The 115,343-nt window shown below is 72.3% G+C and carries 90 protein-coding genes and 2 pseudogenes (2 of these 92 cut by a window edge); 34 read left to right on the top strand and 58 right to left on the bottom strand.

The features are described from left to right. The 4 genes from FGW31_RS01005 to FGW31_RS01020 all read right to left on the bottom strand — a co-directional run. Positions 1-708, bottom strand: the 5' portion of a protein-coding gene (locus tag FGW31_RS01005; protein ID WP_142191354.1) for a universal stress protein. Its footprint begins 156 nt before the window's first position; the window shows 708 of its 864 coding nt (coding positions 1-708); it begins with the start codon at positions 706-708; its stop codon lies beyond the left edge, outside the window. A gap of 5 nt (positions 709-713) precedes the next feature. Then, a complete protein-coding gene (gene adhP, locus FGW31_RS01010) occupies positions 714-1,736 on the bottom strand; it encodes an alcohol dehydrogenase AdhP (RefSeq protein WP_142191355.1) in 1,023 nt (340 codons plus the stop codon). Between the two features lie 37 nt (positions 1,737-1,773). After that, positions 1,774-2,679, bottom strand: a complete 906-nt coding sequence (locus tag FGW31_RS01015; RefSeq protein WP_142191356.1) for a universal stress protein — start codon at positions 2,677-2,679, stop codon at positions 1,774-1,776. Between the two features lie 152 nt (positions 2,680-2,831). Next, on the bottom strand, positions 2,832-3,452 hold the full coding sequence (locus FGW31_RS01020) for a DoxX family membrane protein (protein ID WP_185907416.1): 621 nt from the start codon (positions 3,450-3,452) through the stop codon (positions 2,832-2,834). Between the two features lie 271 nt (positions 3,453-3,723). On the opposite strand from FGW31_RS01020, the gene FGW31_RS01025 reads away from it, so the two are divergent. Continuing rightward, positions 3,724-4,698, top strand: a complete 975-nt coding sequence (locus tag FGW31_RS01025) for an Acg family FMN-binding oxidoreductase (protein WP_182674801.1) — start codon at positions 3,724-3,726, stop codon at positions 4,696-4,698. A 94-nt stretch (positions 4,699-4,792) separates the two neighbouring features. On the opposite strand, the gene FGW31_RS01030 is transcribed toward FGW31_RS01025, so the two are convergent. The 7 genes and pseudogenes from FGW31_RS01030 to FGW31_RS01060 form a co-directional block, all read right to left on the bottom strand. Beyond that, the gene (locus tag FGW31_RS01030) at positions 4,793-5,461 is read right to left on the bottom strand and encodes an OsmC family protein (RefSeq protein WP_233452312.1); all 669 of its coding nucleotides are present in this window, start codon (positions 5,459-5,461) and stop codon (positions 4,793-4,795) included. Between the two features lie 246 nt (positions 5,462-5,707). Next, positions 5,708-7,465 (bottom strand): sensor histidine kinase, encoded by a 1,758-nt coding sequence (locus FGW31_RS01035; protein ID WP_142191358.1) that lies wholly within the window; start codon positions 7,463-7,465, stop codon positions 5,708-5,710. Between the two features lie 121 nt (positions 7,466-7,586). Next, positions 7,587-8,612 (bottom strand): annotated as a pseudogene (gene gap / locus FGW31_RS01040) (type I glyceraldehyde-3-phosphate dehydrogenase). A gap of 167 nt (positions 8,613-8,779) precedes the next feature. Next, positions 8,780-9,478, bottom strand: coding sequence for a response regulator (locus FGW31_RS01045; protein ID WP_142191359.1), 699 nt, complete (start codon positions 9,476-9,478; stop codon positions 8,780-8,782). A gap of 93 nt (positions 9,479-9,571) precedes the next feature. After that, positions 9,572-10,324, bottom strand: coding sequence for a pyruvate formate-lyase-activating protein (pflA, locus tag FGW31_RS01050; RefSeq protein ID WP_142191442.1), 753 nt, complete (start codon positions 10,322-10,324; stop codon positions 9,572-9,574). Between the two features lie 5 nt (positions 10,325-10,329). After that, positions 10,330-12,588 (bottom strand): formate C-acetyltransferase, encoded by a 2,259-nt coding sequence (gene pflB / locus FGW31_RS01055; RefSeq protein ID WP_142191360.1) that lies wholly within the window; start codon positions 12,586-12,588, stop codon positions 10,330-10,332. A gap of 142 nt (positions 12,589-12,730) precedes the next feature. Next, entirely contained in the window at positions 12,731-13,675 is a 945-nt protein-coding gene (locus tag FGW31_RS01060) for a universal stress protein (RefSeq protein WP_142191361.1), read from the bottom strand. Between the two features lie 232 nt (positions 13,676-13,907). Here FGW31_RS01060 and ppdK point away from each other — a divergent pair, with 232 nt between their 5' ends. The 5 genes from ppdK to FGW31_RS01085 all read left to right on the top strand — a co-directional run bounded on the left by ppdK (position 13,908) and on the right by FGW31_RS01085 (position 21,283). Continuing rightward, on the top strand, positions 13,908-16,604 hold the full coding sequence (ppdK, locus tag FGW31_RS01065; RefSeq protein WP_142191362.1) for a pyruvate, phosphate dikinase: 2,697 nt from the start codon (positions 13,908-13,910) through the stop codon (positions 16,602-16,604). 135 nt (positions 16,605-16,739) lie between these two features. Further along, positions 16,740-17,123: a hypothetical protein gene (locus FGW31_RS01070; RefSeq protein WP_142191363.1), complete on the top strand. Its 384-nt coding sequence runs from the start codon at positions 16,740-16,742 to the stop codon at positions 17,121-17,123. 92 nt (positions 17,124-17,215) lie between these two features. Beyond that, positions 17,216-17,863 (top strand): CBS domain-containing protein, encoded by a 648-nt coding sequence (locus tag FGW31_RS01075; protein WP_233452314.1) that lies wholly within the window; start codon positions 17,216-17,218, stop codon positions 17,861-17,863. 193 nt (positions 17,864-18,056) lie between these two features. Continuing rightward, positions 18,057-20,696, top strand: coding sequence for a bifunctional acetaldehyde-CoA/alcohol dehydrogenase (adhE, locus tag FGW31_RS01080; protein ID WP_142191364.1), 2,640 nt, complete (start codon positions 18,057-18,059; stop codon positions 20,694-20,696). Between the two features lie 158 nt (positions 20,697-20,854). Continuing rightward, positions 20,855-21,283 (top strand): STAS domain-containing protein, encoded by a 429-nt coding sequence (locus tag FGW31_RS01085; protein ID WP_142191365.1) that lies wholly within the window; start codon positions 20,855-20,857, stop codon positions 21,281-21,283. 105 nt (positions 21,284-21,388) lie between these two features. On the opposite strand, the gene FGW31_RS01090 is transcribed toward FGW31_RS01085, so the two are convergent. From FGW31_RS01090 to FGW31_RS01135, 11 genes are all read right to left on the bottom strand, one after another. Next, positions 21,389-23,773 (bottom strand): phosphoketolase family protein, encoded by a 2,385-nt coding sequence (locus FGW31_RS01090; protein WP_142191366.1) that lies wholly within the window; start codon positions 23,771-23,773, stop codon positions 21,389-21,391. 316 nt (positions 23,774-24,089) lie between these two features. Then, complete coding sequence (locus tag FGW31_RS36150) at positions 24,090-24,815, bottom strand: universal stress protein (protein WP_142191367.1); 726 nt, start codon at positions 24,813-24,815, stop codon at positions 24,090-24,092. A gap of 298 nt (positions 24,816-25,113) precedes the next feature. Next, positions 25,114-26,094 (bottom strand): Acg family FMN-binding oxidoreductase, encoded by a 981-nt coding sequence (locus FGW31_RS01100; RefSeq protein WP_142191368.1) that lies wholly within the window; start codon positions 26,092-26,094, stop codon positions 25,114-25,116. Between the two features lie 230 nt (positions 26,095-26,324). Further along, complete coding sequence (locus FGW31_RS01105; RefSeq protein ID WP_142191369.1) at positions 26,325-27,569, bottom strand: cation:proton antiporter; 1,245 nt, start codon at positions 27,567-27,569, stop codon at positions 26,325-26,327. A 3-nt stretch (positions 27,570-27,572) separates the two neighbouring features. Continuing rightward, entirely contained in the window at positions 27,573-28,052 is a 480-nt protein-coding gene (locus FGW31_RS01110; RefSeq protein ID WP_142191370.1) for a cation:proton antiporter regulatory subunit, read from the bottom strand. Between the two features lie 297 nt (positions 28,053-28,349). After that, positions 28,350-28,979, bottom strand: a complete 630-nt coding sequence (locus FGW31_RS01115; RefSeq protein WP_185907415.1) for a hypothetical protein — start codon at positions 28,977-28,979, stop codon at positions 28,350-28,352. A gap of 261 nt (positions 28,980-29,240) precedes the next feature. After that, positions 29,241-30,161, bottom strand: coding sequence for a universal stress protein (locus tag FGW31_RS01120; RefSeq protein WP_142191372.1), 921 nt, complete (start codon positions 30,159-30,161; stop codon positions 29,241-29,243). A 125-nt stretch (positions 30,162-30,286) separates the two neighbouring features. Next, positions 30,287-31,210, bottom strand: a complete 924-nt coding sequence (locus FGW31_RS34850) for a carbamate kinase (protein ID WP_182674795.1) — start codon at positions 31,208-31,210, stop codon at positions 30,287-30,289. Positions 31,211-31,213: 3 nt separating this feature from the next. After that, positions 31,214-32,215 (bottom strand): ornithine carbamoyltransferase, encoded by a 1,002-nt coding sequence (argF, locus tag FGW31_RS34855; RefSeq protein ID WP_182674793.1) that lies wholly within the window; start codon positions 32,213-32,215, stop codon positions 31,214-31,216. 23 nt (positions 32,216-32,238) lie between these two features. Next, positions 32,239-33,453, bottom strand: coding sequence for an arginine deiminase (locus FGW31_RS01130; RefSeq protein ID WP_142191373.1), 1,215 nt, complete (start codon positions 33,451-33,453; stop codon positions 32,239-32,241). A gap of 33 nt (positions 33,454-33,486) precedes the next feature. Next, complete coding sequence (locus FGW31_RS01135; protein ID WP_142191374.1) at positions 33,487-34,953, bottom strand: APC family permease; 1,467 nt, start codon at positions 34,951-34,953, stop codon at positions 33,487-33,489. Positions 34,954-35,297: 344 nt separating this feature from the next. On the opposite strand from FGW31_RS01135, the gene FGW31_RS01140 reads away from it, so the two are divergent. After that, complete coding sequence (locus FGW31_RS01140) at positions 35,298-36,185, top strand: universal stress protein (RefSeq protein WP_142191375.1); 888 nt, start codon at positions 35,298-35,300, stop codon at positions 36,183-36,185. Here the strand turns inward: FGW31_RS01140 and FGW31_RS01145 are convergent. Both FGW31_RS01145 and FGW31_RS01150 read right to left on the bottom strand, forming a co-directional pair. After that, positions 36,115-37,359 carry a cation:proton antiporter gene (locus FGW31_RS01145; RefSeq protein ID WP_142191376.1) on the bottom strand — a complete coding sequence of 415 codons (1,245 nt, stop codon included), beginning with the start codon at positions 37,357-37,359 and terminating at the stop codon, positions 36,115-36,117. The two genes, FGW31_RS01140 and FGW31_RS01145, sit on opposite strands and share 71 nt — an antisense overlap. 3 nt (positions 37,360-37,362) lie before the next feature. Next, positions 37,363-37,842, bottom strand: a complete 480-nt coding sequence (locus tag FGW31_RS01150) for a cation:proton antiporter regulatory subunit (protein ID WP_085575897.1) — start codon at positions 37,840-37,842, stop codon at positions 37,363-37,365. A 284-nt stretch (positions 37,843-38,126) separates the two neighbouring features. On the opposite strand from FGW31_RS01150, the gene FGW31_RS01155 reads away from it, so the two are divergent. The 3 genes from FGW31_RS01155 (at position 38,127) to FGW31_RS35900 (ending at position 42,226) form a co-directional block, all read left to right on the top strand. Beyond that, entirely contained in the window at positions 38,127-39,008 is an 882-nt protein-coding gene (locus FGW31_RS01155) for a universal stress protein (RefSeq protein WP_233452315.1), read from the top strand. 2 nt (positions 39,009-39,010) lie between these two features. Then, complete coding sequence (locus tag FGW31_RS01160) at positions 39,011-41,734, top strand: cation-translocating P-type ATPase (RefSeq protein WP_233452317.1); 2,724 nt, start codon at positions 39,011-39,013, stop codon at positions 41,732-41,734. A gap of 366 nt (positions 41,735-42,100) precedes the next feature. After that, positions 42,101-42,226, top strand: coding sequence for a hypothetical protein (locus FGW31_RS35900; RefSeq protein ID WP_259396479.1), 126 nt, complete (start codon positions 42,101-42,103; stop codon positions 42,224-42,226). A gap of 191 nt (positions 42,227-42,417) precedes the next feature. Here the strand turns inward: FGW31_RS35900 and FGW31_RS01175 are convergent, their stop codons facing one another. The 3 genes from FGW31_RS01175 to FGW31_RS01180 form a co-directional block, all read right to left on the bottom strand. Beyond that, positions 42,418-42,915 carry a flavodoxin domain-containing protein gene (locus tag FGW31_RS01175; RefSeq protein ID WP_142191377.1) on the bottom strand — a complete coding sequence of 166 codons (498 nt, stop codon included), beginning with the start codon at positions 42,913-42,915 and terminating at the stop codon, positions 42,418-42,420. 16 nt (positions 42,916-42,931) lie between these two features. Then, positions 42,932-43,063, bottom strand: a complete 132-nt coding sequence (locus FGW31_RS35420; protein ID WP_308432266.1) for a hypothetical protein — start codon at positions 43,061-43,063, stop codon at positions 42,932-42,934. 117 nt (positions 43,064-43,180) lie between these two features. After that, positions 43,181-45,877, bottom strand: coding sequence for a bifunctional acetate--CoA ligase family protein/GNAT family N-acetyltransferase (locus FGW31_RS01180; protein WP_142191378.1), 2,697 nt, complete (start codon positions 45,875-45,877; stop codon positions 43,181-43,183). 481 nt (positions 45,878-46,358) lie between these two features. Here FGW31_RS01180 and FGW31_RS34860 point away from each other — a divergent pair, with 481 nt between their 5' ends. The 4 genes from FGW31_RS34860 (at position 46,359) to FGW31_RS01200 (ending at position 52,982) form a co-directional block, all read left to right on the top strand. Then, complete coding sequence (locus FGW31_RS34860) at positions 46,359-46,937, top strand: NAD(P)H-dependent oxidoreductase (RefSeq protein ID WP_161174893.1); 579 nt, start codon at positions 46,359-46,361, stop codon at positions 46,935-46,937. A gap of 294 nt (positions 46,938-47,231) precedes the next feature. Continuing rightward, complete coding sequence (locus FGW31_RS01190; RefSeq protein ID WP_142191380.1) at positions 47,232-48,917, top strand: NAD(P)H-dependent oxidoreductase subunit E; 1,686 nt, start codon at positions 47,232-47,234, stop codon at positions 48,915-48,917. Beyond that, positions 48,914-51,601 (top strand): formate dehydrogenase subunit alpha, encoded by a 2,688-nt coding sequence (gene fdhF / locus FGW31_RS01195; protein ID WP_233452319.1) that lies wholly within the window; start codon positions 48,914-48,916, stop codon positions 51,599-51,601. Before FGW31_RS01190 ends, fdhF begins: the two co-directional genes overlap by 4 nt. A 208-nt stretch (positions 51,602-51,809) precedes the next feature. Beyond that, a complete protein-coding gene (locus FGW31_RS01200) occupies positions 51,810-52,982 on the top strand; it encodes an MFS transporter (protein WP_182674822.1) in 1,173 nt (390 codons plus the stop codon). Positions 52,983-53,147: 165 nt separating this feature from the next. On the opposite strand, the gene FGW31_RS01205 is transcribed toward FGW31_RS01200, so the two are convergent. The 4 genes from FGW31_RS01205 to FGW31_RS01220 form a co-directional block, all read right to left on the bottom strand. Further along, positions 53,148-55,835 (bottom strand): cation-translocating P-type ATPase, encoded by a 2,688-nt coding sequence (locus FGW31_RS01205; protein WP_233452321.1) that lies wholly within the window; start codon positions 55,833-55,835, stop codon positions 53,148-53,150. 268 nt (positions 55,836-56,103) lie between these two features. Then, complete coding sequence (locus tag FGW31_RS01210; protein ID WP_142191383.1) at positions 56,104-56,982, bottom strand: potassium channel family protein; 879 nt, start codon at positions 56,980-56,982, stop codon at positions 56,104-56,106. A 111-nt stretch (positions 56,983-57,093) separates the two neighbouring features. Next, positions 57,094-59,490, bottom strand: coding sequence for a glycoside hydrolase family 65 protein (locus FGW31_RS01215; protein WP_142191384.1), 2,397 nt, complete (start codon positions 59,488-59,490; stop codon positions 57,094-57,096). Between the two features lie 61 nt (positions 59,491-59,551). Continuing rightward, on the bottom strand, positions 59,552-60,427 hold the full coding sequence (locus FGW31_RS01220) for a universal stress protein (RefSeq protein WP_142191448.1): 876 nt from the start codon (positions 60,425-60,427) through the stop codon (positions 59,552-59,554). Between the two features lie 301 nt (positions 60,428-60,728). On the opposite strand from FGW31_RS01220, the gene FGW31_RS01225 reads away from it, so the two are divergent. Continuing rightward, complete coding sequence (locus FGW31_RS01225) at positions 60,729-61,406, top strand: CBS domain-containing protein (RefSeq protein ID WP_142191385.1); 678 nt, start codon at positions 60,729-60,731, stop codon at positions 61,404-61,406. Between the two features lie 37 nt (positions 61,407-61,443). Here the strand turns inward: FGW31_RS01225 and FGW31_RS01230 are convergent, their stop codons facing one another. Both FGW31_RS01230 and FGW31_RS01235 read right to left on the bottom strand, forming a co-directional pair. After that, positions 61,444-62,436: an Acg family FMN-binding oxidoreductase gene (locus tag FGW31_RS01230; protein WP_375141384.1), complete on the bottom strand. Its 993-nt coding sequence runs from the start codon at positions 62,434-62,436 to the stop codon at positions 61,444-61,446. Between the two features lie 36 nt (positions 62,437-62,472). Further along, positions 62,473-63,396 carry a DUF1918 domain-containing protein gene (locus FGW31_RS01235; protein ID WP_142191386.1) on the bottom strand — a complete coding sequence of 308 codons (924 nt, stop codon included), beginning with the start codon at positions 63,394-63,396 and terminating at the stop codon, positions 62,473-62,475. 149 nt (positions 63,397-63,545) lie between these two features. Here FGW31_RS01235 and FGW31_RS01240 point away from each other — a divergent pair, with 149 nt between their 5' ends. Continuing rightward, the gene (locus tag FGW31_RS01240; protein ID WP_142191387.1) at positions 63,546-64,220 is read left to right on the top strand and encodes a CBS domain-containing protein; all 675 of its coding nucleotides are present in this window, start codon (positions 63,546-63,548) and stop codon (positions 64,218-64,220) included. A 116-nt stretch (positions 64,221-64,336) separates the two neighbouring features. Here FGW31_RS01240 and FGW31_RS01245 read toward each other — a convergent pair whose 3' ends face one another. The 5 genes from FGW31_RS01245 to FGW31_RS01265 form a co-directional block, all read right to left on the bottom strand. After that, positions 64,337-64,795 (bottom strand): Hsp20/alpha crystallin family protein, encoded by a 459-nt coding sequence (locus FGW31_RS01245; RefSeq protein ID WP_142191388.1) that lies wholly within the window; start codon positions 64,793-64,795, stop codon positions 64,337-64,339. 35 nt (positions 64,796-64,830) lie between these two features. Beyond that, positions 64,831-65,118: a DUF1876 domain-containing protein gene (locus FGW31_RS01250; RefSeq protein ID WP_085575889.1), complete on the bottom strand. Its 288-nt coding sequence runs from the start codon at positions 65,116-65,118 to the stop codon at positions 64,831-64,833. Positions 65,119-65,129: 11 nt separating this feature from the next. After that, entirely contained in the window at positions 65,130-66,530 is a 1,401-nt protein-coding gene (locus FGW31_RS01255) for a nicotinate phosphoribosyltransferase (RefSeq protein WP_142191389.1), read from the bottom strand. A 39-nt stretch (positions 66,531-66,569) separates the two neighbouring features. Further along, positions 66,570-67,175 (bottom strand): Rv1733c family protein, encoded by a 606-nt coding sequence (locus FGW31_RS01260; RefSeq protein WP_182674791.1) that lies wholly within the window; start codon positions 67,173-67,175, stop codon positions 66,570-66,572. Between the two features lie 159 nt (positions 67,176-67,334). Continuing rightward, positions 67,335-68,156, bottom strand: coding sequence for a universal stress protein (locus FGW31_RS01265; protein WP_142191390.1), 822 nt, complete (start codon positions 68,154-68,156; stop codon positions 67,335-67,337). Positions 68,157-68,647: 491 nt separating this feature from the next. Between FGW31_RS01265 and FGW31_RS01270 the strand changes: the two are divergent. From FGW31_RS01270 to FGW31_RS35430, 6 genes and pseudogenes are all read left to right on the top strand, one after another. After that, positions 68,648-70,122, top strand: a pseudogene (locus tag FGW31_RS01270) (bifunctional aminoglycoside phosphotransferase/ATP-binding protein). A 179-nt stretch (positions 70,123-70,301) separates the two neighbouring features. Then, positions 70,302-70,865 (top strand): hypothetical protein, encoded by a 564-nt coding sequence (locus FGW31_RS01275; RefSeq protein WP_142191391.1) that lies wholly within the window; start codon positions 70,302-70,304, stop codon positions 70,863-70,865. Then, positions 70,838-72,433, top strand: a complete 1,596-nt coding sequence (locus FGW31_RS01280) for an FAD-dependent monooxygenase (protein ID WP_142191392.1) — start codon at positions 70,838-70,840, stop codon at positions 72,431-72,433. The genes FGW31_RS01275 and FGW31_RS01280 overlap by 28 nt, the downstream gene beginning before the upstream one ends. 143 nt (positions 72,434-72,576) lie before the next feature. After that, positions 72,577-73,605, top strand: coding sequence for an alcohol dehydrogenase catalytic domain-containing protein (locus tag FGW31_RS01285; protein ID WP_142191393.1), 1,029 nt, complete (start codon positions 72,577-72,579; stop codon positions 73,603-73,605). 165 nt (positions 73,606-73,770) lie between these two features. Then, the gene (locus FGW31_RS35425; protein ID WP_233452323.1) at positions 73,771-73,950 is read left to right on the top strand and encodes a 2-oxo acid dehydrogenase subunit E2; all 180 of its coding nucleotides are present in this window, start codon (positions 73,771-73,773) and stop codon (positions 73,948-73,950) included. After that, positions 73,950-74,375 (top strand): hypothetical protein, encoded by a 426-nt coding sequence (locus FGW31_RS35430; protein ID WP_233452325.1) that lies wholly within the window; start codon positions 73,950-73,952, stop codon positions 74,373-74,375. Before FGW31_RS35425 ends, FGW31_RS35430 begins: the two co-directional genes overlap by 1 nt. Here FGW31_RS35430 and FGW31_RS01295 read toward each other — a convergent pair. Then, complete coding sequence (locus tag FGW31_RS01295) at positions 74,296-74,682, bottom strand: DUF302 domain-containing protein (protein ID WP_006131019.1); 387 nt, start codon at positions 74,680-74,682, stop codon at positions 74,296-74,298. The two genes, FGW31_RS35430 and FGW31_RS01295, sit on opposite strands and share 80 nt — an antisense overlap. A 485-nt stretch (positions 74,683-75,167) precedes the next feature. On the opposite strand from FGW31_RS01295, the gene FGW31_RS01300 reads away from it, so the two are divergent. Beyond that, positions 75,168-76,055 carry a universal stress protein gene (locus FGW31_RS01300; RefSeq protein WP_142191394.1) on the top strand — a complete coding sequence of 296 codons (888 nt, stop codon included), beginning with the start codon at positions 75,168-75,170 and terminating at the stop codon, positions 76,053-76,055. A 72-nt stretch (positions 76,056-76,127) separates the two neighbouring features. Here FGW31_RS01300 and FGW31_RS01305 read toward each other — a convergent pair whose 3' ends face one another. The 4 genes from FGW31_RS01305 to FGW31_RS01320 all read right to left on the bottom strand — a co-directional run bounded on the left by FGW31_RS01305 (position 76,128) and on the right by FGW31_RS01320 (position 81,343). Then, a complete protein-coding gene (locus FGW31_RS01305) occupies positions 76,128-76,787 on the bottom strand; it encodes a potassium channel family protein (RefSeq protein ID WP_142191395.1) in 660 nt (219 codons plus the stop codon). Next, entirely contained in the window at positions 76,784-77,443 is a 660-nt protein-coding gene (locus FGW31_RS01310; RefSeq protein ID WP_233452327.1) for a potassium channel family protein, read from the bottom strand. Before FGW31_RS01310 ends, FGW31_RS01305 begins: the two co-directional genes overlap by 4 nt. Next, positions 77,440-80,250 carry a cation-translocating P-type ATPase gene (locus FGW31_RS01315; RefSeq protein ID WP_142191397.1) on the bottom strand — a complete coding sequence of 937 codons (2,811 nt, stop codon included), beginning with the start codon at positions 80,248-80,250 and terminating at the stop codon, positions 77,440-77,442. The genes FGW31_RS01310 and FGW31_RS01315 overlap by 4 nt, the downstream gene beginning before the upstream one ends. Positions 80,251-80,470: 220 nt before the next feature. Further along, positions 80,471-81,343, bottom strand: a complete 873-nt coding sequence (locus tag FGW31_RS01320) for a universal stress protein (protein WP_142191398.1) — start codon at positions 81,341-81,343, stop codon at positions 80,471-80,473. Between the two features lie 274 nt (positions 81,344-81,617). On the opposite strand from FGW31_RS01320, the gene FGW31_RS01325 reads away from it, so the two are divergent. The 3 genes from FGW31_RS01325 to FGW31_RS01335 all read left to right on the top strand — a co-directional run bounded on the left by FGW31_RS01325 (position 81,618) and on the right by FGW31_RS01335 (position 83,678). Further along, entirely contained in the window at positions 81,618-82,301 is a 684-nt protein-coding gene (locus tag FGW31_RS01325) for a DUF4389 domain-containing protein (RefSeq protein ID WP_233452329.1), read from the top strand. Positions 82,302-82,599: 298 nt separating this feature from the next. After that, on the top strand, positions 82,600-83,112 hold the full coding sequence (locus FGW31_RS01330; protein WP_142191399.1) for a flavodoxin domain-containing protein: 513 nt from the start codon (positions 82,600-82,602) through the stop codon (positions 83,110-83,112). A gap of 116 nt (positions 83,113-83,228) precedes the next feature. Continuing rightward, positions 83,229-83,678: a universal stress protein gene (locus tag FGW31_RS01335; protein ID WP_142191400.1), complete on the top strand. Its 450-nt coding sequence runs from the start codon at positions 83,229-83,231 to the stop codon at positions 83,676-83,678. Positions 83,679-83,980: 302 nt separating this feature from the next. On the opposite strand, the gene FGW31_RS01340 is transcribed toward FGW31_RS01335, so the two are convergent. The 3 genes from FGW31_RS01340 to FGW31_RS01350 all read right to left on the bottom strand — a co-directional run bounded on the left by FGW31_RS01340 (position 83,981) and on the right by FGW31_RS01350 (position 86,233). After that, positions 83,981-84,637, bottom strand: coding sequence for an OsmC family protein (locus FGW31_RS01340; RefSeq protein ID WP_142191401.1), 657 nt, complete (start codon positions 84,635-84,637; stop codon positions 83,981-83,983). A 142-nt stretch (positions 84,638-84,779) separates the two neighbouring features. Continuing rightward, on the bottom strand, positions 84,780-85,691 hold the full coding sequence (locus FGW31_RS01345) for a pyridoxamine 5'-phosphate oxidase family protein (protein ID WP_142191402.1): 912 nt from the start codon (positions 85,689-85,691) through the stop codon (positions 84,780-84,782). Positions 85,692-85,894: 203 nt separating this feature from the next. Further along, positions 85,895-86,233: a helix-turn-helix transcriptional regulator gene (locus FGW31_RS01350; RefSeq protein WP_142191403.1), complete on the bottom strand. Its 339-nt coding sequence runs from the start codon at positions 86,231-86,233 to the stop codon at positions 85,895-85,897. 226 nt (positions 86,234-86,459) lie between these two features. On the opposite strand from FGW31_RS01350, the gene FGW31_RS35435 reads away from it, so the two are divergent. Both FGW31_RS35435 and FGW31_RS01360 read left to right on the top strand, forming a co-directional pair. Beyond that, the gene (locus FGW31_RS35435) at positions 86,460-86,942 is read left to right on the top strand and encodes a universal stress protein (RefSeq protein WP_233452331.1); all 483 of its coding nucleotides are present in this window, start codon (positions 86,460-86,462) and stop codon (positions 86,940-86,942) included. A 200-nt stretch (positions 86,943-87,142) separates the two neighbouring features. After that, positions 87,143-88,180 carry a TerC family protein gene (locus FGW31_RS01360; RefSeq protein ID WP_142191404.1) on the top strand — a complete coding sequence of 346 codons (1,038 nt, stop codon included), beginning with the start codon at positions 87,143-87,145 and terminating at the stop codon, positions 88,178-88,180. Positions 88,181-88,214: 34 nt separating this feature from the next. Here FGW31_RS01360 and FGW31_RS01365 read toward each other — a convergent pair whose 3' ends face one another. After that, positions 88,215-89,387: a hypothetical protein gene (locus FGW31_RS01365; RefSeq protein ID WP_142191405.1), complete on the bottom strand. Its 1,173-nt coding sequence runs from the start codon at positions 89,385-89,387 to the stop codon at positions 88,215-88,217. A gap of 460 nt (positions 89,388-89,847) precedes the next feature. Here FGW31_RS01365 and FGW31_RS01370 point away from each other — a divergent pair, with 460 nt between their 5' ends. Further along, on the top strand, positions 89,848-90,273 hold the full coding sequence (locus FGW31_RS01370; protein WP_202431988.1) for a DUF6153 family protein: 426 nt from the start codon (positions 89,848-89,850) through the stop codon (positions 90,271-90,273). Between the two features lie 105 nt (positions 90,274-90,378). After that, entirely contained in the window at positions 90,379-91,020 is a 642-nt protein-coding gene (locus FGW31_RS01375) for a DUF305 domain-containing protein (protein WP_142191406.1), read from the top strand. Positions 91,021-91,458: 438 nt separating this feature from the next. Here the strand turns inward: FGW31_RS01375 and FGW31_RS01380 are convergent, their stop codons facing one another. From FGW31_RS01380 to FGW31_RS01415, 8 genes are all read right to left on the bottom strand, one after another. Beyond that, positions 91,459-91,980 carry a transposase gene (locus FGW31_RS01380; protein WP_142191407.1) on the bottom strand — a complete coding sequence of 174 codons (522 nt, stop codon included), beginning with the start codon at positions 91,978-91,980 and terminating at the stop codon, positions 91,459-91,461. Continuing rightward, positions 91,977-92,207, bottom strand: a complete 231-nt coding sequence (locus tag FGW31_RS01385; RefSeq protein ID WP_142191408.1) for a winged helix-turn-helix domain-containing protein — start codon at positions 92,205-92,207, stop codon at positions 91,977-91,979. Before FGW31_RS01385 ends, FGW31_RS01380 begins: the two co-directional genes overlap by 4 nt. Before the next feature lie 19 nt (positions 92,208-92,226). Continuing rightward, entirely contained in the window at positions 92,227-93,036 is an 810-nt protein-coding gene (locus FGW31_RS01390) for a tyrosine-type recombinase/integrase (protein ID WP_233452332.1), read from the bottom strand. Between the two features lie 379 nt (positions 93,037-93,415). Next, a complete protein-coding gene (locus FGW31_RS36155) occupies positions 93,416-93,697 on the bottom strand; it encodes a helix-turn-helix domain-containing protein (RefSeq protein ID WP_142191410.1) in 282 nt (93 codons plus the stop codon). Between the two features lie 884 nt (positions 93,698-94,581). Next, positions 94,582-95,556 (bottom strand): pirin family protein, encoded by a 975-nt coding sequence (locus FGW31_RS01400; RefSeq protein ID WP_142191411.1) that lies wholly within the window; start codon positions 95,554-95,556, stop codon positions 94,582-94,584. 117 nt (positions 95,557-95,673) lie between these two features. Next, on the bottom strand, positions 95,674-96,546 hold the full coding sequence (locus tag FGW31_RS01405) for an ABC transporter ATP-binding protein (protein WP_142191412.1): 873 nt from the start codon (positions 96,544-96,546) through the stop codon (positions 95,674-95,676). Next, on the bottom strand, positions 96,543-97,652 hold the full coding sequence (locus FGW31_RS01410) for a FecCD family ABC transporter permease (RefSeq protein WP_142191413.1): 1,110 nt from the start codon (positions 97,650-97,652) through the stop codon (positions 96,543-96,545). The genes FGW31_RS01405 and FGW31_RS01410 overlap by 4 nt, the downstream gene beginning before the upstream one ends. Further along, positions 97,649-98,716 (bottom strand): FecCD family ABC transporter permease, encoded by a 1,068-nt coding sequence (locus FGW31_RS01415; RefSeq protein ID WP_220450343.1) that lies wholly within the window; start codon positions 98,714-98,716, stop codon positions 97,649-97,651. The genes FGW31_RS01410 and FGW31_RS01415 overlap by 4 nt, the downstream gene beginning before the upstream one ends. A 248-nt stretch (positions 98,717-98,964) precedes the next feature. Here FGW31_RS01415 and FGW31_RS01420 point away from each other — a divergent pair, with 248 nt between their 5' ends. Next, complete coding sequence (locus tag FGW31_RS01420) at positions 98,965-100,659, top strand: ABC transporter transmembrane domain-containing protein (protein ID WP_142191414.1); 1,695 nt, start codon at positions 98,965-98,967, stop codon at positions 100,657-100,659. Beyond that, a complete protein-coding gene (locus FGW31_RS01425; protein ID WP_220450342.1) occupies positions 100,656-102,545 on the top strand; it encodes an ABC transporter ATP-binding protein in 1,890 nt (629 codons plus the stop codon). Before FGW31_RS01420 ends, FGW31_RS01425 begins: the two co-directional genes overlap by 4 nt. 341 nt (positions 102,546-102,886) lie before the next feature. On the opposite strand, the gene FGW31_RS01430 is transcribed toward FGW31_RS01425, so the two are convergent. Beyond that, positions 102,887-105,733 (bottom strand): helix-turn-helix transcriptional regulator, encoded by a 2,847-nt coding sequence (locus FGW31_RS01430; protein ID WP_142191415.1) that lies wholly within the window; start codon positions 105,731-105,733, stop codon positions 102,887-102,889. Between the two features lie 341 nt (positions 105,734-106,074). Between FGW31_RS01430 and FGW31_RS01435 the strand changes: the two genes are divergently transcribed. Together FGW31_RS01435 and FGW31_RS01440 are read left to right on the top strand one after the other, a co-directional pair. Further along, positions 106,075-106,989 (top strand): MBL fold metallo-hydrolase, encoded by a 915-nt coding sequence (locus tag FGW31_RS01435; RefSeq protein WP_142191416.1) that lies wholly within the window; start codon positions 106,075-106,077, stop codon positions 106,987-106,989. A gap of 21 nt (positions 106,990-107,010) precedes the next feature. Beyond that, entirely contained in the window at positions 107,011-108,555 is a 1,545-nt protein-coding gene (locus FGW31_RS01440; RefSeq protein WP_142191417.1) for a carboxylesterase/lipase family protein, read from the top strand. Between the two features lie 56 nt (positions 108,556-108,611). On the opposite strand, the gene FGW31_RS01445 is transcribed toward FGW31_RS01440, so the two are convergent. Continuing rightward, positions 108,612-108,821 carry an MbtH family protein gene (locus FGW31_RS01445; protein WP_142191418.1) on the bottom strand — a complete coding sequence of 70 codons (210 nt, stop codon included), beginning with the start codon at positions 108,819-108,821 and terminating at the stop codon, positions 108,612-108,614. Beyond that, a protein-coding gene (locus tag FGW31_RS01450) for a non-ribosomal peptide synthetase (protein WP_142191419.1) crosses the window boundary here: on the bottom strand, positions 108,818-115,343 show its final stretch. Its footprint extends 7,703 nt past the window's final position; only the last 6,526 of its 14,229 coding nucleotides appear in the window; its start codon lies beyond the right edge, outside the window; its stop codon occupies positions 108,818-108,820. The genes FGW31_RS01445 and FGW31_RS01450 overlap by 4 nt, the downstream gene beginning before the upstream one ends.

Below are 115,343 nucleotides of genomic sequence, written 5' to 3' on the forward strand. Positions count from 1 at the left end.
GGGTCCCTCGACCGTGTGCCGGCGCAGGCGCACGTCCGACGGGGCGTCGGCGAGCGCGGCTTCCAGTTCCTTGGCCGCCCGTTCCTCGTGCAGGCGCTCGGGCGTGCCGGTGAGCAGCGGATGGTCGGCCGTGTCGTGCGCGGGGCACCGCCACGCCCGTACCGCGTCCAGGGCGGCACCGCGGCGCCGGGCCTCCTCGTAGGCGAAGCGCACCGCCGCCGTCGGCGCGTCGGCCATGCCGACGACGATGCGGCCGCGCCGGCCTTCGGTGGTCCGGTTGTCGTGGCTGCCCCGGATCACGACGACCGGGCAGTGCGCCTCGGTGGCCACGGTCAGGCTGACGGAGCCGAGCAGGAGGTCGGCCAGTTCGCCGCGCCCGCGGGTGCCCATGATCACGGCCGCAGCGTTGCGCGCCTCGTGCAGGAGGACGTACTCCGGTTCTTCGGCCACCGCTTCGGTGGTGACGGAGAGGTCCGGGTGGTGACGACGGGCGCGGCGGGTGGCGACGACGAGGATGTCGTCGGGGGTGACGTGACCGGACGGCTTGCCGAGCTCTCGGGCGAGCGCGGTGCCCTCATAGCGGTACCAGCGGTAGGCGTGGACGATCCGCAGGGGTGCTCCGTGCAGGGTGGCCTCGTCGGCCGCCCAGTCGACGGCCCGCAGGCTTGACTCGGAGCCGTCGACGCCGACGACCAGGTGAAGACTCATCGTTCTCAGCCTTCCGCGTCGAGGTCGAACACGATGCGGGCCTTGACGTGACCGCTCAGGACCTCGTCGATGCAGTCGTTGACGGCGGCCAGCGGGCGGGTCTCCCGGATGACCTGCGTGCGGCCCTCGGCGTGGAGCTGGAAGACCTCGGCGAGGTCCTGGCGGGTGCCGACGATGGAGCCGATCACCGAGGTGCCGTTGAGCACGGTGTCGAAGATCGGGACCGGGAGGGTGCCGTGCGCCGGCAGGGCCACCATCACGAGCTTCCCGCCGCGCCGCAGACCGGAGTTGACGGCTGCGAAGGCGGCCGGGTTCACGGCGAGGGCGAGGGCCGCGTGCGCGCCGCCGTGCCGCTTCAGCTCGGCGCCGACGTCCTGGGTGCGGGCGTCGATGAGGATGTCCGCACCCAGTTCCCGGGCGAGTGCGAGCTTGTCGTCGGTGACGTCGATCGCGGCGACGGTGGCTCCCGCGATCTTCGCGTACTGCACCGCCAGGTGGCCCAGTCCGCCCACGCCCGAGATCGCGACGAGCTGGGCGGGCCGGACGTCCGCGACCTTCAGCGCCTTGTAGGTGGTGACGCCCGCGCAGGTCAGCGGTGCGGCGTCGAGGGCGCTGACGCCTTCGGGCACCGGCTGGGCGAAGTCGGCCCGGGCGAGCATCTTCTCGGCGTAGCCGCCGTCGCAGCCGTAGCCGGTGTTGATCTGGCTCTCGCAGAGGGTCTCCCAGCCGGACAGGCAGTGCTCGCACCGCCCGCACGCGCTGCCGAGCCACGGCACGGCGACGCGTTGGCCGACGGCGAGGTGGGTCACGCCGTCGCCGAGCTTCTCGACGAGGCCGACGCCTTCGTGGCCGGGCACGAACGGCGGGGTGGGCTTGACGGGCCAGTCGCCGTGCGCGGCGTGGATGTCGGTGTGGCACAGCCCGGACGCCTCGACACGGACGCGGACCTGCCCGGGGCCGGGCTCGGGGTCGGGGCGCTCCTCGATGACCAGGGGTTCGCCGAATTCCCGTACGACCGCTGCCTTCATGATGCCTTCTCCTTCGGTGTCTCTTCGGCCGGCCGCGTCAGTCGTGCGCGACGACGGCGACGGGGGCGGTGGCGTGGTGCATGACCGCGTGGGCGACGGCGCCGATGTGCACACCGAACGGGCTGCGGCGGATGCGGCGGCCGACGACGACGGGGGACGCCTCGTGGGCCGCGTCGACGAGGTGGCCCGCGGGGCTGCCGAGCCGGGACGCTTCGGTCACCTCGACGTCCGGGTACTTCTCCCGCCACGGCAGCAACGCCTCCGTGAGCGCTTCGACCTGCTCGCGGATGATGTCTTCGCGGGGGTCGACGCCGGCAGCCAGGCTGTAGACGTAGTAGGGCGGCAGGTTCCAGCCCTGGACGACGGTCAGCGTGGCCTCTCGGCGCCGGGCTTCCTCGAACGCGAAGGTGATGACGGTCTCGTCGGGGCTGTCGGTGTCCAGGCCCAGGACCACGCGCCGGAAGCCGGTGGCGGCGGACGGTATGCCGGCGGGGTCCTTGACGTGTTCGTCGGCGGCCTGTTCGCCGGCCCGGACGAGAATCACTGGCACCTCGGCGCGGGCGACCACGGACTGGCCGACGGACCCGATCAGGAAGCCCGTGAGGCCGCTCAGGGCACGTGAGCCCAGCACCAGCAGTTCCGCGTCGCGAGCGGCTTCGAGCAGGACCTCGGCCGGGGCCCCGGCCCGCTGCTCGGTGGTCACCTCGACGCCGGGGTGTCGCAGCCTCAGCCCCTCGGCGGCCTCCCGGGGGATCCGCTCGGTCCAGTGCTGGTGCGTCTCGGCGCCGAGGAGCGGGGCCTGGGCCATGGGCTCCGGAACCGGCTGCCACACGTGAAGCAGTCGTACCGGCATCTGGCGCAGCGCGGCTTCGCGGGCCGCCCACTCTGCGGCTGCCCGGCTCTCGGGCGAGCCGTCGAGTCCTACGGTGATCGTGCGGGCCATGCCGGCCACCTCCTGTGTCATTGGTTCTGTTCTCAGCGTCTCTTCGGGCGGTTCCGGGGGGCAGGGGCCTGTGGTCCCGGGGTGGGGCCGACGGTCCCTGTCGGCAGGCTGGTGGGGCGGGTCCTTGGGTGGGCCCGCCCGACCTGTCGTGTTCAGCGCAGCCACGCGTGGTCGCGGACGATCGGGAGCCGGGCCCACCACCGGCCCAGCCCCAGCGCGTCACCGGCCGAGACCGCGGCCAGCGCGATCAGCACCACCGCGTACACCACGTGGTAGTCGGCGAACGGGTTCGTCGACATGCTCGCCGACCCGTCCGACAGGTGCTTGGCCGGCGGCCACTCCGCCACCCACATCAACGCCATCATCACCGTCCCCGCCAGCGCCGCCAGACGCAGCGCCACCCCCGCGGTCAGGGCCAGCCCGATCCCCAGCAGCCCCAGCATGAACAGCCAGTCCGTCCACGCCGCCCCGGCCCACGCATGGAACGTCGACTCCATCGGACCGACCACGACGTGCCCCAGGAAACCCTCCGTGGGCGAACCCCCGTCGACCCAGCCCTTGCCGGACGCGGTGGCGTAACCGAAGCCGAACGTCTTGTCCAGGAACGCCCACAGGAAGACGAACCCCATCAGCACCCGCGCCGAGGCGAAGACACAGGCCCGTGCGGTGAGCGCGCCGGCCTCCACCGACCCGGGCGCGGAAACCGCGCCGTTACGGCGAAACCACGGCAGGGGGAAACCCGAACTACGATGCGTGGGCTGGTGCACGGCCATGACAGTGACCACTTCAGGGAAGATCCGGCTGGTTCCTGACACCACTCACTCTCCCGGCCCCCACCACCGCGCACCCGACGCCGAAGGTCCACACCCCAGGGACTCAACAGCCCTGATCCACAGGGACCTTCGGCCAGGACCAGACGAACAAGGCCGAACGGCGCTGGGTGGTGCCCGCACGGCCCTCACGCGCGCGCCGGCGACGGCCAAGGCTGGAAAGGGTTCACCCACCAGCCCAGCCGGCCTCGGACATGGGCGGGAAGGAGTCCCGATGACCTCGGCAACCCTCGACGCTCCGGCCTTGGAGCGGCTGGTCGCAGCGGCCGTGGCCGCGCCGTCCCTGCACAACACCCAGCCCTGGCGCTTCCGGCTCGATACCGACACCCGCACGGTACGGATCGACGCCGCCGCGGACCGGGCGCTGCGCCACACCGACCCGGTGGGCCGCGCCGTGCACCTGGCCGTGGGCTGCGCGGTCCTCAACCTGCGCGTCGCCGCCGCCCACTTCGGCTGGGAGCCGGTGACCCGGCTGCTTCCGTGCCCGGACCGTCCCGCTCTGCTCGCCACGGTCCGGCTCACCGAATCGGTACGCGGCGCACCGTCGACCGGCTTGTACGAGGCGGTGTGGCGCCGGCACAGCAGCCGTTTCCCCTTCTCCGGGCGACCGCTGCCGGCGGACCTGCTCGCCGAGCTGACCGAGGCGGCCCGTCTGGAGGGTGCGGCCCTGCGTTTCCTGGGGCGTGACGACACCGACCGGGTGCTGAGTGCCACGCGGGAGGCGGAGTGGCGCAACCGGGCGGACACCGACCGCGCAGCGGAGAGCCGTCGGCTGGTCAGTGGCCCGCACTCCCCGTGGCTGGGACTTCCGGCAGCGGTTCTCGGCCCGCAAGACGCCCTGGAGCGCATACCGATGCGGGACTTCGGGGCTCACCGGCACCCGGACGTGCTGCGCGCCCGCGCCTTCGAGACGCGTCCGGTCCTCGCGCTGCTGTCCACGGCACACGACCACTGGCTGCGGGCCGGCCAGGCGCTGGAACGCGTGCTCCTGCTGGCCACCCGGCACGGAGTGCGGGCGTCACTCCTGCACCAGGCCATGGAGTGGCCCGACCTGCGCCGGGCCCTCGACGGTCTCCCGGTCGACGGCCCTCGGGTGCACACGCAGATGGTGATCCGGCTCGGGTACGGCCCCGAGGGACCGGCCTCACCGCGCCGCCCGGTGGAGGAAGTGATGGAGGGCGACGAGTGATCGCGTCCCGCCCGGTCGCGTCGACGACGCGACCGGGCGGTGTCGTCGCCGCGCCGGCCGACGCGGGCACTCGGCGGGCCGGCTGCCGCGCGTATCACCCCACGTCGACGCGCCCGTGCTCCCTGACCTGCGGTATTTCCGCACTCTCCGATTCGCGCCGGACGTGCACCCGCGCCTCGGGAGCGTCGGCCAGTGTGTTGCTCACCGTGCAGTGCGAGACCACCGCGCGCAGCGCGGCCAGCCGATCGGCGGGCAGGGACGGGGCGTGGACGGTCATCGACAGGGAGGCGACCCTTGCGGGGCGGTCGTCGGCCATGCGGAAGTCCGCCCGGACGGTCAGACCGTCCCGGCTGAGGCCATGCCTGTCCAGGTACCGGCCCGCGTAGTGCGCGGTGCAGGAGGCCACAGAAGCGATGAAGAGTTCCACGGGCGTGGGTGCCGTGTCCCTGCCGCCGTCGGTCCGTGGCTGGTCGACGGTCAGGACGTGTCCCCGTACCCGCACTTCGAAGGCGTCGCCGGCGACAGGCGTCACGTCGACGCGTCCGGCCGGCACGTCAGGGCCCGGCTCCACGGCGGCGGCCTGGAAGAGCAGCAGACCGGCCAGGCGCCGCGCCTCCTCGGCGGTCAGCGACAGCCACGGGGCCCGGCTGTCGTGCGGGGCACGGGCAGTGTCCAGGACGACGCGTCCCATGGAAGCCGGGAGATCCTGGGACGCGAGTCGTGTGACGTTGATGGTGCGTCCGCAGCGGCTGGTCATCTTCATGACGTCTCCCGGCCGGGTGCCTTGCCCTCGAGCCCCAAGCGTGCTCGACGCAGCTGCTCCGCCCACCCGAGCAGGGCCGGCGGGCCGGGTCGGCCCCGGTCGTCCGCCTCGGCACCTCCATTCGACCGCGGTCGCGGTCCACCGTCATGGGCCGAGGGGCCCGCGCGCCGTGAGCCGATGGTCCCGGCACAACCGTCCCCACTCGGCAGGGCCCTCAAGGTGCCGCTCGCCCGCCGGCACCGTACGTCACCGAGCAGACCCGCCGCTCTCCGACGTGTCCGGGGACTGCTCCAGCGGAGCGTGCCACACCAGCCGAGTCCCCTTCCCACCGGGGCTTTCCAGCTCCATGCCGCCGCCGAGCTTCTGCGCTCGCTCGGCCATGTTGGTCAGACCGCTGCGGCGGCCTCCGTCCGGGATGCCGACGCCGTTGTCCGTGACCGTCAGGCGGACCTGCTTGCCGTCCGTCTCCAGCACGACGTCGGCGCGGTCGGCGCCGGCGTGCCGGGCGACGTTGGTCAGGGACTCGGTGAGGACGGCCAGGACGTGGTCGGCGGTCGCCGCGGGCACGTGCGTGTCGAGCAGGCCCTCCATGCGGACACTGGGGGCGAAGCCCAGCAGCGGTGCGGCCTCGCCGATCGCGCGCACCGCGCGGGAGCGCAGGCCGGGAGCCGCTTCGTCCTCCCGGGAGCGCAGACCGAAGATCGTCGACCTGATGATCTTGATGGTTTCGTCGAGGTCGTCCACCGCCCGCAGGATCCGCTTGGAGGCCACCGGGTCCTGGACGCGGCGGCCGGCGCTCTGCAGGGTCATGCCGGTGGCGAAGAGCCGTTGGATGGCCAGGTCGTGCAGGTCGCGCGCGATCCGGTCGCGGTCCTCCAGCAGGGCGATCTGTTCGGCGTCCTCGCGTCGTTCCGCCAGCTCCATCGCGACGGCGGCCTGCGCGGCGAAGACCTGGAGCGGCTCGGTCTCCTTCCCGGTGAACTCCCGGCCGCCCGACTGCCGGACCAGCAGCACCACACCGCGGGTCTCGTCGCCGGTGCCGATCGGCACGGCGACGGCCGGTCCGAGCCCGTCGAAGCGTGGCGGACCGGCCGAGACCCGGGAGTCGCACGAGACGTCCGGGCTGCTGACCGGCGCTCGCTGGACGAACGCCTGCCCGATGAGCGTGCCTTCCGTAGGCAGGACGATCCCGCGCCATGCGTCGGCCTGCTGGCCGACAGCGAGTTCGACGGCGAGGGTGTCGGTACCGCTCACCGGCATGGCCACCACGCTCAGGGCGGAGGCGGTGATCTCCCTGGCCCGTTCGGCGATCAGCGGCAGCACCCCGCCCTGGTCCGCGCCGGACATCAGGGTGTGGGTGATCTCGGCGTTCACCTGAAGCCAGCGTTCCCGCAGACGGGACTCCTCGTACAGACGGGCGTTGTCGATGGCCACGCCGGCCGCCACGGCCAGGGTGGCCAGCACCGACTCGTCGTCCTCGTCGAACTGCTGCCCGCCGCGTTTCTCCGTCAGGTACAGGTTGCCGAAGACGTGGTCCCGTACCCGGATGGGAACGCCGAGGAAGGTGTTCATCGGCGGGTGGTGGGCCGGGAAGCCATAGGAGGCGGGGTGGTCGGAGAGTTTGGCCAGGCGCAGCGGCTCGGGGTGGCGGATCAGCTCGCCGAGGATGCCGTGGCCCTCCGGGTAGGGGCCGATCCGCGCGATCTGTTCCTCGTCGACGCCCACCGTGTGGAAGGCCGACAGCCGCTCACCGTCGGGGCCGATGACGCCGAGCGCCGCGTACTCCGCGTCGACCAGGGCCGCCGCGGCCTCCACGATGCTGCGTAGTGCCTGCTCCAGGTCCAGTTCGCGGCCGACCGACAGCACGGCCTCCAGCAGGCTGTGCACGCGGTCCCGGGTGCCGCGCGCCGCGTCCAGACGGGCCTGCAGTTCCTCCAGCAGTTCGTCCAGCCGCAGTTGCGGCAGCCGTACCCGTGCCTCACGGGCTTCCTGGGCGTTTGCCACCGCTGATCCTCCAACGCCTCACCGCATGTCGGCAGCCTTACCGTGAACCTGCCATGGTATCGGCTCGAATAGGGAGACGATAAGGGATCAGCGCCGCCGCGTGGCCGACTGGCCGGAACCGTCAGCTCCGGGGCAGTCGGGCCGCGACGTACGAGGTCAGGTCGAGCAGGCGGTTCGTATAGCCCCACTCGTTGTCGTACCAGCCGAAGACCTTGACCAGGTCACCGTGGGTCTGGGTGAGGGGGGCGTCCAGGACGCAGGAGGCGGGGTCGCCGACCACGTCCCGCGAGACGATCGGGGCGTCGGACACCCGCAGAACGTCCTTCAGCGGCCCCTCGGCGGCCTCGCGGTAGGCGGCGTTGATCTCCTCGGCGCTCACCGTCCTCTCGAGGACCACGGTCAGGTCGGTCAGCGAGCCGTCCTCGACCGGGACGCGCACGGCGCTGCCGTCCAGCGTGCCCGCCAGCTCGGGCAGGACCAGGCCGACGGCGCGGGCGGCGCCGGTCGTGGTGGGGATGATGTTGACCGCCGCCGAACGGCCCCGGCGCAGGTCCTTGTGAGGGCCGTCCAGGACCACCTGGTCGTTGGTGTAGCCGTGGATCGTGGTCATCAGTCCTCTGACGACGCCGAAGTGGTCGTCGAGGACCTTGACCATCGGAGCCACGCAGTTGGTGGTGCACGAGGCGTTGGAGATCACGTGGTGGTGCTCCGGGTCGTACGTTCCTTCGTTGACTCCCATGACGATCGTGGCGTCGACGTTCTTGCCGGGCACGGACAGGAGCACTTTGCGCGCGCCGACCGCCAGGTGCAGGCCGGCCTGCTCGCGGGTGCGGAAGCGGCCCGTGGACTCGATCACCACGTCCACGCCGAGGTCTCCCCAGGCCAGCGCGGCCGGGTCGCGCTCGGCGGTCACGGTGATGCGGTGCCCGTCCACGGTCAGCGAGGTCTCGTCGTGCTCGACGGGGCGGTTCAGCCGTCAGTACGTCGAGTCGTACGTCAGCAGGTGCGCGAGCGCTGCCGGGGAGGTGACGTCGTTGACCGCCACCACCTCCAGCGGTGCTGCCGCGGTGCCGGTGCGTTCCAGTACGCAGCGCAGGTAGTTCCGGCCGATCCGGCCGAAACCGTTGATACCCACTCGCACGGTCATGTCTTCCGTCCTCCCCTTGGTGCGGCGATGCCCGGCGGTGTTCCGGGACCGCTCCCGGCCTGCCGCCCGGGTGTCCGTGCGGGTATGGGCCGGGTGGGGGCGGACCGTGGGGACCTTCGGCCCCCGACGGGGGGCCGGGTGCGGGGCCGACCGGCGGGCCCGTCCCGCTACTGGCCTTCGGTGCGCATCCGGTCCCGCGCCTGGGTGGCGATGACGGCGGCCTGGACACGGCGTTCCACGCCGAGCTTGGCGAGCAGCCGGGAGATGTGGTTCTTGACCGTCTTCTCAGCCAGATAGAGCCGCTGGCCGATCTGCCGGTTGGTGAGCCCTTCGCCGATCAGTTCGAGGATCTCGCGTTCCCGGTCGGTGAGACCCGGCAGCATCTCCGGCTCCTCGGCCGGCTGCTGCCCGCCGCCCCGCAGCCGTGCCATCAGCTTGGTCGTGGCGCTGGCATCCAGCAGCGACTGGCCGCGGGCCACCGTGCGCACGGCCGAGACCAGGTCGGAGCCCTGGATCTGCTTGAGGACGTACCCGGCCGCCCCCGCCATGATCGAGTCCAGCAGCGCCTCCTCGTCGTCGAAGGAGGTCAGCATCAGGCAGGCCAGGTCCGGCATCTGCGACCGCAGCTCGCGGCAGACGGTCACGCCGTCGCCGTCGGGCAGGCGCACGTCGAGGACGGCCACGTCGGGACGGAGGGCGGGAACCCGGACCAGCGCCTGTTCCACCGTCGCGGCTTCTCCGACCACGGTGATGTCCGGTTCGTCGTCCAGCAGGTCGTGCACCCCGCGTCGTACCACTTCGTGGTCGTCCAGGAGGAAGACCCTGATCGGGCTTCCCGTGCTGTCGCCCTGCTCGCTGTGCGCCATCGAATGCTCCTCGCGATCCCTCGGTCTGTGTCGGAATCCTTTCTTCCCAGGATGGCCGGGGTCCAAGGCCGGTCGGCCCCGATTTCGCCTGCGTCAGTGGGCCATGAGGCCGCGCTCGCGGAACTGGCCCTGTACCCGGTCCACCAGCGTCTTGTCCGGGACCGGGGCGTCACGCAGGGGAAAGGGGATGCCCAGGGCGTCGTACTTCGCGGCGCCGAGCTTGTGGAACGGCAGGATGTCGACCCGCTCCACGCAGGCGAGGCCGGAGAGGAATCCGGCGAGTCCGTCGACGGCGTCCTCGTCGTCGGTCCAGCCGGGCACCAGGACGTACCTGATCCACACGCGCTTGCCCAGCCGGTCGAGACGGGTGGCGAAGTTCAGGGTGGGGGCGAGGGCGCCGCCGGTCAGCTTCCGGTAGGTCGTGACGTCGAAGGACTTGATGTCCAGCAGCACCAGGTCGGTGTCGGCCAGGAGCGTGTCCGTGGCGCGGGCACCGAGGAATCCGGAGGTGTCGAGGGCGGTGTGCAGGCCGGCCTCCTTGCAGCGGCGCAGGACCGCCGCGGTGAAGGCCGGCTGGAGCAGGGGTTCGCCGCCGGTGAGGGTCACTCCCCCGCCGGCCGTGACGAGGAAGTCCCGGTACTTGTCGATCTCCGCCATCACCTCGTCGACGGCGGCCTCCCGGCCGTCGCGCATGTGCCATGTGTCGGGGTTGGCGCAGTAGAGGCAGCGCAGGGGGCAGCCGCTGGTGAAGAGGACGAACCGGGTCCCGGGACCGTCCACGCCGGTGGACAGGTCCCAGGAGTGGATCCGTCCGGTGGCCGATCCCGGTGCCACGGTCGGAAGCATCGTGCTCACAGCGATCCGTGGAAGGTGCGGCTGATCACGTCGAGCTGCTGCTCGCGGGTCAGGCGGACGAAGTTCACGGCGTAGCCGGAGACCCTGATCGTCAGCTCGGGGTACTTCTCCGGGTGTTCCATCGCGTCCTCCAGCACGGCGCGGTCCAGCACATTGACGTTCATGTGGAAGCCGCCCGCGGACATGTAGGCGTCGAGGATGCCGACCAGGTGACCGGCCCGCTCCTCGGGGACGTGGCCCAGCCCTTCCGGGGTGATCGTGGTGGTCAGGGAGATGCCGTCGCGTGCCGCCTCGTAGGGCAGTTTGGCCACCGAGAGGGCGGAGGCGGCCACGCCGTGCTTGTCGCGGCCGTTCATCGGGTTGGCGCCGGGGGCGAAGGGTTGGCCGGCGCGGCGGCCGTCGGGGGTGTTGCCGGTGTGGGTGCCGTACACGACGTTGGAGGTGATGGTCAGCACCGACTGCGTGTGCTCGGCATCGCGGTAGGTGGGGTGCTCGCGCACCTTCGCCATGAACGACTCCACCAGGCCGACGGCGATCGCGTCGGCGCGGTCGTCGTTGTTGCCGTACGCCGGGAAGTCGCCCTCGGTGTGGAAGTCCACGGCCAGTCCGGTCGCGTCACGGATGACCTTCACGCGGGCGTGCTTGACGGCGGACAGGCTGTCCACAGCGACGGACAGTCCGGCGATGCCGCACGCCATGAACCGGTGCACGGGGTGGTCGTGCAGGGCCATCTCGATGCGCTCGTAGGCGTACTTGTCGTGCATGTAGTGGATGACGTTGAGTGCGTCGACGTAGGTCTGGGCCAGCCAGTCCAGGACCCGGTCGTAGGCGGCCGACAGTTCGTCGTAGTCCAGGTACTCGCCGGTCAGCGGGGGCATCTCGGGGGTGATCTGGTCGCCGGTCATCTCGTCGCGGCCGCCGTTGACGGCGTACAGCAGGGCCTTGGCCAGGTTGACGCGTGCTCCGAAGAACTGCATCTGCCTGCCGACCGCCATCGCGGAGACGCAGCAGGCGATCGCGGTGTCGTCGCCGGTGCGCGGGCGCATCAGGTCGTCCGACTCGTACTGGACGGCGCTGGTGTCGATGGAGACCTGGGCGCAGAACTCCTTGAAGCCCTCCGGGAGCCGGGGCGACCACAGCACGGTCAGGTTGGGCTCGGGGGCCGGGCCGAGGTTGTACAGGGTCTGCAGGAAGCGGAAGGAGGTGCGGGTGACCAGCGTGCGTCCGTCAGTGCCGATGCCGCCGATGGACTCCGTCACCCAGGTGGGGTCGCCGGAGAACAGGGCGTCGTACTCGGGGGTGCGCAGGAACCGCACGATGCGGAGTTTGATCACGAAGTCGTCGATCAGCTCCTGCGCCCGGGACTCGTCGAGGAGCCCTTCGTCCAGATCCCGCTGGAGGTAGACGTCCAGGAAGGTGGAGGTACGGCCCAGCGACATCGCCGCGCCGTTCTGCTCCTTCACCGCGGCCAGGAAACCGAGGTAGAGCCACTGCACCGCCTCGTGCGCGGTGGCGGCGGGACGCGAGACGTCGCAGCCGTACGAGGCGGCCATCTCGGTCAGTTCGCCCAGCGCCCGGATCTGCTCGGCCAGCTCCTCGCGGTCCCGGATGACGTCCGGGCCGGAGGGCCGCGCGTCCAGCAGGGCCCGCTCGGCGCGCTTGGCCTCGATCAGCCGGTCCGTGCCGTACAGCGCGACCCGCCGGTAGTCACCGATGATCCGGCCGCGGCCGTAGGCGTCGGGCAGGCCGGTGATGATGCCGACCTTGCGGGCGGCGCGCATGGCGGGGGTGTAGGCGTCGAAGACGCCCGCGTTGTGGGTCTTGCGGTAGGTGTCGAACACCTTTGTGACGAACGGGTCGGGCTCGTAGCCGTACGCCTTCAGCCCGTTCTCCACCATGCGCAGGCCGCCGTTGGGCATGATCGCCCGCTTCAGCGGGGCGTCGGTCTGCAGGCCGACGATCAGCTCGCGGTCGCGGTCGATGTAGCCGGGGGCGTGCGAGGTGATGGTGGAGGGGGTGGCGGCGTCCACGTCGAGCACGCCCCTGCGCCGCTCCTCCGGGAACAGCGCGCCGACCTTCTCCCAGACCGCGCGGGTGCGGTCCGTGGGGCCGGCCAGGAAGGAGGCGTCGCCCTCGTAGGGCGTGTAGTTGGCCTGGATGAAGTCGCGCACGTCGATGCGCTCACGCCACCCGCTCCCGGCGAACTGCCGCCAGGCGTCGGCGGTCCGGGGGCCGGCTGTCACCGTCGCGGTCATCTCAGGTCCTCTCGTCGTACGGTCTTGTCACTGTCGATGCTCGTCGTACGGGTCCGCGGCGAGCAGTGCCGGACAGGGCACCGGGTGGTCCCGTGCGGCCCCGACCGGCCGGGACCTTCGGCCCCGACCGGCCGCCGTGGTGTCAGCCGTGCGGAACCACGGCGACGGGACATCCGACGTGGTGCAGGACGGCGTGCGTGACCGGCCCCGTGAAGACACCGACCTGGTGATCGACCCCGCGGCGGCCCACCACCAGGAGGCCCGCGTCCTGAGCGGCCCGCACCAGAACCACAGCGGCGCGCCCCTCGGTGACCGTCTCGGTCACCGGGACGGTCGGGTACTTCTCCCGCCAAGGACGCAGCACCGCCGCCACGGTGCGCTCCTGGTCCGCCAGCGCCTGAGCCTGCGGCCAAGGAACGGGAGCCGGGCCCTCCGGGGCCGCGGACCCCAGGGGCACGGACGGAACGGGGGCGGGCCGGAAGGCGGTCCGAAAAGCGTGGACCACTGACAGGCCGGTGCCACGCCGGCGGGCGGCGTCGAAGGCGAACTCGATCAGTTCGTCGCAAGGACGATCCGTCTGCAGCCCCAGGACCACGTGACGGTAGGGCGTCTCCGGTATCTCCTCCGGGGCGATGCCGTCGGTGGCCGGCAGGTGCTCGTCGGCGGCGGACCGTCCCGCGCGGACCAGGACGACCGGGTGGGGGGACCGGCCGACGACTCGCTGGGAGACGGAGCCCGTGAGGAAGCCGCCCAGAGCTCCGAGGCCACGGGAACCGAGGACCAGCAGGTCGGCGTCGGCCGCGGCCTTCAGCAGGCCGGCCACCGTGGCGTCGCACACGAGTCGGCCGGTGATCCGTAGCCCTGGGTGGGCGGCCCGGACACTGCGTACGGCCTCACCCAGGAGATGCTCGGCCCGGTCGCGCTCGGTGCTGTCCATGGGGATGTACGGCGCGGGGCGGGGGTGGCGGTGCCAGACGTGGATCACGCCGAGATCCGTTCCTCGCCGCTGAGCCTCCCGGGCCGCCCAGTGCGCGGCGGCGAGTCCTTCGGTCGATCCGTCGATCCCCACCACGATGTCGTGCGGCATGACGTGTCCCCTCCCGGGTCGATGACTTCCGATGCCTTCGAGCGTCCTCTCGGCCGATCTGGTGGTCCACGGGCCGCACAGCCCCAGCAGGGCGCCGATGGTCCCTCCGGAACGGCAAGGGCTCATCGGGGGCCGACCGGTCCCTCACGCGGGACGGCCGGCACCTCGCGCCGAGCACGCCCCCGTCCGACGCTGAAACCATCACGCCCCAACGCTTGAGGAGCGTAGCGTCATGGTCCGTTACGTGTACGACTTCACCGAGGGCGGCCGTGACATGGCCGGCCTCCTCGGCGGCAAGGGATCGAACCTGGCGGAGATGACCCGGCTCGGGCTCCCCGTGCCACCGGGCTTCACCCTCACCACCGAGGCGTGCCGCGCCTTCCTGGCCACGGGCAGCGAGCCCGCGGGTCTGTGGGGGGAGGTCTCCGCGCACCTGTCGGCCCTCGAGGCGTCCGCCGGCCGGGTGCTGGGGCAGCCGGACGACCCGCTGCTGCTGTCCGTCCGCTCCGGCGCGAAGTTCTCCATGCCCGGCATGATGGAGACGATCCTCGACATCGGTCTGAACGACGGCTCCGTCCTCGGGCTGGCCAAGGTCTCCGGCAGTGAACGCTTCGCCTGGGACTCCTACCGCCGTCTCGTCCAGATGTTCGGCGCCACGGTCATGGGCGTCGACTCCTCCCACTTCGAGCAGGCCCTCACCCTCCTGAAGGACCTGCGCGGCGTCGAGGAGGACACGCACCTGACGGCGTCCGACCTGGCCGAGCTGGTCGAGACGTACAAGAACCTGATCCACCTGGAGACCGGGGATCGCTTCCCGCAGTCCCCCGCCGAGCAGCTGCGCCGGGCGGTCCTGGCCGTGTTCGAGTCCTGGAACGGTGAACGCGCCCGCCTGTACCGGCGGCGCGAGCACATCGCCGACGACCTGGGCACCGCCGTCAACGTGCAGCGCATGGTCTTCGGCAACCTCGGGGCCGACTCCGGCAGCGGCGTCGCCTTCACCCGTGACCCGGCCACCGGGCGCCGGGGCCTGTACGGCGACTACCTGCCCGACGCGCAGGGCGAGGACGTCGTCGCCGGCATCCGCAACACGGTGCCGCTGGCCGAGCTGAGGCGCCTGGACGCCGCGTCCTACGACCGGCTGCGCGCACACATGCGCACTCTGGAACGGCATTACCGGGATCTGTGCGACATCGAGTTCACGATCGAGCGCGGCACCCTGTGGATGCTCCAGACGCGGGTCGGCAAGCGCACCGCCGAGGCCGCCTTCGTTCTCGCCGCCGAGCTGGCCGACGAGGGGCTCATCACCCCGGACGAGGCGCTGGCCCGGGTGAGCGGCGAGGGCCTGGCCCGGCTGATGTTCCCGCGCTTCGACGCCTCCGCCACCGGTACCGCGCTCGCCCGCGGTGTCCCGGCCTCTCCCGGCGCGGCGGTCGGAACCGTGGTCTTCGACTCCGCCCAGGCGGTGCACCGCGCCGCGGTCGGCGAGAAGGTGGTCCTGGTCCGCCAGGAGACCACCCCCGACGACCTGCCCGGCATGATCGCCGCTCAGGCGGTGCTCACCAGCCGGGGTGGCAAGACCAGCCACGCGGCCGTCGTCGCCCGCGGCATGGGCAAGGTCTGCGTGTGCGGCGCCGAGGAACTCACCGTAAACACCGATGCCCGCCGCTTCACCACCGCGGACGGCACCGTCGTCGAGGAGGGCACCGTCGTCTCGGTGGACGGCTCCGCGGGAGCGGTGTACCCGGGATCGGTGCCGCTGGTGGACTCGGCGGTCATCCGGTACCTGGAGGACGGCCCGGGCGACGAAGGCGCGCAGGGCACGGTCGACGCGGTGGCCCGGGCGCTGTCCCGCGCCGATACCGTCCGGCGGCTGGAGGTGCGGGCCAACGCCGACACCCCCGAGGACGCCGCCCGTGCCCGCCGGTTCGGCGCGCAGGGCATCGGCCTGTGCCGCACCGAACACATGTTCCTCGGGGAACGCCGCAAGCTGGTGGAGCAGATGATCCTGGCCGGCACGGACGCCGAGCGCGACCGGGCCCTGGCGGACCTCCTGCCCCTTCAACGGCGGGACTTCGCCGGCATCCTGGAGGCCATGGACGGTCTGCCGGTCACCATCCGGCTCCTCGACCCGCCACTGCACGAGTTTCTGCCCGACCGCACCGAACTGGCGGTGCGGATCGCCACCGCTCAGGCCCGTGGCGAGGAGCCGGACGCGCACGACGTCGAACTGCTCGGCGCGGTGAACCGCATGCACGAGGAGAACCCGATGCTCGGGCTGCGCGGCGTACGCCTGGGCCTGGTCGTGCCCGGCCTGGTCACTATGCAGGTCCGGGCGATCGGTGAGGCCGTGACCGAGCGCCTGTTGGCCGGTGGCGCACCCCAGGCGGAGATCATGGTCCCGCTCGTCGGTGACGTCCGTGAACTACGCCTCGTGCGCGCGGAGGTCCAACGAGTACTGGCCGAGACCTCACGGGCGGCCGGAGTCGTCCTCGACTGCCCGGTCGGCACCATGATCGAGTTGCCCAGGGCCGCCCTGACGGCGGGCCGGATCGCCGAGGAAGCCGAGTTCTTCTCCTTCGGCACCAATGACCTGACCCAGACGACCTGGGGCTTCTCCCGCGACGACGTCGAGGCGGAGTTCTTCTCCGCCTACCTGGACAAGGGTGTCTTCTCCACCTCCCCCTTCGAGACGCTCGACCGCGAGGGAGTCGGCCGGCTGGTGGGCATCGCTGTCGCCGAGGGCCGCGCCACTCGCCCGGACCTCAAGATCGGTGTGTGCGGTGAGCACGGCGGTGACCCCGACTCGGTGCACTTCTTCCACACCGCGGGACTGGACTACGTCTCCTGCTCGCCGTTCCGGGTGCCGGTGGCGCGACTGGAGGCGGGCCGGGCGGCGCTGGCGGAGGCCGAGGGGAGCGACAGCAGGTGAGAGGCGGGGCCGGGCCGCTCGGCCCTCATACCAGGGACCGGCCGCTCCTCCCTCCGGGGCCGGTCGCCCCTGGGACGGGAGCGACCGGCGCAGCAGGCTTGAGGCGACGCAGAACGATCACAGGGAGTGGAACACATGACCGCCAAGGACATCGGTGCCCGTGAGACCACCGCCGCCGTGCTGGTCCGCGCCGACGGCGAGGTGGACGAGGAATCTCTCGCCTACCTCCACGAGAAGGTCGCCGCCGCTCTGGACCGGTCCGGCCTGCCGCCCGTGAACGGTGAGGTGCGCGTACGGCGGGCCTCGGCCCACCACGTCGAACTGCCCTGGTCCGGCCGCACCGACATCCGGGTCGGCAGCGACCTCGTCGTCGTCCACGCACGCGAGGCGAGCGCCCGCGAACTCGCCGACCGGCTCCACGACCGGCTGCGCTCCGCCACCGAACGCGCCGCCCACCGAGGCGACGCCACCCGCCGGACGGCCGCGCCGCCCCCGTGGCGCGGCGGCCCGCAGAAGTAGGCGCCACACGGCGCCCGCCCGACCCGGCGGGGAGCCGGAGCCGACCCGGGCTCCGGCCCTCCCCCGCCCGCGTTCGTGAAAGGAGATCCGCCGTGACCGCTCACATCGTCGGCGAGGTAATGACCAGGGACGTCGTCCACGCCCGCCGGACGACACCGTTCAAAGAGGTCGTCCGGTTGCTCGACCACCACCGGATCAGCGGACTGCCGGTGGTCGACGCCGACGACAAGGTCCTCGGCGTCCTGTCCGGCAGCGACCTCGTACGCAACCAGGCGCACCGGGACGGCCCCGCTCCGCCGCCCTCCGTGACGGCGGGCGACGTGATGTCGAGCCCCGCCATCACCGTGCACCCCGAGCAGACCGTGCCGGACGCCGCTCGGCTCATGGAGCGCCGCAGCATCGAGCGACTGCCCGTGGTCGACGAGGCCGACCGCCTCATCGGCATCGCCACCCGCCGTGACCTGCTACGGGTCTTCCTGCGCGCGGACGACGACATCCGCCGCCAGGTGACCGAGGAGATCGTCGTGACCTCGCTGAACCTGCCGTCCGAAGCGGTCCGCGTCGCTGTCCGCGACGGCGTGGTCACCCTCGACGGCCGGGTGGAAGCGCGTAGCCAGGTGCCGGAGCTCGTGCACGCCGTCTGGCGGCTCGACGGCGTGGTCGGCGTGGTGAACGGCCTGGGCTTCCGCATCGACGACCGCGAGACACCCACCCCGTCCCACCGGACCGGGAGCCCGTGACCTCAGCGGCCGGGGCCGACGGTCCCTGCCGAACCGGGCCGGACGGACGCGAGAGGGGCCCTTCGGCGCCTGCCACGGCATCGGGATCCGTCGGAGAGTGGAGCCAGGGAGGGGCGCCGGTCCCCCGCGGTGTCCCTCCCGTCCCGAGCCGCCGCATGAGCACGGCGGTCCCTGACAACGGAGGCACACCACCATGACCCGACAGAACGTGCGGACCAAGGACCGCGGGGCCGACGCCCCGTCCGACACCGCGGTCGCCATGGACCGTCTGGTCACGGCCGGCCTCAAGGCACTCGCCGACTACGAGAGCCTCACCCAGGAGCAGGTCGACCACATCGTCAAGAAGGCGTCGGTCGCCGCCCTGGACCAGCACACCGCGCTGGCCCTGCTGGCCGTGGAGGAGACCGGACGGGGGGTGTTCGAGGACAAGGCGGCCAAGAACATGTTCGCCTGCGAGCACGTCACGCACAGCATGGGCCACATGAAGACCGTCGGGGTCATCGCCCGCGACGACATCGAGGACATGGTGGAGATCGCCGAACCGGTGGGCGTGGTGGCCGCGGTCACCCCCGTCACCAACCCGACCTCCACGACCATCTTCAAGGCCCTGCTGGCGCTGAAGACCCGCAACCCGGTGATTTTCGCGTTCCACCCGTCCGCCCAGCGGTGCAGCTCCGAAGCGGCCCGCGTCGTGCGGGACGCGGCCATTGCCGCCGGGGCGCCGGAGCACTGCGTGCAGTGGATCGAGGCCCCGTCCGTCGAGGCCACCCGCACGCTCATGCATCACCCGGGCGTCTCGCTGATCCTCGCCACCGGCGGCAACGCCATGGTCAAGGCCGCCTACTCGGCCGGCAAACCCGCCCTCGGCGTCGGCGCCGGCAACGTCCCCGCATACGTGCACAAGAGCGCGAAGCTGCGCCGGGCCGTCAACGACCTGGTGCTGTCCAAGGCGTTCGACAACGGCATGATCTGCGCCTCCGAACAGGCCGTCATCCTGGACACCGACATCTACGACGCGGCGCTCGCCGAGTTCCGCGCCCTCCACGCCCACCTGGCGACCGCCGAGGAGAAGGCGAAGCTGGAGGCCTTCCTGTTCCCCGCCACCGGCGGATCGGGCGCCGGCTGCGAACCCAAGGTCAACGCCGCCGCCGTCGGACAGAGCCCCGCCTGGATCGCCGAGCGGGCCGGATTCTCCGTGCCGGCCGACACCTCGCTCATCCTCGTCGAGGCCGAACGCGTCGGCCCGGACGAGCCGCTGACCCGCGAGAAGCTCTGCCCGGTCCTCGCCGTGCTGCGCGCCGAGGACGAGCGCCACGGCTTCGGCCTGGCCGCCGACATGGTCGCCTTCCACGGCCAGGGCCACAGCGCCGTCATCCACACCGAGGACCCCGCCCTGGCCGAGGCGTACGGCAAGCGGATGAAGACCGTGCGGATCATCGTCAACTCGCCGTCCTCGCAGGGTGCGATCGGCGGCATCTACAACGGTCTGCTGCCCTCGCTCACCCTGGGCTGCGGCTCCTGGGGCAGCACATCAGTGTCGAACAACGTCTCCGCCGCCCAGCTGCTCAACGTCAAGCGGGTCTCCACCCGCCGCAACAACCTGCAGTGGTTCAAGGTCCCGCCGAAGATCTACTTCGAGCCGCAGGCCATCCGCTACCTGACCTCCATGCCGGACGTCCACCGCGTCACGATCGTCACCGACGCCACCATGACCCGTCTCGGCTTCGTCGACCGGATCAGCCGCGTCCTGCAACGACGCCGGGAACCGGTCACCCTCCAGATCATCGACAACGTCCAGCCCGAACCCAGCATTGACTCCGTACAGCACGGTGCCGCCCTCATGCGGGACTTCCGTCCCGACACGATCATGGCGCTCGGCGGTGGCTCGCCCATGGACGCGGCCAAGGTGATGTGGCTGCTGTACGAGCAGCCCGACATCGACTTCGCCGACATGCGGCAGAAGTTCTCCGACATCCGCAAGCGCGCCTTCCGCTTCCCCACCCTGGGCAGGCTGGCCCGCCTGGTGTGCGTGCCCACCACCTCCGGAACCGGCGCCGAGGTCACCCCCTTCGCCGTCATCTCCGACCCCGCCACCGGCAAGAAGTACCCGCTGGCCGACTACGCGCTCACCCCCAGCGTGGCCATCGTCGACCCCCTCCTCACCACCGCCCTGCCCCCGGCGCTCGCTGCCGACAGCGGCTTCGACGCCCTCACCCACGCCATCGAGGCGTACGTCTCCGTCTACGCCAACGACTTCACCGACGGCCTGGCCCTCCACGCCATCCGCCTGATCTTCGGCAACATCGAGGCATCAGTGAACAACCGCGACGGCTCGGCGGAGGCCCGGGAGAAGATGCACAACGCCGGCACCATCGCCGGCATGGCCTTCGGCAACGCCTTCCTCGGCATCGTCCACGCCATGTCCCACACCCTCGGCGCCACCTTCCACATCGCGCACGGCCGCACCAACGCCGTGCTGCTCCCCCACGTCATCCGCTACAACGGCACCGTCCCCACGAAGCTCACCGGCTGGCCCAAGTACGAGAACTACCGCGCCCCCGAACGCTTCCAGGACATCGCCCGCACCCTCGGGCTGCCCGCGGCCACTCCGGCCGAGGGCGTGGAGTCCCTCGCCGCGGCCGTCGAGCGCCTGCGCGACGCCGTCGGCATAGAGCCGACGTTCCAGGCCCTCGGCGTCGACGAGCGCGCCTTCCTCGACGCCCTGCCCCAGCAGGCCCTCAACGCCTACGAGGACCAGTGCGCACCGGCCAACCCGCGCATGCCGATGCTCGACGACATGCAGGAACTCATGCGCACCGCCTACCACGGCTGAACAGGCCGTGCCGGAGGCCGCCGCGCGGGAGCCTGACAGCTTCCGCGCGGCGGCTTCGCCATGCCCGGCGGGGCTGACGTACCGAGGGGTCGCACGGGCCCCTGCGCATGGGCCATCGGACCCTACTGCCCGGCGAGCACCTGGTCTTGGCTGTCCCTATGACGCACGAGCACGCCCGCACCGGCCCGATCCGCTCCGAGTACACCGTCGGCGACACAACCGTCCTGGAACTGCGCGGAGACCTCGACATCGCCGTGACACCGGTCGTCACGGCCCGGCTGGACGCCCTCACCGCATGCCCACACAACGATCTGGTCGTGGACCTCCGCCCTGTGCCCTTCCTGGACTGCGCCGCGCTGGGAGTGCTGTGCAGGGCACGTGCGCGGATCCGTGAGCGGCACGGCAGGCTGCGTCTCGTCTCCGACAGCGACCGCTTACGCGACATCATGCGCCGCACCGGGCTGACGGACGCCTTCGAGATCTACAGGTCGCTGACGGACGCCCTGAGTTTCCAGCCCCGCGAGTACCGACGCGTCGTGCCAGTCTTCGCCGACCGCCCAAGTGGGGGCTTCAGCTGGTCTCGCTGACGGGCGGGCAGTTCTCCGCGGGCACCACCCACTCGTCCAGGGAGCGGACGCAGCAGGGCCCGGACGGCGGATCCGACGTCCGCGGTCCGGGCCCGTCGGCTTCCGTCAGCCGTCCCACGACCAGTCGGCGACCTCGGGCAGGTCGACACCGTGCTCGCGGATGTACGCGTGGTGGCGCAGCCGGGCGTCCTCCATCTCCTGCCGCACGGCCGCCGCGCGCACCGCGAGACCGGGGACGCGGTCGATGACGTCCATGACCAGTCGGTACCGGTCCAGGTCGTTGCGAACCACCATGTCGAACGGTGTGGTGGTGGTGCCCATCTCCTTGTAGCCGCGCACGTGCAGGTGCTGGTGACCGGTGCGGCGGTAGGCCAGTCGGTGGATCAGCCAGGGGTAGCCGTGGTAGGCGAAGACGACCGGCTTGTCGGGGGTGAACAGGCCGTCGTACTCGAAGTCGGTCATGCCGTGGGGATGTTCCTCGGCGGGCAGCAGCCGGGCGATGTCGACGACGTTCACGACCCGGACGGCCAGTTCCGGGAGGTGCGTGCGCAGCAGTTGTGCGGCGGCCAGCACCTCCTGGGTGGGGACGTCACCGGCTGCCGCGAGTACCACGTCCGGTTCCCGCTCGCCGCTGTCGGTGCCGGCCCAGTCCCAGATACCGGCGCCGCGCGCGCAGTGCGCCTTGGCCTGCTCCATGGTCAGCCAGTCGAAGCAGGGCTGCTTTCCGGCGACGATCACGTTGACGTAGTCGCGGCTGCGCAGCGCGTGGTCGGCGACGGAGAGCAGGGTGTTGGCGTCCGGCGGCAGGTAGACCCGCACGGCTTCGGGACTCTTGTTGAGGATGTGGTCGACGAAGCCGGGATCCTGGTGGGAGAAGCCGTTGTGGTCCTGGCGCCACACGTGGGAGGTGAGCAGGTAGTTGAGGGAGGCGATGGGCGCGCGCCAGGGCAGGCGGCGGGTGACGCGCAGCCACTTGATGTGCTGGTTGACCATGGAGTCGACGATGTGCACGAACGCCTCGTAGCAGGAGAACAGCCCGTGCCGGCCGGTGAGGAGGTAGCCCTCCAGCCAACCCTGGCAGGTGTGTTCGGAGAGGATCTCCATCACGCGGCCGTGCCGGTCGAGGTGCTCGTCCACGTCGAGGGTGCCGGCCTGCCATGCCTTGCCGCTGGCCGCGTAGACGGCCTGGAGGCGGTTGGAGGCGGTCTCGTCGGGACCGACCAGGCGGAAGTCCCGCCGGTCGGCGGTCCCGCGCATGACGTCCTCCAGCAGGTCGCCGAGGACGCGGGTGGGCTCGTGCAGGGTGGAACCCGGCTTGTCGACGGGGACGGCGTACCGCTCCAGCGGCGGCAGCGGCAGTTCGCGCAGCAGCAGTCCGCCGTTGGCATGCGGGGTGGACCCCAGCCGACGTGCACCCTCAGGGACGCACGTCAGGACGTCCGGGTGAGGCGCTCCGCGTTCGTCGAACAGCTCCCGCGGCCGGTAGGAGCGCAACCATTCCTCGAGCTGCCGCAGATGGTCCGGGTTGTCCCGGACGGCGGACAGGGGGACCTGATGGGCTCGCCAGGTGCCCTCGACGGGAAGGCCGTCGACCTCTGTGGGGCCGGTCCAGCCCTTCGGGGTGCGCAGCACGATCACCGGCCAGCGGGGCCGCTCGGTCGCCCCGCCCTCGCGGGCGGCGCGCTGGATGCCGGCGATACGGTCCGCGGCGGTGTCCATGGCCCGGGCCATCGCACGGTGGACGGCGGCCGGCCCGTCTCCCGTGACGTGGAGGGGCTCGTGGCCGTATCCCTTGAGGAGTTCGTCGAGTTCGGACTCCGGCAGCCGGGCCAGCACCGTCGGGTTGGCGATCTTGTAGCCGTTGAGGTGCAGGATCGGCAGGACGGCGCCGTCCTGCACGGGGTCCAGGAACTTGTTGGAGTGCCAGGAGGCGGCCAGCGGGCCGGTCTCCGCCTCGCCGTCGCCGATGACACAGGTGACCAGCAGGCCGGGGTTGTCGAAGGCGGCGCCGTAGGCGTGCGAGAGGGCGTAGCCCAGCTCGCCGCCCTCGTGGATGGAGCCGGGCGTCTCCGGGGCCACGTGGCTGGGGACGCCTCCGGGGAAGGAGAACTGCCGGAACAGCCGGGCCATCCCGGCGGCGTCCCGGGTGACGTCCGGATAGGTCTCCGTGTACGACCCCTCCAGCCAGGAATTGGCCACCACGGCGGGGCCCCCGTGACCGGGCCCCCAGATGCAGAGCGCTTCCAGCCCCCGGGCGCGGATGAGCCGGTTGAGGTGCGTGTACACGAGGTTGAGGCCGGGTGAGGTGCCCCAGTGGCCGAGCAGCCGCGGCTTGACGTGCTCCGGGCGCAGCGGCTCCGTGAGCAGAGGATTGGCCATCAGGTAGATCTGGCCGACGGACAGATAGTTCGCGGCACGCCAATGGGCGTCCAGCCTCCTTAGTTCCTCGTCCGAGAGCGGACTGGACACCTGTTGCGAATGGGCGCACATCTTGAGTTCCCTTGCGGATCGATGGTCGGCTCGACGGAGAGCCCTGCGAGGTCTTTCGTCTCACCCTGCCCGGTTCACCGGGTACCCGACAGGGCCGACCGGGCCCTTCTGTACACACCGCTTGCGGCCGCCCAGTGTTCGATCGAGTGGAGGCGAAGAACCCCGCGAACGCCCTCTGATCGAGCCGCAGTCCCCGGATAGCGGGGAGGGGCACAGCCTGTCGGGAGGTCCGTCTCGCGATCGCCGCATGGCATCGTCGCCGCCGGGTACCGGTGGCGTTGTGCCGGCCGGATGGTACGGCGTGGTCCTGGGGAGGTCACGCGCCGTACCATCCGCCGCGAGGTGGACGAGCCCTCGTCCACCAGGCCACTGCGACGGGCTGGACGGAAACGTGCGGGATACGCACCCGGCATCCTTCGACCCAACTCCGAGGCGTGCCTGCGCTGCCATGACCGGCCAATACGACCAATTGAGCCGTTGTTCCCCATGGCCGCTTCCTCCATCCCTGTGCGGACAGACAGCACACCGCAACGTCCGGGAAACGCCTTCTGAGTCCGGGAAGCTCCGCCGCAACCGACGCTCCGCGCGCTTGAGCACTCCAAGGGAGCCGACGTCGCAGGACCAGCAAGGACACGCCTCGGGCCGAGGCTTCGGCGAAGGCGCACTCCATGGCCTCTACAGCCTCTCCGGCCGACGCCGACGCGTCGACGGCCACCAGCACGGGAGCGGTCGAGTCGGCCGTGGCGTCGACCACCAGCATCGGGCAGGCACTGTGGCGCATCAGCCTGCGCACGACCTTGTCGCGGCGTGGATCGCCGGCCTCCTGCCGGTGGCGGCCGAGTACGACGAGCGACGCGTCCCGTGCAGCGGCCTCCAGCACTGCCGCGGGATCACCCAAGAGGACCTCGTGAGTGATTTCGCCTTCGGTGCGACCACATGGGCTCTCTGCGATGCCGCCGGTGGCAGACCGTCCCTCTCGCGCGGTTCGGGCCTGTCCGGGTCCCAGGGCGGCACGCCGGTCGGTATTCCGCCGGTAGGCCATGCGATGGCCTGAGTGAACCGCAGGGCCACTCCTCGCCGATCCACCTCACGCGCCGCGCAGTCCACGACCGCGGGAACCTCACGCGAGCTGTCCAATGCCATCACGACCAGGCCGTCCATGACGATCCCTCCCCTCCCTCGCTTGACGGGACCGGCCGACGGCGCAGCCCCGCTTACTCGACGAAAGGCTGCTGCGGCGCCCCACTCCGGCGTAGGGGCCGAACGGGCCGGCCCTCCGCCGTACGGCCCCGAGGCGCAGTGCCCCCGGTCCGAAGCCGCGCCGCCCGCCGGGACCGGTGTCAGCCGAGTACGTCGGCGAGAGCGCGCCGGGGCAGAGCCCGTACGTGTGGTGCGTGTCCGAGGCGCAGGATCACCTGCGGGAACTGCCCGGCGGTGAGAGCCTGCCGGACACGGGTGCGCAGGTGAGGCACTTCGAGAGGTTGTGTGTGGAAGGCCGCCATGACTCCGTGCCCGGCCGCGTGCAGGAGCAGCCGTTGAAGTGCCTGCCCGGACCGCAGCCAGGTGAGCGGATCGTCCTTGCCCGTGGCGAGGAGCACCACCAATCCGGTCCGGGTGGGCCATCGTCGAGGAGGCGTGGGGAACATGTCCGTCAGCCCCGCATAGTCCCGTCCGACGAGGGCGGTGGAGTCGGGGTGGAGGACGCTGACGTCGGCCGGCACACCGTCGTCTCGTGGCCGGGCGAGCCGCCAGGTCCAGGCGGCCTGTTCGGTGGCGAGCCGTGCGTCGGTGCGATGGGCTTCCTCGCCCACACGGACCAGTTCGGCCAGCAGTCGCCGTTGTGCAACGTCGTCGATGACGTGCAGGTCCGCGCCCTCCCGATGCGTGAGATCGCGCATGTCGTCAACGAGATCTGGGGGCAACGGTTCCGGCAGGAAGGGACCGTGTGCGGTGTGCCGTCGGCCCAGAGCGGTGTACAGACGCTGTTCCTCGTCAGTGGGCCGGGTGTAGGCGCCCCACCCAACAGTGGCGAGGTGCGCCGGGTCCTGCGGATCGGGGAACGTGTGGACGACGGGCCGGAAGCCCAGGTGCAACATGGCCAGCCGCATGTTGAACAAGGCGGCGCCGCAACCGAGCACGAGTTCCCGTCCATGAGGGTCGGCGAGTGGCAGCCCGCGCCCGGTGTCCGCGTGCAGCTCGATCCCCATGTCACCGTCCGCGACGAAACGCCAGGGCTGGGTGTTCAGGAGCGACGGCGCGGTCATCGCCGCACGGACGAGGAAGGTGGACGCGTGGGAGGTGCGCCCGCTGCGGAAGGACATGAGAGTGCCTGCCTTTCATGAGGGGCGGGACGACGGGACAAGACGATCGGCCGTGAGGACCAACAGCGACCGGACACGGGACGTGGTGGGAAGACGCTTCTCTGCCCACCTCCAGCGTCCCGCCGCGCGGCAGTACCGGGCAGAGGCGATCGGCCCGTGGTACGGGCCCACCGGCCCATGTGCCCCGTATGTCGGGTGACGCCAGTTGCCCTGCCTGCGGCCGGGAACGGTCAGCCGGAGCGGACCCCACTGCGCGCCGGGTCCGGAGTAGGTGCAGCTGTGGAAGGCCGGGGCTTGTCGAGCATGCCCGGCGCCCGGTCGAACGCCCTCATGCGCGAGGGCACGCCACGGGTCGGTGCCAGGCGGGCGAGGACGGGACCGCACACTGCCAGAAGGATCACGTAGCAGGTCACCAGGGCCGCAAGGCGGTCCTGTGCGGTAGCGGCCAGTCCGATGACGACGACCGAGAACTCACCGCGGGCGACGAGCGCGGTCCCGGCTCTCAGTCTGCCCCGGCGGCCCGCTCCTTCACGGCCTGCGGCATACCACCCCGTGGCCACCTTGGTGATCGCGGTGATGAGGGCCAGGACCGCTGCGGCCGGCAGCGCGGGCAGCAGATGCCCTGGGTCGGCCGACATGCCGAGAGCGAGGAAGAACACCGCGGCGAACAGGTCGCGCAGCGGGCCCAGTACGGTCCTGGCCCGCTCGGCGGCGGCGCCGGTCAGCGTGAGCCCGACCAGGAAGGCCCCGACCGCGGCGGAGACGTGGACCATCTCGGCCAGCGCGGCGATGACCAGGGTGAAGCCGAGCAACCTGAGCAGTACCTGCTCGGCGTCGGCCGGAGACAGAACTCGGCCGACATGATGTCCCCAGCGGCTCGATGCGCCTACCGCCGCCCCCACCACCGCAGTGGCCGCGAGTACGGCGAGCAACGCTTCCCACCAGCTGCCTCCGGCGGTGACGACCGCCAGGAGAGGGAGGTAGGCGGCCATCGCGAAGTCCTCCAGCACCAGCACCGACAACACCGCGGGCGTCTCACGGTTGCCGAGCCGGCGCAGATCGCCGAGAAGCCGGGCGATGATGCCGGAGGACGATACGTAGGTCGCACCGGCCAGGGCCAGGACACCTGCGGCGTCGAGACCGAACAGCCATCCGGCCACGGCGCCGGGGATGGCGTTGAGAACGAGGTCCACGACCGCGGAGGACCGGTGACGGCGCAGACTGGCCGTGAACTCTCGGGCGGTGAAATCCAGGCCGAGGGTCAGCAGCAGGAGGATCAGTCCGAGCGTGGCGCCGGTGTCGACGAACTCGCGGGCCGCCGGGACCGGCGCGATGCCTCCGTCGCCCAAGGCGAGCCCCGCCAGCAGGTACAGCGGTACGGGCGTCAGGGCGAAGCGTCTGGCGCCCGCGACGATCAGACTCAACGCGGTCAGGATGATGCCCAGTTCCAGCAGCAGGGCGATAGGGGTGCGCACGGCTCAGCCTTGGATGATGCGTTGCACGCCGGTGATGCCCTCACGCGTGCCGATGACGACCAGCACGTCTCCGACGTGCAGGCGCTGGGCAGGCCCGGGTGAGGCGATGACGTCCTCACCTCGGACCACGGCCACGATCGACGCGCCGGTACGGGTCCGGGCCCGGGTTTCGCCCAGTGGCCGTCCGGCGCACGGGCTGCCGGGGCCGACCTCCACTCGTCCGGCGTCCAAGCCGGGGACCTCGCGCGTCAAGTCGGCGAAACGCTCGGCGATGCGCGGGGCGCCGAGGATCTCGGCGAGAGCGTCCGCTTCGCCCCCGGTGAGCCGCAGCACCGGATGGGCCTCGTCGGGGTCGTCCCGCGGGTAGACCACCAACTCGAACTCCCCCGAGCGCTGGGCGACGACACCGATCCGGTGGCCCTCGTGGTTCACGAACTCGTAGCGCAGTCCCACTCCGGGCAGCAGCACCTCGTTGACGTCCATACGCGTTACCTTCCTCGCTGTGACTCATCTGTTCTGTCCGCTCATCGGCGACCACCCGCGTCGACCCGCCGTAGCCGTCCAGAGGCTCCGTGGCACGTGCTGAGGGAGACCGGGCGCGCTCACCCAGCCTCCCTTCCAGACGGACCAAGATCCTGCTCTGGTGCGTGCCCGGGGCCCTCGACGCTCTGCTCGTCATCACGCGCCGGCCGACGGGGGACGGCCCGCGCGGCACACCGGTAGGCCCGCGGACGTGCTGGTGGGGCGGGTCCTTGGGGGGGCCCGCCCGACCTGTCGTGTTCAGCGCAGCCACGCGTGGTCGCGGACGATCGGGAGCCGGGCCCCCCACCGGCCCAGCCCCAGCGCGTCACCGGCCGAGACCGCGGCCAGCGCGATCAGCACCACCGCGTACACCACGTGGTAGTCGGCGAACGGGTTCGTCGACATGCTCGCCGACCCGTCCGACAGGTGCTTGGCCGGCGGCCACTCCGCCACCCACATCAACGCCTTCATCCCCGTCCCCGCCAGCGCCGCCAGACGCAGCGCCCCCCCCGCGGTCAGGGCCAGCCCGATCCCCAGCAGCCCCAGCATGAACAGCCAGTCCGTCCACGCCGCCCCGGCCCACGCGTGGAACGTCGACTCCATCGGACCGACCGCGACGTGCCCCAGGAAACCCTCCGTGGGCGAACCCCCGTCGACCCAGCCCTTGCCGGACGCGGTGGCGTAGCCGAACCCGAACGTCTTGTCGAGGAACGCCCACAGGAAGACGAACCCCATCCGCACCCGCGCCGAGGCGAAGACGTAGGCCCGTGCGGGGAGCGTGCCGGCCTCCACCGACACAGCCGTCTCCGGCGCGGAAACGGCGCGGGGGCTGCGGAACGACGGCAGATGGAAACCCGAACTGCGGTGCGTGGACTGGTGCACGGCCATGACAGTGCCTCCTTCAGGGAAGATCCGGCTGGCTCCTGACACCACTCACTCTCCCGGCCCCCCCCACCGCGCATCCGACGCCGAAGGCCCACACCCAAGGGACTCAACAGCCCCAGTCCACAGGGCCCTTCGGCCACCCCCGGCGATGAAACAGCCCGCCTGTACGCGGCGGGGTCTCACGCATCGCGTACAGGCGGGCTGAGGATCGGACAGGGGGAGGTCTCCCTCGTTGCGTTCGCTGGCCTGGGCAGTCCTTCTCGGTCAGTCGTGCGAGATCACCGCCACCGGAGCGACGGCATGATGCAGCAGTGCCTGGGTCACCGGCCCGATATGAGCGCCGACCGCCGCCCGACGGTTCTGCCTGCCCACCACCACGAGGGCGGCGTCGTAGGAGGCGTCGACCAGGTGGCGCCCGGCACTACCGATCGTGGCCTGCGCGTGAACCTTCACGGCGGGGTACCTGTCCTGCCACGGTCGCAGGACGTCGGACAGTTCGCTCCGTACCTGCTTGACCATGCCGTCGTTCAGGTCGGGCATGAGCGCGCCGCCGTAGTAGTAGGGCGGCAGCGTCCAGCCGTGAATGATCCGTAGGCGTGCGGCGCGCCGTGAAGCCGCGTCGAACGCGAAGTCGATCACCGCGTCATTGGGCTTGTGCAGGTCCAGGCCCAGGACGACGTCACGGTGGCCGGAGACGGCGGAGACCTCGCGTGCCGAGGTCTCCGGCGTCGCCTCTCCTTCGCCGTGCTCGGCAGCACGGACGAGGACGACGGGCCGCTCGCACGAGGCCAGGACGGCATGGGAGACGGAACCGAGCAGGTATCCCGCCGCCTTGCCCAGTCCGCGGGAGCCCAGTACCAGCAGCTCGGCTTCCTCGGCGGCCTTCAGCAGAGCCGGGACGGGCAGACCGGGGATCTCGTCCGTGTCGATCCGCAGCCCGGGGCGGGTCTCGCCGACGCGGGAGCGCGCCTGGGCCAGCAGGTGCTGTGCCGATGCCCGCTGGAGGTCGCTCGGCGGCACCGGCACGCCGATTCCGGTCGCAGGTGCGAAGGCAGGGGCTTGCCACTCCCACGCGGTCACGAGCCTCAGAGGCAGGTCCCTGAGCTGTGCCTCGTGCGCGGCCCAGTCCGCGGCAGCCAGGCTCGCCGGCGAGCCGTCCAGTCCGACGGTGATGGTGCGGGTCATGGAAATCCTCCTTCAGGCTGCTTCGAGTCTTGGTCCCGTCAGGCGGTGACAGCAGGGGCCACTGGTCCTTGGCCAGGAGCCGACCGTCCCGGAATCCGACTCTCCGGTGCGCCGCCTGCTGCTTGTCATCCGATGGGGAGTTCGGGTCGTACGAGCGTCCCCGATGTTCCGTGGGCGATGGCGTACGCGGCGTCGAGGGCTCCGATCGCGGCCAGGCCACCGGTCCGTTCCACGAACCGGGCAGCGGCCTCGGCCTTGGGCTTCATCGAACCCTCGGGGAAGGCGCTGTCCCGAAGTTGCGCGGGGGTCACGTCGAGCACGGGCTGCTGGCGAGGCGTGCCGAAGTCGGCGTACACGTTCGGGACGTCAGTGAGGATGAGCAGGAGATCGGCCTTGAGTTCCTCGGCCAGGAGAGCGGCGGTGAAGTCCTTGTCGACGACGGCTTCGACTCCGGTCAGCGCCCCGGTGTCGTGATCGGCCGTGACGGGGACGCCTCCGCCGCCGGCGCAGACGACCAGTGTGCCGCTGCTCAGCAGTGCGTGGACGGTGTCCGTCTCCACGATGGCCTCGGGCGCTGGGGACGGGACGACGCGGCGCCATCCCGTGGTGTCCTTGGCGATGTGCCAGCCGCGCTTGCGGGCGAGGACGTGCGCCACCTCCCGTGAGTAGACCTGGCCGACGAACTTGGTGGGCCGCGCGAAGGCCGGGTCGCCCGCACGGACCACGGTGTGGGTGACGAGCGCGGCGACCTGCCGTCCGGGGAGGGCGGCGCGCAGTGCCCGCGCGAGCAACGACCCGATCATGCCCTGCGTCTGAGCACCCAGGACGTCCAGCGGGTAGGGAGTGGACAGGGCGGGATCGGCGGCGCTTTCGACGGCCAGTAGGCCGATCTGGGGGCCGTTGCCGTGCGTGATGACGAGTTCGTTGTCACGGGCGAGTGCGGCGAGGGCGGTGACGGCCCTGTCGATGTTGGCCTGCTGCACCGCGGCGTCGGGGCGTTCGCCCCGGTGCAGCAGGGCGTTGCCGCCGAGGGCGACGACGATGCGCATGGTTCAGTCCTCCAGGGTGGCGACGAGTACGGCCTTGATGGTGTGCAGCCGGTTCTCGGCCTGGTCGAAGACAAGGGAGGCGGGCGAGGAGAAGACGTCGTCGGTGACTTCGAGGCCGTCCAGTCCGTAGGTGTCGAAGAGTTGCCTGCCCAGACGGGTGCTGCGGTCGTGGAGTGACGGCAGGCAGTGCATGAACCTGGCGTCCGGGTTGCCGGTGGCCGCCATCGTCCTGTCGTCGACGCGGTAGGGCAGCAGCAACTCGACGCGCTCCCGCCAGGTCTCCGCCGGCTCCCCCATGGACACCCATACGTCGGTGTGGAGGAAGTCGGCGCGGTGGACGGCTTCCTCCACGTCCTGGGTCAGGGTGATGCGGGCCCCGCTGCGGGCGGCGAGGGAGCGGCAGGCCGCGACGAGGCCGGGTTCGGGCCACAGTGCTCCGGGGGCGGCGATCCGTACGTCCATACCGAGCAGGGCTCCCATGGACAGCAGGGAGTTGCCCATGTTGTTGCGGGCGTCCCCGAGGTAGCAGTAGCTGATCTCCGCCAGTGGTTTCGGGCTGTGCTCGCGCATGGTGAAGACGTCGCACAGGCTCTGGGTCGGATGTGCGGTGTCGGTCAGTCCGTTGTACACGGGCACGCCCGCGTGGGCGGCGAGGTCGGTGACGGTCGACTGGGCGGAACCCCGGTATTCGATGCCGTCGAACATGCGGCCGAGGACGCGGGCGGTGTCGGCGACGGACTCCTTGGTGCCGACATGGGTGTCGCCGGGACCAAGGTAGGTGGTGGCGGCGCCCTGGTCGGCGGCGGCGGCCTCGAAGGCGCAGCGGGTGCGGGTGGAGGTCTTCTCGAAGACCAGGGCCAGGTGCTTTCCGGTCAGGCGGGGCCGTTCGGTGCCGGCGCGCCTGGCTTTCTTCAGTTCTTCGGTGAGGTCGAGGAGGTGGTGGATCTGTTCGGCGGTGAAGTTGAGTTCGCTCAGGTAGGAGCGGCCTCGCAGGTCGACGGTCATGACGGTTCCTCGCAGTGGTGCGGTCAGGTGACGGGGTCGCGTTCGATCGGGCAGCTCATGCAGCGCGGTCCGCCCCGGCCGCGGCCGAGTTCGGCACCGGCGATGGTGACGATCTCGATGCCCTGCTTGCGCAGGTAGGTGTTGGTGGTGACGTTGCGCTCGTAGCCGACGACCACCCCGGGGGACAGCGCCAGGAAGTTGCTGCCGTCGTCCCACTGTTCGCGCTCGGCGTTGCGGAGGTCCTGCGGCGCGGACAGCATGCGCACCTTGTCGAGTTCGAGCGCTTCGGCCAGCGCGGTGGCCAGGTCGGAGTTCGGAGTGACGGCGAAGCCGGCCTCGTGCCGTCCACTGGGCATCAGGGTCCACGAGCGCAGGGAGTCGGCGAGACCCGGGTAGAGGACGAAGGTGTCCCGGTCCACCATGGTCAGCACCGTGTCGAGGTGCATGTAGGCCCGCTCGGACGGTAGTTGGACCGCGATCAGCCGACTGGCGGTGTGCTCGGCGAAGAGGCGGGCGGCAAGGTTCTCCACGGCCTGCGCGGTGGTCCGCTCCCCCATGCCGACCATCACGGCGCCGTTGCCGACGACATGGACGTCTCCGCCCTCCAGGGTGCCCACCGGTCCGTCGAGGAGCGGTGCCGGAGCGGCCCCGGCGAACATCGGGTGGAACCGGTAGACGGCCTCGGCGTGCAGGCTCTCGCGCCGCCGGGCGGGCTTGGCCATGGGGTTGACCGACAGCCGGTCGTAGATCCAGCAGGAGTTGTCCCTCGGGAAAAGGTGGTTGGGCAGGGGTGCCAGGGCGAATTCCTCGGTGCCCAACGCGTTCCACATCAGACTGTGCGGAGCGGTGAGCGGGAGGTCGTTCTTGAGCAGTCCGCCGATGAGGTACCCGGCGAGGGTCTCGCCGTCCAGATCGGAGCAGAAGGCGCGGACCGGGTCGGTCAGGGCGGAACCTACGGTGGCCGGGGTGACGATCCGGTCCAGCAGCCAGTCCCGCGCCCCGGGGACGTCGAGGGTGTGCGCCAGCAGATCGGCGAAGTAGTGCACGCGTGCCCCGTGGTCGCGCAGGACCTGGGCGAAGGCGTCGTGCTCCTCGCGGGCCCGCTTGGCCCACAGGATGTCGTCGAAGAGGAGCGCGTCGACGTTGCGCGGGGTCAGGCGGGACAGCTCCAGGCCCGGACGGTGAAGGATCACCTGGCGGAGGCGGCCGGTCTCGGAGTCGACGTGGAAGGTGTTCACGGGATGTCCTTCGGTGGGATGGGCCGCGGTCGGTCAGTCGTGGTGGCGCAGGGGAGCCCTGCCGCGGCTGCGGGGGATGACGGCCCGCCGTCCGGACGGGCTCTGCGGCGTCTCGGGGGCACGCGCGTCAGGCGCCGCGGACCCGGCCGGCCCGGGCCGCGCGGACACGTCGTCGTCGCGCTTGAGCCAGACGTAGACCGGGAGGCCGAGGAGCAGGACGAAGAGCCCGTAGTAGACGGTCTGGTAGCCGCTGCCCTGGATTGACCAGTAGGAGAAGCCCATGGCGAGCACCGCGACGGTGGCGTCCCGGGCCAGTGCCCGCCGGTCCAGGCGTGCGCGGCCGTGCACCAGAAGCCAGTACAGCTGGGCGGCGGCGGAGAACAGGTAGGGGATCACCGCGGTCAGCACGCTCAGCAGCACGATCCTGGTGAAGACGTCGTCGAAGCGGGTGTAGCTGAAGACGGTGATCAGTGAGGCCAGCACGGTCGAGGCCACGATGCCGAACACCGGGACGTCCTTGTCGCCGCGCAGCCTCGCGAAGGCTGCGGGGAAGAGTCCGTCGCGGGCTGCCGCGTAGGGCATCTCCGCGCACAGCATGGTCCAGCCGTTCAGGGCACCGATGCCGGAGACGATGGCGGCCACGGCGACGGCGTCACCGGCCCAGGTGCCACCCATGATGTTGTTCGCGGCGTCGGTGAACGGCGCGGAGGACGTCAGGAGTTCACCATGGGAGACGGTGCCGAACACGGCGAGGGTGCCGAGGAGGTAGATGACGGCGCAGGCGAGCGTGCCGTACACGGTGGCGCGCGGCACGTTGCGGGCGGGCTCGCGGACCCGGCTCGCGACCACGGAGGCGGCCTCCAGGCCGAGGTAGCTGAACAGGGCGATGGCTCCGGCGGCGGAGATCGCGCCTAGCGCGGAGCCGCCACTGGCGTTGAAGGCGCCGAAGTTGTCCGGATCGACGAACAGCAGCCCGAGGGTCGCCATGAAGAGCAGCGGCACGAACTTCAGGACGATGGTGACCACCTGGAAGGCGCCGGTGTTGCGGACTCCGGTGAGGTTGACGGCGGCGGGTATCCACAGCCCTGTGAGCGCGATGAGTACGGAGATCCAGGTCCGGTGGCCGGTGTTGACGAACACCTCGACGTAGCCGACCCAGGCCACCGCGATCGCCGCGTTTCCTGCCCAGGCGGTGATCCAGTACGACCAGGCGTTGAGGAATCCGGCGAACTCCCCGAACGTCTCCCGGGCGTAGACATACGGTCCGCCACTGGCCGGTGTCCGCTTGGACAGCGCCCCGAACGTGCCGGCCAGCGCCAGCGCGCCCAGGGTGACGACGACGAACGCGACGAGCGAGATGGGTCCGTAGGGTGCCAGGGCCGACGGGAGCGCGAAGACGCCTGTGCCGATGATGCTGCCGATCACCAGGGCGGAGGTGGCGGGCAGACCGAGCGCCGCCGAGGGCCCTGCTCTGCCGCTGCTCCGTTTGGTCGAGGACATGGCTGTGCTCCTTGGGCTGGGCGCGGGAGCGCCGCGGAACGCTGGGAACGGGATCGTTCGTCACTGATCTTTCTGGTTGGGGCCGATCAGGGTGAACGGCCGCACGTCCCGTGTTGGGCCCGTTGGTCCCGGCCGCATGTGTCCGTTCGGCCCGGCGTCGTCGGGCGGAACCGTCGTCCGCGTGGCGGCAACGGCCGTACGGGACACCGCCGGTGGTCGCACATCTTCCGGGCCTGTGGGATGAGCCGGACGGCCCCCGGACGTGGCCTCCCCGGCCCATGCCGGCGGACGGTGTCCCGGGGGAGGCTGGCCGTGGAAACAGAAGGCCCGGACGAGGAGGCACGGTGAGCGGTGTGGTGGTCGTCGGCGTGGACGGATCGGCGTCGAGTCTGACGGCGGTGGAGACGGCGGCACGGGAGGCCCGACTGCGCGGGGCGGCGCTGCGCGTGGTGCACGCGTGGATGTGGCCCGCGATGCACGTGCCGCTGGGACCGTCGCCGATGGGCCCGCCGGAGGGCGGTCTGCGCGGCATGGTCGACCGTCTGGTGGCCGAGGCGGTGGAACGGGCGCGTGCGACGGCGCCGGACGTCGACGTCAGTCACGTCGTGGTGACCGGTGAACCGCTGACCGTGCTGGAGGCCCAGTCCCGTGCCGCCGAGCTGGTCGTGGTCGGCTCCCGCGGGATGGGCGGGTTCGTCGGCCTGCTGGTGGGCTCGACGGCGGTCCACCTGGCGGCGCACGGCCGGTGCCCGGTGCTGGTGGTGCGCGAGCAGCCGCAGGACGCCGGTCCGGTGGTGGTGGCCGTCGACGGCTCCACCGCGGGCGACAGGGCGGTGGAGTTCGCCTTCGCCGAGGCCGCGCTGCGCAAGGCGCCCCTTGTGGCGCTGCACGCCTACACGAACTGGAACGCCCCGCTGCCCTCACCGCAGGACCCGTCGGCGCCGGACGCGAACCCTCCGGGTGCGCTGGCCCGGGCCGAGGAGCGGCTGCTGGCCGAAGCGCTCGCCGGTCATCGGGAGCGCTGTCCCGACGTGGTGGTGGAGCACAGGACGGTGCACGGCGGCCCGCGCGAGACGCTGATCGAGGCGAGCCGCTCCGCTCAGCTGATGGTGGTAGGCGCCCGGGGCCGGGGCGGCTTCGCGGGTCTGCTGCTGGGGTCGGTCAGCCAGAGCCTCCTGCACCACGCGCACTGTCCGGTGACGGTGGTGCGGGGAGCGGACGGTTCTCACTGAGCACGCCTCGCCCACCGCCCGGCCGCGTCTTTCGGGGCGGTGCCGGGCGGGCGGGCGCGAGACGCGTGAGGAGGGGGCCGAACACGGCCAGGAGCATCACGTAGGTGGTGACGACGGCTCCGAGCCGGTCCTGCGTCGGGGCGGCGAGCCCGAGGATGACGACCGAGAACTCTCCGCGCGCGATGAGCGCCGTCCCGGCCCGCAGCCGGCCGCGTCGGCCCGCCCCCTCGCGGCGGGCGGCATACCATCCGGTGGCCACCTTGGTCGCGGCCGTGACCACGGCCAGAGCCAGTGCGGCAGGCAGCTCCGGCAGGAGGTCCCCGGGGGCCACGGACATACCGAGTGCCAGGAAGAACACCGCCGCGAACAGATCGCGCAACGGGCCGAGGACGGTCCGGGCCCGGTCGGCGGCGGCGCCCGTCAGCGCGAGGCCGACCAGGAAGGCCCCGACGGCGGCCGAGACATGGACGACCTCCGCCAGCGCGGCGACGATCAGCGTGACCCCGAGCAGCCTGAGCAGCACCTGCTCGGCGTCCGCGTGGGACACGACGCGGCCGACGTGGTGGCCCCAGCGGCCGGATGCGACGATCGCCGCGACCACGACGGCCGTGGCGGCCAGGACCGCCGTGAGCGCCTGCGCCCAGGTACCACCGGCGGTGACGACGACCAGCAGCGGCAGGTAGGCGGCCATGGCGAAGTCCTCCAGCACCAGTACCGACAACACCGCCGGAGTCTCTCGGTTTCCGAGTCTGCGCAGGTCACCGAGGAGGCGGGCGACGATGCCCGAGGAGGAGACGTAGGTGGCGCCCGCCAGCGCCAGGACGCCCGCCGCGTCCAGTCCGAGCAGCAGGCCCGCCCCGGCACCGGGCGCGGCGTTGAGGACGAGGTCGACGACGGCGGAGGACCGGTGCCGGCCGAGGCTGGCGGTGAACTCCCGCACCGTGAAGTCCAGACCGAGCGTCAGCAGCAGGAGGATCACACCGATCGCCGCGCCGGTGTCCACGAACTCGCGGGCGGCCGGCACCGGGGCGAGTCCGCCATCGCCCAGGGCGAGACCCGCCACCAGGTACAGCGGTACGGGTGACAGGGCGAAGCGCCGGGCGACCGCGCCGAGCAGGCTGAGCGCGGTCAGGATGATCCCCAGCTCCAGCAGCAGGGCGACGGGAATGTGCACCGCTCAGCCCTGGATGATGCGCTGGACGCCGGCGATGCCCTCGCGGGTCCCGATGACGACGAGCACGTCTCCTGCTTCCAAGGGCTGGACGGGGCCGGGTGAGGCGATGACGTCCTCGCCCCGGACGACCGCCACGATCGACGCACCGGTGCGCGTCCGGGCCCGCGTGTCCCCGAGCATCCGTCCGGCGAACGGACTGTCGGACCGGACCTCGACCTGCCCCGCGCTCAGTCCGGGCACCTCGCGCGTCAGGTCGGCGAAACGCTCCGCGATGCGCGGGGCACCGAGGATCTCGGCGAGGGCGTCGGCCTCCTCGCTCGTCAGTCTGAGCACCGGGTGGGCCTCGTCGGGATCGTCGCCCGGGTAGACGACCAGCTCGAACTCCCCCGAGCGCTGGGCGACGACGCCCACCCGGTCGCCCTCGTGGTTGACGAACTCGTAGCGCAGCCCCACGCCGGGCAGCAGCACCTCGCTGACGTCCATGCCTCTCACCCTGTCGGCCGTGTCGGGTCCGGATCCGTGCGGGCGGGACCGCGCCCCGTGGCCCCGCCGTACTCGGTTTCTTCGGCACGCGCGACAGGTCACCCGAGTACGGGCGCCCCGGCGTGGTCCGTCCGGGGGAACACGGTCTCCTGGCCTGTCGGCGGGCCGGGTCAGGGCCGAGTGGCCCAGGTCCTGGCCCTGTCGGACCCTGGCCGGGGTGATCGCCCTGCTGGAGGGTGGAACCGAGGGGCCGCGTCCGCGGCCTCCCGAAGAGGGAGAGCCCAGTGAGTGATCCGGTGATCGTGGGGGTGGACGGTTCGGCGTCGAGCCTCACCGCGGTCGATGTCGCGGCCCGCGAGGCCCGCCTGCGCAGCACATCGCTGCGCATCGTCCACGCCATCGGCCGCCCGTCCGCGCATCTGCCGTCCGGCGCGGCGCCGTGGAGTCCGGCCGATCACGGCCTGGAGCCGTTGGTGCACGGACAACTGGCCCGGGCGGAGGAACGGGCGCGCACGGCCGCGCCGGGCGTCGAGATCACTCGCTCGGTGGTGACCGGTGACGCGATCGAGGTCCTGGAGATCGAGTCGCGGTCGGCGGCGCTGACGGTGGTCGGCAGTCGCGGCCTGACGGGCTTCTCCGGGCTGCTGCTCGGCTCGACGGCGGTGCACCTGGCCGCGCACGGCCACGGCCCGCTGATGGTGGTGCGCGGCCGCCCGGACCCGGCCGGACCGGTGCTGCTCGCCGTGGACGGCTCCCCGGCCGGGGAGCCGGCGGTGGAGTTCGCGTTCGCCGAGGCCGCGCTGCGCGGCGTCCCGCTCGTGGCACTGCACGCGTGGAACACCTGGAGCGAACGCGCCTACGAGGGGCCCGGCGATCCGCTGACCGCGGTGGTGGCGGACGCCGACCGGCTGCAGGAGGCCGAACAGCGGCTCCTCGACCGGACCGTGGCCGCCTGGCAGAAGACCTACCCGCAAGTCACCGTCGAGCGGCGCCTGATGCGGTCCCGGATCCGCAACGCGCTGATCGACGCCAGCCGGGAGGCCCAGCTGGTGGTGGTCGGAGCCCGGGGCAGCGGCGGCTTCACCGGCCTGCTCCTGGGATCGGTCAGCCAGGCGCTGCTGCACCACGCCCACTGCCCCGTCACCGTCGTCCGCGGCAAGGAGTGACCGTGTCCCAGCGGACCGCAGTGCCCGCCCCGCCCTCTCTCCACTGCGAGGACGCCTACGGGCGGGAGGCCGCCGAGGTGGCGGACCTGCTCGGCGTCGCCCCGGCCACGGGCCTGACCACGGCCGAAGCCGAACGGCGGGCCGCCGACCACGGAGCCAACGAGCTGGCCGAACCGGCCCGCAGGCCTCAGTGGCTACGCCTGCTGGACCAGTTCCGCAGCTGGCTGATCGGCATCCTGCTCGCCGCCGCCGTCGTCGCCGGCGTCATCGGTGAGATCAAGGACGCGGTCGTCATCACCGTCGTCCTGTTCGTCAACGCCACCATCGGCTATGCGCAGGAACGCCGCGCCGAGCGCAGCCTGGAAGCGCTGCACCGCATGCTCGTCCCCATCGCCCGGGTACGCCGCGACGGCCGGGTACTGAACGTTCCGGCCGGCACCCTCGTACCGGGTGACATCGTCCTGCTGGAAGCCGGCGACCGCGTACCGGCCGACGGGCGGCTGACGGTCGCGGAGTCCGTCGAGTCCGCCGAGGCCGCGCTGACCGGCGAGTCGCACCCGGTCGCGAAGACGACCGCGCCCACCGTCGGGGAAGGCGACGGTGAAGTGCCCGTCGCCGAGCGCACCGCCATGCTCTTCATGAACACGGTGCTGACCCGGGGCCGTGCCGAGATGATCGTCACCGCCACCGGCATGCACACCGCGGTCGGCGCGATCGCCGAGGAACTGCGCACCGGTGGCGACGCGCCCAGTCCGCTGCAGATCCAGATGGACAGTCTCGGCCGACGGCTCGCGCTCGTCAGCGGGGCCGCCGTGAGCGCCTACGCGCTCGTGGCGCTCGTTCGTGGGGAACCGCTCGCCGACCTCGCGCTGCGGGCCGTCGCGTTGGCCGTCGCGGCCATTCCCGAAGGGCTGCCCGCCGTCCTCGCGCTCACCCTCGCCCTGGGCGTCCACCGCATGGCCCGCCGCGGCGCCATCGTCAAGCGTCTGGCGTCCGTGGAGGCACTCGGCTCGGCGACCGTGGTGTGCAGCGACAAGACCGGCACGCTGACGATGAACGAGATGACCACCCGGGCCCTGTGGGTCGCCGGACGCCGGTACGACGTGACCGGTGAGGGCTACGACACCGCCGGGACCGTCCGCGCGGCCGATGGGCGGCCCGTCCCTGACCTTCGGGACGCCGTGCTGCCCTTCGCCGTGTGCAGCGACGCCCGGCTCGGTGCCGAGGGCGTGATCGGCGACCCCACCGAGGCCGCCCTGCTCGTCCTCGCCGCCAAGGCGGGCCTCGACACCGAGCTGCACACCCGGACTCCGCGCGTCGGTGAGATCCCCTTCGACCCCGCCGCGAAGTACATGGCCACCTTCCACCCGGGCCCCCACGGATCCGTCCACGTGCACGCCAAGGGCGCGGTCGACGTCCTGCTGGACCGGTGCACCCACCTGATGACCGACCGGGGTCCCGCTCCCCTCACCGCGGAGCGCCGCCGCGAGGTTCTCGACATCGCGCGGCGCATGGGCGGTGAGGGCCTGCGCGTCCTCGGTGCCGCCACCGTCGTGAGCGAACGGCTCGATGCCGATCAGGTGGCCGGACTGACGCTCACCGCTGTCGCGGGCATCACCGACCCACCGCGTCCCCAGGCGCGCGACGCCGTCGCCCTCGCCCAGGCCGCCGGCGTCACCGTGAAGATGATCACTGGGGACCATGCGGACACCGCCACCGCCATCGCCCGCGAGCTGGGCATCACCGGCGACGTCGTCACCGGTGCCGAGCTGGCCCGGATGAGCGAGCAGGACCTCGCGGACCGCGTCGAGGACATCGGGGTCTTCGCCCGCGTCGCCCCCGAGCACAAGGTCACCATCGTCCGCGCCCTCTCCCGGCGCGGGCACATCGTGGCCATGACCGGCGACGGCGTCAACGACGCGGCCGCCCTGCGCGCCGCCCACATCGGCGTCGCCATGGGCGTCACCGGCACCGATGTCGCCAAGGAAGCCGCCGACATGGTGCTCACGGACGACGACTTCTCCACCATCGTCCGCGCGGTCCGGGAGGGCCGTTCCCTCTACGACAACATCGTCACCTTCGTCCGCTTCCAGTTGTCCACCAACATCGGCGCCATCCTCACCCTGCTCGCCACCGTGCTGGCCGGACTGCCCGCCCCCATGTCGGCGATCCAGCTGCTGTGGGTCAACATCATCATGGACGGACCGCCCGCCATGGCGCTCGGCATCGACCCGCCCCGGGGCAACGTGATGCGGCGTCCGCCCCGCCCGCCCGGCGAACGCATCCTCAACGGCCGACGCCTGATCGCCGTCACCCGCTCCGGCGCGGTCATGGCCGCCGGCACCGTGGCCGTCTTCGCCGCCGCCCGCGCCCTCACCGACGACACCGCGACAGCGACCACGATGGCGTTCACCACGTTCGTACTGTTCCAGCTCTTCAACGCCCTGGCCGTTCGCAGCGAGGACGGCCCCGTCCTGGGGCGCCACCAGCTGCACAACCGCACCCTCTGGATCTGCCTGGCGGCAGTGCTCGTCCTCCAGATCACCGCCGTCCAGGCCCCGTTCGCCCAAGACGTCTTCGACACCGTCGCCCTCAGCGCCGCCCAATGGACCGTCTGCCTGCTCACCGCCTCCGGCGTGCTCCTGGCAGAACACGCCTGGCGCTCCGTGCACTCACGGCACGGCACCACACGTGACGCGGGCGGGGTGAGCCGCCTCGAGAACTGAACGGACGGCCGACGCGGTCACCACCTGCCTGGAGGAGGAGCCGAAGCACGAACCCGCGCAACGGCCACCCCGGCGACCTGTCCGACGACCGCTGGGAGCTGATCGAACCCGTGCTGTCCACCCAGCGGTCCCGGCGCCGCCGGGACGCCCTGGGATCGGCCGCCCGCCCGTGCACGGCCTGCGGCTCATCACGAACACCGTCCTCCACCCGGACCGCACCGCGATCCCCTGGCGCGGTCTGCCCGACTCGTACGGGCTGCTTCGGCAGGAGCCGGGGGCCAGCGGCGCGTGCCCGCACGGCCGCGGCCCGCTCGCGCCGCCTGTCAGCAAGCCCACCGATCACCGTCCATCGCGTCAGGGGGCATAGTGTTCGACGAAGACGGTTCTCCCGGCCCGTTCCTGAAGGTTCTGCTATACGCGGTTCCCGCGCTCGCTATCGGCGAGACGCCGTGGGAGCGGCTCACCGTGGATGTGTGGGGCGCGATGGCCTAGCACCCGTGGTGGACCGCGCTCATCTTGACGGGCACGCTCCTGGCACTCCTTTGCGATGCCCGGAGTCGTGCGGGCTCGGGCGACGCGCTCGTCACACCGTCCGATGAGGAAGTCGAATGGCTTCCGGACCAACGAAGAGGACGACCCCGGTGCCGGGCACCGGGGTCTCGGCAAGGAGCCGTACCAGCTCCTCACATGTGCCTCATCTCGTCGGCGACCCGCGCCGCCCACGTCTCGATCGCGGCGAAGTCACGGAAGTCGCCCCCCTTTCCGTTACGCAGGATCATCCGGGCGACCCAGCCCTTGGCGCCCTCCTCCAGGCATCCGCCGAGGGTGACGTGGTCCCGGGCGTCGAGTGCGACCATGGCCCTCTTCACGCCGGGAACGGGCGGGATGTCGCGCTCCGAGGCCGACGCGTCCAGCGGACCGCTGCTGAACAGCCACAGGGGACGTTCGGCCAAGGCACGGCGATGCCGTCGCAGGAACCGGCGGGCGTCCTTCTGCCAGCGTCCGGCGTACAGTCCGGCGCCGGCCACGACGGCCTCGTACGGCGCCACGCTGTCAACGGACCGGGCCGGCACGACGTCCACCGTGAGCCCGTCCTTGCGCAGGACCTCGGCGATGCTCTCGGCGATCTGCGCGGTGGATCCGTTCGTGCTTCCGTAGGTGACCAACACGGTGCCGGTCATGGCGGTGCACCTCCTCTCACATCCGGCGCAGCCAGTCGTCGGCCACGCCGTGCGGCGCCTGCGGCTCGTTGCCGCGCAGACGCGTGTCGTCCAGTCGGTGAGCGAGGTGGTCGACGACTCCGACCACACCGTCGATCCGGCCGGCCATCGCCAGGGCGATCTCCTTCTCGCTCCTGCGTTCCGTGTGCCTGGTGAGCGTGACGAACCGAGCCGACCTTGTGGTGCATCATGTCCGCTCCTTCCGTCAGTGATCAGCCACTGGCTCTCAGCGGAGCCGACGCAGATAGGGGTCCTGAGGTCTGCACGGCACCAGGCGGATCCGCGCGTCGAGCACGGTGACGCCGTCCGGTGTCGCAAGAACCGGGTTGAAGTCGGCCTCGGCGAGCTGCGGCAGGTCCGCCGCCATGCGGGACAGCCGCAGCAGCAGCTGTTCCAGGCCGCCGAGATCGACGGCGCCGCCGCCGCGTGCGCCAAACAGCAGCGGAGCGCAGCGCGGGGAGGTCATCAGGTCGTGTACGTCGTGGTCGGTGAGAGGGGCGAGGCGAGCGGCGTGGTCGGCGAGGACCTCGGTGGCCGTACCGCCGAGCCCGAACAGCACGAGCGGTCCGAAGACCTGGTCCTGGACGACACCGGCGAACAGCTCGGTGCCGCGGGCGGCGAGGGGTTGCAGGACGACACCGGTCATGAGCCCGGCGAACCGGGTCCTGAGGTCGCGGAACGCGGACCGGATCTGCTGGTCGCCGCGCAGGTCGAGGCGGACGGCGCGCTGTTCGCTCTTGTGCACGAGTCCGGGCCAGTGCGCCTTCATGACCACCCGGCCGTCCACGCCGCGCAGCCGGTCGGCGGCCATCACGGCCTCGTCCTCGGTCCCGGCCCAGGCCCACGGGATCTGCGGGATGCCGTAGCAGGTCAGCAGTCCGGCGCAGGTGCGGGGGTCGAGCCAGGCGTCGTCGGGGTGGGCGGCGAGGTGGTCCGCGACGAGGGTGCGGGCCCGCTCCGTCTCCACGCCGTCGAGGTGGGGCATTGTCCCGGCGGGCCGGGCCAGCCATGCCGCGCGGTGTGCGGCGTGGGCCAACGCCCGTGCGGCGGACTGCGCTTCGGCGTACGAGGGGACGCTGCCGCCTTCGGCGGCGGGCAGCAGCTCGACGGACAGCCCCTGTTCGAGGCGTACCACGGCCACCGGCTTCGGCCTCCGGCCGGCAGCGCCGGTGACGGCCCGCACGAGGTCGTCGCCGGTCGCCGCGGCGACCGCCGTGGGGACCAGCGCCACGAGGACGGCGTCGATTCCGTCGTACCGCATGATCCGTTCCACGCACTCCGTGAGCTGCTGTTCCGTGACAGCGGCGGTGGCGTCGACGGGGTTGCCGACGCCGGCGCCCTCGGGGAGGACGGCGAGCAGGTCGTCGATCAGCCCCGGAGCGGGCGCGGGGAGGGCGAGTCCGGCCTCGGCGCAGGCGTCGGCCGCGAGGACTCCTGCTCCGCCCGCGTTGGTGACGATCGCGACACGGGATCCCGCGGGAAGGGGCTGTGCGTGCAACAGGGCAGCCGTTTCGAGAAGTTCACCGACCGAGCGGGTGGCGGTGATGCCGGCCTGGGTGAACAGCGCGCCGCGCGTCATGGTGCGGGTGGCAGCGGCCGCTGTGTGCGAGGCGGCGGCCTTCCGGCCCGCCTCGGTGCGGCCGGCGTCCACGGTCAGCACCGGCATCCGACGGGTCACCCGCCGGGCGGTGCGGGAGAAGGCGCGCGGGTTACCGAAGGACTCCAGATGCAGCAGCGCGAGATCCGTGCGACCGTCGCTCTCCCACCACTGGAGCATGTCGTTGCCGCTGATGTCGTACTTGTCGCCCAGGGAGGCGAAGGAGGAGACACCGATAGCGAGCCGGGACAGCCCCTCCAGCAGCGCGATGCCGACACCGCCGGACTGCACGGCGACCCCCGCGGTGCCGGGATGCGGATGGCCTGCGGCGAACGTGGCGTCGAGGCCCAGATCCGGGTCGGTGTTGGAGATGCCGAGGCAGTTGGGGCCGACGAGTCGCATGCCGTAGGTGCGGCAGGCGGTCAGGAGCGCCTGGGCGTGGCCGCTGTCGAGGCCCGCGGAGACCACCACCAGGGCCCGTACGCCTGCCCTTCCGCACTCCTCGGCGACCACGGGAACCGCGTGGGCGGGCGTGGCGATCACGGCGAGGTCGGGCGTCCTGGGCAGGGAGGGGACCGAGGGGTACGACGGCACGCCCAGGATGGCGGTGGCGCCGGGGTTCACCGCGAACAGACGGCCGGTGTAGCCACCCGAGTGCAGCTGGTGCAGGATCGCCCGGCCGACCGAGCCGGGTGTGCGTCCGGCACCGACGACCGCCACGGTCCTCGGCCGCAGCAAGGGCCGCAGACTGGCGACGTCGGCGGTCCGGCCGCGTTCCTCGACCGCCGTGAGGTACGCGTCGCTCTGGTCGAGGATGACGGTGCAGCGCACCTCCGGCCCCTCGAAGTGGCGCTCGGTGCGCAGACCGAGGTCGGCGAAGAGTTTCAGAACCTCATGGTTCTCGCTGAGCGCGTCGGCGGTGAAGGCCGTGATCCCGTCGGCGCGGGCGGCGGAGACGAGGTGCTCGATGATCAGCGTACCCACACCGCGGTGGTGCAGTCCGTCGGCGACGGCTATGGCGACCTCGGCCGTGTCCTTCTCGTCGCCGGACTCGTACTCGCCGACGCCGACCACCCGGCCCTGCGTCTCGGCGAGCAGCGCGCGGCAGCCGGGGCCGACCGGTCCGCAGACCCTGTCCGCGGAGAGTCGGGCCGAGCCACGGCAAGGGGAGAAGAACCTCAGCCGCAGGTTCTCCGGGGACATCTCCTCGTACAGCCCCTGGATCTGCTCGTGATCGCCGGGCCGGACCGGACGGATGCAGACGGTGGTGCCGTCCGCGAGCAGGGCGTGGACGGGGGGCCGGTCGGTCACGTCGTGCTGCGTCATCACGGAACTCCTCACGCAACCTGTCTGTCATATCGAGCATCCGGCCGATCGAGCGGGAATCCCATGGGCTGTCCGGGGTGAGGACGGGGCCGGTCGGCCCGAGTCCGTGCCGGTCGGCCCAAGGCGCCGGGGGTATGTGCTTCGGCCCGTGCGCGTGCTCGACCCTGCGTGCGCGAGGGTCGGACATGACGGAGCCCCACGCCCGGAGGCGGTGCGGCGCCCGTTGCCGGTCGGCATGCGGTCAGGCGTCTTGGTGCGGCACCACGGCGACCGGGCGGGCTCGGCACCATCAGCACCGCCGCCACCGTCCTCACCACCGCCTCACCGCACAACCGTCGGCAACCTGGAGGCGGCCTCATCGAGAAGTTGTCGGGCCGGTACGAGGTACCTCCTGACGGGCGACTCTGCCCCGCGAGCGGGGTTGTCGGTTCGGGGCGTGGTAAGTCCCCCTACGGGGCCCTCCATTTTATCGGGAGCAAGGGTGCGGCGCGTTCTCGTCATCGACGGCCATCCGGATGCCGGCAGCTACTGTGCCGCCCTGGCGCACGCCTACGTGGAGGGCGCCAGGGCGGGCGGGCACGAGGTCCGACTGCTCTGTGTCAGGGACATGCGCTTCGATCCGGTCCTCCACGGAGGTTTCACCCACCCGCAGACGCTGGAACCCGATCTCGTCGATGCGCGGGACGCCGTCCGCTGGTGCGAGCACTTCGTGATCGTGACCCCCTGCTGGTGGTGGCACGTCCCGGCGCTGCTGAAGGGATTCATCGATCGGGTCTTCCTGCCGGGCGTCGGAGTGGAGTACCTGAAGCGGCCGCCGTACATCCGCAAGCTCCTGAAGGGGCGCTCGGCACGAGTGATCTATACGCAGAACTCCCCGCAAGCCGTGGCGCTCCTGGCGCGCGAGGATCTGTTCTGGCGGAACATGCGCCGGGCCTTTCTGCGCCACTGCGGATTCCGCCCAGTCCGGCGCACCCTTCTGGCCAATATGCAGTCGGCGAACCGGAAACGGCGTGAGCGGTGGCTGAGGAAGGTCCGCGAGCTGGGGCTCGCAGGCCGCTAGGGAACGCCGTCGATACAGCGTCTTCCTCCGGACGGAATCCCGGTGGCACTCCCTGGGGGAAGGGGGGCGATGCGGTGGTCGATGCTGGTCACAGCGGCCTGCCTCCTCTCGCTCACGAGGGATCAGCCGGTCCGGGCCACGGGCACGAAACACTTTCGGGCTCCGGCGACGTGGTCCGGGCTGCGACCTCGGTCCTGACGCTCCAGCTCCTGTCGTCGGGGCCTTCGATGCCGCTGCCCGCCCGTGTCGGCCGCTCAGGCTGCGGTCCGGTACACCCTCCCCCACGATGAATGCATGGCGTTCATCCGATCCGCTCGCACCTTCGACGCCTTCCGGGCGCTGGCGGACCGGCGTGGGCGGCCGGGAGACAGGCTGATCGAGTCCCTGGCCGAGGCCAGGGCCGGAACATCGGACAGCCCCGAGAGCTGGGCGCCGGCTGTTGCCTCCCGTACCGGCCTGCCTGCTGCCGCCGCGCTGGGACCCGCCAGTTACTACGCGGACCTCTCCGCCCCGCACGGCGACCGTCATGTGCGGGTGTGCACCGCGACGGCGTGCTTCGCCGCAGAGGGCGGAGGGCACCTCGCGGAGGTGGAGCGCGTACTGGGCGTCGCCGCGCACACCGCCTCGCCCCGCGGTGACGTGTCGGTGCAGACCGTCCGCTGCCTGGGCTACTGCTATGCGGGGCCCGCCGCGCTCGACGGCGACACACCGTGTACCGGGGCGACCCTCCCGGCTCAGCTCGCGGGACGGGAGCCGCCGCGGGCGCCGGGGATCCCGGCGGTCGACGACACCGGTGACCCGGTCCTGCTGGGCGGCGTGCTCTCCGGTGAGCCGACGTGGCAGGTGTGGCCGGGGACGGTGTCGTCCGGCACTCCGGAAGAGGTCCGGCGTGAGGTGGCGGCGTCCGGGCTCCGGGGACGCGGCGGTGCCGGATTCCGCGTGGCGGCGAAATGGGAGGCGGCGGGCCGCGCCCCCGGGACCGTGGTGGTCGCCAACGGGGACGAGGGCGATCCGGGTTCGTACGCCGACAGGCTGCTGATGGAGGCCGACCCGGGGCGCGTCCTGGAGGGTCTGGCCCTGGCCTGCTTCGCGTGCGGGGCCCGCCGGGGCGTGGTGCTGGTGCGCTCCGAATACCCGGCCGCACTGGCGCGGATGCGGGAAGCGGTGCGCCGGGCGTACGAGGGCGGGCACCTCGGACCGTCGGTGCACGGGACGGCCACCTCCCTGGACATCCACGTCGTCCAGGGCGCCGGCTCCTACGTCGCCGGTGAGGAGACCGCGCTCATCGCGGGGCTGGAGGGCGGCCGCGGATGCGCCCGGCCCCGCCCGCCGTACCCGACCGAGCACGGCCTGTGGGACGCGCCGACCGTGGTCAACAACGTCGAGACCCTGGCGGCCGTCCCCTGGATCGTCCGGCGCGGCGGCCGGCAGTACGCCCGGCGCGGTACGTCCGACGAGACGGGAACCAAGCTGGTCTGCCTCTCGGAGCGGTTCGCCCGGCCGGGCTGCTACGAGGTCGAGCTCGGCACGCCGGTGCGGCGGATCGTCACCGAGCTGGGAGGCGGTCCGAAGGACGGAGCCGTGCTGACGGCGCTCCAGGTCGGCGGACCGCTGGGCGGCTTCCTCGCCGCCGACGCGCTGGACGTGCCGCTGTCGGAGGCGGGACTGTCAGCCCGGGGCGCCGCCCTCGGGCACGCCGGGCTCGTCGCCTTCGACGAACGCGTGGCACCGGAGGACGTGCTGCGTCACGTATGGGAGTTCGCCGCGGCCGAGAGCTGCGGCGCATGTTCGCCCTGCCGCGTCGGCTCGCAGCTCGGTCTGGAGTGGGCCCTGGCCGGTGCCCCGCCGGACCAGGAGTGGGAGCGGCTGTCGCGGCTCCTCACCGAGGCGAGCCTGTGTGCCTTCGGGCGGCGGATTCCGCCCGCCGTGCACAGCCTCGCCCGCGCCTACGGGAACCGGCCGGCGGGATGGGGGCCATGAACGGATTCATGATCGAGATCGACGGCACCGGCGTTGCGGTACCCGACGGGTCGTCCCTGCTCACGGCGGTGCGGGCGGCCGGTGTCGAGCTGCCCTCACTCTGCTCCGACGACCGGCTCAGTCCCGCCGGGTCGTGCCGTACGTGTCTCGTGAGGGCCGGGGGGCGCATCGTGGCGGCCTGTGTCACTCCGGCCTCCCCCGGCATGCGCGTGGACACCGGGAGCGACGACGTCGTGCGGCTGCGCCGGGACGCGGTGGAGGTCATCGTCTCCGCACTGCCGCCCCGGGCCCTCGCCGACGGCGGTCCCGGCGAACTGGCGCACGTCTGCCGGTCGCTGGGCATCGGCCCCGAGGCGGCACAGGGCGCCGGAGGCCGGGGCGTGGACGACTCCCATCCGTATGTCCACCTGGATCGGGACCTGTGCATCGCGTGCGGCCGGTGCGTGCGGATGTGCTCCGAGGTGCAGGGCACCTTCGCGCTCACCCTGGTCGGCCGGGGCGGTGATACGGTCGTGGCCCCGGGTACCGGCGGGCCCTGGATCGAGTCGGACTGCGTGGCCTGCGGCGGCTGCGTGGACACCTGTCCCACGGGGGCGATCAGCCAGCCTGGACCGGCGCGTGGGCTCACCTCGGCGTTCCACCCGGCGGAGGGCCAAACGCGCACCACGTGCGGCTACTGCGGTGTGGGCTGCGCCCTCGACGTGGTCACACGGGACGGTGAGGTCACGGCGGTGCTGCCCGCCCGGGACGGCTCGGTCAACCGAGGCCACGCGTGCGTGAAGGGTCGCTTCTCCCACGGATTCCGCACCTCCCCGGAACGGCTCACCCGGCCCCTGCTGCGACGCGACGGCGTGCTGGAGCCGGCCGGCTGGGACGAGGCGCTGGCCCACGTCGCCCGGGGACTGCGGGCCGCCGTCGACGCGGGCGGCCCGGACGCCGTGGCGGCGATCTCCTCGGCCCGCGCCACCAACGAGGAGAACTACCTCGTACAGAAGTTCATGCGGGTCGTCATCGGCACCAACAACGTCGACAACTGCTCCCGCCTCTGCCATTCCCCCTCCGCCGCCGGCCTCACCGCTTCCTTCGGGCTCTCCGGCGGCACCGACACCTTCGACGACGTGGAGCGGGCCGACTGCCTGCTGGTGGTCGGGGCCAATCCCGTCGAGGCCCACCCGGTGGTCGGAGCCCGGCTGCTGAGGCAGGTTCTCCGCGGAGCCCGGCTGGTCGTCGCCGATCCACGGGCCGTGGGCCTCGCCCTGCACGCCGACGTGCATCTGCGTCCGCGTCCCGGCACCAACGTGGCGCTCTTCCACGGGCTCGCCCACGTCCTGCTCACCGAAGGGCTGACCGACGAGGAGTTCCTGCGCGAACGCGCCACCGGGCTGCCCGAACTCACCGAACTGCTGGCCGACTACCCGCCCGACCGGGTCGCGGACCTCACCGGTGTACCCGCCGCGGACCTGGTCGCCGCCGCCCGCCTCTACGGCGGGGCCGGGCGGCCGGCCATCGTCTACGGCCTGGGCGTGACCGAGCACCTCCACGGCACCGACGGGGTGCGGTCCCTGGCCAACCTGGCGATCCTGCGCGGCGCCGTGGGCACCGACCGCGGCTACGGGGTCAACCCGCTGCGCGGCCAGAACAACGTGCAGGGCGCCTCCGACATGGGCGCCCTGCCGGACCTCCTGCCCGGATACGGCAAGGTCACCGACGCCGCCGTCCGCTCGCGGGCCGCGGACGTCTGGGGCGTGCCCGTCCCGGCGCGGCCCGGGCTTCGGATCCCGGGCATGTTCGCCGCCGCGCGAGCCGGGGAGCTGCGGGCGCTGTGGATCGTCGGCGAGGACGTCTGCGCGACCGACCCCGACGCCGACCAGGTGGCCCGGGCCCTGGACGCCTGTCCGTTCGTCGTCTGCAACGAGCTGTTCCTGTCCGAGACCGCCCGGCACGCCGATGTCGTCCTGCCCGCCGCGTCCTGGCTGGAGAAGGACGGCACCTTCGTCAACTTCGACCGCCGGTTCCAGCGCGTGCGCCCCGCCGTGCCCCCGCCGGGGCAGGCCCGAACCGACTTCGACATCCTGCGGGCCGTCGCCGAGGCCATGGGAGCCGCTCTGGGCTGCCCGACTCCCGCCGACGCCCTAGCCGAATGCGGTCGGCTCGCGCCCGTCTTCGCCGGACTCTCCCACGACCGCCTGGACCGGGAAGGCTCCGTGCCATGGCCCTGCCGCTCCCCCCACGGCCCCGGAGAGGCCAAGCTGTACTCGGAGCGCTTCGCCACACCGGACGGGCGGGCCCACCTGGCCGCCGCCCCCTACCTCCCGCCCGGCGAACAACCCGACGACGACTATCCGCTGGTCCTGGTCACCGGGCGGCGCTGGGCGCACTACAACTCCGGAAGCATGACGCGGCGCGGCGGCAACCTGGCGCTCGATCCTGTCGACTTCCTGGATCTCCACTCCGACGACGCCGGCCGGTACGGCCTGCGGGACGGCCAGGACGTCACGGTGGAAAGCCGGCACGGACGGGCCCGGCTCGTCGTCCGCGTCGGTGAGCAGACGGCCCCCGGGCAGGTCTTCTGCTCCTTCCACTTCCCCACGAGCGGGGTGAACCGACTCACTTCCGACATCGCGGACACCGTCACGTCCTGCCCCGAGTACAAGGTCACGGCAGTCCGCGTGGCCGCGCCGTGAGAAGGACACCCGCACTGCAAAATATCCCTTTATGCGCAAGTTCTCGCCGACCTGGAGAAGCAGAATGCCCCGAGGCCCCAGGTGCGGCCACACCGCGTACGGGAGGTGAGGGGCCGTGCGTCCCCGGCCCCGGGCCGATTCCGTGTGTCGCCGGTGTTCGATTCGAGGAGAGGGTGAGCCGGTGAGCCGTTCCACGCAGCCGGCGCACATGCTGGCCCTGGCCACGGCCGGGTTCATGGCCGGCTTCTGGGCGTGGGCCCTGCTGGGGCCGCTCGGCCCGACGCTCCGCGAGGACCTGGGTCTCAGTTCGTTCGAGCAGTCACTCGTGGTGGCCGTGCCGGTGCTCGTCGGCTCGCTCGGCCGGATCCCGGTCGGGGCACTGACCGACCGCGTCGGTGCCCGCCGGATGTTTCCTCTCGTCACCGCCCTGACCGTCCTGCCCGTGCTGTACCTGGGTCATCTGGCCGACTCCCTGGCCGAGTTCCTCGTCGGCGGCTTCTTCCTCGGGCTGGGCGGCACCACGTTCGCCGTCGGTGTTCCGTTCGTCAACGCCTGGTACCCGCCCGAACGACGCGGCCTGGCCCTCGGCATCTTCGGCATCGGCACGGGCGGCACCGCCGTCTCGGCCTTCACCACCGTGCAGTTGGCCGACGCCGTCGACCGGAGCTTTCCCTTCACCCTCGTCGCCGTGACCCTGGCCGGCTACGCCGTCACCGCGCACTTCCTCCTGCGCGACCAGCCGGAACGCGCCATCCCGGGCGGCTCCCTGCTCACGCGCACCACCGCCACCCTACGGATGCCCACCGCCTGGCAGCTGGCCTTCCTCTATGCCGTGGCCTTCGGAGGGTTCGTCGCCTTCAGCGTCTACCTGCCCACCTACCTCACCACCGCCTACGGTCTCGGGCGTTCCGACGCCTCCCTGCGCACCGCCGGCTTCGTCGTCCTCGCGGTCGCCGCGCGTCCGGCGGGCGGCTGGCTCTCCGACCGGCTGCACCCGGTCCCCGTGCTCATCGGGGCGTACGCCACCGTCGCCGCACTCGCCCTCCTCGCCTCCCTGGAACTCCCCCTGGTCCCGATCGGCACCCTGGCCTTCCTCGGCATGGCCGCGGCCCTGGGAGCCGGATCGGGCGCCGTGTTCGCCCTCGTCGCCCGCCTCGTACCCGCCGACCGGGTGGGTTCGGTCACCGGTGTCGTCGGCGCCGCCGGCGGACTGGGCGGCTTCTTCCCGCCCCTGGTCATGGGCGCGGTCTACAGCATCGCCGACGACTACACCTGGGGATACCTGCTCCTGGCCCTCACCGCTGCCGCCACCTGTGCCTTCACCGCGACCGTGGTCCGGCATCATGCCGTGCGCCCGGGCGGACACGAGCGAGGTGCCTGACGGTCTCCGGCGGAACCCCGGGGGCCGTCGGAGAACCGACTGCGAGTGGCCGTGACCCCGGCCCGGGGCGGCAGGGCAGGGAGGCGAACCCGGCAGGCGTCCGCCCCGCCGTGTGAGGCGTTCCGAAGGCCGAGGACATGGCTGCCCAGCGCGGAAAGAGCGGGCTCAGCCGGGCTGTTCCGTCCGGGCGGACCGGGAGCTCCGGTCACCCGGAGCGCCGCCTGCCACCGAGGCTGCGCGCGGCTGCCGCTCCGGCCACAGCCGTGCCTGCACACGCATGACCACATGGCCGAGACCGGACAGCGCGCAGGCGATCGCCAGGTCCCCGAGCGACAGCGGCTCCGTGCCCAGCAGGTCCCGGAGAGGGGGCACATACACGCCGGCCGCCTGGAGGCTCAGAGCCGCGCCGACGGCGACCAGCAGGAACGGGTTGGCCAGACTTCCCGGACGAACGCGGGAGCCGAGGGCGACGCCCAGCTGGGTCGCGCCGAGGACCAGGAAGATCATGGACTGCCAGGGGCGACCCGTCTCCCGGGCCCACACCCCGGCCGTCAGGGTCACGGCGGCGACGAAGGCCCCCATGAACAGGACGCGCGGCCACAGGCCGGCACCCAGCACGCTCTCCTCGGGGGGCCGGGGCGGACGGCGCATCGCTTCCGGGGCGACGGGCTCCGCACCGAGCGCGACACCGGGCAGGCCGTGCGTGAGCAGGTTGATCCACAGGATCTGTGCGGGCAGCAGGGGCAGCGGCATTCCCAGGAAGGGGCCGAGGAGCATCACCAGGATCTCCGCCATGCCGCCGGCGAGCCCGTAGAGCAGGAACCGGCGCACGTTGGCGTAGACCCGGCGCCCCTCCTCGACGGCCGACACGATGGTGGCCGGGTTGTCGTCGGCCAGCACCAGGTCGGCCGCCTGGCGGGCCACCTCGGTGCCGCGCCGCCCCATGGCGACACCGATGTCGGCGCGGCGCAGGGCCGGGCCGTCGTTGACCCCGTCCCCCGTCATCGCCACCACCTGCCCGGCCCCGCGCCACGCCTCGACGATGTCCAGCTTCTGTTCGGGAGTGGTCCGTGCGTAGACGCGTACGCCGGTCAGCTCACCCGCCGTGCCTTCCCGGATCCGTTGCCCGGTGGTGATCTCCTCCTCCCGGGAAGCGATGCCGAGGCGCTCCGCCACGGCCCGGGCGGTCAGCGGATGGTCGCCGGTGATGAGCACGGGGACGATGCCGGCGCGTTCACAGGCGGCGATCGTCGACCCGGACGCGCTGCGGGGCGGGTCCAGAATCCCTACGAGGCCGAGCAGCGACAGACCCGACTCCCATGTCCCGGACGGTTGCGACGCTTCCTCGTGGTCGGCCGACGCGACGGCGAGCACCCGGTACCCGTCGCGTGCCAGTGCCTCCGCCCGATCCGCCGCCCGGGCGAGCATGTCCGGGCCGTCGACCAGGACCTGCGGTCGGAGCAGGGACTCCGGCGCTCCCTTGCACGCGACCCGCACTGCTCCGTCCGGCAGGCGGTGGACGGTCGTCATGCGCTTGCGGCCGCTGTCGAACGGGATCTCCTCCATGCGTGGCAGCGCGCGGTCCAGCGCCGCCCGGTCCAGCCCGAGCCGCGCCCCCGCCACGAGCAGGGCGGCCTCGGTGGGGTCGCCCAGCGCGCGCCACTCCGCGGAGTCGTCCGGCGGAGGCTCCAGCGCCGCGTCGTTGCACAGCATGGCGACGCGCAGCAGTGCCGCCAGGTCGGGTGCGTCGTCGGCCGTGACCGCCCGCCCGTCGCGGACGACCCGGCCCCGGGGCTCGTAGCCGGTTCCCAGGACCGTGGCCTCTCCTCGCGGCGTCCACAGCCGTTCGGCGGCCATGCGGCCCTCGGTCAGGGTGCCGGTCTTGTCGGTGGCGATCACCGTGACGGAGCCCAGCGTCTCCACCGCGGGCAGCCTGCGGACGATGGCGTGCCGGTCCGCCATCCGTCGTGCCCCCAGGGCGAGCGCGAGCGTCACGACGGCGGGCAGGGACTCCGGTACGGCGGCGACCGCGAGGCTGATCGCCGCCACGATCATCAGCTCCACGGGCTGCCCGCGCACCAACCCGAGAGCCAGCACCAGGGCGCACAGTGCCACGATGACGGCTGCCAGAACCCGGCCGAAATCCGCCAGCCGGCGCTGCAGCGGGGTCGGACCGGGCGCGGCACCCATCAGGGTCGCGATCCGGCCGAGCGCGCTGTGGGCTCCCGTGGCGGTGACCGCGACGCGTCCGCGGCCGTGCACCACGACCGTGCCCGCCGACACCCTGCCGTGCAAGGGGTCACCGCCGGGCGCCTTCTCCACCGGAACGGACTCGCCCGTCAGCGAGGACTCGTCCGTCAGCAGCGAGGCAGCGGACAGTACGTCCCCGTCGGCGGGCACGATGTCGCCCTCGGCCACCAGGACGATGTCCCCGGGTACCACCTCGGCGGCCGGGAGGGAACGTTCCTCGCCGTCCCGTACGACTCTGGCGGTGGGGGCGCTCATGGCGGACAGGGCCATCACCGCCTGTTCGGCCCGTACCTCCTGCACGACGCCGACCGTGGTGTTCACCGTGATGACGAGCAGGATCACGGAGGCATCGGAGAGATCACCGGTGGCGATCGTCAGGGCGGCGGCCACCAACAGCACCAGGATCAGCGGATCACGCAGCTGTTGCAGCACCCGCCGCCACACGGGGGCGCTCGACTCCTCCGGGATCGCGTTGGGTCCGTGACGCGTCAGCCGGCGCGCGGCCTCGGCCGACGACAGACCGGTCGCGGAAGAAGCGGGGGGTGTCGTCCGGGGTGCGCCGGTGCCCGCGCCGAACCTCCGGGCGCCCCACTGCTCGCTCACGCGCCCGACGGAGTTCTGGACGCGCGTGCGCCACGGACCGCCCGACGGTCGCCGCGCACAACGAAGACACCAAGGCGTGTCGGGGCGAGAGCATCGGGACCGGCCCGCTCACTGTGCGCCATTCACCGAACTCCCGTCACGCGGGGGACCGTGTCCCCGGATACCGGCACTCGCTGTCAGGGTGCCACCGCCGGTGCCGGCAGGCGATGACCGACCACTCGTCGGCGTGGGTGATCCGGCGCTGCGACACCGGTCGTCGGCCTGTCGGTCAGGGCTGCGCGAGGCTGCGCCCGTGGTCGGCGGCGTACGCGGCGAACACTTCCGTCGCCGTGCCACCGGTGTGGAGAAAACGCTGGTCGAGGATGGCTGCGAGGTCCTTCAGCGCTCCGGTGAGCACATCACCCGCCAGGCGCACTTCCGGCCGCCGGGCTGCCTGTCCTCGCCGGGCGAGGGTGACGGCGTAGCCGACCGTGGCCGCCAGCGACGAGTGGTCCTCCCCGTCGTGGAAGTAGTACGCCTCGGCGTACTGGGCGAAATCGACGCGCACACGTGCGATGTCCGTCGCCAGGCTGTCCAGCAGCAGCGCTCCGGCCGTGCAGTCGATCTGCCGCGGTGTCGGGTCCGAGTCGCGCAGCAGTGCCAGCCGGACGGCCAGGACCCTCCTGCGGGTCAACGCCGGGTAGATCTCCAGTACCCAGGAGACGGTGGCCGTCAGAAGGGTGAAGCCGACGAGGGCTTCCAACGGTGAGACCATGCGGAGCCAGCCTTCGCCGGGCGCGATGTCTCCAAGCCCCAGGGTGGCCACCGTGACCAGCGACAGGTACACGGAGTCCAGCAGTGCGGGCTCCTGCGCCGCCTCGGAACCGGGCGAGAAGACGAACGCCCCGGGCATGTGCGGCCAGTAGACGACGGCCCAGCCGAGCACGACGGTGAAGGCCCACATGCCCACCACCGTGACCATGGCGAGCGGTCCGACGAGCCCGACCACCCTCCTGCGCGCGCGAAAGCGCCGGGCCAGGCGCCACAGCGCCGTCATGACGAGGCGACTCAGCCCGCCGTGGCGGGTGGGATGCCAAGGGGTGTGGAAGAGGTCCCGCAGGGTAAGCATGACAAGCCCGGCACCGACCAGCGAGACCAGCCACTTCATCCACGTCTCCCACGGCACCGTCGCCCGAGGCGGAACCCCTCTTTCGGAGCCTATGCCCTGTCCGGTGGATCGTGCCGCGGACGCCGGGGTCGGCTCGCCCGTCCGCGCGGATCACTCCCCCGGGAGCACGAGCGTGCAAGTCTCCCCCGGCGCGATGGTCACGGCCCGGTCGGCCAGCACCACGCGGATGGGTGACTCCTCCGAGTCGGGCACCCTGATCTCCAGCTGTCCGCTCCGGCGCCGTATGCCGATGCCCCAGTGGCCGCGGTAGCGCAGGGAGAATCCGTACTCCGACAGGGCGGGGAGGGGCACCGGGTCCAGGAAGAGGGCGTCCTCACGCGTCTCCAGTCCCGTCAGGCCGCGTTGCACCAGGTCCAGGGTCCCGGCCATGGCTCCGAGGTGGATGCCTTCGCCGGTCGTGCCGCCCTGGATGTCGGCGATGTCCGCCTCCAGGGCCTCGCGGACGTAACTCCACGCCTCGGCCCGTCTGGCCCGGGCGAGGACGAGGCCGTGGACGAGTCCGCTGAGGGTGGAGCCGTGGCTGGTGCGCCGCAGGTAGTAGTCGACGGTCCTGTGCCAGACCTCGTCGTCCACGTCGTACCCGAGACGGTCGAACAGGCTGCGCAGTTCGGCGGCCGAGAAGAGGTATCCGAGCATCAGGACATCGGCCTGTTTCGACGCCTGGTAGCGGTTCACGGAGTCGCCCTCGGCCTCGAGGATGCGGTCCAGCCGCCGGATGCTGGGGTAGTGGGTGCGGTAGGCGTCCCAGTCCAGCTCGGCGAGGTCGCCGTAGCCGTCGAACTGGCTGATGACGCCCCGGTGGAAGGGCACCCGCAACCGCCGGGAGACCTCCTCCCACTTCGGGAGTTCGCCGCTCTCCAGCCCGATGCGTTCGAAGAGCTCCTGCCGGCGCCAGGCCGGGAGGCGCCGCACCAGGTCCAGGGCCCGGCCGAGGACCCAGGCGGCGGTGACGTTGGTGTACGCGTTGTCGTCCAGGCCCGGCCGGTCGGCGTCGGGGTAACGGTCGTGGTATTCGTCGGGGCCGACCACACCACGGATGCGGTACCGGCCGGTGCCGGGGGCCGGCTCCGCGCTGTCCGCCCAGAAGCGGGCGATCTGCAGCAGCATCTCCGCGCCCTTGGTGTGCAGGTACTCGGTGTCGCCGGTCGCTTCGCAGTACTGCCACACGTTGTAGGCGATCGCCGAGCCGACGTGGTGCTGGAGCCGGGAGTCGTCCGGCAGCCACCGGCCCGAACGGGGGTTGAGGTGCAGCCGCTGGGTCTCCTCGCGGCCGTCGCTGCCGGACTGCCACGGATACATCGCCCCGGCCCGGCCCGCCGCGCGGGCCGCGCGGCATGCCTGCGGCAGACGCCGGTGGCGGTAGTCGAGCAGGGCCCGCGAGACCTCCGGGAAATGCAGGTTGAGGTACGGCAGCACGAACAGTTCGTCCCAGAAGACGTGGCCCCGGTACGCCTCGCCGTGCAGCCCGCGGGCCGGCACCCCCACGTCCAGGTCCGCAGTGTGCGGGGACAGCGTCTGCAGCACGTGGAACAGGTGCAGGCGCAGGACACGGCCCGCCTCCCCGGGCACCTGGATGTCCGCGCCCCGCCACAGGCGCGCCCAGGCGGCGGCGTGGGAGTCCAGGAGCGCCGGGAAGTCAGGGGCCGTGGCCACCCGGTCGAGCGCCGCGCCGAGCGGGTCGCTGATCGCCCGGTCCCGGGAGGTGTGCAGGGCGACCGTCCTGTCCACGACGACGGGCCGGCCGGGAGCGACGGGTATCACCAGCCGGTGCACGGCACGGTGGTGGGACGGACGCAGCTCCGACGCCGTGGGCGGCTGCCCGGCGACCGTACGGGCCGCCATGCCGATGCCGATGTCGGAGGTGCTGGTGCGGCAGCTCAGCCACGTCACGTCGGCCGTGGACGCGCCGGTCCGCACGTGGACCAGGTGGTGCCGCTCGAGTGACCGGTAGCGGTGCACGTTGCCGTTGGTGACGTCACCGTCGAGGGCGGACTCCACCTCGATCTGCCCGGACCACTCCTCAGCCGTGACGACGGTCCGCAGCGCGGCCAGGTGAGGGTCCGCCATGTGCACCAGCCAGACCTGCTCCACACCCAGCACGCCCGCCTCGTCGTCCCGGAACCGGAACGTACGCGTCAGGATGGCCCGGCGCAGGTCCAGGCTGTGCCGGTGGTCGAGCGGCCGGTGCGTGTCGGGAGAGAACCACGGTCCCGCCGACCCGTCGGCGAAGCGCGGACGGAACCGCAGGAACAGCCAGTTCGGAAGGTTCACCAGGTCCTCGTTCACCACCCGCCGCCCCGCCACGGCCGACTCCAGGCGGTTGTAGACCCCGGCCGCGTAGGTGGCCGGGTAGTGCACCAGGCCCGCCCTGCTCTCGGGCACGGCGCCCCGTGTGGCGAAGCAGCCGTTGCCGAGTGTGCACAGCGACTCGCGCAGCCGCTCGCCAGCCGGGTCGTACCCCTCGTACTCCCAGGTCCACTCGGACATCCGCCGCGTCCTCTCCTTCTCCCCTCACCACATGTGCAGGAGCACGGGAGGCACGTCCGGGTCAGGTCCGTTGGGGGACGACGGCCACCGGGCACTCGGCGTGATGCAGCAGGGCGTGGGCCACCCTGCCGAGCTGCAGACCGACGTGGCCGTGGCGCCTGCGTGCCCCCACGACCACCAGGTCGGCGTCGGAGGAAGCGTCCAGGAGGGCCTTGTGGGCGGGACCTTCGACCGCCTGACGACGTACTTCGACCTGCGGGTGACTGCGTCCGGCGTCGCGCAGCACGTCGGTGAGGAGGGCGGAGGCGCGCTCCTCCTCGGCACCGGCGGCATCGTCCGCGATCAGGGGGTGGTCCACGTGTTCGTGGGCGGGGCGGCGCCAGGCCCGTACGGCGTGCAGGGCGCAGCCGCGCGCCTGCGCCTCGCGGAAGGCGAACCGCACGGCGGCCGAGCCCTCCGCGGAGTCGCCGAGGCCGACCACCACCCGGCCGAAGGAGCCCTGCCGGTTCCGCTCCCCGCCGCGCACTACGACCACCGGGCACACGGCACGACCGGCCACCGTGAGGCTCACCGATCCCAGCAGCATCCCCGCGATCCTCCCGCGGCCGCGGGCTCCCGTGACCAGGGCGGAGGACTCATGAGCCGCGTGCAGGAGCGCGGACACGGCGTCGTCGGGCAGCACGTCACTCGACGCCTTCACCTCCGGGTCGCGCAGCCGGGCGCGTTCCGCACAGGACGCGGCGATGTGCTCGGCCATGACCTCTTCGGCCGGACGGCCGGTCCTGAAGGACGGGAGAGCCCCCTCGTACCGCTCCCACAAAGAGGCGTGGACGAGCCGCAGGGACAGCCCGAGGCGCGCAGCCTCGTCCACCGCCCAGTCCACGGCCTCCAGACTGGAATCCGATCCGTCGACACCCACGACCAGCGGGAGCTCCACGCTCACCACCGCCTTCCTGCCCTGCCGCTGCCTTGAAGTCCCTGTCAATACCGTCGCACCGCACGGGTTGCGTCGCGACACATGGACCGGCTCGCGGACGGGGACCTCTGCCCGGGTTGCACTGCGCCGATTTGTGACGATCGTGGAGTCATACGGCCGGAGGAAGGGCGAGGTCCCCTCCCTCGCATCGCCGGCACGGCCGCCGCGCGGCGGCCATCGAGACCATCGGTGCCGGGGAACTGCCGGGCCGGGCCTGGCTGCTCCCTCCCCGTCACCACGAGGCGAGACGAGGAGGATCGCGGTGCCCGATACCCCGCACATCGTCAGCGATGTGATGACCCGGACGGTCGTGGCCGTCGGACGCGAGGCGCCCTTCAAGGAGATCGTGCAGACCATGGAGCAGTGGAAGGTCAGCGCGATGCCGGTCCTGGAGGGAGAAGGGCGTGTCGTCGGCGTCGTCTCCGAGGCCGACCTGCTGCCCAAGGAGGAGTTCCGCGACAGCGACCCGAGCCTCTTCGAGCAGCGCCGGCGCCTGTCCGACGTCGCCAAGGCCGGGGCGGTGACGGCGGAGGAGCTCATGAGCACCCCCGCGATCACGGTCCACCCCGACGCCACCCTGGCACAGGCGGCCAGGATCATGGCCGTCCGGCACGTCAAGCGGCTGCCCGTGGTCGACGACATCGGCATGCTCCAGGGCATGGTGAGCCGTGCCGACCTGCTGAAGGTCTTCCTGCGGCCGGACGAGGAGATCGAGGAGGAGGTCCGCCGCACCGTGGTGTCCTACCTCTTCCCCGCCTTCAGCCACGCCATCCACGTGAACGTCCACGAGGGGGTCGTCACCCTCCGCGGACACATCCACGACACCTCGCTCATCTCGGTCGCCGTGCGTCTCGTGCGCGCCGTGGAGGGCGTCGTGGACGTCGAGCCGCAGCTCACCGGCGAGTCGGCGGGCCGGGACGGGACCGGAACGACCCGGTGACCGGGCGCGAGGCCGACCGCCGGCCCGCCGAGTCCCCTCAGGGTCGGATGTCGAGTACGTCCGACACCGGACGGCGCGGTGTGCCGGGTCCTTTCGGGCCGTACCCCAGGCGCAGGAGCATCTGGGTGCAGCCCGTCCCCGACACCGGGTCGCGCAGCGGCCAGCGCAGGTCGGTCCATTCGAGGGGCTGAGCGGCGAAGGAACTGGACAGGCCCTCGAGGGTGGCCAGCAGCAGGACGCGTTCTACGGCCTGGCCCGCGCGGAGCCAGTCCTCCGGGTGGTCGTGGCTCGTGCTGAGGAGGGCCAGCTGAGGGGTGCGCTCGAAGTCGGCGGCGTCACGGCCCGCCACCCTCCGGGAGGCCGCGAAGTCGCGCATGGGGGCTTTGCCCCCGCGCTTGCGCGGGCCGAAGGCGTAGTGCGGGACTCCGTCGTCGGCGCTGCCCGCCGACGGGGCGTCGGTGCGCGTCCACCGCGCCAGGTCCTGGTCGCTGCCGGGGTCGGTGATGTTGCGCGCCTCGGCGTCCTGGACCAGTTCCAGCACCTCCTGCAGGTGCCACGGGGCGGGGAAGGCCAGCGTTGCTCCTTCGGCGCGGGCGGCCGCGCCGAGGGCCTCCCGCACGGGGCCGGGGATCTCCCTCTCCTCGAACGGGTAACGACTGCTGTGCCGCCGGTGTATCGCCGGGTACAGCGCGCCGAGGTCGTTCTCGTCGGTCGTGGGGCCGGTCAGCCGCACGGTCGCCACCAGCGCCGGGTCGGTGGGGTCGGGCAGCAGGAGGGTTTCCGGGCACCAGCCCTCGTGGACCACGGCGACCCTCAGGTTCAGCAGGGCGGCGCCGCAGCCGATGTGCAGGCCGCGGGTGTCGGGGTCGGAGTGCGGCATGGTGCGCTCGAGATCGGCGCGGATCTCGAACGTACGGCTGCGCCGGAAGTAGCTGAAGAGCCAGGGCTGTGCGTTGTGCATGGACGGGGCCGCGGCGGCGGCTCGGACCAGGGCCGTCACCTGCTCGTCGGCCGGTGCTCGTCGGCTCACCGGAACTTCCCCTCTCGGTCGGCGCCCTTCGGGCACCTACTGATCGGCCGGAGTGATGCGCCGGCCCGTGAGACGCGTGGGCCGGATCGACACCCACATCTCGCGTGCGCCGCCCGGCCATGGCTCGGTGTGTGCACGCCGGACGAGCCCGCGCACGGCATCGGGCTCCGTGACGACGCTCGCGGGGCCGACCGCGAGTACGCTCCAGCCCCGGCTCATCGCCTCGTCCACGTGGTCGACCTCGAAGGCGACCTCCGTTCCGACAGCCGCCGCGGGCACGGAGTCGGGCGCGGTCCGGAAGACGATCTCGCCCTCCACGATCTCGTAGTTGACCGGGACGACCGCGGGACGGCCGTCGGACGTCGACACGGCGACGCGTCCCACACCGTGCGTGGACAGCAGGCGGCGGCATTCCTCCGGGCCGAGGTCCCGCAACTGTGGATGCAGCAGTGCGTGGCCCTGACCGGGCGGCAGGTCGACGCCCGCCCCGCGCAGGGCCGTGACGGTGGTGTCCAGCACGGCGGCCAGGCTGAGGAGGGTCGCCATCGTCGGGTCGGCCGGCTGCTCCTCCAGGTACGCCAGGTAGGCCGGCGAGATGCGGGCCCGGCGGGCCGCCTCCTCCCGGCTGAGCCCGTGCCTGCGGCGTTCGACGGCCACGCGCCGGCCGATGTCGCCGGGGTTGGGCGTCCCGGGCGGCGGAGCGGCCTCGGACAAGGCCTGCGCCTCACCCATGTCGGGCCGGGAAGACCCGCGGGGGGTCCCGGGCTGCCCGTGCTCCATGTGCCGGATGTGCGCGTCGGGTCCCGGGAACACGAGCGTCACGTCGTCCGTGTCCGACCAACGCACGTCGTAGGGGGGTGTTCCGTCCTCGTGGTGGAGTCCGACGATCTCACCGTCGCGCCTGGTGGCGCCGGTCGCCGGGCTTTCGACGACGAGCTGGTCGCCGAGGTGAGCTCGCATGATCGCCGCCCTCTCCTCAGAATGGTCCTGTATCCAACGTGCCACGCGCGGCACACCGCCGCACGGCACGACCGGCCCGCATCCGCGGGAACGGGCCGGACCGGGCCGACCGGATGCCGGACGGCCACCATCCGGACGGGAGAGTCGACATGCAGCACCGAACGGTCGCGGAACTCATGACCCGGGACGTCGTCAAGGCACGGCGTGACCTGCCGTTCAAGGAGATCGTCAGGCTGCTGGCGGAGAACGACGTCACCGCCGTGCCCGTGGTAGACGACCTGGGCCGCCCCATGGGCGTGGTGTCCGAGGCGGACCTGCTGCGCAAGAGCTCCGACCGGGCCGACCCGTCGGGCAGGATCCCCGTTCCGCACCTGGAGGCATGGGAGCGGGCCAAGGCCGAGGGTTCCCGCGCCGAGGAACTGATGTCGGCTCCCGCCGTGTGCGCGCGTCCGGAGTGGAGTGTGGTGGAGGCCGCCCGCCTGATGGAGGCCCAGCACGTCAAGCGGCTGCCCGTCGTGGACGAGACGGACCGGCTTCTGGGCATCGTCAGCCGTGGCGACCTGCTGCGGGTCTTCCTGCGCCGTGACGACGCCATCCGCGACGAGATCACCGGGGACGTGCTGCGCCGGACGATGGGGCTGGCTCCCTCGGAGGTGACGGCCGAGGTGCGCGACGGGCGGGTCGATCTCAAGGGCTCGGTCGAGTTCAGGAGTCTGATCCCCGTCATCGAGCGGCTGTGCCGGAGCGTCGACGGCGTGGTCTCGGTCGCCGAGCACCTCGCGTACCGGACCGACGACGCCCGGCGGTCCCCCACCGCTCCATGAGGGGACGGTCGGCGCCGGCGGCCGGAAAACACCCGGGGCCGTGGCCCAGCCGGGGAGGGGAACGGCACGCGTCCGCCGGACCCGGTACGCGGTCCGGCGGACGGCGCCGCCCCGGCTCAGCCGGTGATCTCGATGCGGTGTCCCTTCCCCGTCTCGGTCTTCGGGACGCGCACCGTGAGGACTCCGCTCGTCAGGTCCGCGCTGACGTGCTCGGTGTCGGAGTTCGGCGGCAGGGTCGTGCGGTAGTCGAACCGTCCCATGCGGCGGGTCTGCCTTCGGACCACCCCGGTGTGTTCCTTCTCCTTGATCTCACCGTGGATGTCGAGTTCGCCCTCGGCGACCTCGACGGTGATCTGGTCCTTGTCCACGCCGGGAAGCTCCAGTTCCACCAGGTAGGCGTCCTCGGTGTCCACGATGTCGGCCAGCGGTGCCCACGGCTCGCCCGTGCCGGATTCGGGATAGCCGCCGATGGGGAAGACGGCGTGCATGAGCTGGTCCATCCGGGTACGGAGATCGTCCAGCTCGTGCAGGGTCGCCGAGAGCCCACCCCTGCCGTGTCGTACGGGATGTGTCATGGCTGATTCTCCTGCCTTGTCGTGTCGACCGTCGGTCACGTGGGCCATCCGGTGACCTGTCGGGGGCCGGGTCGCGGCACCCCCATGCCCTCGATGTCGCGCTCGGCGGTGTTCAGCAGCCGCTGGGCGATGTTCTGCAGGGCCCGCCCCGCCGCCAGTTCGTCGCCGATCTCCGGCACGTTCGCGTCCGCCGGATGACAGTGCGCGGTCCCCTGACCGGTGAGCTCCGTGGTGCCGGTGTCCAGCACCACGTGCGCCTTCGTGGTTCCGTCGTCGTCCTCGAAGAGATCGAGTCGAACCCTCCACTCCGTCGTGTGCGGCATCGCTTTCCTCCTCACCTCGGTACGGACCCGGGCGGTCCCGACACGATTCGTTCCGGGACCCGGGGCCGGGCGGAGGCCTCCGTCGTCCGTTCCTCGATGCGGCGCCGGACGCGGGCGGCGAGTGCGCCCAGCCGCTCGGAGGCCGTCGCCCGGGGAGCGACCGGCTCCCGGATCCGGCGGGCGGCCGGCGGCAGGCCCTCCAGGTCCGCCGTGAACCTCTCCCGGCACTCGTCGAGCGTGGGCCTGGCGCCGGTGCGCCGCCCGCCCCGCATCACCGTCTCCAGCAACGGCATGCCACCGTCGGGGGGCTGCTCGTCGGCCAGAGCGATCACGTCGACGCAGCCGGGGCGGCGGAACACCTGCTTGGGACCGGGTGCCGTCACTTTCGCCGACGACAGCTTCATCACCGGCCGGCCGTCGTACTCCACCAGCTTGTAGGCCGAGTCCAGGTACGGCGCGTCGGCCGAGACGCCGACGCGAGTGCCGACGGCGTACGTGTCGATCGGCGCCCCGGAGCGGACCAGTTCGTCCACCGCGTACTCGTCGAGACCACCGCTCGCGATGATCCGTACGTCGGGCAGGCCCGCGTCGTCGAGGAGGGAGCGTGCCCGTACCGCCAGGGCTCCGAGGTCGCCGCTGTCCAGGCGTACCGCCGAGCCGGGCCCGCGGGCCGCGTGGTCGAGCTCCCGCAGCACGCGCGCCGCGACGCGTACGCCCTCCTCGGTGTCGTAGGTGTCCACCAGCAGGGTCACCGGTCCCGGGTGGGACCGCGCGAAGGCGCGGAAGGCGTCCTCCTCCGTGGCGAACGCCTCGACGAAGGAGTGGGCCATCGTGCCGACGGCGGTCAGGCCCAGGGCGGTGGAGGCGGCCACGTTGCTGGTTCCGGCGAAGCCGGTCATCGCGCCGAGGCGGGCGGCCTGGAACCCTGCCTGCGGGCCGTGGGTGCGGCGCAGGGAGAAGTCCACGACCGGACGGCCTGCCGCCGCGAGGACGCACCGTGCGGCCTTCGAGGCTACGGCGGTCTGGTGGCTGAGCTGGTTGAGTACGTACGTTTCGGCCAGCTGTGCCTGCGGCAGAGGCGCGGTCACCTCCAGCAGGGGCTCTCCCGCCAGGACGATCCGTCCCTCCGGAACCGCCCGTACGTCGCCGGTGAACTCCAGGCCGAGCAGGGGGCGCAGGTCACGCGGCGGGCGGTGCAGCGCGGACGCGAAGGCGTCGACGTCCTCCGGGCCGACGTGAAGGCCGGACAGGTGGTCCAGGGCCGACTCCAGCCCCGCCGCGACCAGGAAGCCGCGCTCGGCGGGCAGGTCGCGGACGAAGAGGCTGAACGTCGCGGGGCCGGTCATGCCCTCCCGGAGGTAGGACATGGCCATCGTCACCTCGTACAGGTCGGTGGTCGTCGCGTCGGACATCGGCGTCGCCTCCTCGGTCCTGTCCGGCTCGTCCTCACGTCACCGGCGGAACCGGCCGGCCCACAGGGGCTCCACCCGGTCCCACTCGACGTCCCACTGCGCGTACCTCCTCCGGTCCAGCGCGTGGCGCACGCCCACCCGCGCCGCGAAGACCCCGGCCGCCACGCCGACCCCCGCCGCACCGCCCGCGAACCAGCCGGTGGTCACGGCCTGGTTCTCGGTCATCGGCGGGCTGGTGACGGCCCCCTCGCCGGTCACCCACACCCGCACGGTGGTGCCCTCGGGCGTGTCCGGCGTCACGAGGGTGGTTCCCGTCCGCGCCGTTCCGTCGTCGTCGGTCCAGCGGACCCGCGCCTGCTGTTTCGCGTTCTCGCCGACCTCCTCGGTGATCGACGTCACCCGGGCGTCGACCTGGTGCCGCTCGGCCGACTGCGTCTGCACGGTGCGCATCGACGACTCGTACGCCGTCAGCCCCGCACCGAGCGCGGCCACCGGCAGGCCGAGGACGAGGACGAGCATCAGGAAGCCGCGAAACAAGGACTCGAACCTGTCGGACGGACGTCGCAGAGGGTTCACCCTCTTCGGGGTGCGCTCCCGGCGCGACGGCGGCGGACCGGACGCGTGCGGCGGATTCCATGCAGTCATGACTCGGCCTCCAGCAGGTCGCTGGTCCGTTCCCCCCACCGTCCTGGTCCCATCATGGGACGGCGCGGGCTCCGGTCACAGGGCCGAAGGTCCCTGTGGGGGACGGCTTCCGAGTCCACAAGGACCGGCCGATGACGTGGTCCGTCCCAGCCCGTCCGGTCATATCCGGGGAACGACCGCGACCGGACACGGCGCGTGGTGCAGTACCGCATGGTTGACCAATCCGAGTTGCAGACCCAGGTGTCCTTGTCGTCTGCGGGCGCCGACGACCAGCAGGTCCGCCTCCGCTGCCGCTTCCAGCAGGGCGTGGCGCGCCGGCCCCTCGATCACCCGCCGGTTCACCGGGGCGTCGCGGTACCGCTCCGACGCGCCGCGCAGGGCGTCGTCGAGTACCCGCGCCGGCGAGCGCCGGCGGGTCTCCGGGGTGTACGAGGGCAGGGCTCGTGGTGAGTCGGAAGCATCGAGCGGTGCGCTCCAGGCGTGCACCGCCACCAGTCGGCAGTGCCGCACATGGGCCTCACGGAAGGCGAACTGTACGGCCGTGCCGCTGCCCTTCCCCTCCTCGACACCGACGACGACGCTCCCGAAGCGGGCACAGCGGTGCTCCGCCGCACCGCGCACCACGACGACCGGGCAGTCCGCTCGCGCCGCCACGGCGAGGCTGACCGATCCCAGGAGCATTCCGGCGAGGTCTCCGAACCCTCTGGAACCCAGTACCAGTGCGAAGGCGTTGCGCCCTTTGCCGAGCAGGGCGGCGGTCGCGTCCTCGTGCAGCACCTCGTTCGACAACCTCACCGTGGGAGCACCCTTCCTGACCCGTTCCGAGGCGGCGTCGATCACGTCGGACGCCTCGTGGTCCCGCGCCGCCGCGTGCAGGAGGTGGAGCGGGACGCCGTGCCGGACGGCTTCTCCGGCGGCCCAGTCCACCGCCTCCAGGCTCGCCTCGGACCCGTCGACGCCGACCACCAGGGGAATCGTCACCGCCGCTGTCTCCTCCCGGCCGGATCCCGCGCCTGTCTCCCGCCTCCGGTCCGCATGCGCCGCGGAGGGGATTGGGGTACTCCTCGAACGAGGGAACCCGCCCCGTCCGGCGGGCCGACGGTCTCCCGGCCGTCCGCGTCGTCGGGCTCGGGCACCGTCATCCATCCCTCTTCCAGCTTCTTACGAGACGGAGGGCACCGCCATGCGGCCAGTCGTCACCGTGGGCCTCGACGGCTCACTCGAGAGTTCTGCCGCCGCCGAGGGTGCGTTCCCGCCGGCCGCCTGCCGCCGGGAACGCCGGTACGTCCCAGCGCCGCGTCCGGGCCCCGTGGCCCGGGCAGCCGTCCGTCACGCACGCCGCCCCGTCGCCGCCCTCCCCCATGACTGAGCCGGGCCCCACCGGGAGGACGGCGCCCCCGGCGCCTGCGGCCGACACGTCCCCGCTCCAAACCGGTGGCCGGCACGACGGCGAGCCGCTGCCGCGCGCGCAGGTGTGCGAGACGCACACCGCGATCGTGTTCTTCGCCGGCGACCGCGCCTACAAACTGAAGAAGCCGGTGGATCTGGAGTTCCTGGACTACACGACGGTGGCGGCCCGCCGGGCGGCGTGCGAGCGTGAAGTCGCCCTCAACCGCCGCTTCGCCCCCGACGTCTATCTGGGGCTGGGTGAGCTGCGAAGCCCCGACGCACAGGCGCCGGAGCCGCTCGTGGTGATGCGCCGGATGCCCGCGGACCGCCGGCTTTCCGCCTGGTGCGGGAAGGGGTAGCCGTCGACGACGTCCTGCGGGCCGTCGCCCGGCAGCTCGCGGCGTGGCACGCGGAGGCGCCCCGGAGCCGTGAGGTGGACGAGCAGGGCACGCGGGACGCCCTGTCCTCGCGCTGGGAGGCCGGCTTCCGGCAGGTCCGCGCGTTGGCCGACGACGGCGCCGTACCGGAGGGGGGGGCGGAGGCGGAGCGGCTGGTGCGCCGCTACCTCGCCGGCCGTACGCGTCTGTTCGACTCCCGCATCGAGCAGGGGCGGGTGGTCGACGGCCACGGCGATCTGCTCGCCGAGGACGTCTTCTGCCTCGACGACGGTCCCCGCGTCCTGGACTGCCTGGAGTTCGACGACCACCTGCGTCACGTCGACGGACTCGACGACGCCGCCTTCCTCGCCATGGACCTGGAACAGCTCGGCGCCCCTCAGGCCGCGGCGTACTTCCTCGCCCGGTACGGAGAGTACTCGGGCGATCCGGCACCCCCTTCCCTGTGGCACCACTACGTCGCCTACCGCGCGTTCGTCCGCGCCAAGGTCTCCCTGATCCAGGCACGTCAGGGCGCGCCGGGCGCGGAGGCGGCGTTCCGGCGGCTGGTCTCGACGGCGCTGCGCCACCTGCGTACCTCCGCCGTCGGCCTGACGCTCGTCGGAGGGCTGCCGGGAAGCGGGAAGTCCACCCTCTCCGGAGCTCTGGCGGACCGGCTCGGGGTCACGCTGCTCAGCAGCGACCGTCTCCGCAAGGAGCTGGCGGGAATCCCCGCGGAGCAGTCCGCGGCGGCCGGCTACGGCGAGGGAATCTACACGCCGGAGTGGACGGCCAGGACCTACTCCGCCCTGCTCGACCGCGCGTCCGCCCTGCTGTCCTCGGGGGAATCCGTCGTCCTGGACGCCACCTGGTCCGATGCGGCACAGCGGGAGGCGGCCGTGCGCGTGGCGGAACGCACCAGCGCCGACCTGGTGGCCCTGCACTGCCATGTGCCGGGGGACGTGGCAGCGGCCCGCCTGTGCACCCGTGCCCCCGGAGCGTCCGACGCCGACGCCTCCGTCGCCGCCGTGATGGAGGCCCGGGAACAGCCGTGGCCGGAGGCCGTCTCGGTCGACACCAGCGGCTCCCTCGAGTCCGCGGTCGCCCGGGCGCTGGCTGCCGTACGCCCGTGGGGTACGGGCCAGGCACCGGTCTTCCGCCGCCCCTACATGGAGCCGGGCTAGGTCAGCGGGTGTGCCCGCCGGTGCTCCTCGGGCCCGGTCGTCGGCGGCCGGACCGCGCCACCAGCTCTCGCGGGGCGCGGCGCGTTGCCTCATGGTGGGTTGTACGGGGAACTCTGGCCCGTCCGGCCTAGCGGAGCCCGACGGCGTATGCCCGTCATGGCTCTTCGAAGGAGGCCACCATGGGTGAACAGGGACCACTCGCCCCCGGCGAGGCGTGGCGGGCCGTGGCCGCGTGCTTCCTCACCACCTTCGCGCTGCTCTCGCGGCACCGGATCCACCTGCCGGAAGAGCACGTGGGCAGGCGGCTGGACTTCGCCGACGGCACCGGCGCCCGGGTCTACCGGGAGACCCGCCTCGGCAGCGGCCTGGCGAAGGACCCGTGCACGCTGGTGGTCGTCTTCCGGCTGCGCCTGGTACGCGGACCCGCGCACGCGCTGTTCCGCCGCGAGAGCCTGCTGAACACCCCCCTGTTCGTCGGCTTCCCCGGTTTCACCTCGAAGCTGTGGCTGGCCCACGACGAGCGCGGCCGCTACCGCGGCGTGTACGAGTGGGACGGATCCGACCGCGCCGAGCACTACGCGCGCTCCCTGTGGCGGGTCCTCGCGCTGGTCAGCGAGCCCGGTTCGATCCGGTACGCGATCGTGCCGGGACTGCGCCGCGACGACGTGATCGCGGACCCCCGACTCGTCGAGGACCCGGAGCCGGAGGCCGCCGCGTGGTGGCGCACAGTGGCCGGGACGTGACCACGGCGGTGGACGTCCTGGTCGTCGGGGCCGGTACCACCGGCCTCAGCCTGGCCCTGCAGGCCCACGCCCACGGAGCACGGATCCGGGTCGTCGAGCGGCGCCTCGAGCAGTTCCGGCCCTCCCGCGCCCTCATCCTGCACCCACGCACCCTGGAAGTCCTGCGCCCGCTCGGCGTCACGGACGCCCTGCTGGAGTCGGCGGACACCGCACCGACGGCCCATCTGCATCTCGGCTCCCGCGTCGTCGACACCGGGCTCGCGGACCTCGCGCTGCCCGACACGGCGTTCCCCCACCTGACACTCATGCGGCAGACGGACGTCGAAACGGTGCTGGCGCGGGCACTCGCCGACCGCGGGGTGACGGTCGAACGGGGCACCGAACTGCTCACCGCCCGCGACGACGGGGACGGCGCGCATGCCGTGCTGCGCTCGCGGCACGGCGTCGAGGAGGTCCGCTGCCCCTTCGTCGTCGGCTGCGACGGCCCGGCCAGCGCCGTGCGGACCTGTGCCGGCATCGGGTGGCACGGCAGGCCCTACGCCGAGGAGGTGGTCCTCGCCGATCTGGACCTCGATGGCACGCCCCCCGATGCCGGCGCCCAGGTGTTCGCGGGACGCCGGGGCCTGCTGTTCCTCTTCCCGCTCGGGGAGCGGGCCGCCTGGCGGCTGCTGGCCACCCGGGCGTCCGCCGGCGGGGCCGGACGGGACTTCGGCCAGCCCGGGGCCGCCGTCCCGGAAGCCGAACTCCAGCGCCTCCTGAACGACGCCAGGACGACAGCACGGATCGAGCGCCTCGCCTGGTCGGCGCGGATTCCGCTGCAGTGCGGCCTCGCCCGGCGGTTCCGCCGGGGGCGGCTCTTCCTCGCGGGGGACGCGGCCCACACCTACTCACCGGCCACCGGCCAGGGCATGAACGCCGGCATCCAGGACGCGGTGAACCTCGGCTGGAAGCTCGGCTTCGCGGCGAGCGGTTCCCCGGGCGAGTTCGATGCCGAAGTGCTGCTCGATTCCTACGAAGGGGAGCGCAGAGCGGCTGCCCATCGACGGCTGCTCCTGACGCACACCGCGTTCTGGGCGGAGGCGTCGACGGGCCGGCTCCCCTCGTGGCTGCGCGCGGTGGCCGCTCCGCGCGCGGCTCCCGCCGTTCCCGTGCTCCTCGGCCGGCGACGACTGGTCGCCGAGGCCGTCCGTGTCATCTCCCAACTGCGCGTGAACTACCGGCACAGTCCCCTGTCGGTGGAGGGAACACCGCCCCTGAGGGGGGCTCCTCGCCCGGGAGACCGCCTGCCCGACGCGGCCGTCAGCGTCGGAGGACCTGCCCAGCGGCTGCACGGACTGCTGGCCCGCCCGGGTGTGCACCTGCTGCTGCAACGCGACGCCGCTCCACCGCCGGACATGGCCGACCCTCGGGTGACCGTCCTGCGGCTGTCGAACAGCCCCGGCCGTGGTCTGGTGGCCGTCCGCCCGGACGGGCATGTCGGCTTCCGCTGCGGGGCCGCCGACCCAGCCGGGCTGACCGGCTGGCTCTCCCTGATCGGTGCGGCACCGTTCCCGCCCGTCCGGCCATGAGCACCGGACGACGGAGCCCCTCCTCCCGGTCACAGGGGTCCGACTGCCCTGCGGAGCAGACGGCATGAGGACCCCGGTTGCCCGGGCGTCCGCCCGGGGCGACCGTGGAGGGAGTCGGCCGAGCCGCCAGGGAGTGGGTGACCATGCGAGCCCTCGTCTACCACGGTCCCGGACGGATCTCCTGGGACACCGTCACGGATCCGGCGCTCGAGGATCCCGCCGACGCCGTCGTGCGCGTCGGGACCGCGACCGTCTGCGGCACCGACCTGCACATCCTGCGCGGGGACCTGCCCGAGGTGAAGGCGGGGACGGTCCTCGGCCACGAGGCGGTCGGCGAGGTGGTCGAGGTCGGCCGGGACGTCCACCATCTGCGCCCCGGGAACCAGGTGATCGTCTCGTCCGTCTCGGCCTGCGGCCGCTGCCGGCCGTGCCACGACCGCATGTTCGGGCAGTGCTGCGGGGGCGGTGGATGGATCCTGGGGAATCTGATCGACGGGACCCAGGCGGAGTTCGTGCGGGTGCCCTTCGCCGACCACTCCCCCCCCCGCCTGCCCCCCGCCCTGCCGCTCGACGACGCGGTCCTGCTCGCCGAAGTCCTCCCCACCGCCTACGAAGTCGGCGTGCGGAACGGAGAGGTGGGCCCAGGGGACACCGTCGTCGTGGTGGGCGCCGGTCCGGTCGGCCTCGCCACGGTGGCGATCGCGCGGCTCTACTCACCCCGCCGGGTCATCGCGGTGGACCTGTCGGCCGCCCGGCTGGAGGCCGCCGTCCGCATGGGCGCCGACGCCGCCGAGGTGCCCGGGAGGATGATCGCCGAGCTGTACGACGGGCCCGGCGCCGACGTGGTCGTCGAGGCGTCGGGCGAACCGGAGGGCTTCGTCCTGTGCACACGCGCCGTCCGCACGGGAGGGCACATCGCCGTCATCGGCACGCCCGGCAAACCCGCCACGCTGCACCTCGAGTCCCTGTGGCGCAAGAACGTGACGATCAGCACCGGCCAGGTCGACACATCCTCCACACCCTGGCTGCTGGGGCTGCTGAGGTTCGGACGCCTGCGCGTGTCCCCGCTGGTCACCCACACCTTCGGCCTCGACCGGGTGCTGGACGCCTACGAGCTGTTCTCCCACGGCACGACGTCCGGCGCGCTCAAGGTCGCACTGCGCCGTGGGTGAAGGGCCCGGCACACAGGAGTCCGGAGATGCGGCCGGAGCCGGGCTCGGTGACTCTGGAGATCAGGGGACAGTGCCGGGAGGAGCGCCCATGCGCTGGGAAGCCCTCCTGGAGTTGCGCACCTACCGCTGCCGCGCCCACTCGATTGGCTGCTCCCTGCGGTCCTGGTGCTCAAGGCGGCGGCCCTGGCGGCCCGGGAGGTACCCGAGTTCAACGGCTTCTGGACCGACGACCACTTCGCGGCCGGCGAGGATGTCCACCTCGGCATGGCCGTGGCCTCCTATCCGGCGAAGGACTCGTCACCCCCGCGCTGCACCACGCCGACGCCTTGGCACTTCCCTGGCTGATGAGCGCCCCGAAGGACCTGGTCACTCCGGCCCGGACAGGCGGGCTGCGCGGTCCCGAGGTGTCCCGGGCCACGATCACGGTCACCGACCTGGGGGATCAGGACGTGGAGACGGTCCTCGGCGTCACCCACCCGTCGCAGGTGCCCCTGCTCCTCGCGCCCGACGACGTGTTCCGCAGGGTGCTCGGGACGGACTCGCTGGTCTTCCTGAGCTGTGTAGAGGTCCTCAGCGAGCGGTCCGTCGTCCACATCGAGGACGAAGACGTACCCCGGCTCACCACGCTGTCCGGCAGTGCCGACTTCCTGGTCGCCGCACGCGGTGAGGGAAGGGGTCCCGGGGATCCGGTCAGACCAGCGAGGCCAGAGCGGCGTCCAGCCGGGCCTTGGCTTCGTCGGCGACGGGCTCCAGAGCCGGCAGTCCCGTGAGGGTGACCATGGTGTTCGGGTCCAGGGCCTGGACGGCGGTCCGGTCGTCTTCCCGTCGGACGACGACGTTGCACGGTAGCAGCAGGCCGATGCTGCGGTCGGTCTCCAGAGCCTGATGGGCCAGCGCCGGGTTGCAGGCGCCGAGGATCACGTAGTCCTCCACGTCGGCGCCGAGTTTCTCCTTCAGCGTGGCCTTGACGTCGATCTCGGTGAGGACACCGAAGCCCTGGTCCGCCAGTGCCCGGCGGACGGCGGTGACGGTCGCGTCGAAATCGGTGTCGAGGCGGACGGTGCGGTCGTAGGACACGAGGTCTCCAAGGTCGTACGGACGGGCCGGTTTCCGGTATACCCCGTCGGGTGCCCACGAGGACGACGCGACGCCCGGCAGGTGTCCCTCGGTACCACTCCTGCCGCGCTGACCGGATGACATCCCTCGCCGTCCCGCCGACGCCGCCGGCTCAGTCCGCTGTGCTCTCGTCGACGGCACCGACAATGTCGTCGATGTCCTGCACCGCCGCTGGCAGTTCGGGAACGAGTGCCGTCTCCAGTCGTCCCGTCGGCGTCCCCACACCGTTCTCCACGGTGACACGGACGGCGTGCGGGTCCGGCAGTGTCGATCGGCATCACCGCCCTACCCGCGCGGGAGTGTGTCGGCGTGCCCCACGCCGGCCGTCGGGGCTCGTCACCGCGATCCGGTCGACGGTCGTGGTGGTCCCTCGTCCCCGTGCAGCGGAGCGTGACCGGGGTGAACCTGGACGTGAGAGGTGACGGCGTCGATGTGAGGGAGGCACGGTGAGTGGTCTCGTGGTCGTGGGCGTGGACGGTTCGGCGTCGAGTCTCGCCGCGGTGGAGGCCGCCGCGCGGGAGGCTCGGTTGCGCGGGGCGGGGCTGCGGCTGGTGCACGCGTTCGTCTGGCCCGCGATGCACGCGCCCCTGGGGCCGTCGCCGCTGGGACCACCGGAGGGTGGGCTGCAGAACATGGTGGATCGTCTGGTGGCCGAGGCGGTCGAACAGGCGCGGGCGGTGGCGCCGGAGGTCGAGGTCGGTCATGTCGTGGTGACCGGTGAGCCGTTGACCGTCCTGGAGGCACAGTCGCGGGCCGCGGAGCTGGTGGTGGTCGGATGCCGGGGCATGGGCGGGTTCGTCGGGCTGCTGGTGGGGTCGACGGCGGTGCATCTGGCGGCGCACGGCCGGTGCCCGGTGCTGGTCGTGCGCGAGCAGCCCCTCCTCGACGGTCCGATCGTGCTGGGCGTCGACGGCTCCGCCGCAGGACAGAAGGCCGTGGACTTCGCCTTCTCCGAGGCCGCCCTGCGGAACGCGCCGCTGGTGGCGCTGCACACCTGGACCGCGTGGAACGCGCCGATGCCCGCCCCGCAGGATCCGTCCATGCCGTACGCGAACCCGCCGGGAGCGCTGGCCGAGGAGGAGGAGAGGCTGCTCTCCGAGGCGCTCGCCGGACGTCGGGAGCGCCACCCGGGCGTCGTGGTGGAGCACAGGGTGGTGCACGGCGGGACGCGGGAGGCGTTGATCGAGGCCAGCCGCTCCGCCCAGCTGGTGGTGGTCGGTGCGCGGGGGCGCGGTGGTTTCGCCGGGCTGCTCCTGGGCTCGGTCAGCCAGGCCCTGCTGCATCACGCACACTGCCCGGTCGTGGTGGTGCGGGGAACGGGGGAGCGTCACTGAGGCGCCCGTCGCACGCTCCGGCCCCGGTCCCGCCACAGGGGCGGGCGGCCCGGTGTGCCGGCAGGGGGCGGGTCACTGGAACGCCGCGTGGATCTCGTGTTCGGTCGCGGAGTGCGAGACGAGCAGGAGCTCGTCCCCGGCCCGCAGGGGGACGGCCGGGTCCGGCACGGTGGGCTGTCCGTCACGGACGATCGTGGCGACGACCGTCCCTTCGGGCAGCCGGATGTCGCCCAGAGCCCGGCCCACCGCTCCGGACCGCGGCGTGATGACCGTTTCGATGACGTCGATGCCGGCTTTGCTGAGCCGCAGCAGGGCGACCGTGTCGGTGGCCCCGGTGGCCTCCTCGATGAGGGAGATCAGCGGGGTGGCGGCGGGTACGGCGACGTCGACGCCCCAACGCGCGTCGAACAGCCAGGCGTTGTCGGCGTCGTTGACGCGGGCGGCCACGCGGGGCACCGAGAACCGCCGTTTGGCGAGCAGGCCGATGACGAGGTTGTCCTCGTCGTCACCGGTGGCGGCGACGACCAGGTCGGCGGTCAGCGCACCGGCGTGTTCCAGGAGGGCCGGTTCGCACGCGTCCCCGGTGACGAGCAGCACGCCCGGGAGGCGGCCTTGGAGTTCGGCCACGCGGTCGTCGTCGCTGTCGATCAGCGTGACCTTGTTGCGGGCCGCGGAGAGCACCTGGGCGATCTGGGTACCGAGGCGTCCCGCGCCGGCGATGAGCACGTTCACGTCCCCAGCTCCTTGTCGAGGAAGGCGCGCAGCCTGCCGAGTGCGGTGGCGGCGACGGCGAAGGTGACCAGGTCGCCGGAGCACGCGGGTGTGCTGTGCGTGGGGATGAGGGAGCGGCCCGCACGGGTGACCTCGACGACGCGGATCTCGCCGTCGACCTCGAACTCCGTCAACCGCCGACCGAGGAGGTAGTCGGGCAGATCGGAGCGGACGAGCAGGGTCTCTCCGTTGCCGAAGCTGAGTTCGGGACTCAGGTGGCGGTGCAGCAGCATCCGGTGGATCTGGTGCACGGTCCAGTGGATGCCGGCGATGGTGGGGATGCCGAGTTCCCGGTAGATGTCGGCGCGCCGGGGATCGTGGACGCGGGCGAGGACGATGGGCACCCGGTAGGTCTCCTTCGCGGTCCGCGCGCTGACGATGTTGCTGTTGTCGCTCGAGGTGGCAGCGACGAAGGCGTCGGCGTGCTCGATCCCGGCGGTCCGGAGCACCGCGCGGCTGTAGCCGTTGCCCTCGTGGAAGCGGATGCGCGGGCTGTCGGGCAGCCGCCGGGCCGCCTTGGGCCGCCGGTCGACGACCTGCACGTCGTGCCCTTCGGCGGCGAGCAGACCGGCGAGGGCGGAGCCCACTCGTCCGCAGCCGACGACGATCACCTTCACCGTGGGCCTCCTCTCCGGCGGTCGGCGCGGCGGCGCAGCCACGCCTTGCGGGCTTCGTCCGCGAGCAGGGGCAGGGTGCCGAGACCGGCAAGGACCGCCCAGTCGGTGGCGTCGAGCGGGGCGGTGTTGAAGACGGCCTGCAGGGGCGGCAGATAGCTGATCGCGGCCATGAGCGCGACGCCGAAGCCGCCCGCCGCCAGCAGGGCCGGGTTGGACAGCAGGCCTGCCGTCAGGATGCTCTGGCGATCGGTGCGTACCGCGAGGGAGACGAAGAACTGGCTGAGCACGATCCCGCCCTGGGCCAGCGTGACGGCCTCCCGGTAGACGGGGTGGTCCTCGGTGAAGTCGTCGAACGGGATGCCGGAGGAGTGGATGTGCCAGAAGAACACGGCGCACACGCCGAGCGCCTGGATGCCTCCCAGGAACAGGATGCGTCCCACGACCGCCGCCGAGAACAGCCGTTCGTGCCGGGAGCGCGGCGGGCGGTCCATCACGTCCGGTTCGGGTCGTTCCGCGCCCAGCGCCAGGGCGGGCATCACGTCCGAGCCCAGGTCGATCGCCAGGATCTGCACCGCGCTGACGGGCACCAGGGGAAAACCGGCGAACGTCGCCGCCAGGATCGGGCCGAGCTCGCCGATGTTGCTGCTGAAGACGTAGATCAGGAACTTGCGGATGTTCTGGTACACGGACCTGCCGAGCCGTACCGCCGTCGCGATGGAGGCGAACGAGTCGTCCAGCAGCACCATCGAGGCCGCCTCACGGGCGACGTCGGTGCCCGACGCCCCCATCGCCACGCCGATGTCCGCGTGCTTGAGCGCCGGGGCGTCGTTCGCCCCGTCCCCGGTGACCGCCACCACCCCGCCACGCCGCTGGAAGGCGGTGACCACGCGCATCTTGTGCTCCGGGCTGACCCGGCACAGCAGCAGCTCGGACGGCTCGGCGAGAAGCGAGTCGAGCGTCTCGTCGTCCATCGCGTCGAGCCGGACGCCCGTCACCACGACCGGATCCGGCCGTCGTACGATCCCCACCCGGCGGGCCACGGCCTCCCCGGTCAGCGGGTGGTCGCCGGTGACCATGACGACCCGGATGCCGGCCCGGCGGCAGGCGGCGACCGCGTCGGTGACCTCCGGGCGTGGCGGGTCCAGCATGCCGACCAGTCCCAGCAGCGTCAGCGCCGACTCGGCCTCCTGCTGCGCCGGGCGGGGGCCGTCCAGCGCCCGCCGCGCGACGGCCAGCACCCGCAGCCCCTGCGACGCCAGCTCGTCACCGGCCGCGACGGCCGCCGCCCGGTCCGTCCCGGTCAGTGGTCCACGCCGCCCGTCCCACTCCACGTCGGTGCACCGCGCCAGCAGCTCTCCGGGCGCTCCCTTGACGCACGCCTGGTAGCCCGCGCCCGTCCTGTGCACCGTGGTCATCAGCTTGCGGCCCGAGTCGAAGGGGAATTCCGTCACCCGCGGCGCGGCCGCCTCCTCCGCTCCCGGATCCAGACCGGCCTTGGCCGCGACGACGAGCAGCGCTCCCTCCGTGGTGTCACCGAGCACCCGCCAGTGCTCCCGGGGGCCCGTGGGCGGAACCAGCCGGGCGTTGCAGCACAGGCCCGCCACCCGCAGCAGCTCGCGCACCTCAGCGGCGTCGGCGACCTCGCCGCTCGGCTCGTACCCCACGCCGCTCACCGAGTGCGACGCACCCCCCGTCCACACCTGGGTGACGGTCATCTCCGCCTGGGTGAGCGTCCCGGTCTTGTCCGTGCACACGACGGTGGTCGACCCGAGTGCCTCCACCGCCAGCAGCTGTTTGATCAGGGCGTGGCGACGTGCCATCCGCCGCACCCCGATCGACAGTGACACCGAGAGGGTGGCGGGCAGTCCTTCCGGCACCAGCGCCACCATCACCCCCAGTGCGAACACGAACAGGGTCACCACGGAGTCCCCGGTGGGCAGCCGCACGGCGAACATCAGGGCGCCGATCGCCAGGGCGGCCCCCGCCACCCGACGGGCCATGGAGGCGACCTGGAGCTGCAGCGGGGTCTTCTGCCGCGGGGCGGCCGCGGCCAGTCGGCAGATCCGCCCGAACTCGGTCGCCGCGCCGGTGGCGAAGACCACGGCCCGCCCGCCTCCGGCGACGACGTCGGTTCCCATGAACACGCAGTTGCGGGCCTCCAGCAGCGGCACCGCCGCCACCGGGTCGGCGGTGCGGCCCACGGCGTTGCTCTCCCCGGTCAGCGGCGCGTTGTTCACCGCCAGCTCGTGCGCTTCGACCACCCGGCAGTCCGCCGGCACGGCGTCACCGGCCTCCAGCAGCACCACGTCGCCCGGCACCACGTCCCGGGCCGGCAGCTCCAGCCGTTCGCCGTCGCGCAGCACCCGGCAGGCGTGGGGCACCATCGCCTCCAGCGCCTGGGCCGTCCGCTCCGCCGAGTACTCCTGGGCGAAACCGATCGCGGCGTTCAGCACCACGACGCCCAGGATCGCCACCGCCAACTGCACGGTGCCCGCGTCCCGCGGCTCCTCCAGCGCGTACGCCAGGAAGGTGATCCCCGAAGCGACGATCAACACCACCGCGAAGAGGTCCGTGAACTGCGCCCCCAGCTGCCGCCACACGGCGCGGCGCCCCGCCCGGGGCAGTTCGTTGGCCCCGTACTTCTCCAGCCTGTCCCTGGCCCGTTCCCCCGGCAGCCCGCGCCGTGACGTGTCCAGCGCGGCGAGGACGTCTTCGACGGGGAGTTCCGGTACCGGAGGACGCGGGCCGGAACCGGACGTCCCGTCCTTCCTCCCGCCCAGTGCCAACGATTTCGTGCCGGTGTCCATCAACCACCCCCGTACGGCGTCAGCGTCCTCGTCACCGGCACGGTCGGCCGGGGCGCCCGGAGGGCCTCGGACGAGGGCGCCGTGACGGGCTCCGGGTGACTCGACGGTCGTCCTGCCTGCCCGCCGCCCGCAGTCGGAGGGCGCTCCCTCGTCCGGTGACCGGCCCGACGGGCACGGACAGGGCTGCTCGGGCACGGGCCCGGGGCGGCCGTCCGCCACCTCACGCCGGGACCGTGATGACGGGGCAGTGGGCGTGGTGCAGTACCCCCTGGCTCACCGAGCCCAGCACCATGCCCGTGAAACCTCCGTGCCCCCGGGTCCCCACGACCAGGCCCAGAGCGTGTCGCGAGGCCTCCGTCAGCACCTGCACCGGATGGCCGCGGACGACTTCGTGGTGCAGCTCCACGTCCGGGTGTGCCGCGGCACGGCCCGCGACCGTCTCCGACAGCACGCGGCGGCACTCCCGCACCGCGGCGTCCTCGTCCAGGACACCGAGGAGCGGCGGATGCCACACGTACAGCGCCCGCAGGAGCGCTCCGCGCAGGGCCGCCTCCTCGAACGCCACGTCCACCGCCGCGGCCGCATGCTCACTTCCGTCGACGCCGACCACGACGTACGCGGGCCGCTGAGTGATGTGCTCCGGCTCCGGCACGACCACGACCGGGCAGGAAGCGTGGGCGGTGAGCGGAAGCGCCACGGAGGCGGAGGAGAACATCCCACGCCGTTTGCTCAGGTGCCAGGAACCCACCACGACCAAGGAGGCGCTCCGTGCCTCCTCGTGCAGGACCCACGCCGGCTCCCCTTCCGCCAGCAGCGTCGACGTCTCCACCGTCGGACGCCGGGACTCCACGAAGGAGGCCGCTTCCTTGAGCACCTGATCACCCAGGCCGTGCAGCGCCCGGTTCCATTCCTCCCAGGACGGCCGCACCTCCCCCGACCGGTATCCGCCGGTCGGGGTGCCCTGGGCGTGGACGAGCCGCAGCGGCAGACCACGCCGGTCCGCCTCGTCGGCGGCCCAGGACAGCGCCAGCCGCTTCGAGGGGTCGGGGTCGACGCCCACCACGATCGGCCGCCGTCCGTCCGCACCAGTCATGGCACCTCCAGAAGATCTCCGCACCGTTCGTTCTCTGTCCCTCCAGCCTCGCCTCCGCCGCAGGGTGGCGCCACGCCACGGCTTGTCGGGCACACGGCCGGACACGCACTCACCCGTGGTCCGAGGGCAGACCGGCGGCCGGCCGGCGGCTTCGTGCACCGTTCGGCCCTGGGCCGTGCGGGCCGCCCGACGAACACTGGAAGCAGAACACGCAGTACGACGACCACCCGTGCTCCGCCCCGTGATCGTCACCGGATCCGAAGGGACCGGCCCCATGAGCACGAAACCCTTGACCCCGGCGGTACCTCCCGCCATGTCACCGCCGGCCCATCCCGCGCGGCTGACCGCGGTCCTCGACGCACCGCTGTCCCGCTGGCTGTGGCTGGTGAAGTGGCTGCTGGCGTTCCCCCACTACGTCGTCCTGTGCTTCCTATGGGTGGCGTTCGTGGGAACGAGCGTGGTGGCGTTCTTCGCCATCCTCCTCACCGGCCGCTACCCCCGGCCGCTGTTCGACTTCGGCACGGGCGTGCTGCGGTGGAGCTGGCGCGTGGGCTACTACGCCTACGGCACGCTCGGTACCGACCGCTACCCGCCGTTCACGCTCGCCGACGTCCCCGACTACCCCGCGCACTGGGACCTGGCCTACCCCCAGAAGCTGTCCCGCGGCCTCGTCCTGGTGAAGTGGTGGCTGCTGGCGATCCCGCACTACCTGATCCTGGGCTTCCTCCTCGGAGACGTCCAGGCCACCTGGTTCGCGGGCGGACTCATCGGCCTGCTCACCCTGTGCGCCGGGGTGGCCCTGGCCGCGACCGGCCACTACCCGCGCGGTCTGTTCGACCTGGTGGTCGGGCTGAACCGCTGGGTGCTGCGGGTGGCGGCCTACGCGGCCCTGCTCACCGACGTGTACCCGCCCTTCCGGCTCGACCAGGGCGGCGGGGAACCGGAGGCGGCGCCATGACGGCGGTCCTCGTGCCGGCCCTCCTGTTCCCGCACGGCTCCGTCGACCTGCCGGTGCGGCCGCTGCCGGACGCCGGTGACACCGCCGCCGTCCTGGCGGAGCGACCGCCGTCGCCGTGCCGAACCGCCCCGCGCATCCGTTCGGGAGGGCGCCCTGGCCGAACCCGTGACCGACAGGCGATCGCCGTGGTCACCGACGCACCTGCCCGGGAATCGACCTGGTTCCGGCCGCGCATGTCCACGCCGGTCACCACATCCGCGACCGGGCGAGCGGAACGCACCGTCGACGAGGTGACGTCATGAACGTACTCGTCGGATACGCGACCGCCCACGGTTCCACCCGGGCGATCGCCGAAAGAACAGCCACCGCCCTGCGGCACGCGGGGCTGGCGGCGGAGGCCAGGCCCGTGACCGAGGTCGAGGACGCCGACGCCTACCGGGCGTTCGTCCTCGGCAGCGCCGTGCACGGGCAGAGCTGGTTGCGACCGGCCAAGGACTTCGCGCGGAACCACCTGGACGTGCTCGTCACCCGCCCGGTGTGGATCTTCAGCGTCGGGATGCCGGCGGCGCTGCGCGGACCATGGCGACGCATGGCTCCCAAGGAACTGCCGGTGATCGAGAAGGATCTGCCGCCGGGCCTGGTGTACCGGAGCCACCGCCTGTTCTCCGGCGTCGTCGAACGGGACCAACTACCCCGCACCGGACGTCTGCTGTTCCGCCTGGTGGGCGGACGGTTCGGCGACTTCCGCGACTGGGAGGCCGTCGACGCCTGGGCTGCGGGCATCGCCGGGGAGCTGCGAGCAGGTGGATGACGGCGTCGACGCCGACCGGCCGTCTCCGCACCCGCCTGACCGCCTCCGCTGGCGCGGCGGCGCGGGCCCCGGCAGCGTGGAGGTGCGCGGAGTGACGACTGCTGAGTGAGGTGGCCATGCAATCCTCCGAGGTACCACGGGTGGTCGTGGGCGTGGACGGATCCCCTTCGTCGTACGCCGCCCTGCGGTGGGCGGACCGCTACGCGCGGGGCGTCGGCGGTGCCGTGGAGGCGGTCTGTGTCTGGGACACGCCGTCCTCAAGGGGCTGGAGCGGACCCGCGATCGATCCCGAGTTCGACCTGGGGCAGGCCAGGGAGCGTTTCGCCCAGGAGCTGCACGCGGTCTTCCCCGACGGTCCTCCCGCCGGGCTGACGGAGCACCTCGTCGAGGGCGACCCGTCGGAGGTGCTGATCCGTGCTTCGGAGGGGGCCGCGCTCCTCGTCGTGGGCCGCCGGGGGCGGGGCGGCTTCGCCCGGGCGGTGCTGGGGTCGGTCAGCCAGCGCTGCGCCCAGCACGCGGCCTGCCCCGTCGTCGTGGTCCGCCAGGAGGACGATCCCGCCCGCTGACCCACCTCACCTGAAGGCCGCGTGGCTCTCCCGCCCGCCCGCGGCGTGCGAGACGAGCAGGAGTTCGTCGCCGGGACGCGGGCGCGTGTCGGGGCCGGGCGTGGTGGGGTCGCCGTCGCGGACGGCGATGGCGGCGGGACCGTGTCGCCGAGCGGGCGGCCCGACGCCTCGGAGCCGGCCGTGACGGGGTCCCGACGATGTCGGCACCAGCGCGGCTCGGCCGCGGCAGGGCAACGGTGTCCGAGGACCCGGGGCCGCGGCCGGGGCCGCAGCGCCTTCGCGAGGGGTCGGCCGGCGGGCGGTCAGCCGGGGCTCGCCTGCGGTTCCGGGGTCACCGCGTCGGCGGGGGCGCCGCGGACGTCCAGCTCGATCTCCGGGGCCCGGGCCAGCGTGTTGGTCACCGTGCAGCGCGAGACCACCGCGCGCAGGGCGGACAGCCGCTGCGGCGGCAGGGCCGGGGCCAGGACGGTCAGGGAGAGGGCGGCGACACGGGCGGGCCGGTCGTCGGCCATGCGGAACTCCGCGCGGACGGACAGACCGTCCCGACTGACCCCGTGGCGGTCCAGGAAGCGTCCCGCGTAGTGCGCCGCGCAGGAGGCGACCGCCGTCACGAGGAGCTCCACGGGCGTGGGCGCGGTGTCCTTGCCCCCGTCGGACAGCGGCTGGTCCACCGTCAGGACGTGGCCGCGCACCCGTATCTCGAAGGAGTCACCCGCGATCGGCACCACCTCGGCCGCTCCGGGCCGTCCGGCGGGAACCGGATCGACGGCGGCGGCCTGGAAGAGCAGCAGCCCGGCGAGGCGCCGGGCCTCCTCGGCGGTGAGGGAGGCCCACAGCTCGCCCTCGTCATGGGGCGCGAAGGACGTGTCCATCACGACGCGTCCCATGTGGGCGGGCAGTCCCTGCGGGGCGAAGCGGGTGACGTCGATGGTGCGGCCACAACGCGTTCGGATCTTCATTTTGGCCTCCTGTCGGCTGGTTTCCCCCGCGACGGCCGGACACTTCCAGTTCACCGCCGCAGCACCGGAGATGCCCGGGGCCGAACGGCCCCTGCCGCGTCCCCGAGGTCCCGGTGACCGCGAGGACGTCCGCCGCGGGCGGTCAGGCCCCCTCGGCGGGGGTGATACGACGTCCGGTCAGCCGGTCGACCGCGATCACCACCCACAGCGTGCGCCGGTCCCCGGCCCAGGGTTCGGTGTGGGCACGTTCGTCGAGCCGACGTGCCTCACCGGGTTCCGTGACGGCCCGGGCCCGGCCCACCGCCAGGACGCTCCAGCCCCGGCTCATGGCCTCGTCGACGTGGTCGACCTCGAAGGCCACCTCGCTGCCGGCCGCCGCCGCGGGGGCGGCGTCGGGAGCGGTACGGAAGGCGATCTCCCCGTCGGCCACCTCGTAGTTGACGGGGAACACGGCAGGCCCGTGCGGCGTGGCCAGCGAGATCCGCCCCACGCCGTGTGTCGACAGCAGGGCCCGGCACTCCCGCTCCCCGAGATCCCTCAGGCGGGGGTGGAGCAGCGCCCTCCCCTGTCCCGGTGGCCGTTCCCGGCCACCTCCCTGCAGTTCGAGGAGGGTGGTCCCCAGTGCGTCGGCCAGGCGGACGAGGGTCCCGAAGCCCGGGTCGGACGGGTGCGTCTCGAGGTAGTCGAGGTAGGCCGGTGACATACGGGCCCGGCGGGCGGTCTCCTCCAGGCCGAGGCCCTTCCGCCGGCGTGCGGCCGCCAGCCTCCGCCCGATGTCACCGGGGCCGCCGTCGACGGCTTCGGTGTCCGCGGCCCCGGTGGCAGCCGCGTCGCCCGTCACCGGTGCGTCCGGTGCCTCCCGTTCCGCACCGAGGTGGTGGAGGTGGGCGTCCGGCCCGGGGAAGACCAGCGTGACGTCGCCCGTGTCCGACCAGCGCACGTCGTACGGCGGTGTCCCGTCGTCGTGATGGAGGCCGACGATCTCCCCGTCCCGCCGGACGACACCGGTGGCCGGGCTCTCGACGATCAGCCGGTCGCCAAGGTGGGCGTGCATGACAGCGCCCCCTTTCCTCTGTGTCGATCCCACTCCAGGATCACGCCGGAGCGACGCCCGCACCAGATGGCCGAGGGTCCCCGGCCAGGGCGAGAAGGTCTTTCGTCCCGCGTGAGGGCCTCGAGTCCGCGTGACCAGCACCGGGGGCCGTCGTCACCGAGTCGCCGCCCCTGCCCGTCGGAATCAGCGCGGCGGGCCGGGCATCACGTGCGGGAGGACTCCGGCCCGGACGACGCGGGGCTTTCCTCACGGTGGAGGAAAGCCCCGAGGAGGTCGCCCACGGGGTGGTCGGCCTCGGCGGGGTGGCGCAGGGCCACGGTCGGGTCGATGGTGTAGCGATTGCGGCGGCCCACCCTGGTACGGGTGAGGTATCTGGCGGCCTCGAGGTCGGCGACGATGAGCTGGACGGCACGTTCGGTGATGCCGATGCGCGTGGCGATGTCACGCAGCCGCGTGTCGGGATCGCGGGCGATCTGCAGCAGGACGCGGGCGTGGTTGGTCAGGAAGGTCCACTGATCACCACGAGAGGAAGACACGCTCATGAATCCCCATCATACGAAGCGGGATTCGCGTATCAAGCATACGCGAAGAATGATTGACGAAAAAAAATTCGCGTAATTCTTGACGGGTTCGTCGTGAGCGAGTGACGCTTGAGTCATCCCCCGAAACCGCCCGCACTTCCCGAAGGGGGCCGCTGTGTTCCCTCAGCCCCTGGCTCGTCCCGTGATCCCTGCCGAACGGGTCCCACCGGTTCCTCCGCCACGTCCGGTGACCGCTCTCCTGGCGGACTCCGTCCAGGACATCGCCGTCATCGACACCGCGCTGCGACTGGCCGTCCCGCGTCGGGCGCCTCTGCTGCTCGTCGCCGTCCTGCCCGCGCACGCCCACTCATCCGTCACCGCCGAGGCGGACACGCATGCGGCCCGTGTGGTGATGGGCCGGGTGCTGCCCCGGGTGCGGCAGGCCGGCCTGGACCACATTCCCGTCGTCCACCGCGTCACGCCGCGCGGCACCCGGCTGCGGGCGGCGGGGGCGGTACTGGACGTCGCCGCCCGCCACCTGTCCTCGGTGCTGGTGGCCGCCGCCCGAGGACCGGCCGGACTGGACGCCCACGTCCTGACCGAGGCCTCCGCCCTGCGGTGCGGCCCGTTCGTGCACACCGTCGCGCCGACGGCCTGGACTCCGTTCCCAACTTTCCAGCACTACACCGACTTGAAGGGCCGGCCGACAGCGTCGGGCCCGGCATCCTGATGCACTGCCCGCCGATGTGCGGGGCACCGCTCCTCAGCCCCCGTCCGCGCCACCGCACCGCCCACAGCCGACCACCCGCGAGACCGGGGAGGTGATCGCCCATGTGAACCGGCGGCCCGGACCCGGCTCCCCTCCGTACGCGCCAGGGTCCGGGGACCGTCCCTCCCTTCCCCTCTCCCGCTCGAGAAAGCCGATCGACCATGAATGAGCTTTCGTTCACCGTCCCGCTGTGGGTCTGGGCCGCTGTCACCCTCGTGATCGCCGTCATGCTCGCCGTCGACCTGATCGCCCACCGTGACAACCACGTGATCGGCTTCAAGGAGGCCGCGGTCTGGAGCGGGATCTGGATCGCCATCGGCCTCGCCTTCGGCCTGGTGCTGCTCGTGTGGCAGGGCGGAGAGGTCTCCTCCACCTACTACGCCGGCTACCTGATCGAAAAAGCCCTGTCCATCGACAACGTCTTCGTCTTCGCACTGGTCTTCTCCTTCTTCGCCGTCCCCGACGCCTACCAGCACAAGGTCCTCTTCTGGGGCGTCCTCGGCGCCCTCGCCGCCCGGCTGGTGTTCATCTTCGTCGGCGCCGAACTGCTGCAGCTGTTCTTCTGGACCGCCTACCTGTTCGGCGCGTTCCTGATCTGGACCGGCTACAGGATGGCGGTCTCCAAGGACGAGGAAGTCCACCCCGACCGCAATCCCGTGGTCCGCCTGGTCCAGAAGATCGTCCCCACCGATGCCCGCTTCCACGGCGACCGGTTCTTCACCAGGATCAACGGCCGGCGGGTGGCGACGCTGCTGTTCGTGGCCCTGGTCGCGGTGGAGGCCACCGACCTGATCTTCGCCGTCGACTCCGTCGCCGCGATCCTGGCCATCACCACGAACACCTTCATCGTGTGGACCGCCAACGCCTTCGCCGTCCTCGGCCTGCGCAGCCTGTACTTCTGCCTGGCCGGACTGCTGCGCCGCTTCGCCTACCTCCACTACGGACTCGCGGTGCTGCTGGCCTTCGCGGGCGTCAAGCTCATCCTGTCCGAGACTCCCGTCGGCAAGCTGCCCATCCCCCTCACCCTCGGCGTCATCACCGTGACGATCACCGTCTCCATCGTCTGGTCCCTCATCGCCACTCGCGGCCAGAACACCGGCATCGCACCGGACACCGCGAAGACCGGCGATCCGAGCAGCGTCTCCGCCCCACCGCAGCAACCCGCCGCCCGCCACCGTGGCGACGAGGACGTGTCATGACCGCCCTCAAGTCCTCTCACAGCCGTCCTGCTCGCTACCGCCCCGCACCTCTGTCGGCGGCCCAGAAGCGCGCTTCCATATCCGTGAAGAACTGCCGGATGAACCTGAGGTCATCGCGCGCTTCGAGGAGCTCCTTGCCCCCGAAACGGAATACCTCGTACCCCTTGAGCCGAAGAGCACGGTCCTCCGCGACCATCTCCGAATAGAGGTCCGGCGCCGCCACCCAGCACCCCGAGCCCTTCGGGACCTCCCGCGCATAGTGATGCTTGCCGTCGACTTCGATCACGATGCGCACACCTCCGGGCAGCAGAAGCAGAAAGTCCATCCGCTCCCTCGCAAGCCGCCGCGGTTTGCTGAGGATCTCGCGGTGCCGCCGGGTGAGTGGATCGAAGTGCACGTAGACCTGGGGCAGCAGGGCAGGTTGCGACATGCCATCGGGATCGGCGTAGCGGCTGGCGAAGGCGAAGAACACGAACCTCTCCGCCTCAGAGGCGAGCGACGCGTGCAGCCTCTGGTAGAGCGATCGGGCGACGTCACGCTCGGCCGCGCCGTTCATGCCCGTCTCCGCCCTCCACCAATCAACGAGATCACCCCAAGTGAGGCCGGCGTCCGTCAGCGGGCGGTCGTAGACCAGGCAGCTGTCCGCGTGCTCGACTATCTCGACAGCACCGTCGATGAGGTGGCTCATCACGATCTCCGGCTTGTGACCGGTGGATGCGAAGACGATGTTCTTGAGCCCTCCGTCGACACCCCTGATCCCGCTCGCCTCAGCTCCTGCCGCATCCAACTCGTCGAGCGAGGCCCAGATCGGTGAGAACAACTCGTTCAGATACCCGCGGCGTGCCGCCCAGCTTCCTCCCATGTCATTACGGCTCCAGTAGCCCTGAAAACTGCGGAAGTCCCTGAAGGGAGGGCTGAAGGGTATCCCGAGCCTTCTGAGCACAGCCTTCAAGCTGCGGAGGGCCTCAGCTATCTCGTCCTCTTGCAGTCGGACAGCCTTGCTCGTGCCGTACTCCTCCAGCTCGGCATGCACGAGACGGGTGAGGCCCTGAGCCACGTCGAGGTCGGTCGTGCCGTCGGGTGACGGCCCGTTCCGAAGCCCTACAACCAGCTCGGTATCGAAGTGATCTTTCCAGGACGACCAGGGGTCTCCATTCACGGACCATGCCGGATCCTGCTCCGTCTTGAAGAAGTCGCTCGGCTGCACGGGGGCAGGCTACCGACAGCCGCTGACACTCAGAGCTGCGTCATCACGCAGGGATTCGGACCGGACGCAAGAGATCGTCCCAAGGCCACCCGGCGTCGCCCTCATCTCCTGACCGCCTCCGTCGGGCAGGACCGGCATCCCGCGGGACGGCGGATACCCGGCCGGGTCACAGCCGAAGCCCCGGGAAGTCCCACGTCGAATTGCCGCATCACTGACGGAAGCCACCACACCGACGTCGAAGCCAAGACGACCTACCGAGGTGGGCGGCATCGTCTCGCCCACTGCCAGGGCGCCATCGCCAAGACGGCCGACAGCCTGGACGCGGTCAGCGCCATGGACACCGAGTTCGACACCAGCTTGATCACCCTGACGACCGCCACAGAGCACGACCAGCTGTGGCGCGCCTCGATCCCCTCTCGCGCACCTCTCGCCCCGCATACAGCGGGGCCGCTTCCGTAACATGAGGGACGTGACAGCACGTACGCAGCTCCGCCGTGCGCGATCGTCCTTCGGACGGTGGCGTGCGCTGCTGCTGCTCGGGCTGCTCGCCGGTCTGCTCGGCATGCACGCCCTCGGGCCTGCCGACGCGGTCGCGACAGGCGGCCATTCGCCACACCACTCCCCCGCCGTCACGACACACGCGGGTATGGGGACGGCCGACGAGTTCATCTGTCACGGCGCCGACAGCAGCGGCGGGCACACACAGCACGCCGATGCCACCTGCGCGTCCGGGGCGGTCGGCGCGGGGCCGGTTCTGCCCCCGCTGATGCCCGACCCCGTCGGTCCGGCCCCCTCCAACGATCACCTGCCCGGCGCCTTCACCGCCACACCCTGGGGCGGGCGTGCCCCGCCCACCCTGGCCGAACTGCAAATCCTGCGGATCTAGGACAAGGCCGAGCCGTACCCGCCCCACCGTCAGGGCGGATACAGGGCTCAGCCGTGTCCCGCGCCGATCGGCGCGCCCACCTTCGTACCTCGCAGGAGTACACCCATGACCAGCACCCGTTCCCTCGTCCGCCGTGCCGCCCTGGGCGTCACGGCCGTGACCGCAGCCCTCGTCCTCGCCGCCTGCGGCAACGGCGACGCCCCCTCCGACACCGGCTCCGGCACGCAGACGTCCGCCCCGACGAGCGCCGAGGACACCGCCGGCGCCCACAACGACCAGGACATCGACTTCGCGCAGGGCATGATCCCGCACCACCGGCAGGCCCTCCAGATGGCACAGATGGCACAGAGCCGGGCGTCCTCCGCCGAGGTCAAGGATCTCGCCTCCCGGATCGAGAAGGCCCAGGACCCGGAGATCGAGACCATGTCCGGGTGGCTGGAGACATGGGGTGAGGACGTACCCTCCGACATGCCCGGCATGGACCACGGCGGGCACGGTGACGACTCCTCCGACATGCCCGGAATGATGGGCACCGAGGACATGGACCAGCTCATGGAGGCCTCCGGCCATGACTTCGACACCATGTTCCTGACGATGATGATCGAGCACCACGAGGGCGCCGTGGACATGGCCGCCACCGAGAAGGACAAGGGTCAGTACGGGCCGGCCAAGACCCTGGCCGACGACATCATCACCGCGCAGACCGCCGAGATCGAGGAGATGAACGAACTCCTCGACAAGAACTGACGCTCCGCAGCGGGCGACGGGGCGGGTTCCCTGTTCCGTCGCCCGCTTCCCGCTCCTCGGCGCGTCTTGTGAAGAACCTCAACATGAGGGTTCTTTCCCGCGCAACCGCCGTCGTCACCGCGGTCATTCTCGCGGTCGCACCGGCCACGTGCTCCTCCGCGGCTGGTGCGACGTCCGGTATGACAGCGTGGCGAGCTTCGGCGAAGTGATGTTGGGACGCAGGAACTGTGACACCTTTCGACGCGGACCGGCCAAGGCGAGACGCACTGGTGTCTGTACAGACGTACGACGCACATGGCGCCATACATGCCGCCCCAGAAGGACGGGAGAGCTGCTGGAAAAGCAGCCGGGCAGCCCTCAAGCAGCGGTCTACTGAGTTTTTCGTTATTTCTGTGGTGTTTGGGGATGAATGGTCAGGCCGGTGTGGGTGAGGAAGGACTACGGGAGTTGCTCGCTGGAGCAGACTCGGCGGATGCCGCGTTCGGCGGCGTCAGCGACATCGGCGAGGTGGTCGCCGGCGAGGTTGGCCAGCTCGCGGGTCTTGATGGCCGACCACAGCAGTTCGACCGGGTTGAGCTCGGGTGCGTAGGCCGGCAGCCGCTCGAGGGTGAGCCAGTCCTGCTCGGCCACCCAGGCACGCATGCCCCGGCTCCAGTGGGCGGACAGTCCGTCCCACACCAACACCACCGGCTCACCGGCGTAGAAGGTCTTGATCTGTTCCAGTACCTCGATCAGGGAAGTGGTGTCGTAGCTGCCCGGCTTGAGGTGGAAGCACAACCGCGGGCCGCGTCCACTGTCGGCGGCGTGGTAGCCCAGCGCGGCGGCCATCCCGGCACGTTTCCAGTTCAGCCGGTGCCGCAGAGCAGGGGTGCGCCCGCGGGGCGCGTAGGTGCGACGCACCTCGGGCAGCAGCGACACGCCCGATTCGTCGAAGAACACGATCCAGGCACGTTTCTTCACTGCCCCTTTTTGATGCGCGGCCACTCGTGGGCGACCCATCGGGCGATCTCACACTCGTCCCGCTCGACGGCCTGGCGCCTGGGCCGCTGCAGACTCCACCCCAGCCGCCCGGTCAGCAAGCGCCATACCGAGGCCCGGGCCGACGTCACCCCGGTCACCCGCTCAACCACCACACCGACCCGTTCCAGCGTCCACAGATCCGCCTCGAACCCGGGCGCCCTGTTCATCCCCTGCGAGCGTAAATCGCTACGCGATGAGTTGATAATTGAGGATGGTGGCGGCGGTGCTGATGGTGCCGGGCATAAGGTGTCGGTAAGTCTTGAATGTGACGTCGATGTTCTTGTGGCCCATCCATTCGGCGACGTCGGTGATGGGAATGTTGTGAGTGAGGCAGTTGGAAGCGAAGAAGTGCCGCAGGCTGTAGATCACCATTCCCTCGGGGATATCGGCGTCGCCAGCTTTCTTGATGCGCTGCCATTGGTTGTTGAGGTAGTAGTGCGGGAACGGCCGGGACTGGTCCTGGGGGTGGCGGAGCAGGTAGCCGTCGGTGGTGCCGTGTGTGTCGGCGTACCGCTCGATAGTCTGCTTGACGTGGGCGGGCAGGGGGACGTCGCGGTATTCGCCGGTTTTGCGGTGTTTTAGGCGGGCGTACGTGCCGGTGGTCTGGTTGACCTGTTCGGTGATGCGGTAGACGTCGTCGGCGACGACGTTGCGGAGGTTGACGGCGGCGGCCTCGCCGTTGCGCATGCCGCAACCGCTCATCAGGTCGGTGATCAGCCGGAAACGGTCGTCGCCGGCCTCGCGTATCTGCCGCAGTTGCTGCGGTGAGGGGATGACCGCGCGCTTGGGGTCGTACTGGGGCGGTTTCACGCCCGCCAGGGGGTGGTCGTCGAAGAGGCCGAGGCGGTGGGCGTCCAGCAGGATCGCCTTGACTTTGTCGAAGGCGTTGGCCTGGGTGGCCAGCCCGACACCGGCGCGTTCCATGGACCGTATGAAGCTGTCGACGACCTTGTGGTCGAAGGTGTTCATCCGCCGACTGCCCAGCAGCGGCAGCATGTGGTGCTCCAGGAGGGAGTCCAAGTGCCGTACCGAGGCCGGACCGAGGTCACGCTGGCCGGCCTTCCACTCGGCCGCATACTCAGAGAACCGCATCGCCCCGTAGGCCGAGATCCGCTCCGCCTTTGTCCGGCCCTGAGGGCCAGTCTGCTTCCGAGCGTTGTAGACCTCCGCCAAACGCCCGATGGCCCGCTCCTGGGTCGCAAACCCCGACTCCTCCACCTGTCGCCCCGCTGCCGACCGGTAGCGGATTTTGTAAGAGTGCGGGCACTTCGACCACCGCGACCGCGGATGCTCACACTCCTTGAAAAACGAACCCATCCCACGAACCAACAAACGAGACACAGAAGAGAACGTCCGATCGTGCTGCGACAATGATCTAACGGCAAGTCGAGTCGTTTCCTAGACTCGGAATCCCTTTTGGGGCACGCTGCTGTTTCACCCAGGCATCTACTTCAGACACCTTAAAGCGAATCTTGGCATTTCCCCCTCCCCCAAAGCGATATGGAACGAGCCCCGAGCGGCTAGCGTTTCTGTAAACCCATGAAGCTGACACGTTCAGGTACTCAGCCACTTCCCGCACGCTCATGAACTGCATCAGAAAATATCCTCCTAAACCAGATCGCACACTGCCGCTCTCGTTGCGCTTCGCGGCTCTCATGTGCTGCTGATGCAATTCTCTGGCGGATCGCCGGTTTGGCTAACCGGCGATCTCACGCTATGTTGCCCCCTCCGGAGGCACCCAGACCCAATTGCCCTGTAGTACGGCAAGGAGTGTCGGGCTCGGGGACTGTCACCAGTCGACCTCTTGGGAACCGAACCGACACTGGCCGTACAAGGTGGCGAGGCGGTCCCGGCGGGCCGCCTACCCGCAGCAGGCGACATCGAGCAAAGTCCGTGCTCAGCAGACTCCCGAACGGTGCCGTCCACGTCGACGGCTCGTACCTCATGGGACGGAGCTGGCAACAACCAGAGGTGACACGGAACAGGCCCTCGAGACGATCCAGGCTGCCTATTGAGCGAGCTAGCCACTGGCTTCGCACCCGGCAGCGACTCGCTGGTCGTATGCGAATGTTGCAGCCAGCCCATCGGGGACTGATGGACACCATCGCTTCCGGGGGAAGCCTGCAACTCAAGCGTCCTGACCCAGAAGTCAGGGCTGGGTGCCTACTCGCCCAGCACGCCACTTGTCGGGTTTCCACAAGCGGCCACTCCCCTATACACGTTGATGGCCTCACACGACGGAACCCAACACTCCAGCGCCCGCGTCAGCGCAGAGTCAGGGCGCTGAGAACGCCTTGCGAGGGACACAAGTAGGGAGCGCACCGCGCCAGCCGAACTTGATGACTCGTCAGTAAAGTCAGCAAAAGGTCAGCAAGTGTTCGGCTAGAGCTGCCCACAGACGCCCATACTCTGGGAGTCGCAGGCAGCTTCAGAGGCACGTATGCGGCTGGAGCCGACGCGGGCGCTGCGGGATTCGTGCGTTGCCGGACAGGCGCAGCAGCGATCCTGTCCTATTGGCGTACGGCGCACTGTATCCGCAGGTCAGCGCACCCTTCCTCGCGGCTTCAAGGGTACGTTCGGCAGCTCCGGCGCGGGTAGTGGAGCCCCGTCGTACCCCTGTACCTCGCCGAAACGTGACCCCTTCATCCAGTCCTCGCGGGCCTGTACGATCTCGTCATGTGACCGTCCGATGAAGTTCCACCACATGACGATGTCCTCCTCGAAGGGCGGGCCGCCCAGGAGGATCAGGCGGGCCGGTCCCGTCGCCCGGTTGGCCAGGGTGAGGGTGGTGCGGCCGGGGGGTGCGTAGCCGAGTTCGGCGGGCTTCAGCGGCGTACCGGCGAGGAGGACGTCGCCGCTGTCGACGAGGACGCCGTGTTCGAAGCCGGGGTCGATGTCGAGGGTGACGTCGGCGCCCGGGGTGAGGGTGAGTTCGGCGCCGAGGAGCGGGGTGAAGGTGCGTACGGGTGAGGTGTCACCGGCGAGGGTGCCGAGGAAGACGCGGGCCTCGCCGCCGCCGTCGAGCGCGACCGGTGCGGGCACGTGGTGCTGGAAGTCCCGGCCGGCGTCGCGGTCCCGTTCGGGGAGGGCCACCCACAGCTGCACTCCGTGCAGGATCGTGGTGCGGTCGGTGGAGACCTCGGAGTGGCTGATGCCGCGGCCGCCCGTCATCAGGTTCAGCTCGCCGGGCCGTACGAAGGCGTGGACGCCGTGGCTGTCACGGTGCTCGATCTCGCCGCTGAACAGCCAGCTGACCGTCTGCAGTCCGGTGTGCGGGTGCGGCGGTACGCGCATGCCGCCGGACTCGCCGACGTCGTCGGGACCGTAGTGGTCGGCGAAGCACCAGGCGCCGATGAGGGTTCGGGCCCGCTGGGGCAGGGTGCGGCGCACGCGCATGGCCCGGGGGCCGCCGAGGGGCACGTCCCGGGCGGTGATGACCTCGATGTCCGGTGGCGGCGGTCCGTCGGCGTGCGCCCCGCAGAGGGACTCCGTGGGATGCGTTTCCGTGTTGCTCATGGTCGTCCTTCCACCGCCCGGGCCACCACCCAGGAAAGTTCCATTTTCAACTTAAGGCGATGATAGGACGCCCGGCCGGGGATCGCGCGGGGAACGCCGCCCCCGGACGGCCGGGGCTCAGCGGCGGGCCGCCGGCAGACCGGCCGCGGCCGGTGACCGGCCGTCGGTGTCGTCGGGAGCGGGACGGCGCGGGGCGGCGGGCACCATCAGCGGAGTACCGGTCTCGGGGTCGTCGATGATGCGGCAGGGCAGGCCGAAGACGTCCTGGACCAGCTCCGCGGTCATCACGTCCGCCGGGTTCCCGACGGCCGCGACGGTGCCGCCGGCCCGCATCACCACGAGGTGAGTGGCGTACCGGCAGGCCTGGTTGAGGTCGTGCAGGACCGCGACGACGGTGTGTCCCTGGCGCGCGTGCAGCTCGGCGCACAGGTCCAGCACCTCGATCTGGTGGGCGATGTCCAGGAAGGTGGTGGGTTCGTCCAGCAGCAGGACAGGGGTCTGCTGGGCGAGCACCATGGCGAGCCAGACCCGCTGGCGCTGTCCGCCGGACAGGTCGTCCACGGGCCGGTCGGAGAGGTCGAGCACACCGGTGCGGCGCATCGCCTCGACCACGGCGGTCTCGTCCTCCGCGGACCACTGCTTCAGCAGCCGCTGGTGCGGGTACCGTCCGCGGGCCACCAGGTCGCCCACCGTGATGCCACCGGGAGCGGTCGACGACTGCGGCAGCAGTCCCAGCCGGCGGGCGACCTCACGGGTGCGGTAGGAGGCGATGGCCGCTCCGTCGAGACGGACCTCGCCCGCCTTGGGGCGCAGCATCCGGGCCAAGGCCTTGAGGAGGGTGGACTTGCCGCAGGCGTTCGGTCCGACGATCACCGTGAAGGAGTGGTCGGGAATGTCGACGCCGAGGCCCGTGGCCACGGTCCGCCGGTCGTAGCAGAGGGTCAGGTTGTCGGCCCGCAGGCGGGGTTCGGGGGTGCGGTTTCCTGTCATGCGCGGCTCTTTCGCGACTCGGTGACCAGCAGCCAGATGAGGTACAGCCCGCCGATGGTGCCCGTCGCCGCTCCCACCGGGAGCAGGGCGTCGGTGAACAGCCGCTGCACGGCGAGGTCGCTCGCGGTGAGCAGCACGGCGCCCATGAGGGCGGTGGGCACCAGGGCGGGGGTGGAGGACCGGGTCAGCCGCCGGGCCACCTGGGGGGCGGCCAGCGCGATGAACCAGATGGGTCCGGCGACGGCGGTGGCGAACGCGGCCAGCGCGACGCAGACGACGAGCAGCAGGGTGCGGGTGCGGGCCACGCCGACGCCGAGGGCCGTCGCCGTGAGGTCGCCCATCTCCACCATGGCGAGCCGGCGGGCGAGCAGGAAGGCGACCGGGAGGAGGACGAGGACGGCGATGCCGATGGCGTTGGCCTGGCTCCAGCCGCGGTTGTTCAGGCTGCCGAGGAGCCACGCCTGGGCCTCCAGCGCCTCCTGGAAGGTGGCCCTGGTGATCAGGTACGAGTTGACGGCCAGCAGCAGGGCGCTCACCCCGATGCCGATGACGACCAGCCGGAACCCCTGCAGCCCGCGGCCCGCGATGAGCAGGGTGACGGCGGCGGCGGTGGCGAGACCGCCGATGAGCGCGCCGATCGCGATCTGGGTCATGCTGCCGTGCAGCACGATGATGACGGTCAGGGCGCCGACGGCGGAGCCGTTGGTGAAGCCGATGACGTCGGGGCTGCCGAGCGCGTTGCCGGTGAGGCTCTGCAGGATCCCTCCGCTGACGGCGAGGGCGGCGCCGACGCACACCCCGGTGACCAGGCGCGGCATGCGCAGGGTGTTGACGATGAAGTCCGCGCCGGGTGACCCGCTGCCGGTCAGTGCCTGCACCACCTCGGTCACGGAGAGCTCGAAGTCCCCCGTGGTCAGGCTGACGCCCATGAGCACGATAAGCACCGCGAGGAGTACGGTGCCGACGGCCACGGAGCGGCCGGGGACACGCAGCGACAGCCCGGCTCCCCGGGTGCGCACGACCAGCCCGCTGACCACGCGGGGCGCCGGGGTCTTGCCGGGTGCCGGTGGTGCGGCGGTGACGTCCGCGCGGTGTACGGGGCTCACAGCATGACCAGCTTCCGGCGACGGCACAGCGCGATGAACAGCGGGGCGCCCAGGAACGCGGTGACGATCCCGACCTGGACCTCGCCCGGGGCGCCGATGACACGGCCCAGGACGTCGGCGCCGATCAGCAGGACCGGCGCCAGCAGCATCGAGTACGCCATCACCCACCGCTGGTCGGGTCCGACGACGAACCGGGCCACGTGCGGGACCGCGAGGCCGACGAAGCCGATCGGCCCGGCGGCGGCCGTGGCGGCGCCGCACAGCAGCATGACGGCGACGGCGCCCAGCACGCGGGTGCGCCCGACGTGCACGCCGAGGGCGCGGCCCAACTGGTCGCCCATGGCGAGCGCGTTGAGCGCGGGGGCGAGCGCGAGGGCGAGCAGCACGCCGACGACGACGAACGGCAGGACCGTCAGGAGGACGTCGGAGGTGCGGCCGGCGAGCGAGCCGGCGGTCCAGAAGCGGAACTGGTCGAAGGCGCGCGGACGCAGCAGCAGCACCGCCGAGTTGAAGGCGTACAGGACGGCGGTGACGGCCGCGCCCGCGACGACCAGCCGGTCGGGGGTGGCCACGGCCCGCCCGGCGGAGCCCAGCAGGTGGACCACCAGCGTCGCCGTGACGGCGCCCAGGAGCGCGAACCACACCTGGCCCAGCACCGATCCGACGCCCAGGAAGGCGATGCCCACGACCACTCCGGTGGAGGCGCCCAGATTCACGCCGAGCAGTCCGGGGTCGGCCAGCGGGTTGCGGGTCATGGCCTGCATCAGCGCGCCGGCCAGTCCGAGGGCCGTACCGACCAGGAGGCCGAGGACGGTGCGGGGGATGCGGTAGTCGTGGACGATGACCGAGGTCTCGGAGCCGTCGGGGTTCCACAGCAGGGTCCACGTCGTGGTGAACGGGATGCCCTGGGTGCCCACCCACACGCTGGTCAGGGCGACGAGGACGAGCGCGGTCAGGGCGAGGACGAGGCCGAGGGAGCGCAGGGTGGTGGTGCCGCGGCGCGCTCCGGGAACGGCTGCGGCGGAGGGCCGGCGGGTGGGCACCGCCCGGGTTTCGACCGTCAACGACACTCCCCCTGGCGGTGGTCCGCGAGGCCGGCACGGGATGTACGGAACGGCGTGCACGACCGGCGAGTTCAGCTTAGGCGAGGCTAACCGAAGGAGAAGCCGGTGGTCAACGAGCCGCCCTGCGTGGGGTGTTGGGGCGCGCGGGTGTGACCGCGGGGGCGGGAGCGCGCTCCGCGCCGTGTACCTGGGCGGTCGCGTTCAGAGTAGCCTTGCCTAACCTACTGACCACCGCGGAGGTGCGGCACATGCCGGCTGGAGGACCGACCGGGGGGCACGTCCTCCGTGGCGCGATCAGGGGCCGGCGGCGCAGTGTCGTCGCGGCGTCGCTCCTCGGCATGGGGCACCAGACGTGCGAGGCCCTGGTTCCCGTGATCGTGGGCGTGATCATCGACGAGGCGGTGGCCAAGGGCTCCTCGGGCACGCTGCTGCGACTGCTGGTGCTGCTCGGTGTCGTCTTCCTGGTCCTGTCGACGTGTTACCGCGTGGGCGCCCGGATCACGGAGGCGGCGGGCGAGCAGGCCACGCACCGGCTGCGCCTGGATCTCGGCGCCCGGGTGCTCGACCCGCGCGGTGGCGCCGACGCCGACCGGCTCCCCGGCGCGCTGACCAGCATCGCCACCAACGACGCCCGGCGCGTGGGCGCGGCGGTGACCGTCCTGTCGTACGGCGCGTCGGCGCTCGCCGCGCTCGCGGTGAGCGCGGTGGCGCTGCTGCGGATCTCGGTGCCGCTCGGCCTGCTGGTCCTGCTCGGCATCCCGCCGCTGCTGTGGCTGGGCCATCGCATCAGCGGGCCGCTGGAGCGCCGCAGCGAGACCGAGCAGGAGCGGGCCGCCCACGCCTCGGGCGTCGCGGCGGACCTGGTGGACGGGCTGCGCGTGCTGAAGGGGATGGGCGCCGAGTCGGCGGCCGTGTCGCGGTACCGGCGGACCAGTCAGGACTCGCTGGCGGCGGCGCTGCGCGCCGCGCGGAGCCGGGCCGGGCACGAGGGGGCGGTGCTGGCGCTGACCGGTGTGTTCATCGCGGTGATCGCGGTGGTGGGCGCGTATCTGGCGATGCGTGGCACGATCAGTGTCGGTGAGCTGGTGGCGGCGGTGGGGCTGGCGCAGTTCCTGCTCGGCCCGTTCCAGCTGCTGACCTTCGTCAACGCCGAGTTCGCCCAGGGCCGTGCGTCGGCCCGCCGGATCGCGGAGGTGCTGGCGGCGCCCGCCGCCGTGGAACCGGGCGGCGCCGCACTCCCCGATCCGGTGGCCGGCCGGCTGCGGCTGCGGGGCGTCACGCTCGGCGCGCTGCGGGGCGTCGACCTCGACCTCGCGCCGGGGTCCCTGACCGGCGTCGTGACCGGGGATCCGGCCGCGGCGCAGGACCTGCTGCGCTGTCTGGCCCGGGAGGCGGACCCCGCGGACGGCGTGATCGAACTCGACGGCGTGCCGCTGACGGACCTCCACCCCGACGACGTACGCCGCGCGGTGCTGGTGGCACCGCACGACGCGGACCTGTTCGAGACGAGTCTCCTGGACAACGTGCGCGGGCCGGACACGCCCGCGACCGCCGTGGAGCGGGCGCTCACCGCCTCCGCGGCCGACGAGGTGGCCAGGCTGCTGCCCGACGGTGCGGACGGCGTGCTCACGGAGCGCGGACGCTCGCTCTCCGGCGGGCAGCGGCAGCGGGTCGCGCTGGCCCGGGCGCTCGCCGCCGACCGGCCCGTCCTCGTCCTGCACGACCCGACCACCGCGGTGGACACGGTCACCGAGTCCCGGATCGCGGCCCGGCTGCGGGACCTGCGCCGGGACCGCACCACGGTGCTGGTCACCACCAGCCCCGCGCTGCTCGCGGTGACCGACCGGGTGGTGGTGCTCGACGGCGGCGCGGTGACCGCCGAGGGCCGGCACGCCGACCTCGTCGCCGCCGACCCGGCCTACCGTGCGGCGGTCCTGGCATGAGCCGCAGGGGAACCGGCGCGAGCGACACCGATGAGCGGACCGACGACGCACCGATCGAGGAGACCATGAGCCGCACCGGCCCCGCCGACCGTGCCCTGCTCCCGACCGCCGGCGGCGCCGAGACATGGGCCGCCCTGCGCGAGATGCTGCGCGGCCACCGGCTCGCGACGGTGACGGCGGTGGGCGTGCTGGTCGCCGGAACGGGCATCGGCCTGCTGACGGCGCCCCTGCTGGGGCACGTGGTGGACCTGGTGGTGGAGCGGCGCGGCACGGACGCGCTGGTCGTGCCGATGGTGCTGCTCGTCGCGGTGGCCGTGGCACGCGGTGCGGCCACGGCGGTCGGCAGCGCACTCGTCGCCCGGCTGGGCGAGACCGTGCTCGCCGCGCTGCGCGAACGGTTCGTCGAGCGGGCGCTCGCGCTGCCGTTGGAGCGGGTCGAGGAGGCCGGCTCGGGCGACCTGGTGTCCCGGGTGACGGGCGACGTGTCCGTGATCGCCAAGTCGGTGCGGCAGGCCCTGCCGGAGTTCTCCCGCTCCGCCTTCACCATCGTGCTCACCCTGGTGGGCCTCGCCGTCCTCGACTGGCGGTTCCTGGCCGCCGCGTTGTGGGCGGTGCCCGTGCAGGTGCTGGCCGTGCGCTGGTACCTGCGCCGGGCCGCTCCCGTGTACGCCGAGCACCGGGTGGCCACGGGTGCACTCCAGCACCAGCTGCTGGACAGCGTCGGCGGTGTCCGCACCGTCCGCGCGTTCCGGCTGAACGGGCCTCAGCTGGACCTCATGGAGCAGCGGTCGCGGGCCGCGATGGGCCTGGCGCTGCGCGGCATCCACGTCGTCACCGGGTTCTTCTCCCGGCTCAACCTGGCCGAGTTCATCGGCATGACGTCCGTCCTGGTCACCGGTTTCCTGCTGGTCGACAACGGGGCGGTGAGCATCGGTACGGCGACCGCGGCCGCCCTGTACTTCCACAGTCTGTTCAACCCGGTCAACGCGGCGCTGTTCCTCCTCGACGACGTGCAGTCCGCGGGTGCGAGCCTCGCCCGGCTGGTCGGCGTCTCCGGCCCGGCCGCGGCACCGGAGCCGGACGGCCGGGCCGCGCCCGTGGACGGCTCGGTCAAGGTCTCCTCCCTCGACTACGCCTACGTGCCCGGCCACCCGGTCCTGCAGGACGTCGGCCTGGAGGTGAACGCCGGGGAGCGGGTCGCGCTGGTCGGGTCCAGCGGTGCGGGCAAGACCACCCTCGCCAAGCTGATCGCGGGCGTGCACCGGCCGGCCCGCGGGTCCGTCACGCTGGGCGGGGCCGACGCCCGGGAGCTGGGCCCGTCGGGCGTCCGCAGGGCGGTCACGCTCATCAGCCAGGAGGTCCACGTCTTCGCCGGTCCGCTCGCCGAGGACCTGCGGCTGGCCCGGCCGGACGCCGACGACGAGGCGCTGCGGGCCGCCCTGGCCACGGTGGGCGCGCTGGAGTGGGCCGAGGCGCTGCCCGACGGCCTGGACACGGTCGTCGGCGAGGGCGGGCACCGGCTGACGGTGACCCAGGCGCAGCATCTGGCGCTGGCCCGGCTTGTCCTCGCCGATCCGCCGATCGCCATCCTGGACGAGGCGACGGCCGACGCGGGCAGCGCGGGCGCGCGCGTCCTGGAGACGGCGGCGCTGAAGGCCCTCGAGGGGCGCACGGGCCTGCTGGTGGCGCACCGTCTGCCGCAGGCGGCGACCGCCGACCGGATCGTGGTCCTCGACCGGGGCCGGGTCGTGGAAACCGGCACGCACGGGGAACTGGTCGCGGCGGGCGGCCACTACGCACGCCTGTGGGCCGCCTGGTCGGCCAGCCGACCGGGGACGACCGCGGACGCGGCGGGCGTGGCGGGCGTGGCGGGCGACGAGGGGTAGGTGCCCGGCGAGCGGGTGCGGGCGGTCGGTGGCGAGAGGTGTTCGAGGGACGGGGCGGTCCGCCGGGATCGGGCGGTGAGGGCCTTCGGCCCGTTCTGACCACGAACGCGGGCGGTGGCCGTGGCACCGAACTCACCGAACTCCTCGGTTCCGTGGCGCGCGCGGGCGCCGGCCGGTGAAGTGGAAAGGCGCGGTGCGGGCACGACGGAGTGGAGCGAGCGTCCCCGGCGCCGGTGAAGGCCGGGACGGGCGGGAGGAGGCGGCGGTCGGCGCCGGGCGGCAGGCCGGCGCCGGTCACGGGCACCGCCGCGCCGGTCCCACCGACCGCCGCGCACCCGTGGTCATCGCATCGTAACGGTACTCGACCTGCGGGCCGGCACTCGTGCGGCGGCGGACCCTGCCGTCCCAGATGTGGGCACGGGCTCCCGACGGGGTGCCTCGACCACGTCGCGGAGCTGTGAGCGGGCGGTGATGCCCAGTTTGGGGAACACCCGGTAGAGGTGGGAGCCGACCGTGCGCGGCGAGAGGAACAGCTTCTCTCCGATCTCACGGTTCGTCAGGCCGCGGGCCGCCAGGTGGACGATCTGCTGTTGCTGAGGGCTGAGTTCGGTGAGGGCATGAGGCATCGCCACGGTGGCCTCGACGCCGCCGGCGCGCAGTTCTGCCTGTGCCCGCTCCGCCCACGGCCGCGCGCCCAGCCGCTGGAAGGTCTCCAGGGCGGCGCTCAGCAGCGGACGGGCCTCGGCGATTCGGCGCCGGCGCCGGAGCCACTCCCCGTAGTCGAGCCGGGCCTGCGCCCGTTCGAAGGGCCGCTGCTCACCCGTCGGCTCGGCGAGCGCCGCCCGGAAGTACGGCTCGGCGTGTTCGGGATCCGCCAGCAGGGCGCGGCCCCGGTCGATCAGGGCGGCCACTCGTGCCGACATGCCCGTGCCGAGACGCCGCGCCGATCGTTCCAGCAGTGCGGCGGCGTCCTCCCGCCGGCCTGTGCGGGCGGCTGCCGCGGCGACGTCGGCCAGGACGGTGTAGGAGACGTGGTAGTGAACCGGATCGCCGTCGTCGGTGAAAGCGGACCGGAACTGCGTGTACGCGGTGTCGTGGTCGCCCTCCGCCACCGCCGCCAGGCCCAGGGCCCGACGGGCGAAGACCGCGACGGAGCGGCTTTCCAGCGGATCGACGAGAGCCAGGGCGCGCTCGGCGAGCCGGCGGGCGGTGGCCGTGTCACCGCGCAGGCCGGCCACCGTGGCGTCGACTGCCCGGGCACACGCCTCGGCGTGGTCGAGTCCGGCCGACGACGCCACCGCCGAGATCTCGGCGGCCACTGATCGGGCCTCGGCCCATCGGCCCTGCTCCAGGCGGGTCCAGCCGGCCGCGCATCCCAGTCCGTCCGGGAGCTGTCCACGGGCCTGCCACTGGTCGAATGCCTCGTCGAAGGTCCGGCCGGCGAGGGTCGTCTCGTCCAGCAGCCAGGCGACGACGGCCAGCGCGGTGAGGTGACCGGCGTCGCCCCTGGCCTCGGCGATGAGCCCGGGCAGCACCGGTGCGAGGGCGGCTCCCGCGCTGCCGGGGTCGGAGACGGCACGTACCCAGACGCGCAGGGCCGCTCCGGCGGCATCGTCGGGCAAGCGGCAGAACAGGTCCTGGATCCGGCGCTGTTGGGACTTTTCGCCCGAGTAGTAGCGGACCACCGCCGCCGCGGCCAGCGCGTCGAGCGCGAGGGGCGACCGGGCGTCCGCCGCCTCGTCGGCGACCCGCATGAGCAGCGCGAATGCTGCGGTGTGACGGGGTCCCAGGGACATGAGCCGTCCGGTGGCCAGCGCAGCCCTGCCCAGCAGTGCCTGGTCGTCGGTGCACTCACGGACTGCGGCGGCCAGGTGTTCCACCCAGCCGAGCTGGCCGGTGAAGACGGCGGTGGCGGCGGCTTCGGTCAGAAGCCGCGCCCGGTCCTCGCGGCGCGGGCTGAGTTGCGCGGCGCGCTCCTGGGCCGCGGCGGCGGCCGCGAAGCCACCCCGGCGCCGGGCCCGGTCGGCCGTCCGCTGCAGGGCGGCCGACACGTCCTGGTCGGGGCGTACGGTCGCGGCGGCGAGGTGCCAGGCGCGGCGGTCGGGCTCCTCGCGCAGCAACTCCGCGAGAGCGAGGTGGGCCCGGCGGCGTTCCTCGAACGACGCGGCGTGGTAGACGGCGGAGCGGACGAGCGGGTGACGGAAGGAGGTGCCGGATCCGTCCCGGCGTACGAGGCCGGCCCGTTCCGCGGGTGCCCACGCCCGGTCGTCCGCCTCGGGAAGTCCCACGGCCGCCGCCTGAACGTCCGCCGCGTCGGCTGCCGCGAGCAGGAGCAGGACGCGGCGGGTCGGTTCGGGCAGGTCCGCCGCCTGTCCCGCGAAGATCCGCTCCAGCCGGTCGGTGACCGGCAGCGGGCCCTCCATGCCACCGGCCCCGGGGTGCCGTACCGCGGTGGCGTGGGCGAGTTCCACCAGGGCCAGTGGGTTGCCGGCCGCCTCCTGGAGGATGCGCGCCCGGGTCCGGCCGGTGGGCGGCGCAGGCTGCCGGTCCAACAGCCGGTTGGCCGCCTCGGCCTCCAGTGGGCCGAGTTCGAGGCGCTCGTACCGCCTGTCGAATCCGGGCAGTGCGGCCGCGGTGCGGACTCCGACCAGCAGCGTGACGGGCTCGCTGTCCATGCGTCGCGCCACGAAGGAGAGAACGTCCAGTGATCCACGGTCGATCCACTGCGCGTCGTCGGCCACCACCAGGAGCGGGGCGGTTTCCGCCAGGTCCGACAACAGGGTCAGCACCGCCAGACCGACGAGCATCGCGTCGGGAGGCTGCGCACACTCCTCGAGCCCCAGGACGCCACGGAGCGCGGAGCGCTGCCGCGACGGCAGGCCGTCCGCTGCGCCGAGCACCGGGCGCAGCAACTGGTGAAGACCGGCGAATCCGAGGTGCGCCTCGGATTGGCTCCCCACCGCCCGCAGCACTCGGCCACCCGCATCCCGTGCGCGATCGGCTGCGAGGTCGAGCAGCGTGCTCTTTCCGGCACCGGGGTCACCCGCGACGATCAACACGTCGCTGTGGGACCGATCGGCGGTCACCCGCCGGATGATTTCCGCGGTCTCGGTTTCTCGGCCCACCACCGCCGGACCGGAATTCCGCGTCGAGCGCCGGTCCCCACGAACTCTTCCATCGTTTTCCACGGATGCTCCAAGCGACGAGATCTCCCCGGACGCCGGCGCGGGGAACCGCCACAGCGCCCGCAGGAGCGGTGACCAACCTGCTCGGAGCACCTGAGCGCCGTCCGCGTCCGGGATATTCCGGCCATGGCGTCCACGGAGTTGCAGTCAGCCGTGAAAGTCGGGGCCGGCCACCGCACACGACACGGCCGCCGAGCGGGCCCGGGGATCCGGCTGGCGGCTCGTGAATGCGGCGGTGCAGCCACGTGCGCCGCAGGCACAGGTGCAGTCACCTGACGGATACCGCGCCCGCCGGGGCCACTCGTACCGTTCCGGAAATGCCTCCCCATTCTCCAGGTGGTTCCATGGAACAGCTCACGCTCGGCAACGTCTCCATCACACGCGTACGGGAATACTACGGTTCCGTCGGGATGGAGCCCCACACCTTCTTCCCGGACAGCTCGCAGGAAGTCTGGAAGGACGGCGTCCACTGGCTGGCCCCGCACTTCCTGGACTCCGCGACCGGGTCGGTGAATTCCGCGATCCAGACCTGGCTGCTGCGCAGCGGCGGCAAGACCGTCCTCGTCGACACCGGCGTGGGTAACCACAAGGAGCGCCCGTACGCGCCGGTCTGGGGTCACCTCAGGACGAACTTCCTGGACAACCTCGCCCGGGCAGGTGTCCGGCCCGAGGACGTGGACATCGTCATCAACACGCATCTCCACGTCGACCACGTCGGCTGGAACACGTACCTGGACGGGCGGCAGTGGGTTCCCACCTTCCCCAACGCCACGTACCTGATGCCGAAGGACGACTTCGACTTCTGGAACCCGGAGAACAACCGCACGTCGGTGTTCGGCCGCGGCAACCAGAACGTGTTCGAGGACAGCGTGGCCCCGGTGCACCGGGCCGGGCAGGCGCTGCTGTGGGAGAACGGCTACCGGATCGACGGTGACCTGCGTCTGGAGCCGGCTCCCGGCCACACCCCCGGCTCCTCCGTGCTGATCCTCGACTCCGGGACGGACCGCGCGGTGTTCGTGGGTGACCTGCTGCACAACCCGGTGCAGATCGTCGAGCCGGACGCCAACAGCTGCTTCTGCGAGGACCCCGCGGGCGCCCGCGCCACCCGCCGCAAGGTCCTGGGCTGGGCGGCCGACAACAACGCGCTCGTCGTCCCCGCGCACCTGGGCGGCCACGGCGCCGCCGAAATCGTGCGGAGGGGCACCACGTTCGACATCAAGGGCTGGGCGCCCTTCACCCCGTACGCCGAGCAGAGCTGACACCCGAGGAAGGGCATCTCCGTGAGCACACGACCCGACGCCGTCGTCACCACCGCGCAGGGAGCCGTCCGCGGCCTGCACAGGGACGACGGCACCGCCACCTTCCTGAACATCCCCTACGCTGCTCCTCCGCTGGGCGCCGGCCGGTTCACCCCGCCGCAGCCGCACGAACCCTGGGACGGCGTACGGGACGCCACCGCGCCCGGCCCCAACGCCCCGCAGTCCCGGCGCAGGCTCGGCCGCATCGACATGGCCCCCTACTTCGGTGCCGGCTGGAGCCGCGGCGAGGACTACCTCACCGTCAACGTCTTCCGGCCCGCGGCCGGTGACCGGGACCTGCCCGTGATGGTGTTCGTCCACGGCGGCGGGTTCGTCGCCGGATCGACTCGGTCCGCGCTGTACGACGGTTCCGCCTTCGCCCGCGACGGCGTCCTCCTGGTCACACTCAACTACCGGCTCGGCATCCTCGGGTTCCTCGACATCCCCGGGGCGCCCGCCAACCGCGGCCTGCTCGACGTCGTCGCCGCACTGCGCTGGGTGCAGGAGAACATCGCCGCCTTCGGCGGTGACCCGGACAACGTCACCCTCTTCGGCCAGTCGGCCGGGGCGACCGTCGTCGGCGGCGTCCTCGCCACTCCTGAGGCCGCGGGCCTGTTCCGTCGGGCGATCGTGCAGAGCGGCAGCGGCCTGGGTGCGTTCACCACCGAACAGGCCGCCCGTGTCACCAGGGCCGCGGCCGAGGAACTGGGCATCGAGCCGCACGTCGGCGCCTTCGCGGACATCTCCGACGAGCGCCTGGTGGCGGCAGCCTCCGAACTCGCGGGCATCGACCTGCGGACCGCCACCCACCACGACCCGCTGATCGGCCTCAGTCCCTTCAGCCTGGTGCTCGACACGCAGCCCGCCGAATCCGTCGCCGCCGGCATGGGCGCCGACGTCGACCTGCTCGTCGGGACCAACACCGAGGAGGGCAACCTCTACCTGGTTCCGGTGGACCTGTACGCCACGTCGACCGCCGGGGACGTCGACGACACCGCGGCGCGCTCGCACCCGAAGCCCGCGCAGCTCGTGGAGACGTACCGCACCACCCGCCCCGGGGCGTCCTTCGGTGAGCTGCGGTCGGCCGTCATGGGCGACGCGCTGTTCGGCGCGGGCAGCTGGGCCCTGGCCGGCGCGCATGCCGCCCACCCCCGGTCCGCCACGTTCAGCTACGAGTTCGCCTGGCGCTCCCATGCCCTGGGCGGAGACCTCGGCGCCACCCACGCGGTGGAGCTCCCCTTCGTCTTCGACATCGCGGGACTCCCGCGGCTGGCGGGTGAGGGCGCCCTGCTGGGCCCCGACAAGCCCCCCGCGGACCTCGCCGCACGCACACACGAGGCCTGGATCCGCTTCGCCAGGACCGGCGACCCCGGCTGGGACCGGTACGACACCACACGCCGGGCCACGATGCGCATCGACGCCGAGTGGACCCAGGTCGACGACCCCCGCAGCAGGGAACGGCAGGCCTGGGCCGGCCCGTCCCGCACGGATCGCTCCGTGCGCCCCTGCGTCGAGGACACTCCGTGACAGGAACGCGATGACGTGTGTGCGGGCGGCCGGGCTCCGGGGGCCGTCGGGGCGGTTCAGTCCCGGCGTGCGGCCAGGCTCGCCGGGCGGAGGTCGGTCCAGTGGGCCTCCACGTAGGCCAGGCAGGCCTCGCGGGTGTCCTCGCCGAAGGCCGTGCGCCAGCCGGCCGGCACCTCCGCGAAGGACGGCCACAGCGAGTGCTGGTTCTCGTCGTTGACCAGCACCAGGTAGCGGCCCTGCGGATCCTCGAAGGGGTTGGTCGTCATGCGCGTTCACTCCTCGTGGGCAGTGCGGTGAACAGGTCGGACAGACGTCGTTCCGGGGCGGCGGCCGCGTCCCGCAGCAGGGCGAGCAGGCCGTCGGCGAGCCGCCGTGCCGTGGCGGTGCCGAGCAGGCCGGTGTCGTGGACGATCGCGCAGTGCACCGGCCCGGCGCCGCGCGGTTCGTGGAAGCCGAGGGTCAGCTCCGCCCGCGCCGAGCCCGTGGGGTGGGCCCGGAGCGAGCCCAGTGACCCCTCCAGCCGTGCCAGGTCGGCCTGTTCGTGGTGGACCACCATGACCTGCGGCCCCTCGGCGGGCAGACCGGTGGCGCGCACCACCGCGTCGAACGGCACGTCCTGCCGGTCCAGCGCGCCGAGCGTCGTCTCCCGTACGCGGGCGAGCAGTTCGCAGTAGGACGGGTCGCCGGTCGTGTCGGTGCGCAGCACGACGGTGTTGAGGAAGCAGCCGACGAGATCGTGGAGCCGGTCGTCGCCGCGGCCGGCGACCATGGTGCCGATGGGCAGGTCGGTGCCCGCGCCGTGGGCGGTGAGCAGGGCCGCGAGGGCCGCGTGCAGCACCATGAACATGCTGGTGCCGGTGGTGCGGGCCAGCCGGTCCACGTCGGCGTGCAGCCGCTCGTCGAGCACGAAGGCGACCTGGCCCGCCTCGCGCCGGGCCGCGGCGGCGGGCCGGGGCCCGTCCGCCGGCAGGTCGAGCACGGCCGGTACGTCCGTCAGCACCCGCCGCCAGTAGGCGAGTTGCCGTCCGCCGCGGCTGTCCGGGTCGGTGAGGTCGCCGAGGGTGTCGTGGGCCCAGCGGGTGTAGTCGGCGTACGTCACCGGCAGCGGCTCCCAGCCGGGTTCGCGGTGTGCGGCGCGGGCGGCGTAGGCGGTGGCCAGGTCGCGGAGCAGCGGCACCACCGACCATTCGTCCGCTGCGAGGTAGTGCAGGGTCAGCAGCAGCGCCTGGCGGCCGTCCGGCGCGGTGAGGAGCCTGGCCCGCAGCGGTGCCTCCCGCGTCGGATCCAAGTCCGCGGAGGCGAGTTCGGCCAGGCGCCGGTCGAGGTCCGCGCAGTCCTCGACGGCCAGGACGGGTGGTTCCACCGCGCGGGGGAACACGCTGCCGTCGCGCTCGGTGAACGCCGTGCGCAGCGGCTGGTGACGGGCCGTCACATCGGCCAGCGCGGCGGCGAGCGCGTCCGCGTCCAGACCGCCCGGGCCGCTCAGCACCAGGGCGTGGTCGGGGCGCGGATCGCGCCGGTGGGCGTCCCACTGCCACCGCTGGACGGGCGCGACGGGCCGGTCGGGGGCCACGGCCGCGCCGTCCCCGGACGGCCGCAGCGCGGGCCGGGCGGCGGCCGCGCCGTCGAGCTTGGTGGCGAGCCCGGCGACGGTCAGCGCGTCGAAGACGTCCCGGATGCCCAGTTCCGCGCCGAACTCGGTGCGGATCCGGCCCAGCAGCCGCATCGCCGCCATCGAATGGCCGCCCAGCGCGAAGAAGTTGTCGTGGACGCCGACCCCGTCCAGCCGGAGGATCTCGCGGAACAGTGCGGCCAGCCGGGCCTGCGTCGGGGTGGCGGGGTCGGCGTCGCCGGTCATGGCGGACCAGTCCGGTGCGGGCAGTGCCCTGCGGTCCAGCTTGCCGTTCGGGGTGAGCGGCAGCGGCCCGTCCAGCGGCACCACGAGCGCCGGGACCATGTACTCGGGGAGCAGCCCGGCGACATGGGCGCGCAGCGCCTGCGGGTCGGGTTCCGCGTCGCCGTCGGGCACCACGTAGCCGACGAGGCGCACGATGTCCCCGTCGCGGTCCGCGGTCACGGTGGCCTGAGCGACGGCCGGGTGTCCGGTGAGCGCGGCCTCGATCTCGCCGAGCTCGATGCGGAACCCGCGGATCTTCACCTGGGTGTCCACCCGGCCGAGGAAGTCGAGGTTGCCGTCGGACCGCCAGCGGGCGCGGTCGCCGGTGCGGTACATCCGGGCGCCGGGCGGTCCGAACGGGTCGGCGACGAACCGTCCGGAGGTCAGCGCGGGCCTGCCGAGGTAGCCGCGGGCGAGGCCCCGCCCGGCCACGTACAGCTCTCCCGCCACGCCCGGCGGGACCGGACGCAGACGCTCGTCGAGCACGTAGCAGCGGGTGTTGGGGTCGGGGCGGCCGATCGGGACCCGGCCGGGCGGGCGGCCGCCGTGCTCGCGGGAGGGCCACAGGGTGGAGTTGACCGTGGCCTCGGTGAGGCCGTAGGCGCAGATCAGGTGGGCGGTGGAGCCGAACCGTTCGAACAGGTCCGGTGGGACCGTCTCGGTGCCGACCAGGACCGTCGAGTCCTCGGGCAGCCGGCAGCCGGGCGGCAGGGCGGAGACCAGGGACGGCGGCAGGATCATGTGGGTGATCCGCTGGTCGGCGAGGAAGTCGGTGAGGGCGGGTCCGGCGACCCGGGCCTCCTCGGGGATCAGGACCAGCCGGCCGCCGTGGCACAGCGCCATCGCCACTTCGAAGACGAACACGTCGAAGCCGGTGGAGGCGAACTGGAGCACCCTGCTGTCGGGGCGCAGGCCCATCCGGTCGACGGCGGTGGCGACCAGGCTCGCGATGCCCTCGTGCGGGACGACGACGCCCTTGGGCCGGCCCGTCGAACCGGAGGTGTAGATGACGTACGCGGCGCGGTCCAGCGGGACGGGCCGGTGCTCCGGCGCGGTGTCGGGCAGCCGGTCGAGTGCGGTGGCGGTCGCGGGCGCGTCGAGCAGCAGTACGGGGACGCCCGGCACGTCGGGGATCTTGCCGGCCACCGGTTCGCTGCCGACGACGAGCGTCGCGCCCGAGTCCTCGATCATGTAGGTGAGCCGGTCGGCCGGGTGCGCGAGGTCCAGCGGCAGGAACGCCGCGCCGAGCCTCAGCACGGCGAGCACGGTCGCGATCATGTCGATCGACCGGGGCACGGCCACGCCGACCACGCTCTCGGTTCCCACGCCGTGGGCGGCGAGGAGCCGTGCGATGCGGTCGGATCGCCGGTCGAGCCCGGCGTACGTCACCGAGCGGGAGCGTTCGACGACGGCGACCGCGTCGGGCCGTTCGGCGAGCCGGCGGGCGAACTGGCCGGGCAGGGAGGTCTCTTCGACGTCCCGGGCGGTGTCGTTGAAGCGTTCCAGGACCAGGCGGCGTTCGTCGGCGGAGAGGATCCCGGCCCGGGAGAGGGGCTGTTCGGGTGCGGCGGTCAGCGCGGTGACGAGGCGGCGCAGCCGCTGTCCGATCGCCTCGGCGGTGTCGTGGTCGTACAGCTCGGTGGCGTACTCCAGGCGGCAGCGCAGCGAGCCCGGCCGGCCGTCGCGGCCCTGGTGCTCGGTGAAGCTGAACACCAGGTCGAACTTGGCGGAGTTGACACGGAAGGGCAGGTGTTCGGCGCTCAGGCCGGGCAGGTCGAGTGCGTCGCCGGTGCGGACGTGGTGGCCGACCATCACCTGGAACAGCGGGTTGCGGGAGAGGGAGCGGGTCGGGTTGATCGCCTCCACCACCGACTCGAACGGCACGTCGGCGTGGGAGAAGGCGGCCAGGTCGCTCTCGCGGATCCGGGCCAGCAGTTCGGTGAACGTGGGATCGCCGCTCAGGTCGGCCCGCAGCACCAGCGTGTTGACGAAGAAGCCCACCAGGTCGTCGAGGGCCTGGTCGCCGCGGCCCGCGATCGGCGCGCCGAGCGGGATGTCCGTTCCGGCGCCCAGGCGGTGCAGCAGCGTGGCGACGGCGGCGTGCACCACCATGAACATGCTGGCGCCGGTGGACCGGGCGAGCCGCCGCAGTCCTTCGTGCACGGCAGTGTCGAAGTCGATGTCGAGGGCGGCCCCGGTGAACGCCGGACGTGCGGGCCGCGGCCGGTCGGCGGGCAGTTCGAGTTCCTCCGGCGCTCCCGCCAACGCGGTGCGCCAGTACGCCAGTTGGCGTGCGGCCGGGCTGTCCGGGTCGGCGGGGTCGCCGAGCAGCCGCCGCTGCCACAGGGCGTAGTCGGCGTACTGGACGGGCAGTGCGGGCCAGTCCGGGGCCGTGCCGGTGAGGCGGGCGCGGTAGGCGGTGGCCAGGTCGCGCAGGAACGGGCGGTCGGACCACTCGTCGGTGGTGATGTGGTGCAGCAGCAGCACGACGACGTGGTCCTCGGGCGTGATCTCCACGAGCGTGGCGCGCAGCGGCAGTTCGCGGGCGAGGTCGAACGGCCGGGCGACGGCGGCGTCGACGATGCCGGGCACCTCGTCCTCGGTCGCGCGGAGGTGCTCCACCGCCGGGCGGGCCTCGTCGGCGGGCAGCACCCGCTGGTACACCCGGCCGTCGCGCTCGGTGAAGACGGTGCGCAGCGCCTCGTGACGGGTCGTCACATCGGTGAGGGCGGCGCTCCACGCCGTCCGGTCGAGCGGTCCGCGCACCCGCATCACCAGGGGGAAGTTGTACGCGGCGGAGGTGCACTCGATCTGCTGGACGACCCACAGCCGCTGCTGGGCGTGGGACAGCGGCAGTTCGGCGGGCCGCTCTGCGGCGGTGAGCGCGGGGCGGGCGGCGGTGTCCGAGCGGGCGGTGCGGCGGGCCAGTTCGGCGACGGTGGGCGCCTCGAAGAGGTCCCGGATGGCGAGTTCGACGTCGAGGGCGGCGCGGGCGCGGCTGACCAGGCGGGTGGCCAGCAGGGAGTGCCCGCCGAGGTCGAAGAAGTCGCTGTCGACGCCGATGCCGTCCGCGGGCAGGCCGAGCACGTCGGCGAACAGGGCGCGCAGGGTCTCCTCGCGCGGGGTGCGCGGCGGGCGGACGGTGCCGGTGGCGGTGAGGTCGGGGGCCGGCAGCGCCCTGACGTCGAGCTTGCCGTTGACGGTCAGCGGCAGGCCGTCCACCGGGACGAGCGCGGAGGGCACCATGTAGTCCGGGAGGCCCGCCTTCAGGTGTTCCCGGAGCCGCTGGAGCAGGTCCTCCCCCGCTGTCGCGCCCGCCTCCGGCACGACGTAGCCGACCAGGCGTTTCGTCCCGGCGGTCTGGGCCACGACCACGGCGGCGTGGGCGACCTCGGGGTGTGCGGACAGGGCGGCGGCGATCTCGGCCGGCTCGATGCGGTAGCCGCGGATCTTCACCTGGTCGTCGGTGCGGCCGAGGAAGTCCAGCAGCCCGTCCGGCCGTTGCCGTACCAGGTCACCGGTGCGGTACATGCGCTCGCCCGGCTCGCCGAACGGGTCGGCGACGAAGCGTTCCGCCGTCAGGCCGGGACGGTCGTGGTAGCCGCGGGCCAGCCCGGTGCCGGAGATGTACAGCTCGCCGGGGCAGCCCGGCGGGACCGGGCGGAGCATCGTGTCGAGGACGTGGGCGCGGGTGCCGCGGATGGGCAGGCCGACGGTCGGGGTGGCGCTGTCCGTGGTGGAGCCGCCCAGGGTGTTGATCGTGTACTCGGTGGGCCCGTACAGGTTGTAGCCGTAGGTGCCCTCCGTGCGGCGCAGCCGGGTCCACACCGTGTCGGACACGGCCTCGCCGCCGAGCAGCACCAGGGCGGGCCGGTGCCTGGCCCCGCTGTCGTCCCGCTCCAGCAGGCCCTCCTCGATGAGCAGTTGGGCGTAGGTCGGGGTGACGTTGACGACGTCGATGCCGTGCCGGTCGCAGTAGGCCACCAGGGCCTCGGCGTCACGGCGCAGTTCCTCGTCGCAGACGTGGACCTCGTGGCCCTCGACGAGCCACAGCAGCTCCTCCCACGACATGTCGAAGGCGAACGACACGGTGTGCGCGATGCGCAGCCTTCGGCCGCCGGCGGAGGCGATGGCCGGGTCGAAGATCTCCCGCTGGTGGTTGAGCTGCATGTTCGTCAGGCCGCGGTAGGGGGTGACGACGCCCTTGGGCCGTCCGGTGGAGCCGGAGGTGTAGATGATGTACGCCGGGTGCTCCAGCCGGTCCGGGAGGCCACGGGCGAACGCGGGCCGTTCGGCGTCGGTGACCGGGCCGTCCGGCAGCGCGGCGAGTTCGGCGGCCACGGCCGGGTCGTCGAGGAGCAGTTCGGGCGCGAGCGCTCCGGTGTCGTCCCGCAGGGCGGGGGCGACGGAGGTGGTGGAGAGCAGGCACAGCGGGCCGGTGTCGGCGACCATCAGGCGCAGCCGTTCGGCGGGGTGGTCGAGGTCGAGCGGCAGGTAGGCGGCGCCGGTGCGCAGCACCGCGAACAGCGCGGCGACCATGTCGAGGGAGCGGGGCAGTGCGAGGGCGACGGCCCGTTCCGGGACCGCGCCGCGGGCCAGCAGCAGCCGGGCCAGCCGGTTGATGCGGGCGTCCAGTTCGGCGTAGGTGAGGGCCTGTTCGCCGAAGACCAGCGCCACCGCGTCGGGGGTGCGGGCGGTCTGGGCGGCGAGCAGGTCGGCGACGGTGTCGTCGGGCACCGGTGCGCGGGAGGTCTCCCGGGCGGCGGCCAGGGCGGCCCGCTCGGCCGGCAGCAGCAGGTCCAGGCCGGCGGTGCGGGCGGCGCCGGCGTCCGCACCGGCGAGGGCTTCGACGAGGCGTTCCAGTACGGCCGTGAAACGCTCCAGGACCGCC

Origin of the sequence: Streptomyces calvus (genome assembly GCF_006782915.1) — a bacterium.
Classification (GTDB): Bacteria; Actinomycetota; Actinomycetes; order Streptomycetales; family Streptomycetaceae; genus Streptomyces; species Streptomyces calvus.

Coding starts and splice junctions, on each gene's coding strand:
- adhP (WP_142191355.1), bottom strand. CDS start 1,736: ATGAAGGCAGCGGTCGTACGGGAATTCGGCGAACCCCTGGTCATCGAG.
- FGW31_RS01015 (WP_142191356.1), bottom strand. CDS start 2,679: ATGGCCCGCACGATCACCGTAGGACTCGACGGCTCGCCCGAGAGCCGG.
- FGW31_RS01020 (WP_185907416.1), bottom strand. CDS start 3,452: ATGGCCGTGCACCAGCCCACGCATCGTAGTTCGGGTTTCCCCCTGCCG.
- FGW31_RS01025 (WP_182674801.1), top strand. CDS start 3,724: ATGACCTCGGCAACCCTCGACGCTCCGGCCTTGGAGCGGCTGGTCGCA.
- FGW31_RS01030 (WP_233452312.1), bottom strand. CDS start 5,461: ATGAAGATGACCAGCCGCTGCGGACGCACCATCAACGTCACACGACTC.
- FGW31_RS01045 (WP_142191359.1), bottom strand. CDS start 9,478: ATGGCGCACAGCGAGCAGGGCGACAGCACGGGAAGCCCGATCAGGGTC.
- pflA (WP_142191442.1), bottom strand. CDS start 10,324: ATGCTTCCGACCGTGGCACCGGGATCGGCCACCGGACGGATCCACTCC.
- pflB (WP_142191360.1), bottom strand. CDS start 12,588: ATGACCGCGACGGTGACAGCCGGCCCCCGGACCGCCGACGCCTGGCGG.
- FGW31_RS01060 (WP_142191361.1), bottom strand. CDS start 13,675: ATGCCGCACGACATCGTGGTGGGGATCGACGGATCGACCGAAGGACTC.
- ppdK (WP_142191362.1), top strand. CDS start 13,908: ATGGTCCGTTACGTGTACGACTTCACCGAGGGCGGCCGTGACATGGCC.
- FGW31_RS01070 (WP_142191363.1), top strand. CDS start 16,740: ATGACCGCCAAGGACATCGGTGCCCGTGAGACCACCGCCGCCGTGCTG.
- adhE (WP_142191364.1), top strand. CDS start 18,057: ATGACCCGACAGAACGTGCGGACCAAGGACCGCGGGGCCGACGCCCCG.
- FGW31_RS01085 (WP_142191365.1), top strand. CDS start 20,855: ATGACGCACGAGCACGCCCGCACCGGCCCGATCCGCTCCGAGTACACC.
- FGW31_RS01090 (WP_142191366.1), bottom strand. CDS start 23,773: ATGTGCGCCCATTCGCAACAGGTGTCCAGTCCGCTCTCGGACGAGGAA.
- FGW31_RS36150 (WP_142191367.1), bottom strand. CDS start 24,815: ATGGCCTACCGGCGGAATACCGACCGGCGTGCCGCCCTGGGACCCGGA.
- FGW31_RS01100 (WP_142191368.1), bottom strand. CDS start 26,094: ATGTCCTTCCGCAGCGGGCGCACCTCCCACGCGTCCACCTTCCTCGTC.
- FGW31_RS01110 (WP_142191370.1), bottom strand. CDS start 28,052: ATGGACGTCAACGAGGTGCTGCTGCCCGGAGTGGGACTGCGCTACGAG.
- FGW31_RS01115 (WP_185907415.1), bottom strand. CDS start 28,979: ATGGCCGTGCACCAGTCCACGCACCGCAGTTCGGGTTTCCATCTGCCG.
- FGW31_RS01120 (WP_142191372.1), bottom strand. CDS start 30,161: ATGACCCGCACCATCACCGTCGGACTGGACGGCTCGCCGGCGAGCCTG.
- FGW31_RS34850 (WP_182674795.1), bottom strand. CDS start 31,210: ATGCGCATCGTCGTCGCCCTCGGCGGCAACGCCCTGCTGCACCGGGGC.
- argF (WP_182674793.1), bottom strand. CDS start 32,215: ATGACCGTCGACCTGCGAGGCCGCTCCTACCTGAGCGAACTCAACTTC.
- FGW31_RS01135 (WP_142191374.1), bottom strand. CDS start 34,953: ATGTCCTCGACCAAACGGAGCAGCGGCAGAGCAGGGCCCTCGGCGGCG.
- FGW31_RS01150 (WP_085575897.1), bottom strand. CDS start 37,842: ATGGACGTCAGCGAGGTGCTGCTGCCCGGCGTGGGGCTGCGCTACGAG.
- FGW31_RS01175 (WP_142191377.1), bottom strand. CDS start 42,915: ATGACCGGCACCGTGTTGGTCACCTACGGAAGCACGAACGGATCCACC.
- FGW31_RS35420 (WP_308432266.1), bottom strand. CDS start 43,063: ATGGCCGGCCGGATCGACGGTGTGGTCGGAGTCGTCGACCACCTCGCT.
- FGW31_RS01180 (WP_142191378.1), bottom strand. CDS start 45,877: ATGACGCAGCACGACGTGACCGACCGGCCCCCCGTCCACGCCCTGCTC.
- FGW31_RS01190 (WP_142191380.1), top strand. CDS start 47,232: ATGGCGTTCATCCGATCCGCTCGCACCTTCGACGCCTTCCGGGCGCTG.
- fdhF (WP_233452319.1), top strand. CDS start 48,914: ATGAACGGATTCATGATCGAGATCGACGGCACCGGCGTTGCGGTACCC.
- FGW31_RS01200 (WP_182674822.1), top strand. CDS start 51,810: ATGCTGGCCCTGGCCACGGCCGGGTTCATGGCCGGCTTCTGGGCGTGG.
- FGW31_RS01210 (WP_142191383.1), bottom strand. CDS start 56,982: ATGAAGTGGCTGGTCTCGCTGGTCGGTGCCGGGCTTGTCATGCTTACC.
- FGW31_RS01215 (WP_142191384.1), bottom strand. CDS start 59,490: ATGTCCGAGTGGACCTGGGAGTACGAGGGGTACGACCCGGCTGGCGAG.
- FGW31_RS01235 (WP_142191386.1), bottom strand. CDS start 63,396: ATGCGAGCTCACCTCGGCGACCAGCTCGTCGTCGAAAGCCCGGCGACC.
- FGW31_RS01240 (WP_142191387.1), top strand. CDS start 63,546: ATGCAGCACCGAACGGTCGCGGAACTCATGACCCGGGACGTCGTCAAG.
- FGW31_RS01245 (WP_142191388.1), bottom strand. CDS start 64,795: ATGACACATCCCGTACGACACGGCAGGGGTGGGCTCTCGGCGACCCTG.
- FGW31_RS01250 (WP_085575889.1), bottom strand. CDS start 65,118: ATGCCGCACACGACGGAGTGGAGGGTTCGACTCGATCTCTTCGAGGAC.
- FGW31_RS01255 (WP_142191389.1), bottom strand. CDS start 66,530: ATGTCCGACGCGACGACCACCGACCTGTACGAGGTGACGATGGCCATG.
- FGW31_RS01260 (WP_182674791.1), bottom strand. CDS start 67,175: ATGACTGCATGGAATCCGCCGCACGCGTCCGGTCCGCCGCCGTCGCGC.
- FGW31_RS01275 (WP_142191391.1), top strand. CDS start 70,302: ATGGGTGAACAGGGACCACTCGCCCCCGGCGAGGCGTGGCGGGCCGTG.
- FGW31_RS01285 (WP_142191393.1), top strand. CDS start 72,577: ATGCGAGCCCTCGTCTACCACGGTCCCGGACGGATCTCCTGGGACACC.
- FGW31_RS35430 (WP_233452325.1), top strand. CDS start 73,950: ATGAGCGCCCCGAAGGACCTGGTCACTCCGGCCCGGACAGGCGGGCTG.
- FGW31_RS01315 (WP_142191397.1), bottom strand. CDS start 80,250: ATGGACACCGGCACGAAATCGTTGGCACTGGGCGGGAGGAAGGACGGG.
- FGW31_RS01320 (WP_142191398.1), bottom strand. CDS start 81,343: ATGACTGGTGCGGACGGACGGCGGCCGATCGTGGTGGGCGTCGACCCC.
- FGW31_RS01325 (WP_233452329.1), top strand. CDS start 81,618: ATGAGCACGAAACCCTTGACCCCGGCGGTACCTCCCGCCATGTCACCG.
- FGW31_RS01330 (WP_142191399.1), top strand. CDS start 82,600: ATGAACGTACTCGTCGGATACGCGACCGCCCACGGTTCCACCCGGGCG.
- FGW31_RS01335 (WP_142191400.1), top strand. CDS start 83,229: ATGCAATCCTCCGAGGTACCACGGGTGGTCGTGGGCGTGGACGGATCC.
- FGW31_RS01340 (WP_142191401.1), bottom strand. CDS start 84,637: ATGAAGATCCGAACGCGTTGTGGCCGCACCATCGACGTCACCCGCTTC.
- FGW31_RS01345 (WP_142191402.1), bottom strand. CDS start 85,691: ATGCACGCCCACCTTGGCGACCGGCTGATCGTCGAGAGCCCGGCCACC.
- FGW31_RS01350 (WP_142191403.1), bottom strand. CDS start 86,233: ATGAGCGTGTCTTCCTCTCGTGGTGATCAGTGGACCTTCCTGACCAAC.
- FGW31_RS01360 (WP_142191404.1), top strand. CDS start 87,143: ATGAATGAGCTTTCGTTCACCGTCCCGCTGTGGGTCTGGGCCGCTGTC.
- FGW31_RS01370 (WP_202431988.1), top strand. CDS start 89,848: ATGAGGGACGTGACAGCACGTACGCAGCTCCGCCGTGCGCGATCGTCC.
- FGW31_RS01375 (WP_142191406.1), top strand. CDS start 90,379: ATGACCAGCACCCGTTCCCTCGTCCGCCGTGCCGCCCTGGGCGTCACG.
- FGW31_RS01385 (WP_142191408.1), bottom strand. CDS start 92,207: ATGAACAGGGCGCCCGGGTTCGAGGCGGATCTGTGGACGCTGGAACGG.
- FGW31_RS01390 (WP_233452332.1), bottom strand. CDS start 93,036: ATGCTGCCGCTGCTGGGCAGTCGGCGGATGAACACCTTCGACCACAAG.
- FGW31_RS36155 (WP_142191410.1), bottom strand. CDS start 93,697: ATGAGAGCCGCGAAGCGCAACGAGAGCGGCAGTGTGCGATCTGGTTTA.
- FGW31_RS01400 (WP_142191411.1), bottom strand. CDS start 95,556: ATGAGCAACACGGAAACGCATCCCACGGAGTCCCTCTGCGGGGCGCAC.
- FGW31_RS01405 (WP_142191412.1), bottom strand. CDS start 96,546: ATGACAGGAAACCGCACCCCCGAACCCCGCCTGCGGGCCGACAACCTG.
- FGW31_RS01420 (WP_142191414.1), top strand. CDS start 98,965: ATGCCGGCTGGAGGACCGACCGGGGGGCACGTCCTCCGTGGCGCGATC.
- FGW31_RS01425 (WP_220450342.1), top strand. CDS start 100,656: ATGAGCCGCAGGGGAACCGGCGCGAGCGACACCGATGAGCGGACCGAC.
- FGW31_RS01435 (WP_142191416.1), top strand. CDS start 106,075: ATGGAACAGCTCACGCTCGGCAACGTCTCCATCACACGCGTACGGGAA.
- FGW31_RS01445 (WP_142191418.1), bottom strand. CDS start 108,821: ATGACGACCAACCCCTTCGAGGATCCGCAGGGCCGCTACCTGGTGCTG.